Origin of the sequence: Brachybacterium sp. AOP42-C2-15 (assembly GCF_052377065.1) — a bacterium.
Classification (GTDB): Bacteria; Actinomycetota; Actinomycetes; order Actinomycetales; family Dermabacteraceae; genus Brachybacterium.
The window spans coordinates 1-115,343 of the sequence record NZ_JBQSWK010000010.1 but is presented as its reverse complement, the minus strand read 5'-3'; the positions used below and the strand labels follow the sequence as shown (position 1 = coordinate 115,343).

The following is a 115,343-nucleotide window of genomic DNA, read 5'->3' as shown; positions in this document are numbered from 1 at the left end:
GCACCGTCTGCCCGGTCGGCTCTGTCAGCCCCGTCGGCTCCTTCGGCGGCGTCCGCATCGTCCGCATCGTCGGCGTCACCGGCACCGTCCTCTCGTCCCGCGTCGCGGACCGCGCAGGAGACGGCTCGGAAGCGTCCGCTGCCAGCCCGGACCGTTCCGGAGAAGGACGCCCACCGGCCCACACTCCAGGACCTGCAGTCCTCGACCTCCAAGCGCGAGAAGGTCAAGGCCACCCGCGGGGTGCCGGGCTTCATCACCCGTCTCACCGGCGGTGTGATCTCCCCGCGGCCGAACCGTCGTGAGCGGATGGAGACCGAGCGTCTGGAGCGGATCCGTCGGCCGCTCGAGGGCCCGCGGAACATCGCGGTGGTGAACCTCAAGGGCGGCGCCCACAAGACCACCGCGTCACTGATGGTCGCGGCGACCCTCGGCGTGACTCGTGGCGGAAACGTGCTGGCCTGGGACAACAACGAGACCCGCGGCACCTTGGGCTGGCGGGGCATCCCCACGGACCACCACCGCACCGCTGTGGATCTGCTCCACGACATCGAGACCCTGCGCGCCCCCGCGGCGAGCAATGCGGACCTCGATCCGTATGTGCGTCCCCAGGGCGAGATGCGGTTCGACATCCTCGCCTCCGACGAGGATCCGGGCTCGGCCGCCTCGATCGACGAGACCGCCTTCGCCGACCTCAACGACGCCCTCTCCCGGTTCTACCGGATCAAGGTCATCGACACCGGCAACAACGTGCGCGCCTCGAACTGGCTCGCCGCGGTCAAGAGCGCAGACCAGCTGGTCATCGTCTCGACCGTGCGCGAGGACACCTTCAACGCCGCGGCCTGGATGATCGATGAGCTGCGGGCGACCGGCCTCGCGGAGCAGGTCGACCATGCGGTCACGATCCTGTCCCACTCCTCCAAGGGGAAGTTCGATCCGACTCTGCGCAGCCGCCTGCTCGCCCACTTCGGCGCCCATACCCGCGCGGTCACCGAGGTGCCCTATGAGCAGCAGTTCGTGGACGGCTCCCATCTGGACTGGCCCCGGGTCTCCGCCAAGACGAAGGAAGCCTGGCTCGACGCGACGGCGCTGATCATCGACGGGCTCTGAGCGTTCGTCCACAGTCGGGCGCCCGGCCCGGCGACTGTCCGCCCCGCCGCATAGTCTGAGGTCATGCCTGTTCGCCGCCTGCACCTCGTCGTCGATGACGACCTGGGCCCTGCGCTGTGGGTGCGAGAGCAGACCGGGCCGGGCCGATCGCGCGCGCTCGAGGATCTCTCCGCCCTGCGCAGCGATGCCCCGCCGGTGATCGCCGAGGCCCTGGCCGACGCCCCCGACCTGCTGCGCCACCGGGTGCGGATCCCCGGCCGCGACGGCGACCGCCGGGTGCCCGCCCTGGCACTCGACGGTGCGGCGCTGACCGCGCTGGTGGGCGGGGCGTCCACGCTGCTCGAAGAGCGGTTCGGGGAGGATTTCACCGACCACCTCGCGTCCCTGATCAGCGATGGCGCTGCCGCCCGGCTCGCGGACGAGCTGATCGCGATGCCCGATCTGGTGGCCGCGATCGTGCTGGACATTCGCGCCCAGGCCCTGGTGGAGCAGCGCCATCTGCGGGCACGGGCCGAGGAACGCTACGGACGCCCGGTGATGCAGTGGCGCGCCCCCGACCGCGATGCGCCCCGGATGCTGCACGCCCTGGTCGACGGGCACGCACGGCATGCCTTCGCCGCACACCTGCGCCGCGTCCCGCCCCCGGCCGCAGACAAGCACGGAGTGCTGTGGGCGCTGGCCGACGAGGGCGAGCTGCGTGCAGACCTGCCCACCCAGCGCCGGATCACCGCCGCCTTCGACACCCTCGTGGACTCCGGCCGCCCGGGAGTGAAGCTCAGCTCCGGGGACAGCGAACTGGTGGTACGGCTGTTCGAGCCGCCCCTGGGCACCGCCTGGCCGCTGCAGACCTGCCTGCGGGAGCCCGACGGGACCGTGCATCCGGTCGCCGATCTGCGTGCGGTGGGCGATCTGAGCACCGCAGGCGCCGCCGAAGCCTCCGCCGCGGTGATGCGACTGGCCCCCACCGTGCGCGGCGCCGCCGTGGATGACACCGGCGTGGACTGGCTGCTGACCACCGCCGAGGCCTCGGAGTTCCTCTCCGGTGACACCCCCTCCCTCGAGGAGGCCGGGGTGACGGTGCTGCTGCCCCGCGACTGGACGAAGCAGAAGACGACGCTGCGCCCGCAGGAGGTCGAGGAGGAGCCTGGCGAGCGCAAGGGCTCCGGAGTGGGGCTCGGAGCGATGGTCTCCTTCCGCTGGCGGGTCGCCGTGGGAGAGACCGAGCTGACCGAGATGGAGATGGAGCAGATCCGGGAGGCGCAGTCCGAGCTCGTGCAGCTGCGCGGCCAATGGGTGCGCCTGGATGCGACCACCCTGCGCGCCGCGGAGAAGTTCCTCGACACCTTCGCGGGCCGCACCCGCGAGAAGCGGAAGCAGGTGGTCCCCCCACCGGTCCGCGGTGGCCACGTCGCCGCCCCGCTGCCACCCGCTCCGGTCCCGGCAGAGGTCGTGGGCCGCGCCCCCTGGCTGGAGATGTTCTCCCTGATCCTCTCCCCCGATGCGGCGGACGTCGACTTCGGGGTCTCCGCACTCGTCTCAGGGGGCAGCCACGGCCTGGCACGGCTGATGCCGGGCGGTGGCGGCGCGCCGCACTATCCACAGCCGCGCTCGCTGCGGGCCACGCTGCGGCTCTATCAGCTCGACGGGCTGAACTGGCTGTGGGCCCTGGACCAGCAGGGCCTCGGCGGGATCCTCGCCGACGACATGGGGCTCGGCAAGACGATGCAGGTGCTCGCGCTGCTGTGCCGGGAACGGGAAGGGCTGCCCGGTCAGGTCCCCCCGCAGGCCTCAGGCACCCAGCCTGCAATCCCCCAGCCTGCAGCCCTTCATCCTGGAGTCCTGCACCCAGCGGGCCCCCACATAGCGGGCCCTCAGCCCGTGGGTCCCACCCTGTTGGTGTGCCCGATGTCCGTGGTGGGGGCCTGGCAGCGCGAGGCCGCGACCTTCGCCCCGCAGCTGAAGGTGCACGTCCATCACGGCGGTGACCGACTGCGGGACGAGGCGTTCGTGAAGGGTGCCGCGGACCTCGACCTGGTGGTCACCACCTATTCGCTGCTCGCCCGCGACCTGCGGGTGCTCTCCGCCGTGCCCTGGCATCGCCTGGTGTTCGATGAGGCCCAGCACGTCAAGACCCCCGCCACCCAGGTCACCCGGGCCGCTCGCTCGCTGCAGGCCCCGCACCGGCTGGCCCTGACCGGCACCCCGGTCGAGAACCGGCTGGCGGACCTCCACTCCCTGATGGAGGTCGTGAATCCCGGGCTGCTGGGGAGCGCGAAGAGTTTCCAGGATCGGATAGCGACCCCGATCGAGGAGGAGGGGGACGGTGCCGCGATCAGCCGCCTCAAGCTCGTCACCTCCCCGTTCATCCAGCGACGGCTGAAGACGGACCGCTCGATCATCAAGGACCTGCCGGAGAAGATCGAGCTGACGCGGGTGGTGAACCTGACCCCGGAGCAGGCCGGGCTGTACGAGGCGATCGTGCAGGACCTGATGGTCCAGATCGACGGCGCCGAGGAGAAGAACCGCCGCACCCTGGTGGTCTCCGCCATCACCCGTCTCAAGCAGGTGTGCAACCACCCCACCCACTACCTGGGCGACGGGTCCCCGCTGGTGCGCGACGGCGAGCATCGCTCGGGCAAGCTCGAGCTGGTGGACGACCTGCTGGGCGCCGCCTTCGAGAAGGGCGAGAAGGTGCTGCTGTTCACCCAGTTCACGACCTTCGGGCACCTGCTGGTGCCGTATTGGGAGGAGAAGTTCGCGGAGCTGGGGGTGTCGTCGGCGCCCTTCCTGCATGGCGGGGTCTCCAAGCGGGATCGGGATCAGATGGTCGCCGAGTTCCAGGAGCACCGCGACCGGCCCGGGCTGATGCTGCTGAGCCTCCGCGCCGGCGGCACCGGCCTGACCCTCACCGCCGCGAACCACGTGGTGCACCTGGATCGCTGGTGGAACCCCGCCGTGGAGAACCAGGCCACCGACCGTGCCTTCCGCATCGGCCAGCGCCGGGACGTGACGGTGAGCAAGCTGGTCAGCGCCGGGACCGTCGAGGAGAAGATCGACACCGTGCTCCAGGACAAGCAGTCGCTCGCGGAGCTGACCGTCGGCCCCGGCGAGGACTGGCTGGCCTCCCTCGACAACGATCGCCTGTTCGACCTGCTCTCCCTCGAGGACGAAGAGGACGGGCTGTGAGCATCGAGCTGATCTCGCGCCGTGGCCCCATCGGCAAGGGCTGGCATGCCGTCGCCCTGCGCCAGGGGGCGGAGGATCTGCTGGGTGCTGCGAGGGTGGGCCGGGGCAAGGCCGACGCCCGCGCCGGAAGGGTGCAGTGGCTGGATGTCGCCGTGGGGGTCGCTCGCGGCGACGTCCTGGACGCCGACGGCGAGCTGTACCAGGCACGCCTCGAGCTGCCCGCCTTCCGGGAGGGTGACCGACAGGCGTTCCTGCAGGTCGCAAGGACTCGTCCCGAGCTCCCGGCCCGGATGGCCGGCGGGAGCTACCCGCAGGAGGTCGAGGCAGAGCTGGCGCGGTCCGAGGTGTCGTTGCTCCCGCGGAGTGCCGCCGAGCTCTCCCATGACTGCTCGTGCCTGGACTGGCCCGGGCCCTGCCGGCACGTGGCCGCGCTGCTGTACGTGCTGGTCGAGGCGGTCGACGAGCACCCGGTGCTGCTGCTGACCCTGCGCGGGCTCACCCTCGAGGACCTGGTGCCCACGGCGAGCGGCGGGGAACCGACGGGCGCTGCAGGGACGCCGGGCCCGTCCGAGGGGACGAACGCCGCCGGCCAGACGGGTTCGCCCGCAGGTGCGGAGCCCTCGGATGGCGCACCCGATGCCGTCAGCGCGGATGCCGTCGGTGCAGCGGCAGCGCCTTCCCCTCGAGCCCCCTTCGATCCCTCGCGCACCGATCCCGCGCCTCTGGCCGAGGTGCTCGGCGAGGAGGTCGCCGCAGTGATCCACAGCTTCTACACGGGCGCCGGAAGTAGCTGCACGGGCGCCGAAGAGACCCCTCCCCAGCCTTTAGAGTGAGAGCCATGCTTGAGACCAGCCACAGCGCCCCTGCTCTGCCCGATTCCGTGACCACCGCCGTCGCCGCGCTGTTCGACGATGCCGTCATCCAGCACCGCACTGCGGGAGTGACCTGGGCGATCATCGGCGGCCACGGCCACCAGCAGGCGGTGCTCGCCCACGGCGCCGCCGGAGCGCGGGAGCTCACCGGCGGCGTGCAGGCCGCCGGCTCCGGGCCGATGGAACGAGGGACCGTCTCCCGCATCGCCTCGATGACGAAGTCCTTCACCGCCGCGACCATCCTCGCCCTGCGGGACGAGGGCCGGCTGCGCCTGGAGGATCCCGTCTCCGCCTATGTCCCCGAAGCCGCCGGAGCCTTCGACCTCGCTGCCGACGACCGCGAACCCACCCTGCGCGAGCTGCTCACCATGAGCGCTGGGCTGGTGACCGACAATCCCTGGGGTGACCGCCAGGAGGCGATGACCCGGGAGGAGTTCGCGGCCATGCTGCGGGGCGGGCTCGGACACGTGCACCGTCCCAGCACCGGCTTCGAGTACTCCAACACCGGGTACGCGCTGCTCGGCAGGGTGATCGACGAGATCACCGGCAGCGACTACACCCACGAGATCCGGCGCCGCTTCCTCGAGCCGCTCCGCCTGGGCGCCACCGGCTGGTCGGAAGCCGAGATCGACACCGCGCAGCTGGCCACCGGGCACCGCCTGGCCGATCGCACCGACGCCAGCCGCTTCGAGCCCGTGCCGCTGGACTCCCCCGGCGTGTACGGAGCGATGGCCGGGCTGTTCTCCACTGTGGATGACGTGGCCGCCTGGGTGCGCTTCCTCGCCGCGGCTGACGCCCCCGACGCCGCGCAGCGCTCGACCGGCCCGCTGGCCACCGCCTCCCGGCGCGAGATGCAGCAGCTGTACCGCCACCAGGCGCTCCCGGCACATCCCGCCGTCCGCGGCACCTCCGCTGTCACGCCCGCCGTCACCGGCACTGCCGCCGCACCCGGCACCGCCGCCACCCCCACGAGTACCGGCGCCGCCGGCCCTGCCGCCTCTGCCGCCCTCTCGCCCGGCTTCGACCGGGTGCGCGGTTACGGATTCGGCCTGGTGGTCGAGGACTTCCCGGACCTCGGGCAGGTCATATCCCATTCGGGCGGCTACCCCGGGTACGGCTCCTTCATGGTCTGGCACCGTGACTCCGGGGTGGGGGTGGTGGCGCTGGCGAACTCGAAGTACGCCCCGGCGACTCCCCTGTCGATGCAGACGCTGCGCCTCCTCCAGCAGGAGGTCCCCAGGCTGCTGGCCCGGCGCCCGGTGCAGGCCGCCGCCCGCACCCTCGAGGCGGCCGACGCGGCGCTGCGGTGGCTGTGCACGGACGATGACACCGTGGCCGAGGCCTGGTTCGCGGACAACATGGACCTCGACGTTCCCCGCGAGGAACGCCGACGCCGCTTCAGCGCCGCGCTCACAGCCTCCGGGGTCGAGATGGGGAGGCTCGAGCAGCTCCGCGTCCAGGACGCCCAGGTGCTCAGCCGTGCCCAGCTGCGCTGGACGGTGCCCGGCCGGGGCGACGGCGCACCCTCGCTGCGGATCGACCTGCTGATGGATCCTCGGCGCGGGGCGCTGCTGCAGTCGCTGGACACCATCGCCGTCGCCGCCCGCTGAGAGCGGTCGCGAGCTGAAGGTCGCCGCCCGCTGAAGACCGTCGCGGCCTGAGCCTCAGCCTGCACTGCGGCCTACGTGGCGATCTACGTGGCACCCACGGGCCGCCATCCCCTCTCAGCTGTCGCACAAGGACCGGCCAAGCGACAGTTCAGAGGGGATCGCGCGCGAGGAACACGAGAGGAAGACGAGAGGCACTCCAGAGGAGGCGTCAGCACCAGCGAGCCTTCGCGCGCGGGGTACTCGAGAGGCACTCCGGCGCACTCGCGAGGTGGCGTCAGCACCAGCGAGCGCGTCTCAGGAGAAGGAGTAGCCCTCGCCGTCGGCGGCGAGGGTGCAGGAGAGGTAGTCACCGTCGGCGGTGAGCGCGATGATGCCCTCGTCCTCGGCGACGCACTCCTGCCCCGGCTCGACCTCGGCGAAGGAGGCATCGATGCTGCTGACGGGACCAGCCGTCCCCCCGAATGCGGAGGCGGGGCTGTCGTTGAAGACCATGAGCAGCACAGCCGCGACGATCACGCCTAGCACCAGCGCGGCCCCCGCCCCGAGCGCCACCGCGATCAAGGTGCCACGGTTGCGCGCCCCGTTCTGGCCGGTGAACCCGGTGGAGGTCTGAGTGGCGGTGAAGCCCTGGGGATTGAATCTGCCCGCCTGCTGCGGCGGGGTGCCCGGCGGGGTCTGCTGCGCCCACTGCGGGCCGGTCTGCGGGGAGGGGGAGCCTGAGCTGAAGCCCTGCTGCACCTGCCCGGCACGGATCGCCTCGAGCGAGGACGGAGCGACCTGAGGTGCTGGGCGTTCGGGACGCGCGGCGCCGGGGGCGTTCTCCGGCATCGGGTCCAGGGTGTCGATGAACTCGAGCGGCGCGCCGTCGGCATGCGCCAGCGGATAGCCCTGCGGGACGCGCGGCAGATCGCGGCGCACAGACTCGGCGTCCTGGTAGCGATCCTCGGGCTGCGCAGCGACCAGGCGACGGATCACGGCCGAGAGCTTCGGGGTGACGCCCCGCAGGTGCTGGGTCAGCTCATCGGGGCGGAAGGCGCCGTCATGCAGTTTGATCGACCCGTTGAGCGCGACCAGTGCGACGACCCCGGCGGCGTAGAGGTCATGGGAGGGTGCCGGCTCCGCCATCGAGAACAGCTCCGGCGCCATGTAGCCGGGGGTGCCGTTGACCATGCCCACATGGGTGAAGCGCACGTCGGTCTCGTGGACCGCGATGCCGAAGTCGGCGAGCCGGGAGGCGGGGTGAGCACGTCCGCGCGCCTCGAACATGATGTTCGCGGGCTTCACGTCGCGGTGGATCCAGCCCTCGGCGTGCACATGCGCAAGGCCGTCCAGCAGCTGGTCGAGGATCACCACCACGGCGGGTTCGCCGAGCTTGCCCTTCTTCTTCACGACGGACTCGAGCGTTCCCCCGGAGATCAGCGGCATCGCGATCACCACGTGCTCGTCCTCCGCGCCCCAGCCGTAGGGGGTGAGCAGGTGCGGGTGATCGAAGCTGACGCCCTTCTCGCGCACGAAGCGCATCAGGTCCGCGGAGTCGCGCTGTCGCAGGACCTTCGCAGCGCAGAGCTCCTGGGCCTTCGAGTCCCAGGCACGCCAGACGGACCCGGATCCGCCCTTCGCGATCAGGTCGATGAGCGCGAAGCGCCCGACAATAACGTCAGCCATAATATTTCCAGCATAACGTCAGAAAGCGGGGCGGCGTTATGCTGGCAGTGATCTCAGCGGTCCGGGGCACCCGCCCGTGACCCGTGCATCGCATCCGAGGGGGCATTCGTGAGCATCGTCGCCGGGAGCGTCATCGCCTTCGGCGGCGACCCCTTCTGGGACCCTGTCCCCTTCTCGTGGCCGCTGCTGCTGATCCTGATCGCCCTCTGCCTGCTGCTCACTCTCGGTGTCGTCGTCTGGCTGGTGGTCCAGCCGGAGGAGCCCGAGACCAGCACCAAGCCGCTGGTCGACAAGGCGGTCCGGCACGATCGCGAGACCGCGGCGACCATCCGGCGGCGGCTCGATGCGGACAGCGGCCGGGCCGACCCCGCGGACCCCGAGCTGAGATGACGGCCCGGGAGGCCCAGGAGGCCCCGGTCATGCGGCGACGCTCTCTGGCCGCGCTGCTCACCGTCCCCGGCGCCCTCCTGCTGACCACCGGCTGCGGCGGCCCTCGGCCGGTCCCCACCTCCACCGATATCGCCCGCGACCCGCTCGCCTCGCTCGACCCCGCCGTATGGAACGCGCGCTCCGCCCAGGAGCTGCGTGGCCTGAGCATCCAGGGCGCGGCCGAGGAGCTGGACGGCTGGGCCGATCTCAGCGCCGACGACAGCGTCCTCGACTCGGCTCGCGACCTCCTCACCACTTTCGTGAGCGCCGCCTATCTCGCGCCCGAGGACCTGCGCGGCCTGGACGACGAGGCCGCGCACGACCACATCGCGAAGAACTCCCCCGAGTTCTGGCGGGACGGGCTGCGCACGGCCTGGGACGACGGGAACCGTCTCTTCTATGCGATCGCGCTCGCCGAGCCGTTCCGCACCGTCGGCCGCCCCGCGCTCGCCGCCGGCTGGCACCGCACCGAGCATGAGGAGGGCCCAGCCCTCGCCCTCGGAGCCACCATCGCCTGGACCGCCATCGACACCGCGACCCGGGCCGTCGGGCTGTTCGCCTACCGCCTCGGGATCGTCGCCCAGATCGCCGAGGACGGCAGCGTCGCCGATGCCGCGATCCGCCTGACCATCCACGGCCTCGATGGCTGCGGGATCGCCGAGCAGGAGGGACTGCTGGTCCCGGCGCTCGCCGACGACGAGTTGCACCGCGCGGTGCAGAAGGCCACCAAGGAGGAGGTCCTCGCCTCTCCCCACATCCCGCTCGACGACCTCCTGGACCAGGATTCCCCGCTGTTCGCCGGGGACGATCTCACCTACGTCACCTGCGACTGAGCCTTCGCACACGCTGTTCATCTTGCGGTGGCCCGGTGCTCACCGGGCCCTCGTGTCGTGGCCAGAGGACCCTCCTATGGTTCCTGGACTGCTGTCGAGGACCTGAGGAGGTGTCCCATGAGCCGCTCTCGCACCCTGCTGCTCGCCGTCGACGGGCTCGATGAGAACGACCTCGAGATGCTCCGCGACGCCGCCGCGCCCGTTGACGGCGACAGCCGGTTCCCAGTGCTGTCACGGACCGTGCTCACCGGGATGACGGAGCTGCGGATCCGCCCGGGGGGACCCTCCGAGCCCGCACCGGCGCTCGCGAGCCTGATCACGGGGGCATCCGTCGCCCACACCGGGGTCGCCACCGCGGAGCCCTTCGCCCTGGACCGTCCCGAGAGCCGCTCCGCCTGGTATGCGAGCTCGATGGCGGCGCCCACCCTGTTCACGCAGGCGCATGCGGCAGGGCTGGTGACGGCGGCGCTGCAGTGGCCCGCGACCGCTGGCGCCGAGATCGATCTCTGCCTTCCCCTGGTCGAGGACCTGCACCGCTATCGCACTCGCTGGGAGATGGCGGTGGCCACCAGCTCGTCGCGGATGGTTGCGGAGCATCTCGCCCTCCGCCGCGAGGCCGGGGTCCAGCTCTCCCAGGTCCCTCCCGACGATCTTGTCGCCGAGATCGCCGCCGAGGCGCTCGAGCGCGGACACATCGATCTGCTCGCCGCACGACTGACCGGGCTCGCGATCACGCGCCGCACCCTCGGTCCCGGGACGGCACAGGCGCAGCGTGCCCTGCTGGACACCGCCGACGTCCTCGAGCAGATCCTCACCGCCTTCGCGCCCGTTGCCGAGGATCGGGTGCTCCTGGTGCCGGGGCGGCCGCTGATCCCCACCACCCTCCTGGCCCATCCCAACACGACGCTGGCGGCGCATGGCCTGCTCCGCGCCGAGGGGAACCGCCTGGAGGACGTCGATGCGCTGGTCTGGCCGGACGGCCCCCGCGGGGTGGTGCATGTACGGCGCGAGGCGGGTGCCGCGGCCCGCACTGACGCCCTCCGCGCGCTCAGCACTCTCAGCGAGGTCAGCGCGCATGGCCGGCTGTCGCTGCGGCAGGTGGACGACGGCGTGGGAGCCAGCGATCAGACCGATGTGATCGCGGTGCTCGAAGGAGACCGCGGGACAGTCTTCGGGCTCTCCGCCACGCATCGCTCGCTGGTGGAGGGGGACGACCCCTACTACGCAGGCCCATGCACGGTCAGCGACCCGTCGGCCGTCGCCGTCGTGCTCGCCTGCGGGCCGGGACTGCCGGCGAGCACCGTCGAGGGGTCATGGGCCGACCTCGGTGTGACGCTCGCGCACGCGATCGGGCTCAGCCTGCCCGGCGCGACCGCGGCCGGCATGAGCGCTCCGGCTGCAGCGACCGCCTGACCGCGGCTCCTGCCGAGGACAACCAGCGGGACGTGGTCTCCGCCGGACGACGACCAGTGCTCAGCGGGCGCGACGCGCTCCCCTGCCCAGGACGGCCCGGAGGCGGGCCAGGAGCCCGGGCGGCGGTGGGGCCAGCCGGTCCCGCAGCTCGTCGAGGGCGGGGGCGTGGTGCACAATGTGGTGGCGGCCGTCGTGCAGCGCCGGGTGCGGGGGCGGGCCGACGACCCCTGCGGGTGAGACCTCCAGCGAGCGCACGATGCGGACGCGGCGCGTGCGGTCGGCGTCCATCACCACCTCGAGGGAGTCCGGAGCAGCACCGAGCTCCGCGAGGATCTCGGCGCGCAGGCGTGCGAGGGCCGCATCGAGCGCTGCGGATGCTGCGGGATCGGCTCGCACGGCCTCGCCGATCGGCACCACCACCAAGTTGCCGTCCACGTCGATGATCCCGTCGATCACCTCGTGGCTCCCGACGGCGCGTCCCTGGTCTCGCAGCGTGAGCTGCTGCAGCACCAGCCGCAGGGTTCCTGCCGTGGAGTGCACGATCAGGGCGTCACGGATCTCTGCCAGCACGGAGCGGCTGCCGGTCCAGGTCATGCTCTCGCTGTGATGACTGCTGTCGCTGCTGCTGCCACTGCTGCTGCCATCACTGCTGCAGCTGTCATCGCTGCCGTCACTGCGGCTGACCCGCTGATCGCCTCGCGCCATGAGGCACAGGGTAACCGCAGGCGGTGAACTCAGTGAGCGGCGCCGCCGTCCATCCCCAGCGCGCCGCGCACCGCGGCGATCTGGAACCGGCGGGCACGCTGCGAGGCAGGTCCCTCCCCGCGGATCGCGACGGCGTGGGAGGCCTCCGGGATCTCGAGGTACTCGTGCTCGGCGCCAGCCGCGGTGAGCGCACTGTCCAGCCTCCGGGCATCGGCGATCAGCTCGTCGTGAGAGCCCGTGACGAGGTGCACCGGGGGCAGGGCGGACAGCCCTCCCAGCAGCGGGCTGAGGCGCGGCTCTGTGCGCGGGACCCCGCCCGCATACAGGCGGGCTGCGGTGCTCAGCTCCTCCAGCCCGTGCTCCTCCCGGCTGAGATCGACCCAGGGGGATTCGAGCAGAAGCGCGGCCGGTGCCTCGTGGGTGCTCTCGGCGAGCACCTGGGCGACTGCGAGGGCGAGTCCGGCGCCCGCGCCGTCCCCCGAGAGGACCCAGCGGCCGGGGCGCAGGATCGCTGCTTCGGCCATGCCGTCGAGGGCGTGGAGGACGTCCTCGATCGCGGCCGGGTAGCGGTGGCGCGGCGCCAGACGGTAGTGGATCATCGCGCCCGCGGCGCCGGAGCGTCGGGCGATCTCCTCGAGCCAGCTCCAGGTCTGCGGGCTCTCACCGCGCAGGTAGCCGCCGCCATGGAGGTGAACGATGGTTGCGGCCCCCGCGAGCTCCTGGTCGAGCCAGGTGACGGGCACCTGTCCGTGCCGACGGCGCTCCACCCGGGACGGGGCGGCGACGGCGCGCGAGGGCGTGGAGGGCCGCTGGGAGGCCAGGATGCGCAGGGTGCGGACGAGGCTCATAGGAGCATCCTGCCACGGAACCGCCTGTCGGCAGGGGTCTCCCGCTCAGGCCGCGATCTCGTCGTCGACCATCCGCGGGAGCGCCGCGCGGAAGCCCGAGACCGCCATCACCAGGCCGGTCGCTGCGAGGAACCACAGCACCGCGTCCGAGGAGCCGGTGGCTCCCAGCAGCGCGCCGGCCACGATCGGACCGAGCGCGGCCAGGATGTATCCATAGGGCTGGGCCATCCCGGAGAGCCGGGCCGTGACCAGCGGGTTCCGGGTGCGAGCGGGCAGCAGCGCGATCGCGGTGGGGAAGACGAAGCCGCCGATCCCCAGGACGCAGGCCCACAGCATCGGGCTCACGCCGGGCGCCAGCAGCAGACCGATGTAGCCGGCCGTGGTGAGCAGACCGAAGCCGCCCACGATCCAGCGCAGTCCGCGCACCTTCGCGATCACGCTCGGCATCACGAGCCCGCCCACCAGGCCCCAGCCTGCGATCACGGCGACGAGCACCCCGGCGCGGGCAGGGGTGACACCGGCGTCGGTGAGGATCTGCGGGAGCATCCCGAACTGGGTGTACGCATTCAAGGACTGCATCGAAAAGGTCACCATCAGCGCGATCGCGGTCGGCGAGCGCAGCAGCGAACCGCTGAGCTCCCCACGGGGCGGGGCCGGCGGGAAGTCGTGACCGGTGCGGGTCAGGACGATCGCCCAGACCACCACCGGGACCACCACGATGATCCCCCAGAACCGCAGCGAGTCCTGCCAGCCGTCGGCCGCACCTCCTGCGAGCGGCACCGCGAGAGCGGCACCGAGCGAGCCGCCGATCGCGAGCATCACGCTGTACAGGGTCATCAGCGCCACCGTGCGTGCCCCGCCGTGGAGCTTCACCCATGCCGGCACCAGCACGTTGCCGAGCGCGGGTCCCAGCAGACCCAGCACCGACAGCGCCACGAACACCGAGAACAGCTCGGAGACGGGCCGCAGCAGCAGCCCGATCGCGACCAGCACGAAGGAGGCGACGATCGCACCGGTCAGCCCCACCCGGCGGGAGATCGGGACCGCCAGCAGCCCCAGCACGCCGAAGGCGAGGCACGGCAGGGCGGTCAGCAGCCCCGAGGCGAAGGCGCCCTGCCCATAAGCGCCCACGACGCTCTCCATCAGGGGGCCGACGCCGGTCGCGCCGGGGCGCAGGTTCAGTGCGATGGTCGCGATGGCCAGCACAGCGAGCACGGTGCCGACGGCTGTGGTGCGCGCGGGGACCCGGGCCGTCGAGGCGGGCACTGCCGGGGCGGCATCGTCCTGAAGAGCGTCGGCCGGGCGGGGGGCGCTGTCGCGAGGCGGGGAAGTCGTCACCGCACCCTTCTACCCCGCCCGCGCAGGAGAAGCCACCCGTTGCCTTCGATCTCACCCACGCGGTCTGCCACCGCTCTCCTCAGCCGCCGCCAGCGGCTCCACCCGCGCTCAGCCGCTGCCAGCGGCTCCGCCCGCACGTTGTCCGATCTCACCCGTCTCACCCGCGGGCGCGCTGCGCCCGCAGCGGCGCAGGAGCCTACTCTGGTGCGCGGCCGTCCCGTCGGCCCCGCCTCCTCTCCCACGTCGAGACTCCCACTCTCGACGGACCTCAAGGATCCTGATGACCACCGCCGCCGCGCCGAGCGCCCCCGCAGCCCGCACCCATCCCGTCGACCAGGTGCCGCCCGCCGGGAAGCTCACCGTGCTGTCGGTCCAGCACGTCCTGGCCTTCTACGCCGGCGCGGTGATCGTGCCGCTGCTGATCGCGTCGGGCCTGAACCTCACGGCCGAGCAGACGATCCACCTGATCAATGCCGACCTGTTCACCTGCGGCATCGCGACGCTGATCCAGTCCGTCGGCTTCTGGAAGGTGGGCGTGCGCCTGCCGATCATCCAGGGCGTGACCACCACCGCGGTGAGCCCGATCATCGCGATCGGCCTGGCCGCGACCGGCGGCGAGGGCGGCGCCGAGGGGCTGCCGATGATCTACGGCTCGATCATCGTCGCGGGCCTGTTCACCTTCCTGGTCGCCCCCTACTTCGCGAAGATCCTGCGCTTCTTCCCGCCGGTGGTGATCGGCACCGTGCTGACCACGATGGGCATCACCCTGCTGGGCGTCTCCGCCGGGGACATCACCAACTACGCCGAGGGCACCCCCGCCGCCCGCGACATCCTCTACGCGCTGGGCACGCTCGCGATCATCGTCCTGGTGCAGCGGTTCTTCCGCGGCTTCCTCGGCACCATCGCGATCCTGCTGGGCCTGGTCATCGGAACCCTGGTCGCCGTGCTGCTGGGCGACACCTCCTTCAACGGCGTCACCGAGGCGTCTGCCTTCGGGGTCACCACCCCCTTCTACTTCGGCATCCCCACCTTCTCGGCGACCGCGATCATCTCGATGATCATCGTCATGCTGATCACGATGGTGGAGACCACAGGCGACGTCTTCGCCGCGGGCGAGATCGTGGGCAAGCGGATCCGCCCCAAGAACATCTCCGAGGCGATCCGCGCCGACGGCCTCTCCACTCTGCTGGGCGGCGTGCTGAACTCCTTCCCCTACACCTGCTTCGCGCAGAACATCGGGCTGGTGCGCCTGACCCGCGTGAAGTCCCGCTGGGTGGTCGCCGGAGCGGGCGTGCTGATGATCATCCTCGGCGTGCTGCCCAAGGCCGGAGCCGTGGTCGCCGCGATCCCCTCCCCGGTGCTCGGCGGCGCCTCGCTCGCCCTGTTCGCCTCAGTGGCCCTGGTGGGCATCCAGACCCTCTCCAAGGTGGACCTCACCGACAACCGCAACTCCGTCATCGTCGGCACCTCGCTGGGCCTGGCGATGCTGGTCAGCTTCAAGCCGGACATCGCGGGGGTGTTCCCCTCCTGGGCGCAGGTGTTCGTCTCCTCCGGCGTGACCGTCGGCGCGATCAGCGCGATCGTGCTGAACCTGCTGTTCTTCCACATCGGCGGCCAGCGCGGCTCGATGGTCACCACCACCGCTGCCGGCGAGCGGATCGGCATCGATGCGGTGAACGACATGGACCGCGAGACCTTCGTGGCGACCTTCGGCTCCCTGTTCAACGGCGCCACCTGGCCTCTCGAGCGCGCCTGGGAGGCCCGGCCCTTCGCCGACGCCCCCACCCTGCGCGCCGCGATCGAGGACGCGGTGCTCACCGCGGAGCGCTCCGAGCAGGATGCGCTGGTGCGCGCCTATCCGGACATGGCCACGCTGGTCACGGCCGACGAGGAGCAGGCCGGAGCGATCAGTCAGGACGTGGGCTCCTTCGCCCTGGAGAACCTCTCCGACGAGGACATCCTCGCGGTGCGCGACCTCTCCGCCCGCTACGCCGAGAAGTTCGACATGCCCTTCGTCGCCTTCCTGGGCCGCACCGACTCCTTCGCGAAGATCATCGAGAACGGCGTGCGGCGCCTGGACCACTCCCCCGCCCACGAGCGCCGGGTCGCGCTGACCGAGGTCGCCGAGATCGCCGGGGACCGCTTCGTGATCATGGTCGCCGACGCGAATCCCATCGGCTCCGCCTGGATCCGCAAGTTCGAGTCCCTGCAGTAGGCGGGCGGCCGGAACCCGGCAGACGGCGCGGCAGCGCGTGCGGGGGCCGCAGGGACGAACGATCCTTCCCGTTCGGCGGGGGTCCGGACTACGGTGGGAGGCGAGCGCCCTCTGCGGAAACGCGGGGCGACCGTCGACTGAAGGAGTCACCATGCCCCGTCCCGTCACCTCCACCGCATCCACCGCCTGGAAGGGCGACCTGCTCTCCGGCTCCGGCACCACCACCCTGGAGACCTCCAAGCTCGGCACCTTCGATCTGAGCTGGAAGGCCCGCGCGGAGGAGTCCGCACAGGGCACCACCTCCCCCGAGGAGCTGCTGGGCGCCGCGCACGCCGCCTGCTACTCCATGCAGTTCTCGAACATGCTCGCCGAGAACGACACCCCGCCGACTGCTGTGGACACGAAGGCCGACGTCACCTTCAACATCGCCGAGGGCGGCATCACCGGCATCGCACTGACCGTCACCGCGCAGATCGACGGGATCGAGGACGCCGACTTCCAGCGCATCGCCGACGAGGCCAAGAGCAGCTGCCCGGTCTCGAAGGCACTCGCCGCCGTGAACATCACCCTGGAGGCGAAGCTCGCCTGAGCCTCGCCACCACCCGACGCTCCGGCGTCGGGCCCCGGCCCCGGCCCCGCACCTTCGCTGGTGCGGGGCCGGATGCTTGCGGACGTGCAGCGAGGCAGGCGCGGGTGCGACTGGCGTGGACGGGGGCGGACCCGCTCAGTGCATCAGTGAGCGAGGGATGATCTCCGCACCACGCACATTGCGCACCAGGCGCTCGTCGATCATCTCGCCGCGGCGCACGATGGTCAGCCCTCCGCGCGGCTCGAGGATCACCAGGTCGGTGTCGATCACGTGGCGCACGCCGCCGCGCCGCAGCAGCGTCAGCAGCTGCGTCTCGCGCAGCCCCAGATGGCGAAGATGCCAGCGGAGCACATGGCCATGGACCATCACCACCGTCGGCCGCGGCCCGCGCCGGGTGAAGATGCGGTCGACACCGAGCCGGAGCCTGCCCAGGAGGAACTCGAGCACCAGCAGGGTGGTCACCGCGATCAGCCCGCCCACCAGCGTCGGTGTGTTGCCGAGGATCGCGCGGGCGACGAGGGAGCCCAGCAGCGCCATCACCGCGAAGCTCAGCATCGACGGGTTCGCGCTGAGCCGTGGCCCGGCGACCTGGAGGATCAGGGTGAAGATCAGGTAGAGCACGATGCTCGCGATGAGCACGCCCAGCGCTCCCGCGGGCGACGCCCCGATCTGGAACCAGAGCTCCTCGAAGAAGGTCATGGGCCCATTCTCCCGCATCTCCCCGCCGCCCCGTCGCGGTGACGGACTACGGTCGGGGCATGCAGCCGATCCCCCGCCACTGGGCCACCATCCGCGAGACCGTCACCGTCCCCGGCGGGGACGAGTGGGCACTCACGATCCATGGCGCCTCCGACACCTCGCCCGAGGACGCCCAGCGCGATGCGCGTGAGCGCCTGCAGCGCGTGGCCGCGGCCGGAGGCCCCGAGCGACGGACAGACAACGGACTGGAGTACTACCCGCTGCGACGCCTTCCGGAGGAGCTGCTCGAGGAGCTCCACGGGCCCGACGACACCCTGATCGCGGCGATCACCCGCAACCGCTACGGCTCGGCGGTGCTGAACACCGATGCGGTGCTGATCAGCGACATCGACTTGGTCGAGCCGTCCTCGACGGACCGTGTGACGGCGGGCGGCGGAGGGCTGCTCTCGCGTCTGTTCGGCGGCCGCCGCGCGGAGGAGCTCACCGAGCAGCAGCAGGATCCGGACGCCTTCGGCCTGCGCTCACCGGGTCGTCGGGGGGAGCATCACGAGCGCACCCTGGCCCTGATCGAGGACTTCCGCGCCCTCCATCCCGAGCTGGGGGTGCGCACGTACCGCACCCGCAACGGCTTCCGTCTGCTGATCACCGGCAGCGGCGCGGCACCGTCGAGCGAGCGTGCGAAGAAGCTGATGGGGCAGGTGCGCAGCGATGAGCTGTACATGATCCTGTGCCGGGTCCACGACACCTATCGGGCGCGCCTGACCCCGAAGCCCTGGCGCGTGGAGGTGGACCGCTTCGAGGAGCTCGGCACCCGCACCGCGACCGATGACATCCACCGCGAGTGGGTGGAGCGCTACCGGACCGCCTCTGCGGAGGTGGCCGTGTGCCGGCTCCTGTCGAGCACCGGCCCCGCACCGGACCCCGTCGAGCAGCAGATCATCGACCTGCACGACCGGGCGGTGCGTCCGGAGTCGGGGCTGCGCCTGGCCTGAGCTCGCCCGGCCGATAACGGGTGGCGAGGTCCCTGCCTCGTGCGACAACCTCTTGCGCAGCTCGTCCGGCTCTTCGACCGCGACGCAGTCCACGGCAGGGTTACCGGTGAACGGCCCGGCGGCCGGGGATGCAGAGTTCTGCGCCCGCGAGGACCGATGCCGGATTCCGGATCGGTCCTCGCGGGCGCAGAACGTGGTCACTGGACCGTCGAGCCGCTGGGCAGCGCCGACATGCAGGGCTCCCCCGCCGGCCGCTCGCACCTGCTCAGTGGTCGATGGCCGCCTTTTCGGAGCCCGCACCGGTCATGGAGCGGACCTCCATCTCGGCCTGCTTGAGCTCGTTGTGCTCCGAGGAGGTCACCGAGCCGAGCCAGCCGAGGAAGAAGCCCAGCGGGACCGAGATGATCGCGGGGTTCGTCAGCGGGAACCAGGCGAAGTCGGCGCCGGGGATCATCGCCGTCTCGGAGCCGGAGACGACCGGGGAGAAGGTGATGAGGAACAGGGCGCTGAACAGGCCGCCGTAGATGCTCCACAGCGAGCCGCGGGTGTTGAACCGCTTCCAGTACAGGGAGTACAGGATCGAGGGCAGGTTCGCGCTGGCGGCGATCGCGAAGGCGAGCGAGACCAGGAAGGCAACGTTCTGCTCGGCGGCGAGGATGCCGCCGACGATCGAGACGGCGCCGATCACCAGCGCGGTGCGCCGGGCCACTGCGATCTCCTTCTTCGGATCGGCCTGGCCGCGCTTGATCACCCCGTTGTAGATGTCGTGCGCGAAACTCGCCGAGGCGGTGATCGTCAGGCCCGCCACCACCGCGAGGATGGTCGCGAAGGCCACCGCGGAGATGATGGCCATCAGCACCGTGCCGCCCACGGCATAGGCGAGCGCGGGAGCGGCGGAGTTCGATCCGCCCGGGAGGTCGCCGATCACGTCGACGCCCACCATGTAGGCGGCACCGAAGCCGAGCACCAGGGTGCACAGGTAGAAGAAGCCGATCAGGGCGATCGCCCAGACCACCGAACGGCGGGCCTCCTTCGCAGTGGGCACCGTGTAGAAGCGCATCAGCACGTGAGGCAGCCCTGCCGCGCCGAACACCAGCGCGATCGCGAGGGAGACGAAGCCCAGCTTCGAGGACCCGGAGGTGCCGTACTGGAGCATCGGCTCGAGGATCGCGGTACCGTCCGGATGCGCCTCCACCGCCTGGCCGAGCACCGCGGAGAGGTTGAAGCCGTTCAGGGCCAGGATCCACACGGTGGTGACGCCGACGGCGGTGATCAGCAGCACCGCTTTGATGATCTGCACCCAGGTGGTGCCCTTCATGCCGCCGATGAGGACGTAGAGGATCATGACGACGCCGACGACGGCGATCACGATCGACTGCCCGACCCGCCCTTCGATGCCGATCAGCAGGGAGACCAGTGCGCCGGCACCGGCCATCTGAGCGAGCAGGTAGAAGAAGGTGACCGCGAGCGTCGAGGTCGCGGCGGCGGTGCGCACGGGACGCTGGCGCATGCGGAAGCTGAGGACGTCCGCCATCGTGTACTTGCCGGTGTTGCGCAGCGGCTCGGCGACCAGCAGCAGCGCCACCAGCCAGGCCACCAGGAAGCCGACGGAGTACAGCAGGCCGTCATAGCCGTAGAGGGCCACGGCCCCGACGATGCCGAGGAACGAGGCGGCCGAGAGATAGTCGCCGGCGATGGCGATGCCGTTCTGGCGACCGGAGAAGGCACGGCCGCCGTGGTAGAAGTCGCTGGCGCTGGTGGTGGTCCGAGACACCCTGATGACGACCACCAGGGTGACGACCACGAAGGCCAGGAAGATCGCGATGTTGAGGACGGGATTGCCGAATTCCATCAGAGATCACCTTCCAGCTCGATGCGGATCTTCGAGGAGATCGGGTCGAGGGACTTGTTCGCGTGGCGGATATAGAGCCAGGTGATCAGGAAGGTCATGAGGAACTGGCTGAAGCCGAGGATGATCCCGAGGTTCAGGTTCCCCAGCACGTGGATCGACATGAAGCCCTCAGCGTAGGTGGACAGCAGCACGTAGGCCAGGTACCAGACCAGGAAGGCGATGGTCATCGGGATCGCGAAGCCGCGGAAGTTGCGACGCAGCTGGCCGAACTCCTCGGACTGCTGGACGGCGAGGAACTGTTCGGGGGTGGGGGACGACGGACTGCCGGGATCCGGCGTCGTCCCGGGGGACGCGTGGGACGGGGTGCTCACGGTGCACAACTCCTTCGTTCTGCGGGGACACCCAGTGGGGAGCAGGGTGTCGCTCGTGCGCAGTGACAGTAGCAGTTGTGATGGCGACCACAAGAAACGTTCGTCCGGAAAGCGTCGGGGCCGTCCTCACCCGCGCGCGACGTCGGAGCGGTGTTTCGAGAGCCCGTTGCTGATGGTGCCGCACGAGGGACCAGAAGTTTCGATGCCGGGGATCCGGCCGACGGGACATGCGGGGCCCGGCATGTCGCGCCGGCGCCGGACGCCCGGTTCCCGGGCCTCAGGCCACCCCATCCAGGCTCCCGGTCACCCGGTCGGGATCATCGATCCGGCGAGAGGTCGCGCATAGGGTGGGCCTGTGCTCGATGTCCTGGCGATCGCCCAGCAGCGGCTGACCTGTGCTTCCGACCCCGTGGCCTGTGCCGTCGCGACCATCGTCGCGACGCAGGGCTCGGTGCCCCGGCCCGTCGGCACCTCGATGCTGGTCGGCGCCGACGGCTCGCTGCACGGCTCCCTCTCCGGCGGATGCGTCGAGGGCGCGGTCCTCGAGGCCTGCCAGGAGGCGATGGAGACCGGGGACGCCGCGGTGCACCGCTTCGGGTTCAGCGAGGAGGACGCCTTCGCCGTCGGATTGATGTGCGGCGGCTCCCTGGACGTGCTCGTGCAGCCCTTCATGCCCCCGTCGGCCGAGGATTCCGAGGCGGTACGGAGCCTGCTGGGGCTCACCGTCGACGGGCGCCCGCCCGCCGCGTATGTCACGCAGGTGCCACGAGACGCCGCCCCGCCGCTGGCCGCCCTCGTGCCCGGCAGCGGACCGGACGAGGTGCGACAGTCACTCGCTCCGCTGCTCCCCGGCGCACAGCTCGCAGACGCCGTCTCCCAGGTCGCGGGGATGATCCGCGAGGGCCGCACCGGCACGATCCGGCTCGCCCCGCAGAACGAGGGCGCGCCATCGAGCGGGGGCACGCCACCGAGCATGGGCGCCCCGCCGAGGGGTAGCGCGCCGCCGAGCGCGGGTGCACCGCCGAGCGAGCTCTTCGTCGAATCCCGCACCCGGCCGGCGCATCTAGTGGTGCTCGGAGCCAACGCCTTCGGACAGTCGCTGGTCGAGGCCGCCCGCCCGCTGGGGCTGCGGATCACCCTGTGCGATCCCCGGCCGGCGTTCACCGATCCGGCATCGTTCCCGGGCGCGGAGGTGGTGCGCGCCTGGCCCCACCGGTTCCTGGCCGACGCCGCCCAGTGCGGTGACCTCGATCCCCGCAGCATGATCTGCGTGCTCACGCATGATCCGAAGGTCGACGTGCCGGCTCTCTCGGCCGCGCTGGAGCTCGACGTCGCCTATGTGGGGGCGATGGGGTCCCGGCGCAGCGATCGTGATCGACGGGCCGCCCTGCGGGAGGCCGGGGTCGGGGAGGAGGCGCTGGCCAGGCTGCGCTCCCCGATCGGACTCGACCTCGGCGCAGACACCCCCGCGGAGGTCGCCGTCTCGATCCTCGCGGAGATCCTCGCCGTGCGCGCGGCCCGCGGGACGGTGGAGCCGCTGCGCGATGGGAGCGGGCCGCTGCACGTGAGCCGCGGCCCCCGCGCCTGAGGGGTCAGCCCGAGGCGCCCAGGCGCCTGAGGGATCAGCCCGGGGTGCCCAGGCGCCAGAGCTGCTCGGGGAGGTCGAGGTCCGCGCCGTCCTCGAGGTCCGTGCAGTCCACCAGCTGCACGAGCTCCCGCTGGCCTCGCAGCAGCTCGCGGGCCCCCACCTCGTGATGCGCGGCGTCCGCCGCGGCGGCGGTCCAGCGAGCGTCGAAGAGCACCGGATGGCCCCGGCGGAGCCGCCCGGAGGCGTCACGGTGCGCGGCGGCGGTGATCTCCCCGCGGCGGTGGGCGGCGAGCACCCGGGCCACCTCCTCGGCGCTCACCCCGGGCCGATCCACCGGGGTGAACAGCACGTCTCGGCCGGGGCCGATCGCGGCCAGGCCCCTCTGCAGCGAGGTCCCCATCCCCTGGCGCCAGTGCGGGTTCTCCCGCGCCTGCACGCCGGGGACTGCCGCCACCGCGGCCCGCACCCGTGCCGCCTCCGCCCCGATGACCACCACGACCTCGGCGCAGCCACCACCGAGCAGCGCCCCGGCGAGGTGCTCGACCAAGGTGAGGCCGCGCGTCACCAGCAGCGCCTTGGGGCCACGGCCGAGGCGGGTGCCGGCACCCGCGGCGAGGATCAGGCCGACGGGCGGCTCAGCCTCGCCCCCGGGCCGCGGGCGGTCGGCCCCGGGAACGCTCACCGAGGCAGGGCCGGGCGCGCTCACCGAGGCAGGAAGGCGCTGCCGAACACGGGCAGGTCACGCACCCGCACCCCGGTGGCGTGGTGGGCGGCGTTGGCGATCGCCGCCGCGGCACCGACGATGCCGATCTCGCCGATGCCGCGGGCACCGAGCGGTCCGGCCTGCGGATCCTCCTCGTCCAGCCAGTGCACCTCAAGGGAGCGGATGTCGGCGTTGACGGGCACGTGGTATTCGGCCAGATCGTGGTTGACGACGTGGCCGAAGCGGGGATCGAGCTCGCCCTTCTCATGCAGCGCCATCCCCGCGCCCATGGTCATCCCGCCGAGGAACTGCGAGCGGGCGGTGCGGGGGTTGATGATCCGGCCGGCGGAGAACACTCCGAGCATGCGGTCCAGGCGGATCTCTCCGGTGCTCTCCTGGATGGCGACCTGTGCGAAGTGGGCACCATAGGAGTGCATCGCGAACCTCTGCTCGGCAGGGTTCTCCCCCGCCTCCCCGGTCGCTTCGGCGCCCTCGGCAGGCGCCTGGCCGTGCTCGCGGCGGAAGGTCTCCGCGGCGGCGATGACCGCCGCGCTCCAGCTGGCCATGCCGGTGGACCCGCCCGCGACGGTCGCGTTCGGCAGCGCGGTGTCGCCGATCTGCAGGGCGATCAGGTCCGGGTCCACCTCGAGGGCGTCGGCCGCGACCTGGGTCAGCGCGGTCCAGGTGCCGGTGCCGAGATCCGCGGCGCCGATGCCCACCTCGAAGGTGCCCGCCGCGTGACGGATCCGGGCGATCGAGCCGGGTTGGCGGGCGGCGGGATAGGTCGCAGAGGCGACACCGCTGCCGATCAGCCACTCGCCCTCCCGGCGCGCGCGGGGCCGCGGGTCACGCTCGCCCCAGCCGAAGCGCTCGGCACCCTCGCGCAGGCAATCGATCAGGCGGCGCTGGTTGAAGGGCAGGCCGGTGTCCGGGTCGAGCTCGGGCTCATTGCGCACGCGCAGCTCGATGGGGTCCACGCCGCAGGCCTCGGCGAGCTCGTCCATCGCGATCTCCAGGCCCACCATGCCGGGCGCCTCCCCGGGGGCGCGCATCCAGGAGGGGACGGCGAGGTCCAGCGGGAGCACCCGCTGGGTGAGGTGGCGGTGCGCGCCGGCATACATCTGGCGGGACGGCTTGATCGCCTCCTCGGGGAACTCCTTGGTGCGGGAGGAGCTGGAGACGGCGTCGAGGGAGAAGGCGCTGATGGTGCCGTCGGCCCGGGCTCCGATCCGGAAGTGCTGCGTGGTGGCCGGGCGGTACCCGGTGATCGCGAACATGTGCTGGCGGGAGACCGCGTACTTCACCGCGCGGCCGGGCACGGTGCGGGCGGCGAGGGCCGTGAGCATCATGTCCGCGTGGGGCACGCCCTTGGAGCCGAAGCCGCCGCCGACATGGGGGCTGATGATCCGCAGCCGCTCGGGGCCGATGCCGAGCATCGGGGCGAGCGCCTCCCGGGCCGGATGGACGCCCTGCGTGGAGGTCCACAGGGTGAGGTCATCGCCGTCCCAGCGCGCGATGGTCGTGTGGGGCTCCATCGGGTTGTTGTGCTCCAGCGGTGTCGAATAGCGCTGGTCCACGACGATCTCGGCGGCGGCGAGCGCGGCCTCGACGTCCCCGGTCTCGACGTCATCGGCGCCGTCCTCCGGCTCCCGCACGTCCGGGTGATCGGGACGGAAGCGGGCATCGTGGGGAGCGGCCTCGGTCGTGATCGCGACGAGGTCGGCGGCGTGGCGGGCCGTCTCCGGGGTCTCGGCCAGGACGGCGCCGAGGTACTGGCCGTGGAACCCGATCCGGTCGTCCTGGAGGATCGCCAGCTCCCCGTCCTCGGTATCGGCCAGGCGGGGCGCGTCCTGGTGAGTGAGCACCCGTGCCACCCCGTCGAGGGCGAGCGCAGCGGCGGCGTCGATCGCGGTGACGCGGCCGCGGGCGATCTTCGAGCACAGCGGGTAGAGGTGCAGCGGGTTCTCGACGGGATGCTCGTAGGCATAGGGGGCGCGGCCGCGCACCTTGTCCGGACCGTCGATCCGCACCCGGCCGGTGCCGATCGCGGAGGCACGCAGCAGGTCACTCATCACGGGCCTCCTCAGGCTCCTCGGGCTCCTCGGCGAGACCTGCGAGCTGCGCGAGCACGCTCACCATCACGCCCTGGGCCATGGGCAGCTTGAACTCGTTGCCCTCGACGGGCCGGGCCTGCTCGAGCTCGGCGGCCGCGGCCCTGCGGAACGTCTCGCGGGTGGCGGGCGCCCCGGCCAGGAGCTCCTCGGCGCGGCGGGCACGCCAGGGGGCGTGGGCGACCCCGCCGAGGGCGATTCGTGCGGAGCGGATCCTCGGTGCCGTGGCGCGCTGTCCGGGATCGCCCGGCTCGGCGTCGCTCGGTCCGGGGTCGCCCGGCTCGAGGTCGAGCACCGCCGCGACCGAGACCAGCGCGAAGGCGAAGGACGCGCGATCGCGGATCTTGCGGTAGGTCGATCGCGCCGAGCGCACCGGCGGCGGCAGCTCGACGGCGGTGATCAGGTCGCCGTGCTCGAGCACGGTGTCGCGCTCGGGCTCGGCGCCCGGGAGGCGATGCAGGTCGGTGAGGGGGATCCGCCGTTCCCCGCCGGTGCCGAGCACCACCACGGTGGCCTCGAGCGCGGCCAGCGCTACCGCCATGTCGGAGGGGTGGGTCGCGATGCAGTGCTCGGAGGCGCCGAGGATCGCGTGATAGCGGGTGTAGCCGCCGATCGCGGAGCAGCCGGAGCCCGGTTCGCGCTTGTTGCAGGGGGTGGTGGCGTCCTGGAAGTACACGCAGCGGGTGCGCTGGAGCAGGTTCCCCCCGGTGGTGGCGGCGTTGCGCAGCTGACCGGAGGCGCCCGAGAGCAGGGCGCGGGAGAGCATCGGGTAGTCGCGGCGCACCCGGGGATCGGCGGCGAAATCGCTGTTGCGGACCATGGCGCCCAGGCGCAGGCCGCCGTCGTCGAGCTCCTCGATGTCCGCGAGGTCCAGGCGGCCGACGTCGACCAGCAGCTCGGGCGCAGTGATCCCGAGCTTGAGGTGGTCCACCAGGTTCGTGCCCCCGGCCAGGTAGGTCGCGTCGGGCCGCTCAGCGACTGCGGCGACCGCGGCGGCGGGATCGCTCGCCCGTTCGTAGTCGAAGGGTCTCATCGTGCGTCCTCTCCTGCTGCCAGGTGCGCCGTCCGGTGCGCCGCGGGCTGCGCCGCCTGCTGTGCCGTCCAGTGCGCTGCGGGCTGCGCCGCTGCGGGCTGCGGCGTCTGACCCGCCGCCTGCTGCACGGCAGCGACGATGTTGACGTAGGCGCCGCAGCGGCACAGGTTCCCGCTCATCCGCTCGCGGATCTCGTCCTCGGTGAGCTCGACCGGGCGGCCCGGATCTGCGTCCACCGGGCTCGCGTCCTCGGGATCGGCGCCTACGGGGTCCTCGGTGACCACGCTGGGGCGCCCGTCGGCCGCCTCCCGGAGCACTCCGGCGGCGGAGCAGATCTGGCCGGGGGTGCAGTAGCCGCACTGTAAGGCGTCCTGGTCCAGGAAGGCCTGATGGAGGTCGGAGAGCTCGCCGTCGGGTGCGAGCCCGTCCGAGGTGATGACCTCCGCGCCGTCGACGGAGACGGCCAGCGCCAGGCAGGAGTTGAGGCGCCTGCCATCGATGAGCACGGTGCAGGCGCCGCACTGGCCGTGGTCGCAGCCCTTCTTCGGGGAGGTGTTCTCGAGATGGTCGCGCAGGGCATCGAGCAGGGTGGTGCGGGGGTCCACGATCAGCTCATGCTGCTGACCGTCGATGACGAGGTGCACTGGATGGCCCATCGGGCGCCTCCGGATCGGGTCGGGATTCGAACCTACTGTCCTCGGAGGTGCTCGGCAACCGGTCGCGCGCGCACCGACCGATCGTTCGCCCGCGCTCTGGGTGCGGGTCCTACGATCCCGTCATCCGTTCCGGGAGGAGAGCCATGGCGCGTCTGCATCGGGTGTCCCCGGAGCGCGACCCGGGCCTGTCCCGCTCCCTGACCTCGCGGGGCACCGTGCGCCTGACCCGGCCCGACGGTCGCGTCGCGAGTGGCCGCGATCGGCGCCGCGTCGAGGCGCTGGTCATCCCGCCCGCCTGGAGCGAGGTGTGGATCTGCGCGGACCCCCTGGGGCACATCCAAGTGGTGGGCACCGATGCCGCCGGGCGCCGGCAGTACCTCTATCACCCGCAGTGGCAGTCCCGGCGCGGCCGCAGCAAGTACGAGCGGGCGCTCGACCTCGCCGAGACGCTTCCGAGGGCCCGCGCCCAGGTCACGCGGGCGCTGCGGGGCGAGGACCTCGACCGGGAGCGAGTGCTGGCCACCGCCTTCCGCCTGCTGGACCTCTCGGCCGTGCGGATGGGTTCGACGGCCTCCCTGCGCAGCGGGCGCAGCCGGGGCCTGACCACGCTGCAGCGCCGGCACGCCCGGGTCGACGGCCCGGTGGTGACGCTCGCCTTCCGCGGCAAGAACCGGATCGAGCATCAGCTGGAGCTGGAGGACGAGGACCTCGCCTCCTCGATCAGGCAGCTGATCGTCGGCGACCCGCGCACCCTCCTGCTGAGCTGGCGGGAGGGCCGCCGACGCCGCTCACTCACCCCTGCCCTCGTCAACGAGCACATCGCAGCCGTCACGGGTGGCGCCTTCACCGCGAAGGACTTCCGCACCCTGCACGGCACCGTGATCGCCGCGCAGACCCTCGCCGATATCGGGCCGGTGCGCGGTCGCCGTGCCCGTGCGCAGGCAGAGCGGGCAGCGGTGCAGGCCACGGCGAGCGCGCTCGGGAACACCGTGGCGGTCGCGCGCAGCTCCTACATCGACCCCCGGGTGCTGACCCGGTATCGGCGGGGGGAGCTGCTGGCCGGGTCGCGCAGCCCGGAGGCGGCGCTGCGGGATCTGCTGCGGGGATGACCGTTGGGGATGACCGGTGGACATGACCGGTGGGGCATGACCGCACCCCGGGCACGGCCGCCGCTTGCTACGTTGGCGGGATGGATCTTCACGACCTCTCCCTGACCGGCGGCGATGACGGCTATGTGCACGTGCGCGGCGCGCGACTGCACAATCTGCGGGATGTCGATGTCGACCTTCCGCGCGGTCGGCTCGTGGCGTTCACCGGCGTCTCGGGCTCCGGGAAGTCCTCGCTCGCCTTCGGCACGATCCATGGGGAGTCCCAGCGTCGCTACCTCGAGTCGGTCGCGCCGTTCGCGCGCCGGCTGATCGGCAGCGCCGTGGACCCCCGGGTCGAGGCGGTCACCGGGATGCCGCCCACTGTCGCTCTCGAACAGCGCACCACGGCGGGCGGCACCCGCTCCACCGTCGGCACCACCACGAACCTCTCCAACGCGATCCGGCTGCTGTACTCGCGGGCCGGCGACCATCCGGCCGACGTCCTCGAGCGCGGCGCCGCCCTCCATGCCGCCCAGCACAGCGGCCTCCCCAGCGGCCGCCTGACCTCGGACTTCTTCTCCCCGAACACGCCCGACGGCGCGTGCCCGCGCTGCCACGGCGTGGGCGCCCTGCGCGAGCCCACGGAGTCCTCGATGGTCCCCGACGCCTCCGTCTCGATCGATGACGGGGCGATCGCCGCGTGGCCCGGGGCGTGGCTCGGCAAGAACTTCCGCGACATCCTCGCGACCCTCGGGATCGACATCCACCTCCCCTGGCGGGAACTGCCGGAGGAGACCCGCGACTGGATCCTCCACACCGAGGAGCAGCCGGTGGTGACCGTCGAACCGGTGCGCGAGCCCGGCCAGGCCCATGGCACCTACCAGGGGCAGTGGCGCAGCGTGGAGCGATACCTGCGCGACACGGTGGCGACCTCGAAGGCGGAGTCCTCACGCCGGCGCGCGCTCACCCACTTCGAGGTCTCCACCTGCCCGCTGTGCGAGGGGCATCGGCTGGGGCCGGACGCGCTGCGCGTCACCTATGCCGGTCTGCCGATCTGGCAGCTCACCGCGCTGCCGCTGGATGACCTCCTCGCCGCGCTGACCTCCCGCATCGAGGCGCTGCCCCGCGGCGAGGGCACCCCGGAGCAGGAGGCGGAGAGGATCCTGCTGCCCTCCGTGCTCCCGGTGCTGCGCACGATCGTGGGCCTCGGCCTCGGGCACCTCGCCCTGGATCGCCCGGCGGGCACCCTGTCCACCGGTGAGCTGCAGCGGCTGCGACTCGCCGCCCAGCTGCGCTCGGGCCTGTTCGGCGTGGCCTACGTGCTGGACGAGCCGTCGGCCGGGCTGCATCCCAGCGAGAAGGCGATGCTCCAGCACCTGCTGGACTCCTTCCTCGCCGAGGGGAACTCGGTGCTGCTGGTCGAGCACGACATGGCGCTGGTCGCCGACGCGGACTGGATCGTCGACGTGGGGCCGGGCGCCGGCTCCGACGGCGGCGAGGTTCTCTACTCGGGCGTCACCGAGGGGCTGGGCGAGGCGCAGGACTCGGTGACCGCCCGCTACCTCGACCCGGCACCGCTCGCGCTACGAGGATCCGACGACGTGCGCGAGCCCGGAGGCTGGCTCGAGATCGACGGGCTGAGCACGCGCACCCTGCGCGACGTGGACCTGCGCCTGCCGCTGCGGTCCTTCACCGCGGTCACAGGCGTCTCCGGGGCCGGCAAGTCCACGCTGGTCACGCACTGCCTGGGCACGATCCTCGGCGAGCGCGTGCGCACCACGGTGGCCGACGAGCCCGACCCGTCGGCCGACGGAACCGAGGTCGCCGCGCCCACCGACGCTTCCGGCGTCGCGGATGACCGGGTAGGGCACGGCGAGGTGCGCGGCGCCGAGGGCATCGACCGGCTCGTGCACATCACCCAGCGGCCGATCGGCCGCACGCCGCGCTCGTGCCTGGCCACCTATACGGGGCTGTTCGACCGGGTGCGGCGGCTGTTCGCCGGCACCCCCGAAGCGCGGGCGCGCGGCTGGGGCGTGGGCCGCTTCTCGTACAACGTCGCCGAGGGCCGCTGCCCCGAGTGCAGCGGCACCGGACACATCGAGGTGGAGCTCGTGTTCCTGCCCGGCTCCTATGCGACCTGCCCCCGCTGCCGAGGCACCCGCTACAACCCCGAGACCCTCGAGGTCCGGTGGGAGGGGCTGAACATCGCCGAGGTGCTGGGGCTGTCCGTGACGCACGCCCGCGAGGTGTTCGCCGCCGATCCGAGGATCTCGCGGGCGCTGGATGCGCTGCACGCGATCGGGCTGGGGTATCTCACCCTCGGCCAGCCCGCCACCGAGCTCTCCGGCGGCGAGGCGCAGCGGATCAAGCTGGCCACCGAGCTGCAGCGCACCGTGCGCGGGCACAGCGTGTACCTGCTGGACGAGCCCACCTCGGGCCTGCATCCTGCTGACGTGGATCTGCTGGTGAGCGAGCTGAACCGGTTGGTGGACGCCGGGCAGACGGTCCTCGTGGTCGAGCATGACCAGCGGGTGATCGCCCAGTGCGACCACGTGATCGACATGGGCCCCGGGGCGGGTGCGAAGGGTGGGCGGATCATCGCGCAGGGCGCTCCGGCGCAGGTCGCCGCGGCGGAGGCGAGCCTGACGGGGACGCATCTGCGCGACGCGGCCCGCGGCGGGGCCGGCTGAGCGGTCAGCTGCGCGGCGTGAGCTGTCCTTGCTCTGTAGCTCAGCGCGCCGTCGGAGCCCGTCCCTCAGCTCCGGCGGAACGGTCGGAGTCGGGATGATCACGGGCATGCCTGCAAGCGCCGGCTCGACGTCCGTCGCGTCCCTGTCCGCTCCGCGCGAGGTCGTCCCAGTGCGAGGTGCGAGCGCTCCCATGTAGTTGAGCACGGTGAGCAGGATGGACATGGCGCTGGCAACGACGGCGAAGTAGTTCCCGAGCACGAGGGCGGTGCCCATGCCACCGCTCCAGGTGTTCCGGAACAGCATCAGCTGCATGTCGAACAGGAGCACCACCAGCGCCAGCACCTTCGCCGCGTACGAGACCATCGCCCCCACCTGCCAGCCTCGGCCAACCTCCCGGTCACGGGCCATGCCCTTGACCCAGGGGTCGAACATGGTGGCGACCAGCAGCACGGACAGGATCTGGGCAGCGCCGAAGGCGGACTCCGAGACGCTCGCCCCCGACGTTCCCGCGGGAACGCTTTCGCCGCCGGTGGAGCGGGCGGCGGAGCTGGCACCGAGCTGCACCGATCGGCGGACGGCGCGATCGACGAGAAACGGCCCGGGACAGCGCACATACTCGGTCTGGTGAGCTGGGCGAGTGTAGTGTCCTGGCCACAGCGATATCTCGCGACGTCGTCGACGACGGGAGGGCTCACGGCCGGTTCGAGCTGCCAGAGCAGCTTCTGCGACCCGTGGTCTCGCCCTGATGGGCGACTGTCCCAACTCAGCGACCCAGATCTCGGAGAGGGTCATCCCAGGGAGGCTCCATGAACGCGAAAGTTGTGTGGGAGCCCTGGCCCACCGCCCCGGACGCGCCCGCCGGGTTGCTGCGCCCCGGCGCGGCCGCCCTCGGCATCCGCCACCAGGGGGAGCTGCGCGCCGTGCTGCGCCGCTGGGTCGGGGACAGCTCGAGGTGGTTCACCCGCTGGCCAGACGGCGGCCCGTCGGAAGCCCCGGCACCATCGATGTTCTTCGGCAGGGCAAGCAGCACCGACACCGCCGAGGCCTGGTTCGAGATGACCGGCGTCGACGGTCAGGACCAGGTGCTCGCCCGCGCCGCGATCGCGCCCGGGGAGGAACTGCGATGGCTCGATGAGCCGCCCGACGGCCCGCTCGGCGCTGTGACCGCCGGTCTCGCCGAGCTGACCTCCCGGGCGTTCGGACCGGGCACCGCGCCGCAGCTCCGCGACGGCAAGGTGCTCGCTCTGCCCGGGCCCGAGCTGCCCGGCCTCAGCGAGGACCTGCGCCAACGCTCGTGGCACGTGCGCGACCACCGCGGATCGGCAGGAGACTCGGTGCTCCGAGCCCTCGAGATGCCACCCCTGCGGGATCCGGAGGAGGACACTCTGCGGGCCCGGCGCGCCCACCTCGTCCGCTCGTCGGCCCCGCTGTCCGCACCGGGACTCATAGTGTGGCGCACCGGCGGCGTCCGCCTCTGGCGCGGCGGCGCGCATCCGCTGCTCGACGCCCCGGTCGCGCCGAGCGATCTCACGGAGGCCGAGTCGCTGCTCGCCGAACACGTAGCGGGCGAACCATTCGGCGACGCCTGACCGGGCGCGGCGAGTCGACCGGCTCAGCCGCTGAAGCCGCCGCCGGAGTGGGCCATGTCCTTGAATCGGGAGTAGTGGCCCTCGAAGGCGACCGGGATCGTCTTGGTGGCGCCGTTTCGGTGCTTGGCGATGATGAGGTCCGCCTCGCCGGCGCGGGCGGACTCCTTCTCGTAGTAGTCCTCGCGGTGGATCAGCAGGATGAGGTCGGCGTCCTGCTCGATCGAGCCGGATTCGCGCAGGTCGCTCATCATCGGGGTCTTGTCGGTGCGCTGCTCGCTGCCACGGTTCAGCTGCGAGATCGCGATGACCGGAACCTGGATCTCCTTGGCCAGGAGCTTCAGGGCGCGGGAGAACTCCGAGACCTCCTGCTGGCGGGACTCGACCTTCTTCCCCGAGCTCATCAGCTGCAGGTAGTCGATGACCACGAGCGAGAGGTCATGCTTCTGCTTGAGCCGCCGGCACTTCGCACGGATCTCCATCAGCGACATATTCGCCGAGTCGTCCATGAACAGCGGGGCGTCGGCGATGCGGCTCATCGCGCGGGCCATCGACTGCCAGTCGCGGTCATCCATCGAGCCATCGCGCATGCGGTTCATCGGCACCTGGGCCTCGGCGCTGAGCAGACGCATCGTGATCTCGGTCTTGTCCATCTCCAGGGAGAAGATCACCGAGGTCTTGCCGTTGTGGATCGACGCGGAGCGCAGCACGTCCATGCCGAGGGTCGTCTTGCCCATCGCAGGGCGGCCGGCGAAGATGATCAGCTGACCCGGATGCAGGCCCTGGGTGAGCTCATCCATCTCGGCGAAGCCGGTGGGGGTGCCAGTGACCTGGCCGCCGCGGTTCTGGGTGGCCTCGATCGCGTTGAGGGTCTCATCGATCACCTCGCCCAGCGGCAGGAAGTCCTCGCTCTGACCACGCTCGGTGACCGCATAGACCTGGGCCTGGGCCTCGTTGATGGCCTCCTCGACCTCGCCGCCGTCGGACGCATAGCCCAGCTGGACGATCCGGGTGCCGGCCTCGACCAGTCGGCGCAGGGTGGCGCGCTCGACCACGATCTCGGCGTAGTAGCCGGCGTTCGCCGCAGTGGGAACCATGTCGATGAGATCGGCGAGATAGGCGCCGCCGCCCACCCGGGCCAGCTCGCCGCGCTTGGAGAGCTCATCCGAGACGGTCACCAGGTCAGCAGGCTCACCGCGCCCGTAGAGGTCGATGATCGCCTCGAAGACCATCTCGTGGGCGGGCCGGTAGAAGTCGTTGCCGCGGACGATTTCGACCACATCGGCGATCGCGTCCTTGGACAGCATCATGCCGCCCAGCACGCCGCGCTCGGCGGGGAGGTCCTGGGGCGGGGTGCGCTCCAGGCCGCGGTCGGGTCCAGCTTCGAAGGCCTCGGTAGATGTCACCGAGCCAGTGTAGGAAGTCCGGCTGACCGTCGGGACGTGATCTCTGACGGATGGGGACGGCTGGTCCATGTGGAGGAGCGTTCCGCGGCCACCGGACCACCGGCGGCAGTGAGACTTGCCTCCTCGGCGAGGCATGCCTCGTCACGCAGGGGCCCACGGGAGTTCGCCCGGAACCCTTGACGGCTTGATCTGCACCAGAGGTACAGTGCCTATACGCACCGCACCATTGGTACACAGCCAATGGGAATCAGGAGGGCATCATGACCACCTCATCCGCATCTCCCCCGCCCGAGACGTCATCCCGCACCGACCGTGCGCACTCGACCTTGTTCCCCTACGCCCTCGCCGCGCTTGCGGCCACAGCGGTCGCACACCTGATCATCGGGCTCGCGGGCCACCGCATCACGGTGCTGACCACACTTCCTCTGCTCGTGATCGCGCTGGGCTATGCGACATACCTGGTGATCTACGGCCGGGCGCTGGGCCGTGTCCGCTATGGGCGCCTCGTCGCCCACGCCCTCACCTACGCGATCGTCAATACCGGCTACCTGCTGCACGCCTATGTGCTGATCGCGTCGGCCTCCCCTGCCATCCAGGGCGATGGTCACCTCGCTCTGAACGCCGGCTGGTTCGGCGCCACCTTCGGCATGGCCGGGTTCTGGGGGATCGGCCTGATCGCGCACGGACTGGCGGCGCTGCACGAGCGCGGCTTCGAGGCGCGACGCGCATGACCTCGCATACCGACCTGTCTGCGGAGGATGCCGAATGGGTCGAGGAGCTGGCCCGCTCCTGGATCGAGGTGTACAAGAAGTCCGCGACCACCCTCGCGCTGCTGCGGATCGTCGGCGAGCACGGTCCGATCTCGGCCACGGGGATCGCACCGCACTTCGCGAACGCCACGGGGTGGACACTCACGGATCGCGGTCTCTATCGCACGTTGCGGCGCCTGGCAGAGTCGGGGGTGCTCAGCCTCGAGAAGGTCGACGTGGCCCGCACCGGGGCGAAGCGTCAGGACTTCGCGCTCACTGCGATGGGTCGCGCCCATCTGGAGCGGATCGAGAACGAGCTGATCTGATCGTTCAGCTGGTCTGGACACCGAGCTGGTCCTGACATCGAGCTGGTCTGGACACCGAGCCGGCCCGGACACCGAGCTGGTCTGGACACCGAGCCGGCCCGGACACCGAGCTGGTCTGGACACCGAGCCGGCCCGGACACCGAGCTGGCCTGGGTACCGACGGGTCCGCGGTCACTCCCCCAGCGGCATCCCGAGCGCATAGGCCGTCTGAGCGAGGTGCTGGATGGCATCGTCGACGATACTCACCAGGCGTGCGCCCCGGGTGACGGGCGGATCCCACTGCTCGTCGATGATGTCGTCGAGAGCTGCCACCGAGAGGGTGTCGAGGTAGCTGTCCAGCGCGGCGAGCGTGGCGTGGACGTAGTCGATCAGTCCGGCGCCGTCGTCGACCAGGATCCGACGGGCCTCGGCGGGGGTGTGGCCGTAGCCGACAGCATCTCCGGCCGAGCCGAGGCCGAAGCGCTGGTCGAAGCCGTCCGCGGTCCACACCTGCTCGCCGTCGGCGAGATCGGCGAGCTGCACATCGATCTCGCGCCCGGTGTGCCAGAGCAGCCAGGCCACGGAGTTGGGGTGTCCACCGGGTCGGGCGTTGAGAGTCGCCGGGTTCAGCTGGTGGCGCAGACGCTCGGCGGCGTCGCGGGGGCGGGAGGTCAGGTCACGGAGGAGGTCGAGAGCGTCCATGTCCCGACGGTACTCCGCCGCACTCCATGGCTCACCCCTGTCGGACCGCGCGTACCCCTGCTCTCAGTCACCGGTCCCCGCTGCGAGCCAACCCGCCACCCCGTCAACTCGCCAGCCAGCCAGCCACCCCGTCAACTCGCCAGCCCGCCAGCCCGCCAGTCAGCCAGTCAGCCAGTCAGCCAGTCAGCCCGCCACCACTTCTCTGTCGCTGGTGACGGTTGAACGCTCCCCAGCCGTTCAAAGCTCACCAGAGACAGATTTCTGGTGGCGAGGGGACACCTGGTGGCGAGGGGACTTCTGGTGGCTAGAAGAGTGGAGATGGGGTGGGCCGGCACCGAGGCCGGGGCCGGGGCCAGCACCGGGGCCGGGATCAGTCCTCGACGATGACGCCGTCGGCCTGCTCGGGATGGCGCTGCAGCCAGCTCTCGATGAAGGGGCAGATCACCAGGACAGGCAACGAGATCGCCCTGGCCTCGGCGAGCGTGGTGCGCACGAGCACGGAGGCCACCCCTTCGCCCCTGTGCGCGGGGTCGGTGACGGTGTGGATCAGCTCGATCCGGTGACGGGTCCGCTCATAGATCATGATGCCCACGACCTCGCCGCCGCGCACCGCCTCGTAGCGTCCGATGGCTGGGTTGTCGCGGACCGCGATGGTCTCTTCCGGGCCGTGGACATGGTCCTCGACGTCGCTGCTGCTCAGCCGAGCTCCTTCCGGGGCTGCCTCCACGGTACGGCAGGGGAGCCGGAGCTGTCAGGGCACGGAGCGGTCCGGTTCCGCTCCGGCGGGAGGGTCCGGCGTGGGAGCATGCTGGGCGTGATCGAGAAAACCGCAGATATTCCGTCCTCCCCCACCGCCGCGGAGCAGACGGAGCCGACGGAGCCGACAGAGCAGTCGGAACAGGTGGAGCAGCCAGGGCAGGTGGACCAGTCGGAGCAGTCGGCCTTCACCCGGGCCGCCGACGCCCTGCAGAGCCATCGCGCGCATTCGGAGGTCTGGGGGGATGAGCGCGAAGCGGTGAGCATCGCGCTGCAGTGGGCCGCCGCACACACCACGGTCGCCACCGATCCCAAGACCACCGCCCGCAGCGCCTCCGCATTGCAGGAGGACGTCGGCGAGACCATCACCGAGGGCGGCATCGGTGCCGAGCGGGCGATGGAGCTGTTCGACCAGGTGCTGCTGCCCGCGACCCGCTCTGCCGAGGATCCGATGAACCTCGCCTACATCCCGGCCGCACCCACCCGGGCCGCGGTCGCCTTCGACTCCGTGGTCTCCGCCGCGAACGTCTTCGGGGGGATCTGGGAGAACGGCGCGGGCGCGATCTTCGCCGAGAACCAGGTGCTGCGGTGGCTCGCCGATCTGCTGGGCTGGCCCGCCGAATCCGCCGGGGTGTTCGTCGCCGGCGGCACCCACGGAAACCTCTCCGCGCTCGCGACCGCCCGCGACCACGCACTGCGGAGGCGCGGACGCCGGCCGGAGGGAGGCTGGGCCCTGGCCTGCGCCTCGACCGCGCACTCCTCGATCTCCTCGGCCGCGCGGCTGCTGGACATGGACCTGATCTCCGTGCCGGTCGATGATCGCGGGCATCTCACCGGCGACGCGCTCGAGCGCGCGCTCGAGGCCGACCCCCGGATCTGCGCGGTGGTCGCCTCGGCGGGGACCACCAACGCGGGCATCGTGGACGACCTCGCCTCCGTGATCGAGGCGGCCCATCGCCACGGCGCCTGGGTGCACGTGGACGGCGCCTACGGCGGGGCAGCCCTGGCGGCGCCGAGCGCCCGGGAGCGCTTCGCGGGGATCGAGCAGGCCGACTCCTTCATCGTGGACCCCCACAAATGGCTGTTCGCCCCCTACGACTGCTGCGCCCTGCTGTACCGGGACCCGCGCCCGGCTGCGGCGGCGCACTCCCAGCACGCCGCCTATCTCGATTCGATCGACCGCGGCGAGTCCAACCCCGCCGATCTCGCGGCGCACCTCTCGCGCCGCACCCGCGGGCTGCCGCTGTGGTATTCGCTCGCCACCCATGGCACCGACGCGTACTCCGCCGCGGTCGAGCGCTGCCTGGCGGCCTCCCGCACCGTGGCGCGCGCGATCGGGGAGACGGAGCATCTCGAGCTGCTGCTCGAGCCGGAGCTGTCGGTGGTGGTGTTCCGTCGGCCCGGATGGACGCCGGCCGACTATCGCCGCTGGTCGCAGCGGCTAGCGAAAGAGGGGACGCTCCTGTGCGTGCCCACCGCCTTCCAGGGGGAGGTCGCGCTGCGGCTCGCGTTCGTGAATCCGGCGACAGATCCGGCGGCGGTGATCGAGGTGCTGCGCACCACGATGCTGGCGGCCGACGGCAGCTGAGGCACCCGCACGCGGGGCGCCAGCAGCTGAGGCGCCAGCTGCTGAGGCACCGGCTGCTGAGGCGCCGGCGGGCCCCTCACTCCCCCGCCAGCTGCTCCTGCAGCGCGTCGAGCCGGGTGACGTCCTCGTCCCTGCCGAGCTGGGCCCAGCCCTCGCGGGCGCGACGGGCCGCTCGGCGCGCCTGCGCCTGCTCCCCCCGCGCGGCGAGCAGGTGGGCGTGGCGGTCATCGAGGTACGTCGCCCAGTAGCGGGCGCGGGCATCGTGGCCCGGGGGCATCTCGTCGATCGCCTGCATCGCCTCGCGGCGCCGCTGCTCGCAGTCCCGCTCCTCCACGCCCGTCACGCCACGTGCCAGGGCGTCGCCGGTGGCGATGAACAGGCCCACCCGGGCATCGACCCGATGATCCCAGAGCAGCTCCGTGGGCAGCACCGGGCGGCCGCCGTCCGGACGGGTGCGGCGCTCGACCGCGCGTGCCGCCGCGATGACCGGCTCGAGCTTTTCAAGGTCGAGCGCCCGCCGCAGCACCAGGGCGCTGGCCTCGAGCTCGGTGCGGATCAGCTCGCTGCGTGCCGCGGCCGGGGTGCTGAGGTCGTCAGCGAGGCGACGGGCAGCAGTGGCCAGCGTGCGCAGCTCACGCAGCGACGCGGCCTGCTCGCCCTGCCGCTCATGGATGCTGGCGCCCAATCGGGCGGCCTCGAGCAGCCCGTGCTGGTCACGCTGCCCTCGCGCGATGGTGCGCGCCTGCTCGAGAGGCACCCAGGCGGCCTCATAGCGCTCCGCCTGGACCCGCTGTGCGGCCACGGCGAGCAGCGGCTCGACGCGCAGCTCCTCGCGACCGAGGGTGCGCTGGAGGGAGACCAGCCTGCCCGCGGTGAACGAGGCATGCGCGGCGGCGCCGGCGGCCATCAGGGCCCGCAGCAGCGCGGTGATCAGCCCGATCCGCAGCGGCGGGTCCTCGATCTCGTGCAGGGCCTCGAGCGCCTCCAGCGCATGGTGCACCGCCTGCAGCGGATGCTCGATGCCGAGGGTGCGTGCCAGCACCGCATGCGCGCCGATGACGGTGCGGGCAGGGTCAGCGCGCGGCCCGTCGGCCTCGACCTCCGCCAGCTCGCTCAGCTCCAGGAGGTCCAGCGCGGCGGTGGTCGCACCCGGGAGGTCGCCCATGCCCTCGAGCGCCTGGGCGAGGTGCAGCCGCAGTTCCAGCTCCGGGTCGACCAGCAGCCGTTCCCGTACTGCGGGGAGCGCAGACAGCGCCGCTCGCAGCCTGGCCGCATCCCGTCGCGGATCCGGCGCGACGTCCCGCGGTCCGGGCAGCGAGGAGCGCGCGAAGGCGCGCATCACCACCAGCATCTCGGCCGACGCCTGCGGGGCCTGCCCTCGCCGACGACCACGGGAGGTGGGTGCGGTCTCGAGCGCCGCCCGGCTGAGTGCGCTGGGTCCCGACAGCGCGGGCTCCCGCTCGAGCAGGACGGTCAGCATCGCCGCCGCCTGCTCGAAGTAGCCCTGGCGGTGCAGCAGGGAGACCAGATCCGCGGTGTCATCCCTGATCCGGGACGGGTCAGCGCTCATCAGAGCTCCATGCAGCGCCATCCGCAGCAGATGGAAGCGGTCCGCAGGAGCGGCGGGAACCCGGCGGAACTCCCCCACCAGGCGGCGGGCGTCACGGGGGTGCTCGGCATGGAGAAGGTCGCTCGCCCGGTGCGCGGCCTCCCGGACGTCTCCCGGGTGCGGCAGCGGCAGCTCGGCAGGTCGCAGTGCGGCCCGGAACCGGCCGAGATCTGGCAGGCCGCTGCCGACCTCGTCACCACCGGGGCCCGGGAGCGAGGAGGCGCCAGAAGTGATCACAGACCGAAACCTACCAAGCGTCCATGCATCAGCCCACAGCCAGGTCTCCTCCGTACAATGACCGGGGCCCTCGAGGCCGCGACCGACGAGAAGAGGTAGAAGGTGGTTGTCGACCTGACAGGGGGCACGGCGGCCTCGACCCCTCACTCCCAGGTGCAGGATCCCCATGACGCCCGTGCACGCCCTGCCCGCGAGGGACGCTTCACGGGGCATCTCCACTTCGACGAGACCATCGTCCCGGTGCTGCACACGGACTTCGACGTCGCCGCATATGTGCGCAGGGGCACCGCACGGCTCGAGGTGGACACCGCGCTGCAAGCGACCGAGGAGCCGCTCGGCGAGGACCTGCGCCTTGCCCTCGGGGTGCTGCAGCGCCTGGAGTCCTCGGCGCTCGGGGAGTCGCGGGCGATGCTCGCGACCACCACCGGCAACGAGGCCCGGATCACCGCCTTCCTGGCCACCTGGCTGGTGGACCGCTTCTGGCAGTCCCGTGCCCTGCGCGATCTGCTCACCGGGGACCACGCCACCGACCGTCCCCGGGCCCGGCACCACCCACATCCACTGGCCGCGCTGCGCCGTCTCCATGTGGATCGGGTCCAACCGCTGCTGACTCCGGTGTGGAACGTGACGGCCGGCGAGGCCCTGCCCGCCGGCCATATGGCGCGCATGGCGATCCAGGAGGCGTCCCTGCAGGCGGCCCTGGTGGCGGTCTCGCGCCGGACCTCCGGGGAGGCGCGACGCGTCCTCGATATGGTCGCCGAGCGGCATCAGGCCGCTGTCGACTTCTTCGTCGCCGAGGCGATCGCCCGCCTCACCCGCTCTCGCGGTGAGGCCATCACGGCCCGGGCGCTGCTCTCGTTCGGCTCGCCGCTCGACGGCGGCGGGCTCATCGATCCTGACCTGCGCCCCGCCCTCGCCGTGCTCGGCGCGGACCCTCGCGATCGCGCTGCCCTGCGGCGCGCCCGGTTCGAGATCACCAGGCTCCTGCCCGGCCCCGATCTCCCGGACCCCTACCTCAGCTCTCTGCCCAGCACCGGAGTGTGACATGGCTTTCGACCTCGATCAGTTCGCCCAGACCTCGATCCCCGTGAAGTACGAGGACCTCGACTTCGACACCTTCGACACCCAGCCGCTGGATGCGCAGACCCTGCGCTCGCTGCGCTATATGTGCGACGTCGAGTACCACACCTCCTGCTTCCTGCGCGATCTGCTGGTCACGCCCTCCCACCGCGAGGAGGACGCCGGCGGCTTCATGACGATGTGGAATCGTGAGGAGTTCTGGCACGGGGAGGCGCTCTCGATGGTGCTGGCACGGCACGGGATCATCGTCGACTACGACGAGATCAAGGCCAAGCGCGTGAAGCTGGGCTGGATGGGAGCGCTCGGACCGCTCAAGCAGTCCGTGCTCACCAACCTCGCCGGGACCGACTTCGTCGCCGTGCACATGGTGTGGGGCGCGGCCAACGAGCTCTCGGCCGTGGCCGCCTACCGTCGGCTCTCCGCACTGACCGACCATCCGGCCCTGTCCCCTCTGCTGAAGCGCATCGCCCAGCAGGAGACCCGCCACGTCGCCTTCTACACCACCCAGGGCAGGGAGCGGCTCGAGGCCTCGCAGGCGGCGCAGAAAATCGTGCGCCTGGTGATGAGCCGGGTCTGGAAGCCGGTGGGCAGCGGCATGATGGACGAATCCGAGGTGGTGCACGTGATGAACCATCTCTTCGGCGGCAAGTCCTCGGAGCTGGACAAGCTCGACAAGCGGATCCAGAAGCTGCCGGGTCTGGACGGGCTGACCATCTTCCGCAGCGCCTTCGCCCGCCTCGGCATCCCCGCCTGAAGCGGCCCGGAGGGCCTGGAGCGGCGGGCGCGGTCAGCCGATCTGGAAACGGTCAGCCGGGGTGGGGGCGGTCAGTCGTCGTCGTCATCATCGTCGGAGTCGTCGTCGTCCTCGCACTCCAGCTCGCCGTCGTCCCACTCGCAGACGCCAGAAGGGCGGGAGGGGGCGCTCTTGCTGCTGCCGGAGGAGGAGCTGTTCGACCCCGAGGAAGAGCTGCCGGAGCTGCCGGAGCTGCCGGACCCGCTGGATGAGCTGGAGGACGAGCCCGCGGAGCGCGGCTTCGGAGCGGGCGCGGGCGCAGGGGACGCCACGGGCTCCATCGTGCCCACCCCGGTGTCGGAGTGGATACCGCGCACCGGCTGTTCGGAGGCGGTGGGCGCGGGCAGAGCGACAGATTTTCCTGCAGGCTGCGCCCCTTCACTCGCAGGCTGCGCCGCGCTCTCCGACGCCGGGGCCTCCGCACCGCCCGCGACCGAAGTCTCTCCGACCGAGATCCCGGCCCGCGCCTGCGGGGCGTCATCCATCGAGGGCAGCACGGCGAGACCGATCACCGCGAGCGCGACCACCACGATGATCCCGAGGGTCCGCAGAATCTTCATGTCAAGCATGTTCGCCGCCGCCGATGAGGTGCTCGTGAAGGCGAGATGAGAGTCCTCTCATGAACGTAGTGGCCTGCGGTGACACAGCTCAGGCCTCAGGATCGACGATCTTGTAGCCAGCGCCGCGCACCGTCACCAGGCGGGCCGCGCCGAGCTTGCCGCGCAGGTAGCCCACATAGACGTCGACCACGTTCGAGGCGCCGTCGTAGTCGTAGCCCCACACCTTGGACAGCAGCAGGTCCCGGGTGAGGACCTGGTTCGGGTTCTCGAGGAACACACGGGCCATCGTGAACTCGCGGGAGGACAGCTCCACCGAGCGCGGCTGGCCGCCGGTCGTGCTGCTCGCGATCCGGGTGCGCAGGTCCAGCGACAGGTCCCCCAGCTGGAGGACGTCCGCGCTGACGGCGCCCGAACCAGCGGTGGCCTCGCGGGCGCGGAGCTTGACCCGGGCCAGCAGCTCCTCGAAGCGGAACGGCTTGGCGATGTAGTCGTTCGCCCCGCCCTCGAGGCCCTGCACCGTGTCATCCACCCCGGTGCGCGCCGTGACCATCAGGATCGGGATCTGCACGTCCATCGCGCGCAGCGCCTTGAGGACCTGGAAGCCGTCCATCCGCGGCAGGCCCACATCCAGGATCAGCAGATCGAAGTCGCCGCTGGAGCCGAGGTCGAGGGCGGAGATGCCGTCCTCCACCACGGTCGAGGCGAAGCCGTTGGCCTTGAGCCCGCGTTCCATGAACCGGGCGATGCGCGCTTCGTCCTCGGCGATGAGGATCCTCATCCCCTGTCCCTCCTCGATGCTGTGGTGTCGTCGGCGGCGGATGTCCGCACCCGCCTGTCAGTATCCCCGGTGGTGCCATCCTGGGTCCGTTCGTCCGCCGATGGCCCGTCCGCGAACTGCGGGAACACGATGGTGAACGTCGACCCCTGGCCCGGCTTCGAGAGCAGGCGCACCACCCCGCCGTGACCCTCGGCGATCGCGAGCACGATCGGCAGGCCGAGCCCCGAACCCGATCCCCGGCTGCCGTCGACCCGCGTGAATCGTTCGAAGATGCGTCGCTGGTCCTCGGAGCTGATGCCGATACCCTCGTCCTGCACGGTCACGTGGATCTCGGGGCCCTCCGGTCCCAGCACGCGGTCCACTCCGAACCGGATCCGGCTGCCCTCGTCGCTGTAGCGCACGGCGTTCGCGGCCAGCTGCACCACCGCCTGCGCGAGGCGCTGCTCGTCGGCGTCGGCCACCACGTCGACAGTGTGCTCGAGGATCCATTCGCGTTCCGCGATGTGCTCGATCCGGGCGAAGGCGGAACGGGCGAAGCCGGCCAGGTCCAGGGACTTCAGCCGCACGTAGTCGGGGCGCGCCGAGGCGGCGAGCTCGGAGAGGTCACCCACGACCCGCCCCATCCGGTCCAGCTCCTCGAGCGCGATATCGCGGGACTCGCGCACATCGTCGGCATCCTCGACGTCGGTGGTCTCCAGGGTGCCGCGCACGATGGTCAGCGGGGTGCGCAGCTCATGGCCGACGTCGCTCATGAAGCGGCGCTGCTCGGCGAAACCTGCCTGGATGCGGCCCAGCATGCGGTTGAAGTTCTGCGCGAGCGCCCCGATCTCATCCTGCTCCTCGGGGACCGGCACCCGATACTCCAGATCGTCGACCGTGATCTGCTCGGTGGCCGCACGGAGGTCCTCCAGCGGCCGCAGCAGGCGCCCCGTGACCACATAGCCCACCCACCCCGCGACCAGCAGCGTGATCACCGCGAGCCCGGCGAAGGTGAGGACGCTCTGCCACAGGTCGCGGCGCTGGGCACCGATGTCGTTGGCGACCACGAAGATCCCCTCGGAGTCATCTCCCTCGACGCTCACGGAGACGATCAGGACCTGCAGCTCCCTGCCGCGGGCCTCCATCGAGACGATCACCGAAGAGCCCGGCCTGTGCGCAGCCAGCAGCTGCTCGAGCACCTGCGGGGACTCCGCGGACTCGCTCGGCAGCAGCGCGAAATCCTGCTCCCGGGGCTGATAGAGAGGCTTCCCATCCAGGAAGGTGATCACGGATTCATAGTTCGACGGCGCCGCGGAATCGGTCGCATGGAGCAGCACGCTGTCCACCGTGGTGTGGACGCGGCTGCCGTCCTCGTTCACGCTCTCGGCGATCAGGCCGAGCTCGCTGTGCTCCTGCCAGAGCTCAGCATTGACACGCGTCTCGAGCGCACGGAACTGCGCCGCATAGGTGAGCACCCCGGTGACGGCGAGGCCCACGGTCATGAACGCCATCATCGCTGTGAGCACACGGATGCGCACCGTGCGCCCGCGCGTGAAGGCGCCGACGGGGCGGGCGCGGGGGCGTTCCTTGGCCATGAGGGGAATGGTAGGCGAGGGGGCTGAGGCGGGGAGGGCCGCGCGTTCCGTCAGCCCCGCCCGAGCCGCCGCTTCACGATCCCGACCAGTCCGCCGCGCTCCTTGAGGGACCGGCGGCGGCCATGGGCGCCCGTCTCGAGGCTCGTGACCACGGTCCCACCGGGACGGTCAGCGCCACCGCGACGATCAGCGCCGCCAGGGTGGTCAGCGCCACCCAGATGGTCAGGACCACCGGGACGATCGTCGCGGCGAGCAGGGTCTTCTCCTGCCGGTCCGGCCTCGCCCCACGCAGTTCGCGCCTGCGACCGCTGCTCGGCCTCGCGGCGCTCCCGCTTCTGGTTCTCGGCCTGCGCACGGCTCTCGCGCAGCTGTCCCAGCCGCGCCTCCTCACGCAGCCGCTTCCGCTCCCCCGGGCCCTCGGCGATGCGGTAGAGCACCGGGACGATCACGAGGGTCAGCAGGGTCGAGGAGATCAGGCCGCCGATGACCACCACGGCCAGGGGCTGGGCGATGAAGCCGCCGTTGCCGGTGATGCCCAGAGCCATCGGGATCAGCGCGAAGATGGTTGCGGCGGCGGTCATCAGGATCGGGCGCAGCCGCTTGGCGGCGCCCAGATGCAGGGCCTCGTCCAGCGTCATCCCGTGCCGTCGGTACTGGTTGACCAGGTCGATCAGCACGATCGCGTTGGTGACCACGATGCCTACCAGCATCAGCAGGCCGATCATCGAGGCGAGTCCCAGCGGCACCCCGGTGATGACCAGCAGGCCCAGGGCGCCAGTGGCGGCGAAGGGGATCGAGACCAGCAGGATCAGCGGCTGGATCAGGGACTTGAAGATCCACACCAGCAGCACGTACACCAGCAGGATCGCGGCGAGCATGGCGATGCCGAGCTGACCGAAGGTCTCGTCGATGTCCGCGGCGGTGCCGCCGATCGTCGCCTCGACGCCCTCGGGCAGCTCCGCGCTGTCGATCGCATCGTTCGCGGCGGCGGTCGCGACGGAGACGTCCTCACCCGCGGGGGTGAGCGAGACCGTCACGGTCTCCAGGCCGTCCTGGGTCGCGATCGAGGGGCGCGAGAGCTGCTCCTCGACGGTCGCGACGTCCTGCAGCGGGATGGCACCCATCAGCTTCAGGTCCTTCAGCTGGGTGAAGGTATCGATGCTCTCGCCGCCGGCGACATAGATGTCCAGCTCGTTGTCGTCCAGGGTGATGGACCCGATCGCGCCGGGGTACATCTGCTGGGCGACCAGTCCGATCACGGCCTCCTCGGTGAGCCCGCGCTGTGCGGCGGCCTCGCGATCCACGGTGACCACTGCGGTGGGCTGGTCGGCCTGCAGGTCGCTGCCCACCTCGGCCACGCCGCTGGGCAGCGGGTCGAGCTCGGCGAGGATCGCGTCGTTCGCGGCCTGGCGGTCTGCGGGGGTGGGCCCGGTGATGAGGATGTCCACCGAGCTGGAGCCGGTGGGCGAGGCGATGTCCGCGGCCTCGATGGTGCCGGCCTCGGGCAGCGCTTCGAGGGCCGCGACCATGTCGTCCAGCAGTGCCGTCTGATCGGCGTCGGCGTCGGTCGTGATCGAGAAGCTGACCTCGTTCCCCGCGCCGCCGCCGAAGCCGAACTGGCCGCCACCGATGGTGGTCTGCACGGTCTGCACGCCGTCGATCTCCAGCAGCGCCTCCTCGCTCTCGGTGGCCTTGTCCGAGGACTGCTCGAGGCTGGTGCCGGCGGGGAGGGTCTGGGTGAGGGAGGCGATGTTCTGCCCGGTGTCGCCCAGGAAGCTGATGTTCACCAGCGGGATCAGGAAGACGGTGCCCACCAGGATCCCGATCGAGACCGCGATCGTGGCGAGTCGGCGCGGCAGGGTGTCCAGCACCAGGCGCAGCAGCGGCGCGTACATCCGGTGCAGCCAGGTGCGCTCCTCCTTCGCCTCGGACTGCTCCTGGATCGCCGCTGCCTGCGCGGGATCGTCGGGGTCGATGTCCTCATGCCCCTTGGGCACCTTGAGGAACCAGTAGGCGAGCACCGGCACGATGGTCAGCGCCACCAGCAGCGAGGACAGCATCGCGATGCCGACGGTCAGGGCGAAGGGCCGGAACAGCTCCCCGGCCATCCCGGCGACCACCGCGATCGGCAGGAACACCACCACGGTGGCGAGGGTCGAGGCGGTGATGGCGCCGGCGACCTCCTTGACGCCGTCGAGGATCGCTCTGCGTTTGGTCTTGCCGTAGGCGAGGTGCCGGGTGATGTTCTCGATGACCACGATCGAGTCGTCGACCACGCGGCCGATCGAGATCGTCAGCGCCGCTAGGGTGAGCATGTTCAGCGTGTACCCGGTGACGTACATGCCGATGAAGGCGATCAGCAGCGAGGTCGGGATCGAGATCGCGGTGACGACCGTCGGCCGCACCCGGCGCAAGAACAGCAGGATCACGCCGACGGCGAAGAGCAGGCCCAGCAGGCCCTCCTCGGCGAGCGCGAGGATCGACTCCTGGATGAAGGGGGCCTGGTCGAAGACGACGTCGGCCTCGGCGTTCCCGCCGACGCCCGCGAGGGTGTCCGCAAGGACCCCCTCGACACCCTCGGAGACGTCCACGACGTTCCCGTCGACGGTCGCGGTGACCATCAGCACCAGGGACTCGCGCCCGTTGGTGCGGGAGATCGAGGTGGCCTCCTGTGTGGCGCGCTCGACGGTGGCGACCTCGGAGAGGGCGACCGGCTGAGCGGGCTGCTGGGGCTGGGCGTCAGGCAGCTGCTGGCCGTCCGGGCCCCGCTGGCCCTCTTCCCCCTGCTGGCCCTCCTGGCCCTCATCGCCCTGCTGACTGCCTTCGGCGGGCATCAGCACGATCGCCTCGAGGCTCTCGATGCTCTCCACGCCCTGGCCGAGCACCACGTCCATGGTGCGGTCACCATCGACGACGGAACCGCCGGGCAGCGAGAGACCGCTCGCGTCCAGCGCGGTGGTGATGTCGTCCTCGGTGAGGCCGTGCTCCGCCAGGGCGGCCTCATCCGGGGTGATCCGCACGATCTCCTCCGGGGCGCCGATCACGGCGACCGAGGAGACCCCGCCCACCCGCTCGAGCTCCGGCCGGACCGACGTCTCGAGCCGGGAGGCGAGGTCGGAGGGGTCCAGGTCCGAGGAGACGGACAGCACCACGGCCGGCAGGTCGCTGGTGCCACCGGAGATGACCTGCGGATCGGCATCCTCGGGCAGCTCGCCTTCGATGCGGGTCAGCGCGGCGTCGACCTGGTTGGACGCCCGGGAGACGTCCACGCCGTAGGTGAGCTCGACGGTGACCATGGACATGCCCGCCTGCGAGCTCGAGGAGGTCGCCTCGACGTTCTCGAGCCCGCTCAGCGACTGCTCGACAGGAGAGGTGATGCGGTCCCGGACCTGCTCGGAGGAGGAGCCCGGGGAGACGGTCATCACCTGGATCTGCGGGAGCGACACCGAGGGGATCAGCTCCTGGCGCATCGTGGTCATGACGAACACGCCGATGATCGACACGGCGATGCACACCAGTGCGATGAAGGACCGATTGTTCAGGCTCAGCGTGGCCAGGCGGTTCATCCTGCTCCTCAGGGGTGCGCGGCGGGTGGCGGTGCGGCCCGCCGCCTCGCCCTGCGGCCCTGGCGTCGAGTCTTCCGCAAGAACCTTCTCACGGGAACCTGCGAGAACGGATCCGACGAAGAGAGGAGATCACGACGCACAATGGAGGGGTGCCCTCCGGTCCCTCCTCCGACGACTCCCCGCGCGAGGAGCGTGCGCGGCGCACCGTCGACCGGCAGATCCTGGTCCTGGCGATCCCGAGCCTCGGCGCGCTCGTGGCCGAACCGCTGTTCCTCCTCGCGGACTCGGCCTTCATCGCACGGGTCTCGACCACCTCGCTCGCCGGCCTGGGCCTGGCCTCGACGGTGCTCACCACCATCGTGGGCCTGGCGATCTTCCTGGCCTACTCCACGACCGCGGCTGTGGCCCGCTCCTTCGGCGCCGGCCGCAGCCGGGAGGCGATCTCCCGCGGGATCGACGCCTGCTGGCTCGCGCTCGTCGTCGGTGCCGCCTCGACGCTCCTGCTGGTGGTGGCCGGGAAGCCGCTGCTCGCGGCCTTCGGGCCCTCGCCCGAGGTGCTGGCCGAAGCGGTGATCTACCTGCGCATCAGCGCTTTCGGCCTGCCCGCGATGCTCGCCGTGCAGGCCGCGACCGGCCTGGTGCGCGGCCTGCAGGACGCGAAGCTGCCCCTGGTGGTGGCCGTCGGTGGCGCGCTGGTGAACATCCCCTTGAACTGGGTGCTGATCTTCGGGCTGGACCTGGGGATCGCCGGGTCCGCGATCGGCACCATCATCAGCCAATGGGGCATGGTGGCCGTGCTGCTCGCCGTGATCATCCACCGCGCCCGCCGTGAAGGGATCGCCCTCACCCCGCACCTGAGCAACCTGGTGGCCGTGGGCCGGGACGCGGTGCCGATGTTCGTGCGCACGCTCGGGCTGCGAGTGGTGGTGATCGCCGCGACCGTGGTCGCGACCGGTCTGGGCGAGGTGCAGCTGGCCGCGCATCAGCTCGCCATGACCGTGTTCACGGTGCTCTCCCTGGCGCTGGACTCCCTCGCGATCGCCGGCCAGGCCCTCACCGGCCGCTACCTGGGCGCTTCGGATCCCGGCACCGTGCACGCCGTGACTCGGCGCCTGATGACCTGGGGCGTGGGCGGCGGCGCGGTGGTCGCCGTGCTGCTGCTGGCCGGGAGCTACGTGGTTCCCGAGCTGTTCACCCCCGACGTCGCCGTGCAGGAGCACCTGCGCGCCGCACTGTGGGTGCTCGTGATCACCCAGCCGATCGCCGGCTATGTCTTCGTGCTGGACGGAGTGCTGATGGGCGCGGGCGACGCCCCCTACCTCGCCAAGGTGGGCAGCCTGATCGCGATCGCGATCCTGCCCGGCGCCGTCCTGGTGGCCTGGTGGGCACCGGCAGGGCCGCTGGGTCTCGCGATGCTGTGGCTGGCCTGCAACTTCTTGTTCATGGTGCTGCGCGCAGTGAGCCTGGGCCTGCGCGTACGCACCGACGACTGGATGCGGCTGGGCAGCTGAGGCCCGGCCGCACCCGGGCTCATCCCTGCTCGACCGCCGCGCGCGAGTCGACAAACGCCTGCACCGCGGCCTCGACATCCGCGTCGGTGTGGGCGGCGGAGAGCTGCACCCGGATCCGGGCCTTGCCCTGCGGGACCACGGGATAGGAGAAGGCCGTGACATAGACGCCGTGCTCGAGCATCGCGTCGGCGATCCGGCCGGCCAGTGCGGCGTCTCCGAACATCACCGGCACGATCGCGTGCTCCCCCGGCAGCAGCTCGAAGCCCTCCTCGCTCATCCGGCGGCGGAACAGCTCGGCGTTGCGGAACAGGGTGCCGCGCAGCTCGGCGCTGCCCGCGACCAGCTCGAGCGCGGTGAGGGTCGCGGAGACGATCGAGGGGGCCAGCGAGTTGGAGAACAGGTAGGGGCGGCCCTTCTGGCGCAGCATCGCCACGATCTCGCGCCGGCCGGAGACGTACCCGCCGCTCGCGCCGCCGAGCGCCTTCCCGAAGGTGCCGGTGTAGATGTCGATGCGCTCGGAGACCCCGAAATGCTCGGGTGTGCCCGCGCCGGTCGCACCCATGAAGCCGACGGCGTGGGAGTCGTCCACCATCACCAGCGCCCCGAACTCCTCGGCGAGATCGCAGATGCCCGGCAGCGGGGCGAGGTAGCCGTCCATCGAGAAGACGCCGTCGGTGACGATGACGGTGCGGCGCGCGCCCTTGCCCTCCCGCAGTGCCGCGGCGGCCTCGAGCTGGGTGCGGAGGTCCGCGAGGTCGGCGTTGCGATAGCGGAAGCGGGCCGCCTTGGACAGCCGGATCCCGTCGATCAGGGAGGCGTGGTTCAGCTCGTCGGAGATGATCGCGTCCTCCTTGCCGAACAGCGGCTCGAACACGGCGCCGTTGGCGTCGAAACAGGAGGAGAACAGGATCGTGGCCTCGGTGCCGAGGAAACCGGAGACAGCGGCCTCGAGCTGCAGGTGAAGGTCCTGGGTGCCGCAGATGAAGCGCACCGAGGCCATGCCGAAGCCCCGCTCGTCCAGGGCCCGCTTCGCGCTCACGACGATCTCGGGATGATCGGCGAGGCCGAGATAGTTGTTGGCGCAGAAGTTCAGCACCTCGGCGCCCCCGCGGCCCACGGGACCGGCGGTGATCCGGCCGGCCTGCGGGGTGGAGATGACACGCTCGTGCTTGAAGGTGCCGGCCTGCTCGATCTCGGTGAGCTCGGCGGTCAGCTGGTCCTTGAGGTCGGTGTACATCGGGGTGGGGTCCTTCCAGAGAGGGTGATCCGAGGGTGATCCTTCCGCCACGACCGGAAAGGTTCCACGTCGCTGGAACGTTTCCGGTCGTGGCGGAAGTGAGGGTCGGCAAGTTGGGGTGACGGGCGGCCGACGGAGAGGGCGGGACGGACGGGTCGGGCGGGTCGGGCGGGTCGGGCGGGTCGGGCGGGTCGGGCGGGTCCGGCGGGGATGGCGGGGCTGGTGGGTCGGGCGGGTCAGTCGTCCAGCATGCTCCAGTCCAGCACGACCTTGCCAGCGGTGCCGGCCTTGGCGATCTCGAAGCCGTGCTCCCACTCGGTGGCAGGGAGCACGTCCGTGATGGTGCGGGTGATCGCGGCGCGCAGCACCTCGGAGGTGCTGAGCATCGCGGACATCGCGTTCCAGGTCTCGAACATCTCGCGGCCGTAGATCCCCTGCAGGGTGAGCATGCGGGTCACGACCATGGTCCAGTCGATCTCGAATTGCTGAGAGGGCAGGCCCAGCAGCGCGATCTTGCCGCCGTGGTTCATGTTCTCGATCATCTCCTGCAGGGCCCGGGCCTGCCCGGAGATCTCGAGCCCCACGTCGAAGCCCTCCCGCATGCCCAGGCTGCGCTGGGCGTCGCGCACCTTCATGCTGGCCACGTCCAGGACCAGATCAGCTCCGCAGCCCTCCGTCATCTCCAGGCGCTGCGGGGAGACGTCGGTGATGGTGATGTAGCGGGCGCCGGCGTGGCGGACGACGGCCGCGGCCATCTGCCCGATCGGTCCGGCTCCGGTGATCAGCACGTCCTCGCCGACCACCGGGAACTTCAGCGCGGTGTGCACCGCATTGCCCAGCGGGTCGAAGACGGCGCCGAGCTCGGGGCTGATCAGCTCTTCGCCGCCGTCGTGCTCATGCACCCACACGTTCTGGTGCGGGACCGTGACGTACTCGGCGAAGGCGCCATCGCGCTGGACCCCCACGGAGCGGGTGCGGATGCACATCTGGCGACGGCCGGCACGGCAGTTGCGGCAGGTCCCGCACACCACATGGCCCTCTCCGGAGATGCGATCATCGACGCGCACGTCGCTGACCTCCTCCCCCACCTCGACGACCTCGCCGTAGAACTCATGGCCAGGAGTGAAGGGCACCGTGTCGCACATCGACTCTGCCGAGGCATCCCAGGCCAGGATGTGCAGGTCGGTGCCGCAGATGCCGGCACGCAGCACCCGCACCTTGACGTCCCAGGGCCCGCACCCGGGCTCCTCGACCGTCGTCCACTCCAGCCCGGCACCGGGTGCGACCTTGCGCAGTGCGCGCATTGCTCCTCCTCGTCCTCGTGCCCCGGGACCGGGGCGCTCGTATTGTGTCCTGCTCAGACGCTTTCTTCGGAATGTTCCAGCTCCGGCTCCGCGGCCTCAGAGGTGCGGCGACGATCAAGGCCGGGGATCAGTGCATCACGGGCGACCTCGTCGCGCGAAGCCCCGCACCCTGCGCAGTCAGCTGCAGCTGGCCCTCGAGGGCGAGAAGTCACTGGCTCACCTCCTTTCTGATCCCCGCGTTCCTGCTGGTCGGTTTCTTCGCCGTTCACCGCTTCGTGATCGCCCTGGGGAACAGATTCTCCTACCTGGGCCCGGTCACCGGGCAGCGCACCGTCGTGGGGCTGGACATTTTCGTCGCGGTCATCCAGGATCCGTTCGCGCTCACGGCGACCTGGCGCGGTCTGAGAGCGACCAGCGCATGGGCTGAGCCAGCCGGACGCACCGGAGTGCACAGAACCCGGCCCCGACCCCTTTCATGGGGGCCGGGGCCGGGTTCTGCGGGAGCGGGCGAGGCTGCGCCGACGGTCCTTCAGGACCTCTCAGCGGTCAGCTCACCAGCCATCCTCCGAGAGGTCCACCGTGAGGGTGCCGTCCTCGGCGAGGGTCACGCTTCCCGAGACGCGGACCGTCGAGACGTCCGTCGCGTCGGTGGGGGCATCTTCCTCGCTCCAGCCCTTTTCCTGGTAGGCGAAGGTGGCTTCGCCCGGGCTGTCGTAGCTGGATACGCTCCACCCCTCTTGGGTCGGCTCGATCTCCACGGTCGGGTAGGTGTCGATGGTCCAGGAGCCGGAGCCCTCGACCATCCTGCTGGCCCAGGCCTCAAAGGGGCAGCTCTCGGGGGCGGACTCGGTGGACTTCGCGCACTCGTCGAGTGCGGTGTCGACCTGGGACTGGACCTCGGCGGTGCCGGCCTCGGTCAGGGTGTAGGTCGGGGCGGCGAACAGCTCGTACCAGCCCTCCGGATCGGCGGAGACGAACACCGGGCTCTCCTCGGAGCCGATGAACTCCGAGACCTCCGGCAGGCTCACGGTGTACTGACCCGGGAGCACTGCGGCCACGGCGTAGCCTCCCTCGGCGGCGAGGCTCTCCACCGCCACCTCCTGGCTGTTGACCAGGATGGTGCTCGCCCCTTCCGGGATCTGCAGCTCGAGGTAGGCGTACTCGGTCTCGCCCATCCGCCATTCGGGGAACACCAGCGCGGTGCGTCCGTTGCGCTCCACGAAGAAGTTGCGGGTGGTGCTGACACCGTCCTGGACCACCTTCGCGGTGACCCTCACGCTGTCATCCCCGGACTCCTCGGAGTCGACGATCTCGAAGCCGCTGATGCGGTTCTCGGCAGAGCCGGCGATCGCGTTGGTCAACAGCACCTGCTGGGCCGTCGGCGCGTTCGGGGCCGAGATCTCCACCGCCGTGGCGGCGTCCCCGTCCTGTAGTGCGCCGAGATACGCCTCGACCCGCTTCTCCGGGGAGAACACGGTGGAGGAGATGACGTTGAACGCGATCGCGATCCCCACCAGCAGCACGAAGGCACCACCCACGGCGATGCCGCCACCGATCATGAGCTTGCGCGCCTTCGGCGAGAGGGGCGCGGCAGGAGCCTGCTCCTGGCCCGCCGGTCCTGCCGCGACCGCAGCGGCTCCGCCGCCCATCGGCACAGTGGCGTAGGGGCTGCTGGTCGTGGACTGCGCGGTCGGCGCGAGACCCGGCGCACCGGTCTGCGGGGCACCGGTCTGCGCAGCGCTGTCCGCAGGCTCCGTCGAAACGCCCTGCGCGCTCGGCGCCAGAGCCTGATCGGTCGCAGTTGCTCCTGCGGTGCCTGCAGCGAGGGTCGCGGCACCCGTGCCCGCCAGGGCCGGGGCCAGCGGGCGCCGGAACCAGGACAGCACCTTGGCCGGGATGAAGGGGGCTGCCAGCGGGGTCACGAAGCGCGAGAGGAGCTCCACGATCACGCCTGCCAGGCCCGCCAGCAGGGGGGTCCAGGCGGCGAGGCCCAGCGAGGCACCGATCACCTCACCGTCCCCGAACGACCCGGAGTACCCCACGGTGGCCGAGAACCGCGCGAGGATCATGAGTCCGAGCGCGCCGAAGAAGTAGACCACGGGCAGCGCAGCCCACGAGATCGCGAGGGCGACCACATTGTTGGGGACCACCTGCCGCTGATGCTGCCACAGCAGCGCAGCCAGGAGCAGTCCGACAGGGATCAGCACCAGCGCGCCCAGCCATGCGTACCAGGGCATCGAGAAGACCGAGAAGAACTCGCTTCCGGTCACGCCGAACTCATCGAACAGCTCGGGACCGGTGATCGAGACGCCGAGCGCGGACAGCAGGTCCAGGCCCGTGAGGTAGGACAGGACGTAGCCGCCCAGCAGCGGCAGCAGCAGGATCACGTAGAGCATCGGCGGGGTCTCCCCGTCGATCAGCGCCTGGATGGTGGTGGCCACCGTGAGTCCTGCGAAGGCCAGCACCGTGACGATCAGCGCATGGGTGAGGGCGAGCTTGAAGCCCGCGGTGAGGTCGGTGACCAGCGGCCACCAGGCCGGGCGCGCGCGCAGGCTGATCCGACCGAGCGCGTGCGCCAGGGTGAGCAGGAGGAACGCGCCGAAGAAGGTGTCGAAGCCTGCCGCGTGCAGCCGCAGCGTGATGTCCTCGTCGACAGGGATCGGCTGCGCGAAGATCAGCGCGGCGATCACCGTGACCAGGGCGACCACGAAGCCGGCGAGGGCGGCGGAGACCCAGATGCCCAGCTTCCCGGCGGCCTGGCGGCGCTGCACGAAGCGGCCGCCGTAGAAGCTCAGCAGCACCATCACCACGGTGACCACGCCAGGCAGCAGGCGGATGGAGGCGCTGAGGCTCTCTCCGTCGAAGGTCTTGCTGAAGCCGAGGGAGCCCAGCATCGCCATCGCGACCAGCTGGAAGGGGAAGCGCAGCGCGGAGGCGAGGCCGCTGAGGGTCTCGTCCGGAGAGATGTCCATGCCCTCGAGCGTGGCCTGGACCGGGTTCCCCATGTCGGCGATCGCGGCTGCGATCGCGAGCAGCACGATCGCCAGGACGGAGACGAGGATGCCGCCGAGGTAGGTGATGCCACCGACCGCGAGCGACGGCAGCGGGTTGGACAGGCCGGCGGCGTCGAGCTTCTGCTTCAGCTGCTCAGGGGTCATCCCCGTGGCGACGACCGGGGCCGGCGCGACCCCCTGCGGCGCCGGGGAACCCGGGCCGACGGGAGCACCCTGGGGTGCCGGCGATCCGTGCTGAGGAGCAGACGCCGGAGTGCCGAACTGCGCGGCAGACGCCGGGGAGCCGTACGGAGGCGCGGAGGCCGGGGAGCCGTACTGCGGGGCGGGCGTCCCAGGCTGCGGCTGAGCACTCTGCGGAGGCTGCTGGCCGTACTGAGGAGCCGGCGGCGGGAGCGCGGGACCGCCCGCCGCCTGAGGTGCCGGGCCTGCCTGCGGCTGCGCCTGTTCCTGCGGAGGCTGCTGCTGCGGAGGCTGCTGCTGTGCCTGCTGCTGCGGGTCTCCGGCCTGCTGAGGCTCCTGCGACGGTCCTGCGGTGTGCGGCTGAGGATCCTGCGAATGCGGATCCTGTGACGGGTACTGTCCCCCACCAGGCACAGACATGTGCGTTCCTTCCGGGTCGTCGAGCGATTCGATGCGACGTGGTCCCAGATTCGACAGCGCAGCAGAGCGCGTCAGAGCGCGCTGCTTCTCCACAGTTCCCCACCCAGGTGTCCCCCACGACTCACCCAGGCTACCGATCGGTTGTGCGAAAGCCAAGGTCACCCCAACCACTGGACCGAGGGTGCAGGACCGCCATCACGCCCACCGCGAGAGCGGGTCGACGTCGAGCCGCACGACACCACTGGCGCTCCGCAGCGCAGCCGCAGCGCAGCCGCAGTGAGGACGATCACGGCACCGACGACCTCCAGCCTGCAGCGATGCCACTAAGGTTAGCCTCACCTTTCACCGAAGGTCGTCGTCATGCGGGTGCGCCCGCCCGTCCAGCAAGGATCCGCTTCCTCATGCCTCTGCCCCGCCGCCACCTGCTCGCCGCCGCCCCCGCTCTGGCCGCCCTCACCGCCCTGGCCGCCTGCGGGTCCGCCGAGCCCACGGACGCCGGCCGCGACGACTCGGGTCCCTCGGACGCAGGGGGCACCGGGGGCGCCCCGTCCGCCGGGGCACCGACGGATCTGCCCGAGGGCTGGACCTGGGTGGACGGCACGGGTGCCCCGACGGTCTCCGCAGCCCCGGCGCTGCCGGTCACCGTCACCGACGGCACCGGTGCTGAGGTGACCATCGAGGACCTCTCGCGCACCATCGTCGGCGGCGAGGACATCGCGGACATGCTCGCGGCGATGGGACTCTCCGCGCTGATCTACGCCGCCCCCACCAATTCCGTGGCCCCGGCCGCACTCGACGCCCCCGAGCAGTTCGAGTTCTCCCAGCAGACCGGCACCGAGGGGCTGCTCTCCGTGGACGGCACCTGCTTCCTCGGCAACAACGTCAAGCGTCATGGCGATGTCGCCGAGCAGTTCCGCTCCGCCGGGCTCTCCGCCGCGGTGGTCGACGACCAGCAGGCGGTGGCGGACAAGATCCGCACCGTCGGCACCTTCATCGGCGATCCTGAGTCCGCCGAGGAGCTGGCGGGCGCGGTCGAGGAGCAGCTGTCCCAGGCCTCCGCGGCCGCCGGGGACGCGGCCAAGGAGCTGCGCGTGCTGGTGGTGACCTCCTCCGGCGCGGGCGGCGCGAACGCGGTGGTGGGCACGGGAACCGCTGCCGCGGACATCCTCGAGGCCGTCGGCGCGGTGAACTGCGGTGCGGAGGCGGGCCTGCGCGGCTACTCGGTCGAGTTCAGCGACGAGGGCCTGCTGGATCTCGCCCCCGATGTCCTCATCACCGGCACCGGGGACCTCGAGGAGTGGGGCGGCCTCGAGGGCTTCCTCTCCGCCTTCCCCACACTCGCACAGACCCCCGCCGGGCAGGCCTCGAACTTCCTGCTCATGCCCAGCGAGCAGATCAAGGTCTCCGGTTCCGCCGTCGGTGCCGGGGCGCTCGCACTCGCCCAGGCGCTGGCCGACCTCACGGCGTGAGCCGCACCCGCACCGAGCGAACACGCCGCATCCCGCTCCTCACGGCACTCCCCGTCGCCGCAGGAGTGCTGCTGATCGCGATCGTGCTCGCGATCGGCTCCGGACCGATCGAGCTCACCCCCGCGACCGTGCTCGCGGTCACCGGGCGCGAGATCCTCGGCGTCGGCGCGGGCTCCGGGGCGCTCGAGACCACGGTGGTCATGGACCTGCGCATGCCGCGCGTGCTCTTCGGGACCCTCACCGGGGCGGCGCTGGCCGTCTCCGGCGCCGCCCTGCAGAGCCTGTTCCGCAACCCGCTCGCAGATCCCGGCATCATCGGCGTCAGCGCCGGCGCCTCCACCGGTGCCGTCGGCGCGATCGTGCTGCTGCCCCCGCTCACGGGAGCGCTGGTGGCGTGGATCGTGCCGGCCTCCGCCTTCGTCGGCGGTCTGCTCGCGACCGGTCTGATCTACGCCCTGGCCCGGCCGTCCGCAGGCACCGGCACCGCCCGGCTGCTGCTCGTGGGGATCGCCGTGGGCGCCGGTTTCGCGGCCGCCACCGGCTTCTTCACCTTCGCCGCCGATGATGACGAGCTGGAGTCCGTGGTGTTCTGGCAGATGGGCTCACTGGGCTCGATCACCTGGGTGCGGCTGGCGGTGGTGACGATCCCGGTGCTGCTGGGGATCGCCCTGCTGATCGCGCTCTCGCGGCGCCTGGACCTGCTCACCCTCGGAGAACGACAGGCGAAGCACCTGGGACTGGATGTGAACTCCACCCGCCGCCTGGTCATCGTGATCACCGCGCTGCTGACGGGCACCACCGTCGCCTTCACGGGCACCATCGGCTTCATCGGCCTGGTGGTCCCGCACATCGTGCGGCTGCTGTGCGGGCCCGGGCACCGCACCCTGCTGCCGGTCTCCGCCGTGCTGGGAGGGCTGCTGATCGTCGTCGCCGACACCCTCTCCCGGGTGGTCGCCCCACCGGCGGAGGTGCCGATCGGACTGTTCACCGCACTGCTCGGCGCGCCGTTCTTCCTCGCTCTGGTGCTGCGCTCGCGGGCGGTGCAGCTATGAGCGCAGCGACGGCTCCGGCGTCGTGCCTGCAGGTGCGCGAGGTCGGCTTCCGCATCGGCGGGGCGCAGCTCCTGGACGGGGTGAGCTTCGACGCCTCGCCCGGCGAACTGGTCGCACTGGTCGGCCCCAACGGGGCGGGGAAGTCCACCATGCTGTCCCTGCTGGCTGGGGACCTGGTGCCCTCCGAGGGCGAGATCCTGCTGGCCGGGACCGCGCCGCACCGTTGGCCGGCCAAACCCCTGGCCCGGCAGCGCTCGGTGATGACCCAGCAGCACGGCCAGGCGTTCTCCTTCACCGTGCATGAGCTGGTGGAGATGGGCCGCGCCCCGCACGACGCCTCGGACCGCGACGAGCAGCTCATCGCCGCCTCGCTCCGCGCCGCCGAGATCCAGGAGCTGGCCGAGCGCGATGTGACCACGCTCTCCGGTGGGGAGCTGGCTCGGGCGGTGTTCGCCCGCACCCTCACCCAGGACACGGCGATCGTCCTGCTGGACGAACCCACCGCGGCCCTGGACCTGCGCCATCAGGAGACCCTGATGCGGCGCGCCCGCACACTCGCGGACGACGGCCGGTGCGTGCTGGTGGTGCTGCACGATCTCTCCCTCGCGGCCCGCTACTGCGACCGGCTCGCCGTGTTCTCCGAGGGCGCGCTCACTGCTCTGGGAACGCCCGAGGAGGTCCTGACGCCGGAACGGATCGAACGGGTCTACCGCCAGCGGGTCACGGTGCTCGAGCATCCGGTGAGCGGACGGCCGCTGGTGGTGCCTCTCTGAACGCTCCGGGACCGTGGTCGACGACCGCGGCCCCGGGTCAGCGGCGCCAGAGCTCCTGGGGGGTGGCACCGGCCCGGAACCCGAAGGCCTCGACCATCGCGGCCGCCTCGGGGAACCCGTGGGCGAGGGCCCGGGGAGCATGCGCGTCGCTGCCGAAGCTGATCGCCCGACCTCCCTCCTCGCTCCACCACCGGGGCATCCACGGCCAGAGCCGTCGCGTGTTCATCTCCAGCGCGCGGCCGCTGCGGGCGATGGCGCGCAGCGCGGTGCGGAACTCGTCCTCGAAGTCCCGGGGATCGACGGGCCCCTCGAGCTCCTCGGGCCAGTACCGCAGGGCGTAGTCGAGGTGGGTGACGATCTCGAAGGGCTCGTCACCTGCCACCAGAGCCGGGACCCCGGCGAGGTAGCGGCGGATCACGTCGTCCGCCGGCAGGCGACGGAAGAGGGTGTCCGGCTCGGCGCGGCCCTCCTCGATCTCGAGGGTGTGGAGCGAGCCGAGCAGACGGTCGAAGCGGGAGAGGTCCAGCTGCTGCTGCACGGCCTCCAGGCGCAGGTGAGGCTGGCCGATCTCGAGCCCGGTGCCGATCCGCAGCTCGGGGAATGTCACTCGGCAGCGGTCGATGCTCTCGAAGTAGCCGTCGACGTCGAAGCGGGGGACGCTGACCCGACCGTCGGGCCCCAGCAGGTGGCGTTCGTGGTCACCGAAGTCCGCCGGGTCGCTGAACCAGGCGTCCTCGAGGTCGAGGTGCTCGGTGAAGAACAGCGCGGGCAGGCCGATGCGCATCGCGCGTGCGCAGGTGGCCTCCATGGTGCCGCGGGCGGCGGAGTCGGGGCCTCCCGTGTCCCAGGAGTACTCGCTGTGGACGTGACTGTCGGCGGGGAGGTGCGTCATGGCAGAAGGCTCCCACAGCGGTCGCTGCTCGGGATGATGGGCAGACGGTCCGAGACGGGAATCAGCGGCTCGGGAGTGCCAGGGATGCGGCGAGGTGATCCCGCAGCGCCGTGAGCTGGTCCCGCGGAGTGAGGCCGGTGGCCCGGAGTTTGGTGAGGTCGAGCGTCGAACTGGGTGGGCGCTGGGCGATGCGGTCCTTGCCGGCGTAGTACTCATGGGTGCTCACGGAGCTCACCCGCGCCGGGTCGTGGCCAGTCAGGGCGAAGACCTCGGCGGCGATGCGCGCCCAGCTGAGCGGCTCTCCGTCGTTCGTGGCGTTGTAGGTCCCGGGGCTCGGTCGGGTGGTGAGCAGGTGGTCGATCGCGGCGGCGAGGTCCACGGTGAAGGTGAGGCGGCCGATCTGGTCGTCCACCACAGCGGGGTCGATGCCGCGCTCGGCGAGGCCGACCATGGTGGCCACGAAGTTATTCCCCTCCCCGATCACCCAGCTGGTGCGCACGAGGTAGTGGTCCGGGAGGGTCGCGACGAGCTGGTCGCCGGCGGCCTTGGTCTGCCCGTACACCCCCAGCGGGCTCGGTGGCTCGGTCTCGTCGTGCACCGGGTGCGCGCCGTCGAAGACGTAGTCGCTCGAGACGTGCACGAGCGTCGCCCGGTGCGTGCGGGCCGCTTCGACCAGGTGGCCGACGCCGGTGACGTTCACCGCCCATGCTTCTCGTCGGCCTTCGGGCGTCTCGGCGGCGTCCACCGCAGTGTGGGCGGCGGCGTTGACGATCGTGCCGTACGGGGCGAAATCGAAGGCCTCGAGGGAGCCCGGATCGGCGAGGTCGAGCCGGTCGCGGCCGACGACGTCGACGTCGTGGCGATCCGACCACCGCGCGGCCAGGGCCCGGCCGAGCTGTCCTCCCCCACCGACCACCAGGGTGCGGTGCGGCGGGACCGGGACGACGTCCGCGAGCCGCGGGTGGGCGTGGTCCTTCGCCGAGAGCTCCGCCTGCTCCAGCGGGATCGGCCAAGGTATCGCCGCAGTCTCGTCGGCCAGGTGCAGGAAGGTGTACTGCGTCTGCGCGGCCGCGGACCAGTGGTCGTTGACCAGATAGGTGTAGGCGGCGGGTGCTTCGAGAGTCTGGAAGGCGTTGCCGACGCCGCGGGGCACGAAGATCGCGACCTCGGGAGTGATCTCGTGCCAGTACGTCGTCCCGAAGCTCAGCCCTTCCCGCAGGTCCACCCACGCCCCGAACACCTTCCCGGTGGCGACGGAGATGTACTTGTCCCAGGGCTCGGCGTGGATGCCGCGGGTGACCCCGACGGCCTGGTTGTAGGAGATGTTGTTCTGCACCGGCCCGAGGTCCGGCAGTCCCGCGGCGACCATCTTCTGCCGCTGCCAGTTCTCCTTGAACCAGCCCCGAGCATCCCCGTGCACGGGAAGATCGATCACCAGCAGTCCCGGGATCGGGGTGGTGCGGACTGCGAGCTCGGTCATGGGGTCCTCTCGGTCACGGGCTCGGACCGACGGGGCATCCGTGGTCACTGGCCGGCGAGCTGGTATTTCGCTTCAGTGGCTGCCTTCTGCGGTCGCCACCACTGTTCATTGTCGCGGTACCACAGGATGGTCGCCGCGAGGCCCGCCTCGAAGTCCCGGAACCGCGGGGACCAGTCCAGCTCCTCACGCAGTGCCGTGGCGTCGATCGCGTAGCGCAGGTCGTGGCCGGGGCGGTCGGTGACGTGGTCGTAGTCATCGCTCTCCCGGCCCATCATCTGCAGGATCAGCTCCACGACCTCCTTGTTGCTCTTCTCTCCGTCGGCCCCGATCAGGTACGTCCGGCCGATCTCCCCAGCGTCCAGGATCCGCAGCACCGCGCTGGAGTGGTCCTCGGCATGGATCCAGTCGCGCACGTTCAGCCCCGCGCCGTAGAGGCGGGGCCGGATCCCGTCGATCAGGTTCGTGATCTGGCGGGGAATGAACTTCTCCACGTGCTGGCGGGGGCCGTAGTTGTTCGAGCAGTTCGAGATCGTCGCCGCGACCCCGAACGAGCGCACCCACGCTCTCACCAGAAGATCCGACCCGGCCTTCGTCGCCGAATACGGACTCGACGGGTTGTACGGCGTGGACTCGGTGAAGCGCTGCGGGTCGTCCAGCGCCAGGTCGCCGTACACCTCGTCCGTCGAGATGTGGTGGAACCTGGTGCCGTGCCGTCGCACCGCCTCCAGCAGGGTGAAGGTGCCCACCAGGTTCGTCTGCAGGAACGGCGAGGGATCGGACAACGAGTTGTCGTTATGGGACTCCGCCGCGAAATGCACCACGGCATCGGCCGACGCCACCAGCGGATCCACCACCGCCGGATCGGCCACGTCCCCCACCACCAGCTGCACCCTCTGCGTCGGCAGATCGTCGAGAGAGGCTCGGTGACCGGCGTAGGTGAGCTTGTCCAGCACCGTCACGGTGTCATCGGTATGAGCCACGACGTGGTGCACGAAGGCGGAGCCGATGAAACCGGCACCGCCGGTGACCAGGAGCCGGCGGGCGGTCATGCCGATGCCCGCAGCGCCGCTGCCGAGGGGTGGAGGTGCAGCGGACGGTCCGCGATCTCGCGCTCGAGCGCGTCCAGCAGATAGCGGCCGTATCCGGACTTCATCAGCGGCAGTGCGCGCTCGCGGAGCTCGGCGTCGCTGAGGTAGCCCATGCGCCAGGCGACCTCTTCGGGAGCACCGATGGAGAGGCCCTGCCTCTGCTGCACGGTGCGGATGAAGTCGCCGGCGGCGGCGAGGTCGCCGAAGGTGCCGGTGTCCAGCCATGCCGTGCCGCGGGTGAGCACCTCGACGCTCAGGGCGCCGTCCTCGAGATAGCCGCGGTTCAGGTCGGTGATCTCCAGCTCGCCTCGGGCCGAGGGGGTCAGCGCCTTCGCGCGCTCCACGACCGTCTCGTCATAGAAGTACAGCCCCGGCACCGCGAGGTTGGACCGCGGGACCGTCGGCTTCTCCTCCAGGGAGAGGGCGCGGCCGTCCTCGCTCATCTCCACGACGCCGTAGGCGGTGGGGTCCTTCACCCAATAGCCGAAGACGGCGGCACCCTCGAGATCCTGGTGGCGTCGTAGCTGGGCCCCCATCCCCTGGCCGTAGAAGAGATTGTCGCCGAGCACCAGCGCGGCCTTCTGGCCGTCCAGGAACTCCTCACCGAGAGTGAACGCCTGGGCGAGGCCGTCAGGACTGTGCTGGACCGTGTACTGAAGGTTCACGCCGAAACGCTCTCCGTCGCCGAGCACCCGCCGGAAGGCGGCGCTGTCCTCCGGGGTGGTGATGACCAGGATGTCCCGGATCCCGGCGAGCATCAGTGTGCTCAGCGGGTAGTAGATCATCGGCTTGTCGTGAACCGGCATCAGCTGTTTGGAGACGCCGATCGTCAACGGGTGCAGTCGCGACCCCGTGCCGCCGGCCAGAATGATCCCTCGCATGACGTCAGTATGTCCGATTTGCCCGAAAAGGGGAAGGGGTCGACGGGCACGTCCGAAGGGGAGCTTCCCCCTCGCGCTGACAGGTCCGGCCGGCCCACCTGCGGCGGACCGGCCGGACCCGTCAGGAGCTCAGGCGCCGGCCGGGACCTCCGCGTCGGCGCGCACCTCGCGCACCGCCTGGACGAGGTGACGAAGACTGGCCTCGGTCTCGGAGTAGCCGCGGGTCTTCAGGCCGCAGTCAGGATTGACCCACAGCCGTTCAGGGCCCACCACGGCGCGTGCGCGGCGCAGCTGCTCGGCGATCTCTTCGGCGGCGGGGACGCGCGGGGAGTGGATGTCCCACACCCCGGGGCCGATGCCGCGGGGGAAGGCACCGGGGTCGATGGCTTCGAGGATCTCACCGCGCGAGCGGGCCGATTCGATCGAGGTGACATCCGCGTTCAGGGCGTCGATCGCGCCCACGACCACATTGAACTCGCTGTAGCAGAGGTGGGTGTGGATCTGCGTGGCGGTGTCCACACCGGAGGTCGCGAGGCGGAAGGAGCGCACGGACCAGTCGAGGTAGTCCGCGTGCTGCACCTCCCGCAGCGGGAGCAGCTCGCGCAGGGCGGGCTCGTCGACCTGGACGATGCTGATCCCGGCGGCCTCGAGGTCGGTGACCTCGTCGCGCAGGGCGAGGCCCACCTGGGCGGCGGTGTCCCCGAGGGGCTGGTCATCGCGCACGAAGGACCAGGCCAGGATGGTGACGGGGCCGGTGAGCATGCCCTTGACGGGGCGCGGGGTGAGCGACTGGGCGTAGGTCGCCCAGCCCACCGTGATGGGCGCGGGACGGTGCACGTCGCCGAACAGGATCGAGGGGCGGGTGCAGCGGGAGCCGTAGGACTGCACCCAGCCGTGCTCGGTGGTCGCGAAGCCCTCGAGGTTCTCGGCGAAGTACTGCACCATGTCGTTGCGCTCGGGCTCGCCGTGCACCAGGACGTCCAGCCCCAGCTCCTCCTGAAGGGTGATCACGCGCGCGATCTCCTCCTTCATGGCCTGCTCATAGCCGGCATCGTCCAGAGTGCCCTTGCGGTGGGCGGCACGGGCGGCACGCACCTCCCCCACCTGCGGGAAGGAACCGATGGTGGTGGTGGGCAGGTCCGGCAGGCCGAGGGCCTGACGCTGGGCCTCGGCCCGCTCCTCGTAGGCGACGCGCTCGGTGTCCGCGGACGTGACGGCGGCGGCGCGCTCGCGCACGGAGGGCACCTGCACGCCGTCGAAGGCGCGCGGCACGGAGCGCGGCCCATCGACCGCTCCGGGCTCGATGCCGCCGGCGGCGAGGGTGACGATCTCGATGATCTTCTCGTCGGCGAAGGCAAGGGTGGCCACGAGCTCGGCAGACAGCGAGGTCTCGAGCTCGAGCGTGTGCGGGACGTGCTGGAGGGACACGGAGGTCGACACGGAGATCGCGTCGGCCGCTCCCCCGGCCTCGGTGACGCGGCGGCGCAGCTCGGCCAGGCGGGCAGCGGCGGTGGGCAGCTCAGTGCGCCAGACGGAACGGCCCTCGATGAGCCCGGCGACCAGCTGCACGGTGTCGACGCCGTCGAGCTGGGCGACAGTGGGCAGCTCGCCCCGGGTGAGGTCGAGGTGCACGGCCTCGGCGCCGGTGGCCAGCAGCGTCGGCAGCAGATCACCGATCCCGCCGTACGGGGTCGTGACCAGCAGCTGCGGCCGATCGGCGCGGGCGGCGAGACGGCCGATCGAGCGCTGAAGCGCCTCGGCGAGCTCGGCCTGCGACAGTCGCTGGTCGGCGGTGAGGGCGGGCTCGTCGAGCTGCACCCACGGAGCTCCGGCCTCGGCGAGACGGGCGAGCAGCTCGGCGTACACGGCGACCACGTCATCGAGGCGGTCCAGCGGGTCGAAGCTCTCGGGGGCGCCATCCTGAGCCTTGGCGAGCAGCAGCAGGGTCAGCGGGCCCACCAGCACGGGGCGGGTGCCGGCGCCGTCCTCGAGGGACTCGGTGAACAAGTCGACGATGCGGGTGGAGGTGAGACGGAGCTCGGTCCCGGGACCGATCTCGGGGACCAGGTAGTGGTAGTTGGTGTCGAACCACTTCGTCATCTCCAGCGGCGACTGCTCGACGGTGCCTCGGGCGAGAGCGAAGAGTACATCATCGTCCGCCTTCGCCTGATCGCCGGCTCCATCGGCCGCGAGTACGGAGGCGAAGCGGTCGGGCACGATGCCCAGGGCGAGCGCGGCGTCGAGCACCTGGTCGTAGAGGGAGAAGCTCTCCGGGGCCGCGGCTGCGGCGTCCAGGCCCAGTTCGGCCAGGCGCGCGCGGGTGGCACGGCGCAGCTCGCGGGTACGGCGGGCGAACTCGGCATGGTCGATGCGGCCGGCCCAGTACGCCTCCTCAGCCTTCTTCAGCTCGCGGCCAGGACCGATCCGGGGGTAGCCGACGGGGGTGGCGGCGGGCAGGGCCGACGGGGCGGGGCGCACGGCGCCGGCTGCGGTGCCGCGGGCGACGGATCGAGGGGTGGGCTGCGTGGTCATCGGGGCTCTCCTTGGGAGGTGGTCCAGCGGTCGAGGTCGAGGTCGTCGAGCACGTCGAGGGCGTCGGCGTGCGAGTTGAAGGTGAACAGGTGCAGGCCGGGGGCGCCGGCGTCGAGCACCTGGCGTGCCAGGTCGACGGTGAAGCGCACGCCCAGCCGGCGGCGCTCGACGTCGTCAGCGGCGAGCTCCAGCTCATGGAGGAGCTCTCGGGGTGGTTCCACACCGCTCAGCTCCGCCAGACGCACCAGGCGCCGGGGATTCGTGGCGGGCACGAGGCCGGGCACGATCGGCAGGCGGATCCCGGCTGCGCGGGAGCGCTCGAGCAGACCGCGGTAGACGGCGGGATCGAAGAACACCTGGGTGATGGCGAAGTCCGCGCCGGCCCGCTCCTTGGCCACCAGCGCCTCGGTGTCGTGGCTGGTGGTGGGTGATTCGGGGTGGCGGTGCGGGTAGGCGGCCACGCCGATGCTCACCCGTCCGCCGGCGAGTCCAGCGGTGCGCTCGTGCTCGATGGTGCGGATCAGCTCCACCAGGGGGCGGGCGAAGGGGATCTCGTCGTCCTCGAGACGATGACCCGCGGGCTGGTCGCCACGCAGGGCGAGCAGCCCGCGCACACCGCGGTCCAGCAGCGCGTGGATGATCGTGGTCAGCTGCGCGCGGGTGGAGCCCACCGAGGTCAGGTGGACCAGAGGGCGCAGCGACGTCTCGGCCAGGACGTGCTCGGTGAGTTCGAGGACGCGGGCGAGATTGCCATGGCCGGCCCGGCTGGTCACCGAGACGTGATCGGGCGCAGTGGCCTCGAGCTGGGTGATGGTCTCGCGCAGCCGCTCGAAGGACACGTCCGATCGCGCAGGGAACAGCTCGTAGCTGAGCGCAGGGCGGTGGCGCGCAGGCGCGGTGCGCTCGAGCTCGGGCAGCGTGGTGGTGGCGGACATGGCCGGAAAGCTACGGGCGACGTCGGAGCGTGCGGAAGGAAAGTGAGCACCTATGAACGCGATGGACGTCGCTGTGGGCGTCACGACTCGGGCGTTCACGTGCTCGACGTGCGTCGTCACATGGTCCGGGCTGGCCTTGCAGCCAACCCATGACCAGAAATGTCCGATTTCTACCCTTTTGCCCTTTTGCCGGGTATGCTTCCGGAATGATCGGCACTTCAGCACCGCCGACGGGATGGACCGGGAGGTCACAATGCGAATCGGATACGCGGCGGGAGCGTTCGACCTCTTCCACGTGGGGCACCTGAACCTGCTCCGCCATGCGGCGCAGTACTGCGATCTGCTCATCGCCGGAGTGGTGAGCGACGAGATGCTGCGAGAGGTCAAGGGGATCGAATCCGTCATCCCCACCTCCGAGCGCGCAGAGATCGTCCGGAGCATGCGCTTCGTGGACCGGGTCCACGTCGAGACGACGCCCTCGAAGATGGACGCCTGGCGGGAGGTCGGCTTCACCCACTTCTTCAAGGGCGACGACTGGCGCGGAAGCCCGAAGGGCCTCCTGCTCGAAGAGCAGTTCGCCGAGGTGGGGGTCGAGGTCCAGTACCTCCCGTACACCATGCACACCTCCAGCACCGCGCTGCGGCGCGCGCTCGCCGCACTCACCCAGGGCGCGGCCCGCTCGGCCCCCGACACCGCGCACGCGCTCTGACGCGGACTCGACCACACCACCCCCTTGACCGAGAGGAACGCGATTCCCATGTACGAAGAGCCGACGCTCACGGCGACCTCCGCAGCCCCGTGCACTCCGGCAGCCCCAGAGAGCACCGACTCTCGACCGTCACGGATACTGCTCGTCGCCTCGACCGGCGGTCACCTCACCCAGCTCGTCGCCATGCGCCACTGGTGGGAAGATTTCGACCGCACCTGGGTCACCTTCGACAACCAGCACGCTGCAAGCGCTCTGGCCGGTGAGGACGTGATCCACGCCTACTCCCCCACGACGCGCAACATCCCCAATGCGATACGCAACATGCTCCTCGCACGCCGCGTCCTCAGCGAGCGCAGCCCGGACCTCGTGGTCTCCACGGGAGCCGGCGTGGCCGCCCCTTTCTTCGCCGTCGCCCACCTGCGCGGGATCCGGACGATGTACATCGAGGTCATCGACCGGATCGCCTCGCGCACACTCACCGGCCGAATGGTGTACCCCTTCGTGGACCAGTTCGCCGTCCAGTGGCCCGAGCAGGAGCGCCTCTACCCCGGTGCCGCAGTGATCGGACCGACGCTATGACCACCCAGATCTTCGTCAGCGTCGGCACCGACCACCATCCGTTCACGCGCCTGCTCGACTGGATCGACGAGTGGATGGAGGAGAGGACCCCCGGGAGCGTCGACGTGAATCTCGTCGTGCAGCACGGAGCCGCCCGCCCCTCGCGCCACGGCGTCAATCATGAGCTGCTCGGAACCGACGAGCTCCGCGCGCAGTACGACGCGGCCGATCTGGTGGTCTCGCAGGTGGGTCCCGGCACCATCGCCGATGCCAACCGCGCAGGGCGCCTGCCGATCGTGGTCCCTCGGGACCCGTCGCTCGGCGAGGTGGTCGACGACCACCAGGTGGCCTTCGGCGAGTTCATGACTGCCCGCGGTCGCTGCCGCAGCGTGCGCACCCGCGAGCAGTTCCGCACCGAGCTCGAGTCGCGTCTGCTCGCACCGCCTCCCGGGCTCGAAGACCTTCCCGCCTTCGCGCTCCCCGCGAGGACCGTGGCGACCCTGTCCGCGCTCTCGCGCACCGTCCTAGCCTCCCCTCGGCGCCATACCTCGGCGCGACGCCTGGTCACCGCCGTGCGGCGGACCGCGTGATCACGCCGCATCCCACGTACTGACCACTATCGGTTCCCGTACCGCGCTCCGACGACGAAGCCCAATACGGCCACCGCACCACCCGCTCCCAGCACGGAGACGCCCATGACCCCTCAGACCCTGACCATCCCTTCACCCAGACGACTGCCCATCGCCGAGTCCCTTCGCCTCCTCGACGCGGCACAGAAGCCCGGCATCGGTGTCCCGGCGTACACACGCTGGGTGAACCGGCGCGTCGCCCGCTACCTGTGCGCCATCGCCGAGCGTGTCGGCGCGACCCCATCGGCGGTCTCCGTCGTGAGCATCCTGGTCACGTTCTCCGGGCTCGCGGCTTTCCTCCTGCTCCAGCGGTCGCCGCTCCTCGCGGGCATCCTCGCCGCGGTCCTGCTCGCGCTCGGCTATGCACTGGACTCGGCCGATGGCCAGCTCGCACGGCTGCAGAAGACCTCCAGCCTGCAGGGCGAATGGCTCGACCACACCCTGGACGCCGTGCGGCTCCCCGCCGTGCACCTGACCATCGCCACCGGATTCCTCCTGCAGGGGCTCCCCCTGTTCGCTGTGGCCGCCGCCGCCTTCTCGGTGATCGCCTCGGCCGGCTTCCTGAGTCAGAACCTGGGCGGGCTGCTGCGCGATCGCTCTCAGACGGACCGCACCGTGACCCGTCGCCACCAGTCCTGGCTGCTGCTGCCCGCAGATCCCGGGGTCCTGTGCTGGGCCTTCGTGCTCTGGGCGGTGCTCCCACTCTTCGGCGCGGCATATCTCGCGCTTCTTGCCACCAATGCCCTGCACATCACTCTCTCCACCCGCCGTCGCTGGGCGGAGCTCGGCGAAGGAGCACGTTCATGAACACCATCGGCACCGCACCCTCTGTCACCGCAGTGATCGCGACCCACGGTCGCGGAGAGCTTCTGCGCCGCGCAATCCGCTCGATCGCCGCCCAGCGCTACGAGGGCCCACTGGAGATCCTCGTGGTCTTCGACCAGAGCGAGATCGATCCCCTGGAGGACGTCCGCCCCGAGCTCCCCCAGGACCTGACCCTCACGCTGCGGGAGAACACGCGCGCGGCGGGGCTCGCCGGCGCGCGGAACACGGGCATCGCCACGGCCGAGAGCGCCCTGATCGCGTTCTGCGATGACGACGACGAGTGGGCTCCCGACAAGCTCGCCGCCCAGGTGGCCTTCTGGGACGAACGGCCGGAGGCTGCGGTGATCGCCTCGGGGATCAGGATCGTCACGCTGGAAGGCACAGTCGACCGTCGCCCGCCGATGCTCACCACCCGCGCCGACCTGCTGCGCTCCCGGGTGGGTGAACTTCACCCCTCATCCTTCCTCTTCCGTCGCATGGACCTGCTCTCACTCCCCGGCGGCGTGGACGAGGCGATCCCGTTCGGTTACGGCGAGGACTACGACTTCCTGCTGCGTGTCACCGAGCTCGGGCCGATCGCGAGTGTCCCGGAGGATCTGGTCATAGTGCACTGGGATCGCGATTCCTACTTCGCCGGCCGCTGGGAGCGGATGGCGGAAGGTCTCAGCTATCTCGTCGCGAAGCATCCCGACCTCCTGCACGACAGCCGCAACGCCGCCCGCATGTGCGGGCAGGTCGCGTTCGCGTACGCCGCGGCCGGGGAGGGCGCTGAGGCCCGCAGCTGGACGCGTCGGACGCTCCGGCGCCGGCCGTTCGAGCCCCGAGCCTGGCTTGCGATGCTGACCATGACCCACCTGGTCTCCCCCCAGCAGACCATCGCAGCGCTGAACCGCCGGGGGCGAGGGATATGACGTCCCGCCGCCGCAGAGTCCTGGTCCTGCTGATCCTGCTCGCAGCCGCTCTGGTGGTCGCCGCCGTCGTGATCGGCGGCGGACGCCCCGAGTCCGATGCCCGAGACACGTCGGCCTTCGACCCCTCGGTGCCCACCAGCACCCAGACGCCCCCGCCAGCGGGCTCAGCCACGCCGACCGAGGATCCCACCGACGCTCCGACAGAGGACCCGTCCGGGAGCCCGTCTGACGCACCCACCGGTGCCGCCGATCCCTCGGACGCTCCCACCAGCACCGCCACCACCCCCTCAGCCCCCGATCTCACGCCCGAGGAGAAGACGGAGATCGGCTCCGAGACCTCCGAGGTGCTCGAGACGGTGATGATGGAGACCGCGCAGATCGATCCCGCGGCTTCCACCGATGTCGTCGGAGAGCTCTCGGACGTCGCTGCGCGGGGCTACCTCAGTGAGGTCGAGGCCGAGCGGCTCGAATTCGAGACGGAGGGATGGACGCGCGAAGGCTCGTACTCCTTCGGCGACGTCGAGGTCATCGATCACACATCCACGAGCGACGCGGAGGTCGCAACGGTCCGCGTCTGCGTCGATTCCTCGGCGCTCGTCACCCGTCGGGCCGATGGTGAAGTCATCGAGGCTTCATCATCGAGCGTCCGTGCCTGGAACATCTTCGTCCTCGAGCGATCCGACTCCGCCGACTGGCGACTCGTCGGCCGTACGTTCCCCGACGACCCCGCCTGTTGATCAGCAGAGGAATCATGATGATGTCAACGCTCACCGCAGCCTTGCAAGCAGTCCCCGTCCGCCGTGCGCTGCGCGCGCTGCTCGGGCTGCTGGTCTCCGTCGTCACGCTCCTCCCCCTGGTCGCTCTCGCCGACCAGGTCTCCGGAGCGCCGAACGACAGCGGCCATCGCGTCACGGACGCCGCGTTCGCGCCTGCTGCGGTGGGGTCGACCTCCACCGCACCGGAGCCCGACGGTCTCGGCGAGGGGACCGCGGCGGCCTCGTGCTGGGAGATCAAGCAGAAGGATCCCGCATCCCAGGACGGCATCTACTGGCTCGTCACCCCTGAGCTCGGCGCCCCGCAGCAGTTCTTCTGCGATCAGACCACCGACGGCGGCGGCTGGGTGCTCGTGGGCCGCGGCCGTGACTACTGGACCCAGAGCAACGAGGGGCGCCTGACGCCCTCGGACGTTGCACAGACGCCCACCGGGCCCTCTGCCTTCTCCCCCGCGCAGCTGTCCTCCGACACGATCGACGGTCTGCTGAACGACGGACGGGTCGACGCGCTGGCCGAGGGCGTGCGCCTGCGTCGCGCACGGACCACCGATGGCAGCACCTGGCAGGAGGTGCAGTTCCAGTACGGCACCCCGCGCGATGACTGGTCATGGCAGTTCGCGGGCTCGCAGTCGGTCAGCGACTGGTCGATGGATTCGGGCTCGGGCCGCGGCGGCACCACCGGGAGCTTCGGCTCCGACAACTCGTACCGCCGCGTGGACACCAACGTCGACGGAAATCGCGGCTGGGCGCGTGGCTTCTCTTACGGCCCCTCCGCCAGAGGCAGCTCGGACTCCGGCTCGTACGTCTGGGCCTCGTCCTCCAGCTCCGGATACCCCCGGCCGTTCACACAGGTCTTCCTGCGCCCCCGGCTGATGAGCCAGGACATCTTCACCGCCATCCCCGAAACCGGCCTTCCCGAGATCACCGGGGTCGCGACGGCGCAGAGCTACCCGATGACCTCGCCATGGGGCGTGAGCGGCCTCGGCGCTGCCGGCAGCGGCGAGCTGAACACGGAGGTCGCGGACTTCGCGGAGTCGAACGGCGTCATGTACGTGGGCGGCAACTTCCGGTACGTGCAGCGTGACGCCAACGGCTCCGGCCGGGTGGAGCAGAGCTACCTCGCAGCGTTCGACGTCGCCACCGGTGAATGGCTCCCGGGCTTCCGCCCCACCTTCGACAACCAGGTCAAGGCCCTCGCGGTGCTCCCTGACGGCCGGATCGCGGTCGGCGGCGCCTTCAGCACCGCGAACGGACAGTCGTCCCCATCGTTCGCTGTGGTCGATCCGGCCACCGGCGCTTCGGACCCGGCCGTGACGACCCGGGTCATCAACTACACCGGCGGGACGCCGCCGGCGATCCGCTCCATGGACGTGCAGGACGGCTACCTGTACCTCGGAGGTCGCTTCACGCACCTGACCGGCAGCGGTGTCACCTCCGAGGTCTATCAGCGCAACATCGGGCGGCTGAGCGCCACGACCCTCGCCCCAGTCCCGGGATGGGACCCGATGCTGGACGGCACGGTCGTGTCCGTGGACGCCTCCGCCCACGGCGACCAGGTCTACGCAGCGGGCTACTTCGGGCTGAGCAGGTGGACCGAGGTGACCGAGCGGGCGGGCGCCTTCACCGCCGATGACGCGACGGTCATCCCGTGGCACGTCGACTTCTCGAACCGCGACAACGGCCGCACCGGCTATCAGCAGGCGGTCAGAGAGGTCGGTGACCGGGTCTGGCTCGGCGGCTCCGAGCACATGCTGTTCAGCTACGACCGCCGCAACATGCAGGAGATGAGCACGAACATCGCGCAGAACGGCGGCGACTTCCAGGCGATCAGCCCCTATGGGGATGACGGCCTCGCCGCAGGCTGCCACTGCTCGGAGAACATCTACCAGGGTGCGCGCGACTGGCCGACCGTCAGGAGCTTCTCCCGGGTCGAGCACATCGAGCAGGCCGGGATCTGGAGGGCGTCTGACGGTGCCTTCGTACCCGAGTACAGCCCGCAGGTGAGCCTGCGGAGCGGTTACGGCGCCTGGGCGATCGAAGAGGCGTCCGACGGCGCCCTATGGGTGGGCGGCGATTACACCTACGCCCGGCTGCCCAACACGCAGAACTACTGGACCGGGGCGTTCATCCGATTCGCCCCCACCGATGCCTCCGCTCCAAGCACTCCTCAGGGTCTGACCGCCGCGAGCGCAGCCGGTGTCGACCAGCTGACCTGGGACGGGGTGTCCGACGGTACCTATGAGGTCCTGCGCGACGACCGGGTGGTGGCCGCCACCGCGACCACCTCACTGCAGCTTCCGACCATCAGCGGTGCGCGCTACTTCGTGCGTGCCGTGGACCAGGCGGGGAACCGCTCGACGACCAGCCATGCCGTCACCCCGGAGGTGGTGGATCCGGGCACGCTCCCGGTGGAGGTCGTTTCCGCGGGCTCGGCCTGGGCTCACTACTACGAGACCGACGCACCGTCCTCGACCTGGAAGGACGTCGCCTTCGACGACTCCACCTGGGCGAACAGCCCGGCACCCCTGGGCTGGGGCAGCAACGAGCTCGGCACCGAACTCACCGCCGCGGGCACCAAACCGCTGACCGCCTACTTCCGCCACTCGTTCACCCTCGACGACGCCACCCAGATCGCCGCACTAGAACTCACCACCAGAGCGGACGACGGGCTCGTGGTCTATGTCAACGGCACCGAGGTGGGCCGGTCGAACATGCCCGCCGGCACCGTCGGCCATGGCACCTACGCAACCGCCGCACCCCGCACCCCGGACGCGATCGCGAACCCCCTCACACTCACCGCACCCGGCAACCTGCTGGTCACCGGCGAGAACGTGATCACCGCCGAAGTTCACCTGAACTACCGCAGCACACCGACCCTCAGCTACGACCTCAGCGCCGTGCTGGTCCCCGGTGAACAGCCCGCTCCCGACCCGGATCCCGAGCCGAACCCAGTCCCGGACTCTCTGCTTCCGGCAGGCTCGACCTGGGCTCACTACTACGAGACCGACGCACCGTCCTCGACCTGGAAGGACGTCGCCTTCGACGACTCCACCTGGGCGAACAGCCCGGCACCCCTGGGCTGGGGCAGCAACGAGCTCGGCACCGAACTCACCGCCGCGGGCACCAAACCGCTGACCGCCTACTTCCGCCACTCGTTCACCCTCGACGACGCCACCCAGATCGCCGCACTAGAACTCACCACCAGAGCGGACGACGGGCTCGTGGTCTATGTCAACGGCACCGAGGTGGGCCGGTCGAACATGCCCGCCGGCACCGTCGGCCATGGCACCTACGCAACCGCCGCACCCCGCACCCCGGACGCGATCGCGAACCCCCTCACACTCACCGCACCCGGCAACCTGCTGGTCACCGGCGAGAACGTGATCACCGCCGAAGTTCACCTGAACTACCGCAGCACACCGACCCTCAGCTACGACCTCAGCGCCGTGCTGGTCCCCGGTGAACAGCCGCAGGCGCTCGCGCCGATCGCGGCGGCGGCCGACGGCGCCGGCACCGAGGACCTCGCGGCGGAGCCGGACACGGCCCCGGAGCCCGAGGCGGCAGCGGAGCCTGACAGCACCCCGGAGGCCGGCACTGCCCCAGACGCAGCGCCGGAGACGACGGAGGAGTCGACGGCCGGTGACTCGGACGGCACGACTCCTGCGGAGTCCGACTCCGCACCAAAGGAGTCCGATGCTGAGGCATCCGACGCGCACCCCGCCGCCGAAGAGGAAGCTCCGGCGCCGCCCGCTTCGCCCGACGAGGCCGACGCGGCCGACGAGAGCCAGAGCCCGGTATGCACCGTGGCCGCGACCGAGCCGGCTGGGGACGATGAGATCGGCTCCGAGGCGACCCCGGAGAAGCCCGAGAAGCCCGAGAATCCGGACGAGGTGATCGCACTGGGCGCCGACTGGGCCTACGACTGCGGCCCGCTGCCCGCCGAAGATTCCGAGGCGGACTGGACCTCCCCTGACCTCGACGACTCCGGCTGGCTCCTCGGAGCCGCGCCGCTGGGATGGGGCGATCCAGAGGACGAGCTGGGCACCGGACTCCTCTACGGAGACTCGACACCTCAGGTCGCCAGGTATCGGCACCGGTTCATGATCGACAGCCTCGACGGGGTGCAGTCCCTCGAGCTCACCGTTCCGGCGAACGCCACCTACGTTCTCCGCATCAATGGCGTCGACGCCGGCCGGGTGGATCTTCAGGAAGAGCCGCTCGATCCGGAGGCCTCGACGGACCCGACAGCCGACTCCTCAGGGATCACCGGAGTCCAGCAGACCCTCTCGATTCCTGTGTCCCTTCTGGTGGAGGGGGAGAACACGATCTCCGTGGAGGTGCTCGCAGAGACGGCACCCACCCCGGATCTCGCCTTCGATGCTCACGGCATCCTGGCGAAGGAGCCGCAGTGACGACCTCGGCGAGAACCGGACCTGGCATCCGCCCGATGCCCGCGGCCGCGGTGCAGACGGGAAGGCCGGGGCCCACCCTCCGCACGCCGTCCCGCCTGCCCGCATGGCCGCTGCTCGCCCTGATGTACGGGTTCCCGTTCTTCTGGGTGACCGGGACCAGCCTCTTCGCCCCGATCACTCTCGGTGCGATCATGGGGACCTTCCTGCTGCTGCGCGGCCAGGCGCGCACTGCACCGGGAGTGCTGTGCTGGTTCGCCTTCCTGGCCTGGGTCGCCGTGTGCGCGGTCTCTGTCACCGGGTTCATGCAGCTCGTCGGATTCGGCCAGCGCGCCGCAGACCTCCTCGCCGTCGGGATCGCGTTCGTCTACTACGTCAACGCCCGCGAGTCGATCTCGTTGGCCCACGTGCTCCGCGGCTTCACTGTCATCTGGGCGACGGTCGTAGTGCTCGGCCTCCTCGCCACCCAGTTCCCGGACTTCCGTCTCATCACCCCGCTCTCCCACGTCATCCCCGGATCGCTCCTGGGCAACGAGCTGGTGCGCGAGCTGGTCCTGCCGCGCCTCGCAGAGGTGCAGGATCCCTGGGGAGCCGAAGAGCCGTTCGTGCGCCCCGCCGCCCCGTTCCCCTACACGAACTCCTGGGGCATGGCGTACGCCCTGCTCACCCCCGTGATGGTCTTCGTCTGGACCCGTCTGCGCAGCTGGCCGGGACGCATCCTGCTCGCCGTCGCGCTGGTGGCCTCGATGTACCCGGCCGCTCAGACCAGCAACCGCGGAATGCTGATCGCCCTGGCGTTGTTCGCCGTGTTGATCGCGGGCCGCTTCGTGCTGGCCGGGAGCCTCCGCACCGGCATCACAGTGATCGGTCTGCTGGTGATCACCACGATCGGCGCGGCGGCCGGCGGCGTCTTCACCGCCATCGCCGAGCGCCAGGAGGTCTCCCACACCACCTCGGGCCGAGGCGCCATCTACGAGGCTACGTTCGAGAAGGTCCTGCAGTCGCCGATCGTCGGATGGGCGACGCCCGGGATGGACCCGACCATCGGCATCGCCCTCGGCACGCAGGGATACGCGTGGACCCTCCTGTACTCGTACGGGTTCATCGGGATCCTCCTCTTCTACATCTTCCTAGGCAGAGTGATCACCGCGTCGTGGCATCTCCGGACCCCCGAGTCTCACATGTTCCAGAGCCTCGTCGTCACCGTCGCGCTGACCATCTGGTTCTACGGCCTGGGTGTCACCCAGTGCCTGATCCTGCTCATGGCTGTGGCAGTGCTCAGCCGCGGCGTCACGGAAGGGGACGTCGCAGATGGTTGACGTGAGCGCGAGGCGCCGAGCGCCCGAGATGCGGCTGGGACGCGAGTCCGCCCTGACCTTCGGCGGCATCGTGGTCAATGCCGGGATCGCCTTTGTGGTGACGTGGCTGATCGCGCGCGGCCTCGGAGCCAGCGCCACGGGATCGTTCTTCCTCCTGACCTCGCTGTTCATGATCACGACCAGCGTCATCGGACTCGGTTCCGACACCGGACTGGTCCGTGCCCTCTCCCGCGCTCGAGCGATGGACGAGCCGAGCGAGCTGCGGCCGACGGTCGGAATCGCACTGCGGCCCGTGATCATCCTCGGGCTGTTCCTCACAGGGATTCTGCTCATGGCAGCCGATCCGCTCGCAGAATGGCTGGTCCCGGGCACGGATGCGGCACCGACTCTCCGGCTGCTGGCCCTGGCCCTGGCCCCCGCGGCGCTGACCGGGATCCTGCTGGCCGGCTCACGCGGCCTTGGCCGCATCCGCACGTACACCGTGGTGCAGAACCTGTTCGTGCCGATCAGCCGTCTGGCACTGGTCGCCGGGGCTGTGGCCGTGCTGGGCACCACGTGGTCCGTGGTCTGGGCCTGGGCGATCCCGCTGTTCCTCGCCGCCGCGATCGCGGCGTTCGCGCTCCGGACGCAGCTGCACGCCGAGGCCGGTCCCGCCATACCGCCCACAGCAGCCGAGCGCACCGTGCTCTCCAGGCGGTTCTGGAGCTTCTCGCTCCCCCGCGGCGGCTCCGTGATCCTCGAGCGCGCGCTCGACTGGGCGGACGTGCTTCTCGTCATCGCGCTGCTGGGGCCTCATGCCGGAGGCATCTACGGCGTGGTCACCAGGATCGTCCAGGCCGGCAACATGCTCGAAGCAGCACTGCGGATCGTGCTCGGCCCCCGGCTCAGCAGCGCGATCGCCAAGGAGGACCACGCGGGCGCGGACGGCCTGTACCGGCAAGTGACCCAGCTGCTGATCCTCGGATCCTGGCCCTTCTATCTCTCCGTCGCAGTCTTCGCGGACGTCCTCCTCGGACTCTTCGGTCCCGAGTTCACCCCGGGTGCGTGGGCGCTCGTGGTGCTCGCCTCGGCCATGGCGCTCAAGAACACGGCCGGGGCGTTGCAGACGGTCCTTCTGATGGCGGGACGCAGCACCTGGCAGCTGCGCAACAAGGCCATCCAGCTGGTCGTGCTGCTGGCGCTCGCGATGCTGCTCGTGCCGCTCTGGGGGTTGAACGGTGCCGCAGTCGCCTTCGCTCTCAGCATCGCCGTCGACACCCTCCTCGCCGGTTACCAAGTCCATCGCCTGCTCGGCTTCTCGACCCCGCTGCGCAGCATCGCCGTCTCCGCGGTGCTCCCCGTGCTGGTGGTGGTCGGCGGGTCGTTCGCGGTCCGGCTCCTCACCCCCGGTGCCGGCGCGTTGATCCAGCTGGCCGGGCTGGCGCTTGTCCTCCTCGTGTACGGGCTCGCCGTGCGCGTCGCCTACTCGAAAGGTGTGCTCCCCCATGACCGACACGATGCATGACCGCGCGGCTCGGCCGGCGATGCGATCTGCTTTCGCGATCACCAGTCATGCCGATCTGCCGCAGCTGGAGAGGCTGGTCCGCGCCCTCACCGATGGCGTCGACGACGTCCGTGTGTTCATCAGCCACGATGCCGCCGGAGTGCCCGGCGTCGAGCGCCTCGCCTCCGAGAAGTGCCGCGTCTTCCGGGATCCGGGCGGCCGCGGGGACTTCAGCGCCGTCGAACGCTTCCTCGCCCTGTTCGCCAGGATCGAAGCAGACGGCGGAGCGGAGTACTCCACCGTGCTCTCAGGAGCCGACTACCCTTCACGGCCCGTGCCGGAGTTCCTCGAGGCCCTGGACCGATCGGGCGACGGACTGCTGCACAACCACCGCGCGCTCGATCCCGCCCACAGCGACTGGACCCAGCACGAGGCGCGCCAGAGGTACCTCTACCGTTGGCGTCCCGTCGGCCTGCTGGGGGCGTCCGCCTCTCCCCGCTGGCATTGGCTCCACGCACTGAACTACGTCCAGCCCTTCGTGCGGCTGAACGTCTCCTACGGCCCGCTGCGGGTGGGCACCTGGCGCGGCCATCTGCCTGAAGGGCTGTCCTGCCACGGGGGCTCCTCGTGGTTCAGCCTCTCCCGCCGTGCCGTCCAGCACCTGCTGACGGTGCAGCGTACCCGAGCGGACGTCGTCGAGTGGGGGCGGACAAGCCTCGCCATCGACGAGTGCTTCATCCAGACGGTGCTGGTGAGCGAGAGCTCGTTCAGCTTCGTCAACCACAACGGTCGCTTCATCGAGTTCTCCGAGGAGGGGTTCGGGCACCCTCGCATCCTCACTGCCGACGACTACTCGCACATCGAGGAGTCCGGTGCGTACTTCGTCCGCAAGATCGATTCGAGCTCCTCGGCAGAGCTGCTCGACCGCCTCGACGCCCGACGCCTCCGCACCACATCGGTATGACGCACGCCGTACCGCCCATCGCTCTCCCTCAGCACGGGACCGAACCCAGGAGAATCCAATGTCCATCACCTACGTACTCAACGCATTCAAGCGTCGCTGGCTCATCCTGGTGCTTGCGGTGCTCATCGGCGCCCTCGCCGGCGGAGCATTCTCCATGGCGACTCCGGACCGCTACGCCTCCACCGCGAGCCTCGTCGTGTCCCCCGTGGTCTCGAACCTCCTGACGGGAGCGCCCGAGGACGTCAACATTCGCACTGAGCAGGAGATCCTCGGCTCCCGCGAGGTGGCGCGCCGCGCCGCCGAATCGCTGGGCATGGCGGACAGCGGCGCGACACTGCGCGGAGATGTCGAGATCGCCGCACCGTCCGGCTCACAGATCCTGCAGGTCACGGTGCGTGCGGACACTCCCGAGCAGGCCGCTGACAGTGCGAATGCCATCGCTGGCTCATACCTCGAGCTCCGCAGTGAGGCGGCGAAGAACATTACAGACCGGTACCTCGCAGGGGTCGACCAGCAGATCGAGGATCTGAGCTCCGGACCGTCCACTCCCGCGAACGACGGGCTGATCGAGCGACTCCAGCAGCAGCGCTCGAGCGTGGCGCTCTCGGAACCTTCCCCGGGGCGGATCATCGGTGCGGCGGCACCGCCTGCAGAGCCCTCCGGGCCAGGCCTGATGGTGACCCTCGCAGGCGGGACCATGGCCGGGCTCCTGCTCGGCTTCGCCTTCGCGGTGCTGCGCGAACGTCTGGACCCGCTGGTGCGCAGCGCGGACCGGCTTGCACTCGCCGTGGGGCAGGTCTCCGTGATCACCAGCAGGCACGGCGACGAGGAGCATTGGATGCGTCTGGCGGACGAGGCTCTCCAGCGGTCGCGGATCGACACCACGGTCGAGCCTGTCCGGGTCCTGTTGCACTCCGCTCCCCCGGCCATGGCCGAGACGGCCGCGAGCAAGTTCCTCTCCGCCGCCCGCTGGATCCTCAGCGAGTCGGGTACCGGCCTGTCCTGGAACAGCGACAAGGCAGAGCTGGAGAAGGCGACCCCACCGTGCGCAGGCTGCGTGGCGATCGTGCCCTCGGGCCCATACCGGTCGACCCTTGTCCAGGCCGCCAGGCAGTCGGACATCGCGGTCGTCGTCGCGACTCCCCACACCGCCCTGGGCGACGTGGCCGACCTGGTCGCCACCCTGCACGAGTGCGGCCTCGAAGTCGTGGTGGGGCTGGCCCCGGAACCGCGAGCCAGCCAGAGCACGTCGGACCACGTCCAGGAGGACGCCCCGACTCCGCGCCACCGGTCGGACCTGACCGAAGCGCGCGAATTCGACGCGATCGCCGTCGCAGGCTGACCGTCAATCGACCGTCGGCGCGAGGACAGGCACCGGAGGTTCTGGAGAACACCCGTCGATCTTGCGATCGGCGGGTGTTCTCCAGCCAAGGCCGCTTACAGCGGATGAGCACTGACCGGCTGAGCTCTGGGCCAGCCCCACCGGCCTACGGGCCCTGGCGCTCTCCGCGCCCGATGGGCTCCTGGCCCCGATGATCTTCTGGTCCCGGCGAGCCCACTGGTCCGCGCACCGGTAGACCCGACACGTGCATCTGGGGCGCGTGCCTCTCAGAGCAGCGCCCCTTGGCCCGAGATGCAGCCCTGCATCAGCGACGGCTCGGTGCAGTGATCTTCGCCAGAGGGTGTGGGATTGGTGAGGAACGCTGAGCGTTCTCGCCCGGGCACCGCACCTGCAGCGTGTACCCGCCTCGATCCTGCGGACGCTGCGTTCCTGTGGGTACATGCGGGCAGATGGAACGCCCCCGCAGGAGGGCTCAGCACTTCCCTCCCGCAGGGGCGTCACCCCATCCCGGAGACGGCGTATTTCAGTACGCGCCCCGGGAGGCCAGCACGGCGCGCGCAGTGCGCACCAGGATCAGGAGGTCCTGCATGAAGGACCAGTTGTCGACGTAGAACAGATCCAGTCGAACGGTGTCATCCCAGGAGAGGTCGCTGCGACCGGAGACCTGCCAGAGCCCGGTGATCCCGGGCCGCACGGCCAGGCGCCGGTGCGCGTCCCCGTCATACCCGCTGACCTCCTGGGGCAGGGCGGGCCGCGGGCCGACCAAGCTCATGTCACCCCGCAGCACGTTCCACAGCTGGGGCAGCTCGTCGAGGGAATAGCGGCGCAGCAGCTTGCCCACCCGGGTGATGCGGGGGTCATCGGACATCTTGAACAGCACGTCGTTGCCGCGGTCGCGCGCGAGCTGCTCGAGCTCGGCCCGGCGGGCCTCCGCATCGACCACCATGGAGCGGAACTTCAGGAACTCGAAGGGTTCGCCGGTGCGGCCCACGCGCTGCTGACGGAAGATGACCGCGCCGCCATCGCCGAGGTGCACGAAGAGTGCCACGATGAGGAGCACCGGCGCCAGGATCAGCAGCAGCAGAGCGCTCGCGGCGATGTCGAACAGCCGCTTGCTCCAGCGCAGCGCCTTGCGGGCGCGCGGCAGGTCCATGTGCACCAGCGGGAGTCCGGCCACAGGCCGCATCCGGATCCGGTCGCCCGAGATCTCGCTGATGCCCGGGACCACGATGACTCCGACCTCGATCCCTTCGAGCTCCCAGGCGACGCGACGGAACTCCTCGGCGCTCGCCGACGAGCCGGCGGTGAACAGCACGACGTCAGGCTGCTGCGCGCGCACCAGATCCAGCAGCTGGGACTCGTCGCCGAGGATCGGCACGCCGGCGCCCTCGCCGCGGCGCGCATCGCTGATCGGGGTGATGGCACCGACCACGTCGTAGCCCAGCCAGACCTCTCGGGTCAGGGTGCGCACGATGCCGCGCACATGCCCGGTGGAGCCGACCACGAGCACCTGCGAGCGCAGGTGCCCCCGGGCGCGGGCAACGTTCACGCAGCGCCGGGCCAACACCCGTACCAGCAGCAGGAGCAGGGGACCCACCAGGAACAGGGCGACGAAGTAGGGGCGGGAGAGCGGGATATCCGCAAGGAAGAGCACCGCACCGGTGAGCCCCACCGCTCCGAGGCTTCCCACCAGCACGTTGCGGTAGATCTCGGGTCCAGCGGACACCAGTCGGGGGTTCGACGCGCCGGAGATCAGAATGGCGAGCATCCAGGCGGTGGCGATCACCACCGATGTGCGCACCACGTAACCGGAGAGGTTCGGAGCGGAATCCAGGAACGCGAGGTTCTGCCGGATCAGGACCGCGATCACGCAGGCCACCGCGAGCGCCAGGAGGTCCGCCGCGACGATCATGGAGACGACCAGGCGGTCATCGCTGCGGTCCTTGCGGCGAGGACGCGCGGACCAGGTGGAGGCTCGCAGCGGAGATCGACCGCCGAGCAGAGGGACCGAGGGTCCAGCAGCTTTGACTGTCTGCGGTAATGCCACGTGCACCTCTCAGCGATCGGAGCCGGGATGGAGCGGTCAGGCCCAGCACCGGGAGCGGGTCCGTCCGCACCATCGCGACCCACACCCATCTGATGTCCGTTTTGCCCTGCTTGTCCGGCTTGTCTGAAATGCGACTATACCTCTCCTCGTGGAGGAATGGGAGATGCACTGCACTCTGCGCCGCGAGGAGACCCCTCGGAACGAGGGGTTACGGCCACAGGGACGTCCTGGAAAGAGACAGCACGACGCAGCGCGCCAACCCCGAAGGGTCGGCGCGCTGCGTCAGGTGTCGGAGCTGAGCGGGGCTCCCGCCTGCGGCGGCTCAGCCGTTGAGGTGCTCCTGCAGCGCCTTCACGGTGGAGTAGCTGGTGCGGAAGTCCCACACGCCGTTGCTGCCGTGGCCGATCGCGGCACGGAGCTTCGCCGTCGTCTCGGCGCCGATCTTCCCGTCGGCGGTGGCACCGATCTTGGACTGCAGGGCCTTGATGTCGGCGGTCGAGAGCGAGCCGTCCTGGCTCACGCCCACCCAGGCCTCGAGCGCACGGGTGGTGGCCGGACCGAACTTCCCGTCCACGACGAGTGCGCCGCTGCTCGGCGCCGAGGGAGCCGGGGCGGTCGGTGCCGAGGGCGCGGGGGCGCTCGCGGCCGGAGCTCCGCTGTTGAGGAAGGACTGGAGCGCCTTCACGGTCGCGTAGTTCGAGCGGAAGTCCCAGGCGCCGTTGCCGCTCAGGCCCATCGCCGCACGGAGCTTGGTGGTGGTCTCGGCGCCGATCTTCCCGTCGGCGGTGGCACCGACCTTGGACTGCAGCGCCTTGATGTCGGCGGTCGAGAGCGAGCCGTCCTGGCTCACGCCCACCCAGGCCTCGAGCGAGCGGGTGGTCGCCGCCCCGAACTTGCCGTCGACCGCGAGTGCGCCGGGGCTGGTGCGCACGTCGTCGCGGGAGGCCGAGTCCTCGCGGCCGCCGGGCTGGGCGTTCGCATCCGCGCCACCGTTGGACCTGGTGAGACCTGCCCGCTTGCCGCAGGTGGGCCACGCTCCGGGGCCCTGCTCATGCAGGGTGCGCTGGGCGATGGCGATCTGCTCGGACTTCGTGGCCTGGTTCGCCTGGCTCGCGAACTCGTGGCCGCCGAAGGCCTTCCAGGTGGAAGGGGAGAACTGGAGCCCTCCGTAGTAGCCGTTGCCCGTGCTGATCGACCAGTTGCCGCCGGACTCGCACTGGGCGACCTTGTCCCAGACACCGGTATCGGCGGTGGCGACCCCGGCCCCGGAGATGCCCAGGCCGGCCGCGATCACGGCGCCGCCGGTCGCGGCCGCCATCTTCGGGGCCACGCGGAGGCCGTGGAAGTACACCGCGGAGCCGTCGGCACGATGGGTGGGGACACGGGCGGGTGCAGGCATTCGGGGGCTCCTGAGGACGGCCACGGGGGAAGGGGCGGGGAAGAGTGCGGCCGACGACGGGCGTCGACCCTCCCCCACCGTGCCCGTCCCACCAGCACTTCCGGTCAGTTCGATGCCAAGTCCGAGCCATTGCTTGGTGAAACTTTTACCGAGAATGGCACCTCGGAGAATGACACCCGGGGAATTATCGAGTACAAACCGTCGGGACCACCATGGGGGTGCCGGAGGCGGGATCGGGCACCACGAGGCAGTCCAGCGAGAAGACGTCCCGCAGCAGCGCGGGGGTGACCACGTCCTGCGGTGCCCCGGTGGTCACCACCTCGCCCTCGTGCATCACCACCAGGTCGGTCGCGTAGCGCGCGGCCTGGTTGAGGTCGTGGAGGACCACGACGAGGGTGCGCCCGTGCTCGTGGAAGCCCCGCAGCAGCTCGAGCAGCTCGTACTGGTGGGCGATGTCGAGGAAGGTGGTCGGCTCGTCCAGCAGCATCAGCTCGGTCTCCTGTGCGAGCAGCATCGCCACCCAGACCCGCTGCCGCTGGCCACCGGAGAGCTCGTCCACGAGGCGGTCGGCGAGCTCGACGGTGCGGGTGGCGGCCAGGGCGCGCTCGACGGCGGCGTCGTCCTCGTCAGTCCAGCGGCGCACCAGGCTGCGATGCGGGAACCGACCCCGCGAGACGAGGTCGACGACGGTGATCCCGTCGGGGGCGAGCGCGGTCTGGGGCAGCAGACCCAGCCGGCGGGCGACGTCCCGGGCGCGCAGGCGGTGCAGATCCTTCCCGTCCAGCACGATGCGGCCCGCCGACGGGGTCAGCACCCGCGCGAGCGACCGCAGCAGCGTCGACTTGCCGCAGGCGTTGGGGCCGAGGATCACGGTGAAGGAGCCGGGCCGGATCTGCAGGTCGAGGTCGCGTGAGATCGCCCGCTCGCCGTAACCGAGGGTCACCTGCTCGACGCCGAGCACCGGGCGTTGCCCCACGGGTTCAGGCGAGGACGCGGACATCGAACCCCCATCCCACGCTCGAGGCCGAGACGACCTCGAGACCGGCCCGGCGCACCAGCTCGTCGCGCTCGGCGCGGGTGCGCAGCCCCGCTTCGCCCCGGGCGAACGCGAGCAGATCGTCCTCGCACTCGTGCTCGTCCAGCGCCTCGTCCTCGAGCGCCTCGCCCACCAGCACCACGCGCCCGCCGCCGCAGGCCGCCCTTGCGGCGCGCAGCACCGCGATCGCGGCATCGTCCGGATAGCGGTCCAGCAGGTCCACCAGGAGATGAGCGTCCGCCGGGCTCGGCGACGGGGCGAACAGCCCCTGCTCCTCGACGGTGACGGCGGCGCCGGCGAGCCGTTCGCGCATCGCCTCGGCGTCCGTCGGATCCACCAGCACCGACAGCTCTGCCGCAGGTCGCGCACGGCGCAGGGCAAGGGCGATCTCGTCGGCCCCACGCCCCGAGATCCGCAGCGCGGACCAGTCGGCGAGCGCCTCCGCCTCCGCGAGCGGGCCGGCCAGGAAGACGGCACGGTCGGCCTCCGCCCGCAGCCGGTCCTGCCGCCGCTGGTGCCGGGTCGACGCCTCGACGATGCCGAGCCCCTCCAGCACCTGCTCGACGTCGGCGCCGACTCCGGTGCGCACGGCACGCAGCAGGCCGAGGATCGCGAGCTGCTCGAGCCCGTGGGGGCCGTCCAGCCGCAGGCGGTCCTCGTACCATTCGTCGCTCATCTCGAGCCCGCGGGCGGTGAAGACCCAGCACCAGGTGCCGGATGCCTCCCTGTCACGCCTGTCACGCTGCACGATCCCGATGGCCTCGAGATAGCGCAGCAGATGCGACAGACCGCTCTCGGAGCAGCCGCTGCGTGCGGCGAGCTCGGCGGTGGTCGCCGGGCCGTCGGCGAGGTGGGAGCCGAGGCCGATCGTGGCGGCGATCCGCAGCGCCATCGGGCCCACCAGCTCGGCGGCGTGGAGCAGATCCTCGTCCTCCTGGGGCTCGGCCCCGGGGGCCGACTCCTCCGGACCGGTCGCGGCCGCCGCAGCCGTCGCGACCTTCTCGATGGAGCCGTCGCCCGACGGCTCGGCACCCCCGGGGAGGGCTCCGCCGGTGGCCTCCGCGGGGCCCGAGGAGTCCGCGGCGGCGGGCCGGCGCCAGTACCCGGTGACGTCGAGCTGCTCGGGGTCGAGCTGCTTCTCACGGCGCAGCCAGCGGCGGAGCGGGGCGAGGGTCAGAGCCTCCCCCGCCGCCCAGGCGAACACCGTGCCCGGCCACCAGGGGGCGGCGCGGACGGCGTCGAACAGGAGGCTGGTGGACCCCGCCGGGGCGCCCTCGCGCACCAGCCAGGTGAGCTCCACCCCCTCCGGCACCGTCAGCTCCTGACGGTGCGAGTCCTCCCCCACCTCGACGAACACCTGCGCCCGTGCCCCCTCGGGGAACTCCTCGAGCCAGCGGCCGATCGCCGGCAGCGCGGTCTCGTCGCCCACGATCAGCGACCAGTCCGCCCCGCGGGGATGGGTGCCGGACATCTTCGGGCCGGCGATCTGCACGCTGTCCCCGACCTGCACCGTGCGCGCCCAGGCCGCTGCGGGCCCGTCCCCGTGCAGCACCAGGTCCACGTCCAGCTCCTGAGCGCCCTGGTCCCAGCGCCGAGCGGTGTAGGTGCGGGAGATCAGGTGAGGGTGGCGCGGCCAGTCGAGCACGCCGTCGAGCTGCGCGGGCACCAGGGCGACGGGCTCCTCGGGATGGCGCAGGAACAGCTTGAACTCGTCGTCGAAGCCGTCGGAGCGGAAGGCCTGCACGCGGTGGCCGGAGGGGGCGGTGTGCGCCGCCAGGCCGGGGCCGCCCAGGGTGACGCGGCGCATCGCCGGGGTCACGTCGACGGCGGCGCGCACCACCAGCTCGCGGGTGGTGATGGGGTAGAAGGTCCAGTCTCGCAGGGAGCGCACAGGGGTTCCTCTCGAACGGGGCGGGGTCAGGGATCGGCAGGGGCAGGGCGGGAAGGGAGGCGCAGGGGCGGGGGTCAGGGGCGCCGTCGGCGCCTCTCGCGCAGGATCAGATGGAGCAGGTAGCAGCCGCCGACCACGACGGTCACCAGGCCCACGGGCACCGGCTGGGGCAGGGCGTGCTGGCCCACCAGGTCGGCGGCGCCCAGCAGCACCGCGCCCAGCAGGGCGGTGGGCACGAGCGGGGCATCGCCCTGTCCCGCGAGGCGCCGGACGATCTGGGGCGCCACCAGGGACACGAAGGCGATCGGCCCGCAGGCCGCAGTGACCACGGCGGTCAGCGCCACGCCCGCGACCACGGCGACGGCCCAGACGCGCCGCCTCACCACCCCGTGAGCGAGGGCGACATCGTCGCCCAGCTCGAGCTCCCGCAGGGCCGGGGCGACGGTCGCGACGAGGGCGAGCAGCAGGCCGATGGCGAGCGTGCCCCACCGCAGCATGGTCGTGTCGACGCTCGCGAGGGACCCGGCTCCCCAGATCGCGGCGCCGAGGGCGATCTCGCGCCGCGCGACCAGCAGCAGATAGGAGTTCAGCGCGCCGAGCATGGAGGAGACCGCGATGCCGACGATGATCAGGCGGAAGCCCTGCATCCCGCGGCGGTGGGCGAGCACATAGATCACCAGCGCCGTGGCGATGCCGCCGGTGATCGCCCCGGCCGCGACCTGCAGGTAGCCACCGCCGAGCACGAGCAGCACCAGCAGCGCCCCGGTGTACGAGCCGGTGGAGAAGCCGATGATGTCGGGGCTGGCCAGGGGATTGCGGGTGAGGGACTGGAACACGGCGCCGGAGACGGCGAGCGCGGCGCCGAACACGAGGGCGGCGAGGGCTCGCGGGAGGCGCCAGTCCCGGACGATGACCGTGGTGATCTCGTCGCCCCGCCCGGCGAGCGCAGCGAACACCTGCTGCCCGGAGAGGCGGTAGTCCCCGAGCATCAGGGCGAGCAGGCTCACCACGGCCCCCGTCAGCAGCAGCACGGCGGACAGGCGCAGCGCCCGGCGCTCGAGGCGGAGCCGCACCGGGCCCAGGGCGAGGTGGAGGAAGCGGTCCCGGTGCGCCGAGAGCACGGCCGGGCGGCGGTCGAGGTCGGTCACAGCCCGCTCAGCCTCCTGCGCGCGCGCACCAGCACGATCAGCACCGGGGCGCCGACGAAGGCGGTGACCACCCCGGCGGGCATCTCCGCGGGCGCCACCAGGACACGTCCGAGCACGTCCGCGGCCAGCAGCAGCACGGCACCGCCGAGGGCGCTCAGCGGCAGCAGCCGCACCTGGTCCGGGCCCACGCACCAGCGGATCACGTGCGGCACCATCAGCCCCACGAAGCCGATCGGGCCGCAGATCGCCACCGCGCTCCCGGCCAGCAGGGTGATCGCCGCGATCACCGCGACGCGCACGGCGCGCACGGGCACGCCGTGGGCGATGGCCACCTCGTCCCCGAGCGCGAGGGCGTTCAGCGAGCCGGCGCAGGCCAGGGCCAGCAGCCCTCCGAGGCCGAGATACGGGAGCATCGGCAGCAGGTGGGCGGTGCCGCGGTTCTCGAGGGTGCCCACCGTCCAGGAGCGCATGGCGTCGAAGGTGTCGGGATCGGCGAGGGTCACCATCCCGGTGATGCCGCTGAGCACGGCGCCGAGGGCGAGGCCCGCCAGCACCAGGCGCAGCGGGTCGGGGCCGGAGCGGCCGGTCGCGCCGATGAGGTGCACCGCGACGGTGGTGAGCAGCGCGCCGGCGAAGGCGAACCAGGCATAGCCGCTGATGCCCACCACGCCCGTGAGGGCGATGCCGAGGGTGACGGAGAAGGCGGCGCCCGCGTCGACCCCGAGGATGCCGGTGTCGGCGAGAGGGTTGCGGGTCAGGGCCTGCACGAGCGCCCCCGCGACACCGAGGGCGGCGCCGACGGCGAGGGCGGTCAGGCTGCGCGGCACCCGCATGGACAGCACGATGTAGCGCTCGTCGGGATCCACGACGAGTTCCACCCCCAGCTCAGCGCGCAGCACGTCCAGGACGGCCACCTCCCGCGCCCCGACCGCGATCGAGCAGGCCACAGCCAGCAGCAGCAGGACGACCAGCGCCGCTGCGGTGAGGCCGACGGCCCGCCGACCGCGGCGGCGGGCCGGCCGAGCTGGGGCACCGCGGTGCGGCCGTCCCGGCGCCGCCGTGGTCGCCGTGCTCACCCGAGGACCGGCGCGACGGCCTCGGAGAACTTCGCGACCGTCCAGGGGGTCGAGAGCGCATTGGGGTAGTCGAAGCCCCAGGCGATGGGGAGGGTGCCGTCCTCGTCGGGCTCGATGATCGCGACCCGTCCCTCCTGCACGGCCGGCAGGGACTGGTACAGCTGGTTGGCCTCGAGCCACGCCTGTGCCTCCTCGGGCGTGCCGTGGCCTCCATGCTGGGCGATCACCACGAGATCCGCCTCGATCATGTCCAGGTTCTCGAGGCTGACGTCGCCCTGGGCGGCGGCGAGGGCGTCGGCCTGCGGCTGCGGGGCGAAGCCCCAGGACGTGGCGACCTCCTCGACGACGGAGCCGGTGTAGTTCGAGACGGAGATGCCGGCCTGCTCGCCGCGGTTGAGCACGAAGGAGAGGGTGGTGCCCTGCCATTCGGGGTGGGCGGCAGCGGTGTCCACGGCGAGCTGCTCGGTCTCCTCGACGACGCGCTCGGCGGTCTGCGCGAGGTCGAGGGCGAGGCCGACCCGACGGATCACGTCCCGCCAGTCGTACTCCCAGGACTCCTGGTCCTCGTAGGACTCCATGGTCAGGACCGGGGCGATCTGCGCGAGCCGCTCGAAGTCCTGGTCGAGGCTGCCGTAGGTGGTCGCGACGATGAGATCGGGGGCGGCGGCGAGGAGCTGCTCGAGGGGCAGGCCGGCATCGGCCCAGATGTCGTACTCCTCGACCTCGTGGCCCTCCATCGCCTCGCGCTGCCACGGGGTCCAGATCTCATCGGTGATCACCGGGAAGGCGCCGAGGGCGAGCACGGCCTCGAGGTCCTGGATGCCGGAGACGACCGCGATCCGGGAGGGACGCTCCTCGAGGGTGGTGGTGCCGAAGGGGGAGACCAGCTCGAGCGGGTAGGTGGTGGCGCCCTCACCGGCGGGCACGCGCGAGGCGTCCGGGGCGGCGGCGTCCTCCGCGGCCGCGGCGTCTCCGTCGGCGCCGGTGCCGCAGGCGGCGGCGAGGCCGCCGAGTCCGGCGGCGCCGAGGGCGGTGAGGGCATGACGGCGGGTGAGGTGCAGGGGCACGATGGGTCCTTCGCTCGAGAGGGTGCGCTGGGCGGCGGTCGACGCGCAGCCCCTAGTAAGGTAAGCCTCAGCTACATCGGTGGGACCACACGGAGGAGGCCATCACGTATCCGATCGCGACACCGGACCGCGGCGGCGCAGCGGCGACCACCCTGCCGCGCACCGTGCGCCTCCGCCCGCGCGTGCACGCCGAGGCCGATCTGGTGCTGTGGTGCCGCACCGGGTGCGCGCGCGTCGGAGTGTCCGACGCAGTGCCCGGTGCAGAGGAGGCACGCCCTCTCGCGGTGCCTGCCGACAGCGCCCTGCTGCTCCGCGCGGGGCAGCGGCACACCGTCGAGGTCCCCGCCGGGACGCTCCTGCATCCCGTCTTCCTGCCGCCGCGCGGCGCGCCCGGGACCGGTTCGCCGACAGGGAGCCCGGTGGTCGAGGTGGACCGGGGCCTCGCGGCCGCGCTGCTGGCGCTCTCCGTGGCGGGCACGACGGATCTGCGCCCCGCGGAGTCCCGCCTGCGGGCACTCGGAGAGGCGGTCCGCTCGCGGATGGCCGGCGGGGCCTCGCACCGGATGCGCCCTCCTCCCACCTCGCACATCGAATGGGTCACCAACCGGGACGAGCACGTGCTGGTGATCGCCGCCTTCGGGCCGGCCACCGTGATGGTCCGCGATGTGGCCGGGGGCTGCGCCGCGGTGGACCTGGCCGAGCACATGGCGCTCGCGGTGCCGCCGGGGGTGCCGCACCGGATCCTCACCCGGGAGGCGGGTGTCGCTCTGCCCGTGTTCCATCACGGGACCGGGCTCTCCCTCGACGGGGCGGAGGGGCGCATCGAGCTCATGTACCTGCCGGCGCGGACGCGGCTGCGCGCGGAGCATCATGCGGTCGCCGGCTCTTCGGCGCTGCGACCTCCGGGCTTCGACGAGACCGCGCTGCCGCGAGCGCTGGCCGGCCTCGTGCAGCGCACCGGCGTGCTGCGCCTCGACGGCGGCGCCCCGGCACCGGTGGACCTGCTGCGCGAGCGGGTGATCCGGGACCCGGCCGGGAGCTGGTCGCCGGCGACCTGGGAGCGTCTGGAGGGCGGCGCGACCGCGCCCTGCCCCCACCGTCGCACGCTCGAGCGCGCCGTCCGGGAGGCGACCGGCACCGGGTTCGTGAGCTGGCGGAACCAGGTGCGGGCGGAGCAGGCGGAGGATCTGCTCGCCGCCGGGATGCCGGTGAAGACGGTGGCCCGACGCATGGGCTTCGCCCACGCCAGCGGCTTCTCCCGCGCCTTCCGCCAGGTCACGGGTGCCGCCCCGGAATCGGTGACCCGCAGGACCGTCCCCGGGGATCTCGCACCGCCCCTCCCCCCTCCCGTCCCGCCCTGGCGGGCCCAGACCAGGAGCCGCCCATGACCCCCGCGACCGAGGACCAGCTGTTCCCCGCCGAGCTGTGGGAGCCGCTGCCCCGTCCTCCCGGACGCGAGGAGCCGACGCCGATCCGTCGGCGCGACGACACCGCGCACGGCAGCGCGCACGGCAGCGCGCACGACGCCGCTGACGGGGCGGGTCCGCACCTGCTCCGGCGCGAGGGCGAGGGCGCCCTGGTGCGCATCCGCCACACCGCAGAGGCGGCGAGCGCGGTGGCGCTGCAGGCGAGCGGCTGGTGGCACCCTTCCCCGGCGGATGCCTGCGAGCTGCGGCCGCAGGGGAACGGCCGCTGGGAGGGCGTGTTCGAGGTCCCCGCGGACTGGCGTGCGAGCTATGGGTTCGCAGTGCACCGCGGGCCCGGCGAGCCGCCGTGGCGCAGCGCCGGCATGAAGGCACCCGGCGTGGAGGTGGTGCCCGACCCGGGGAACCCGCGCCGGCACCGGGCCGGACGCGGCGGGGCGGCGCGCTCGGTCATCGCGCTCCCCGACGACGCACCCTTCGCGCCGAGCGCCGCGGAGACGGAGGGTCCCGGCCCCCGGGTGCTCCCGCTCGCCTCCCCGAGCGACGGGCCGCGCACCCGGTGGTGGGCCTCGCGCCCGGGGGACGCGGGCTGCGAGGGCCTCGACCCCGAAGCTCCGCTGCCCCTGCTCATCCTCACCGACGGCGCGCAGCACGTGGAGCATCTGGACACGCCGACGCTGCTCGCCCGAGGCGTCGCCGCCGGGGTGCTGCCGCCGCTGGCTGCGGTGTTCGTGGACTCCGGACCACAGCGCGGCGAGGTGCTCGGGGTACCCGGCGGGCATGCCCGGTGGATCGCGGAGCAGCTGGTGCCCTCCCTGCGTGCGTACGGTCTCGGCACGGGCCGGGGACGCGCGCGCGTGCTCGTCACCGCCGATCCCGCACGCACGATCGTCACCGGCTCCAGCTTCGGCGGCCTCACCGCACTCTTCGCCGTGGCCCGCGCCCCGCAGCTGATCGGGGCGGTGATCGCGCAGTCGGTCTCGCTGTGGCGCTATCCCGCGGGCGCCCTGACCGCGCCGCTGCTGCGCGCAGCCGCGCGCAGCACGTCGGGACCGCTGCGGCTGCGGCTCCAGGTGGGCCGGTACGAGGGGGACATGCCCGCCCGCTCCCGAGCGCTGCACGAGGGACTCGTCACCGGCGCCGCGCAGCACGGCACCGCCCTGGACGTCACCCTGGACGCACACAGCGGCGGCCATGACTGGGCCTGGTGGCAGCCGACGATGCTCCATGAGGTCGCCGCGCTGCTGCGCTGAGCACGCCGGGCCTTCCCGATATCCTCGACACGTGCCGCCCCCCGTCCGCCTCGCCCCCGCCGCCATGGCCTGGCGGCTGCTGGCGGTGCTGCTGTGCGTGGGGGTGCTGACGGTGGGCGGGCTGACCCGCTCGAACGATCTGTTCCCCTTCGGGGTCCTGGACCAGTTCTCCTCCGGCACCGACCCCGACGGAGAGGTGGTCAACACCTGCCTGCAGGGCATCCGCGGCGACGGAGAGCCCTTCGACATCCGCTTCGGACCGCGGAGCGTGGGCATCGAGCGGGCCGACGTGGAGAACAATCTCCCGGCGATCGAGTCCGACCCGCAGCTGCTGGCCCCGCTGGCCGCCGAGTACGACCGGCGTCACCCCGAGCAGGAGCCGCTGGATGCGCTGGTGCTGTGCCAGCGGATCACGTCCCTGCAGGGCGGCACCGCCCATGGCGAGGAGGAGCTCGTCGAGGTGGTCCGTTGGAAGGCCCCATGAGCACCACCTCTGCTGCGGCCTCCCGACCCTCGGGGGGCACCCGGCCCCGGTTGCGGTCGATCCTGTTCCCGGCCCTGCCCCTGGCCCGGATCAGGGTGCTGCGGGTGATCATCTACGCCTTCGTGGTGCTGGATGTGCTGACCTTCTCGCGCGATGTCCTCTCCCACGCGAACAACGCCGGGTTCTACACGCCGCTCGCGCTCGCGCGGCTGCTGCACCTGCCGGCGGTGACCACGCCGCTAGCGTACACCCTGCTGGTGCTGATCCTCGCCGGGTGCGCGGCGGCGATCGCGGGCCGGCGGCCGCGGCTGTCCGGCGCCGTGGTCGCACTCGCCTTCTGGCTGTGGATGCTCTACAGCAACTCCTACGGCTACATCGCCCACGACCACATGGCGCTGATGGTCGCGGTGGCGGTGCTGCCCACCGTCGCGGGGGCCGAGAGCACCGGCCCCGCGGGCACGCTTCCCCCGGCTGCCAGTACCAGTACCAGTACCAGTGAAGCGGCAGGCTGGGCGCTGCGCGCGATCCAGCTCGCGGTGATCGCGACCTACTTCTTCTCGGTGGTCCCCAAGCTCCTGTACTCCGGATCGCTCGCGAACTGGGGCAACAGTGCGATCCTCACCTGGGCCTCGATCCGTCGCGGCAGCGCCCTGGCGCACTGGCTGGTGGAGGTGACCCCGTGGGTGTTCGTGCCTGCGCAGTGGGCCGGGCTCGCCCTCGAGGCGCTCTCCCCGGTGGTGCTGTTCCTGCGCGGGAGGGCCCTCTACATCGCCGTCGCGCTCTACCTCGGCTTCCATCTGTCCACGCTGGTGCTCCTGGGGATCCACTTCCTGCCCACCGCGATCTGCTGGGCGGCGTTCCTGCCGCTCGAGCGGCTGCGATGGCCGGGACGCAGAGCACAGCACTCCCGCTGAGCCCTGGCCGCCCGGTCACTCTCCGTCCTGGCAGACCGCGACCGACTCCCCCTCGAGGGGCCACGTGACGGTCTCGCGACTCCCGTCGTCCACGTCGATGCAGGTGACGATGTTCAGGAGGAGGCCCTGGGACAGCGCGATGTGCAGCTCCCCCGAGGGATCGAGCACGACGATCCCGTCGATGACGAAGGGAACGATCTGCGACGTCCCCGCGCTGCCGTCGGCGCCCGGCGCGGAGGTGAACACCGCGTACCCGGTGTCGCTCGTGATGTTCCAGGACGCGCTGATCCAGCGATCGATCTGGTAGCTCGACGGAGAGGTGACCTGCCAGGTCCCCGGCACTGCGGAGGGCTCCTCGGCATCCATGACCCCAGCGCTCCCGACGGGTCCATCGGGGCGGTCGTCGGTGAAGGCGAAGAAGGGGCACTCCGGCGGGGCCGCCACCGTGGCGGCCGCGCATTTCTCGAGGGTCGCCTCGACCTGTGCGGTGACCTCCTCGAAGCCCTGCGTGGAGAGCTCATAGCCCAGCACCGCCCCGGCTCGGCGCAGCTGCTCCCTCTGCATCGGGATGGAGACCTTCTCGACGACCGGGAACAGGCGCTCGCTGCGTGCGGGCAGCCCCAGTTCGTAGCTGCCCGGCAGCAGGCGCAGGATCAGGAGCTGCTGGCCGTACATGCCCTCCCGGCTCGGCTGCCCCGACAGCGGGATCGGGACCGCGTTGATCAGCAGCTCCCGGACCCCCTCCGGCACGGTAACCACGAACTCCGTCGCCACCACCGGTACGAGCTCCCACGTCGCCGGGGCGAAGGAGCTGGTGGCCTGGGAGCGCACGGTGAAGCTGGCCTGCTCGACACTCGTCCCCGAGCTCAGCGACGCGGTGACCGTGGCCTGCCCACCGCCGGTCTCGACGGCATCGATCGTGTAGGAGGTGATCCTGTCGGTCGCGGCACGCAGCACCTCCTCCGTGAGGGCGATATCGCTCGTCTCCGCGGAGTCCGCGAGGTGCTCGCGCACGGTCGCGACATCGCCGGCCACGAGCGCATCGAGAAATGCCCTCACCGGATCCTCCGGCGAGGCACCACCGATCAGCAGCCGCGGCAGCACCAGCACGAGGACGAGCACCGCGCAGATCGCACCGGCGAGCGCGACTCCGCGGCGGCGCGTTCGCCTACCGGAGCCAGGATCGGCGGCGCTGACACGTCCTGTGCCACCGCCGGTCCCGGTGGCGGGAATCTCGCCGGTGCCAGGCCCGCGCAGCGCGGCCGGCTCCCCCTCGGGCCGGGTCCAGCCCAGCGGGAGGGTCCGCCCGGTGGGGGCAGATTTCGACTCTTTCACGGTGCTCCCGGCTCTGGCTGTCGGACGGCTCCGGCCGACAGCGGGATGGGCACTGCCGGCGAGCGGTCCTCGATCGCGCAGCAGAATGTCCCAGGATACTCGGCCCGTTCATCGAGGGTTCCCGGAGACTTCACCGGGGCAGAGGTCGGTTCCCGGCGTAGCTCCAGGCCGAGAGCTCATATCCGCCGTCCACTCGGCGGATGCTCGCGCCGAAGAGCGCGGAGGTGGCGTGGACCGAACCCGGCATCGGCTCCGACGGCGTCGCCGCGCCGCCGTCCGGGGCGACGGCCGGCACGGCCAGGGACGGCGCTGACGGAAGCAGTGAAGTGGACGGCGTGGACGGCGTGGCGGGCGGTGAGGACGATGGTGAGGAGGCCGGTGCTGCCCGGACCGTCGGCGGCGGCGCAGAGCGGTCGGCGGGCGTGCTGACGGTGAACTCCGCGACCAGGTGCTCACCGCGGAACTTGAAGCTGTCCCCCAGCATGTTCACATAGTCGATCTCGGGCTGCCGGGTCACGCTCCAGGAGCCGACCGTCCCCTCCGGCAGGTCCACCGCGATCGGGCATCCCGCCGGCCGCGGGGAGGTGCTCTCGGTGCACTGCGCGATCTCGCTGCGGATCACAGATCTCACGCGCCTCGGCGGGCAGGCTGAGCCCGTAGTCGATGTCGATCATGCCGGTCTGCCACTGGCCGAGGACGGGCGGCACATAGATCACGCGGGGACGGGAGGTCAGGGGCGGCTGCGGCGGGGGCAGCTCGATCGCGTAGCTGCCGGGCAGGACATGCAGGACCACGCCGATCCGGTTCGCGCCGCGCTCGCTGAACAGCACCTCGGGGATCTCGAACTGCTGGCCGTTCAGCAGGAGGGAATCGGTCCCGGTCAGCGGGCTGACGGTCAGGATCGGCAGGTGGATGGGCTCCAGCTCCCAGGTGACCGGGGAGAAGGGCCCCGCGCTGGTCGCGTGCAGAGCCAGCACGGTGCGGTGCTCCTCGCGGCGGTTGCGGAGGGTGGCGGTGACCTCGGCCGAGGTGCCGTGGAGGTCGACCCGGTCGATCACATAGCCGGCGATGCCGCCCGCGGTGGCCCGGTGGACCGCGGCGCTGATCGCGATATCGAGGGTCCCCTCCACCGGGCGCACGTGGCGGCGCACCGTCTCCATGTCACCGGAGATCACGGCGTCGAGGTACTCCCGTGTGACGTCGTCGGGGCCCTCAAGTCGCAGCAGCAGCCAGGGCAGGGCGATGGGGAGGAGCCCGATCACGGTGATCGTCGCGATCGTGGTGCGCAGCCGGGACCTCGTGCGGATCCTCCGGCGGCGCGGCACACTGCCCTGGTGGCGGAGCGAGATCTCCGCACCGAGCCGCTCATCGGCGCTCCCCGGGCGGGGCGGGGTGGTCTGTGAAGCGGCCGCATCGATGCTGCCGGCAACGGGCCATCCCGTACGGATGATCCGGCCGGGCGTCTGCTTCCGCTCCGGGATCACATCGCGCTCCGAGGCCAATCTCTCGCGTGGAGGAAGAGTACCGCGAAGGCCTCCCGAGCGCACCGGGCACATCGGATCAGTACGGGCGCATCGGGTCAGTGCGGGCCAAGCCGGGTCAGCTCGATGAGGCTCAACCGCAGGCGTCCCAGGAGCTGGAGGTGACCTCGGCATCGTCGATGACGACGACCCCGTCGAAGTGACCGGTCTCCTCGTCGACGCAGTAGGCGTAGCTGAACGAGGCCGTGCTGCGCAGGGCCACGGCGAGCTCTCCGTCACCGTCGATGGTGACCGTGCCATCGACCTCGAAGGGCACCGTGATCGCAGCCGCCGCCCCGGCCTCATCCTGCACACCCCGGTCGGTCGCTGGATCCTCGGCCGACAGATCATCCGGAGTGAACTGGGCCGTCCCCTCCCCGTGCACCATCCATAAGAAGGAGTCCCCCGGGTGCACCTCGACGCGGGGCGGGTCCGTGAGGGTCCAGGTGCCCTGCGAGGCGGTGTTCGTGGAGGGTCCTTCCGGACCATCGGGCTCCGAGGCTGCGGGCTCTGGCGCAGCGGGCTTCGAGGGATCGGGCACCGCGAACGGACAGCCCTCGGGCGCCGACGAGGTGTCGGTCGCGCACTCCTCGAGCGCCGCGTCGATCTGGTGCTGCACCTCCTGCAGCCCGTCCTCGGCGAGGGTGTGCTGCAGGCCGTGGACGGGCTTGCGCCAGGTCCGGAAGGCGGGTGGGGCCTCGAGGGCGATCGGCTCTGCCTCCAGCCAGCGCCGCGACTCGGGCAGGGAGATCTCGTAGGTCCCGGGCAGGAGCTGCACCGTGATCCGTGACTCGTACGGAACGCCGGTGAGGCCGAGCTCGGCGACTGGGAAGGAGACGCCGTTGATCCCGACCTCCTGTGCCCCGAACGGCACGTCGATCACGAACTCGGGAAGTGCCACCGGCGCCAGCTCCCAGGCCAGAGGCGAGAAGGGGCCGGCGTCGGTGGCGGTCAGGGTGAAGGTGACCTCGCTGCGGGCCGCTGGGGTGTGGAGCGAGGCGGTGACGGTCGCGGTGTCGGCCGCGACCTCGACCTGCTGGATCTCGAACGACTCGAGGCGGTCGCGGGCCTCGCCGAGGACCTGCGCGGTGAGTGCTGCGGCGCTGGCGTCCGGGGCATCCTCCGTCTGTGCAAGCACGGTCTCCAGGTCGCCGTCGACCACGGCCTGGAGGAATTCGCTGATCACCCGCTCCGGCCCTGCGGTGCTGCTGAGCAGCCGCGGCAGGCCGACGAACAGGGCGACCACCAGCGCGAGCACGCAGCCGATCGCGAGCAGCCGCCGTGTACGGCGGGACCGGACTCGGAGGGCGGAACCCGACGGGCCAGCCATCGCCGCCCCATCGCCCCAGCCGAGCGGCAGCGCACGCCCCACCGCACGCTTACGTCCTCGCACCCCCATGCAATCCTCCCCGCGGGCCGCTTCCGGCGGCCTGCTACAGCGCGCCCTTGCCCGCCTTCTCCCGGGCGCGGTCGGCGAAGCTCACACCCATCGCGGCCAGGGTGAGCGCCATGATAATCACCAGCGCGATGGTGAACGCCTCGAGCCAGGAAGTGCCGCCCAGGGTGAGGGAGAAGATGATCCCGGGGATCATCGCGGTGCCGATCGCGGCGCCGGTGCGCTGGCCCAGCTGCAGGATGCCACCGGCGACGCCGCCGAAGCGCGGGTCCACGGAGTTCAGGGTGAGGGTCTGGTTCGGGGAGATGGTCATCCCCTGGCTGAGGCCCATCAGCGTCAGCGGTGCGGCCAGCCACCAGAACGCGATCATTCCGTTCTCCACGAAGCCGGTCAGCAGCGCGGTGCCGGCCAGGCCCACGAAGGCGACGCCGAAGCCCACGATCACCATCCGCCGCCCGAAGGTGAGCACGTAGCGGCCGGAGATCTGTGAGCTGATCGCGGCGGCGATCGAGGAGGGCACGCCCATCAGGGAGGCCTCGAAGGCGGTGTGGCCCAGATGCATCTGCAGGTACAGCGGCACGATGATCCACACGCTGGTGGCACCCAGGAAGTACACCGAGACGATGAGGATGCCGTTGCGGAAAGCTCTGTTGGCGAAGATCGCGGTGTCCACCATCGGGCTGCGGCCGGCCTGCCGGTAGCGCCGCTCCCACACCCACCACAGGCCCAGCATCAGCAGGCCGGCCGGGAAGGACATCCACACCAGCACGTGCCCGCCGCGCTCGAGGAAGGGCAACATGACCCCCAGGATCGCCAGGCACAGCAGCAGCGCACCGACGGGGTCGAGATCCGGGCGCCCCTTCCCCCGAGACTTGTCGTCGGGGATGTACCTGAAAGCGCCGATGATCGCGATCACGCCGATCGGGGCGTTCATCAGGAACATCCACCTCCAACCCCAGTTCGGCCCCAGCAGCTGGATCAATGCGCCGCCGACGACCGGGCCGATCGCGGTGGCCACCGCGACCGTCGTGGCCAGCAGCGCGAAGGCCCGCGCCCGGTCCTGGCCGCGGAAGTGCTGCTGGATGAGGGCGACGGTCTGCGGGTTCAGCAGTCCGGAGCCGATGCCCTGCAGGATGCGTGCGAGGTTGAGCATCTCGACGTTCGGCGCCATGCCCGACAGCAGCGAGCCGAGGGTGAAGATCCCGACGCCGATCACGAACATCCGTCGGCGCCCGGTGGCGTCGCCGGCCCTCCCGGCCGGGACCAGCAGCATGCCGAAGGCGAGCGCGTAGCCGGAGATCACCCATTGCAGGTCGCCGGTGTCCGCCTCCAGGCCCTCGCCGATGGCGGTGAGGCCCACGTTGATGACGCTCACGGCGATCAGGGCCATGAACAGTGGGGCGAGGAGGACGGCGAGCAGGGGTTTGCGACGCACCGGAGGAGTCAGCGCGCTGGAGTCGGGGATCACCCGTTCACTCTATGCACTCAGTGCACTTCTGAGGAGGGTGGGGTGACCGGCGGGACAGCGGCGTGAGCCGGCCGGCCGTGAGGCGTGGGTCAGGACTGCTGCGAGGCGCCGTCGTCGGGGCCGGAGTCGGTCGGCGGCCGCGGCGCCGACTCGGCGAAGGGGCTCGCCCCCGTGCCCTCGAGCAGGCCGCGGGCGTCGTCCCGATAGGGACCGGCCGGGATCCCGTAGCGGGTGCGCTCGCTGAGCAGGGGCGCGGCGGTCTGCACCGTCCGTAGGGAAGGACGGCCCGGGAAGGGGACGCCCGTGAACCGGCCGAACTGCTCGCCGAGGCCCGCGGGGCGGGTGCGATCGGCCTGGTCGAGCAGGGCGAGGGCATCGGCCGGGCTCGGGAAGCGGGAGGACCACACGTGGCCCGGGGGCAGGAGCGAGGTGAACAGCGCGCCCGATGGGCGGAACCACAGCGAGCCGGGCTTGCTGCGATCGCGCAGGGCGTGGGCGCGCCAGGTGGTGATCGGGTGGGAGGAGCCCCAGTTGACCCAGTGCACGAAGAAGCTCGGGTCGGTCGCGGCACGGTCGGCGAGCTCGTGGACGTTAACCTCGGTGCCCAGGTACTTCCCGCCCGAGAGCAGCCCCATCACACCGGCGGAGCCCTCGGGCGCGAAGCTGTAGCCGAAGTTGTCGGCGGTGTACTCCTGAGAGCGGGACAGGGCCGGGCCCAGGAGCGGGACCAGGGAGAGCAGGTTGGTGAACAGCAGGCGGAAGTAGGAGACGTGGCCGGCGGCCAGGTGGCCCACCTCATGGCCGATCACGAACTTCAGCGCGTCGCGGTCACGGCCCTGACCGCCGACCTCGAACAGGTCCGAATGCACCACCACGAAGCGGCGGAACCCGTGGCCGGAGGCGAAGGCGTTGATCACGCCGTTGCCCATGGTCACGTAGGCGTCCGGGACGTTGCGCATCCCGAACTGGGCGGCGGCCTCGGCCACCATCCGGTAGCCCTCGGGGAACTGGGTGGGGCTCATCCGCACGGAGGTCGCGCGCAGCTGGGCGTACATGATCGCGCGCACCCACCAGATCAGAAACGGCAGCAGCGGCAGCAGGAACACCAGCTGAATCACCAGCGGGAGCATCGAGGCGTACTCCCACGCCTTGGAGACCGCGTCCTCGCCCTGCTCGGAGTACAGCCAGATCGTGCCGCCGATCGCGCCGCCCCAGGAGAGGTAGCCGAGCACCGTCGCGGCCACGCCCACCCACAGCAGCGGAAGCTCCCAGGGGTGGCGGATCCGGCGCTGGCCGCGGACGCCGTGGGTGGTGGCGCCGTTGACCAGGGACGGCTTCTGCGGGGCCGAGGGCGTCGGTGACACCTGCGCGGCGGTGGGCGGATAGGTCATGGGGTACTCCTCGAGCGGTTCTGCTCACGGGGAAGGGTCGGTCGACCCGTGCGGGCCATGGTCCGACGGTAGACCCGCTAGCCCCGCCGCGCATCACCGATCGCGCTGGTCAGGCCCGATCATGGACGGGGGGAGGAGAATCCGACGACCTTCGTCGCGGTGGGGTCGTCCGCGCGGCCGATGGGGGTCGACGAGCGACGCACAGTCGCCGACGCTCGGACCCCGGCGCTCAGTAGGTGATGGTGATCGAGCCCGCGATGCGCTGACCCTCCACATTGGCGCCGTTCGAGGCCAGGCCCATCGTGCCGCCGAGGACCGCAGGACTCAGGTAGCTTCCGCCGCCCCCACCGCCGGCCCCCTGGGAGGCCGCCCGTTCCGACAGCACGCGAGTCACTCGCAGCGACGAACTCCCTGCGCTGCCGCCGCCGCCGTAGCCACCGCCGCCCGATCCGGAGACATGCAGGCTCAGCGTCGTCGCGCTCTGCACTCCGTTCCCACCGGCGGCGTTGAATCCTGCGCCCCCGGAGTTCCCGACGACGAGGTTCCTGGCATTCTCCGTCGTCCCGCTGGCGACCGCCACCGTACCGGCGGGGCCACCGGTGCCGGCCGTGCCGTTGGTTCCTGCCCGTCCTCCACGAGCCAGGACGTTCGTGGTGGAGTCGTTGGCAGTCGCGGTCCCGTCGGATCCGCTGGCGAGTGCGTTGCCACCGCGGGCCTGCATCCCGGTGAACGCTCCGCTCGTGGCGGAGCCGCCGCCACCGCCACCACCGCCCGCAACGATCACCGGGGTGTTGCCGAGCAGGATCGCTGACGCCCCACCACCGGACCCGCCGCGGCTGCGATTGGTCGTCCCCGTGCTGGGGAAGGCCGGACTGTCCCCGCCCTTTCCGTATCCGCCACCGCCGACGATTGCGGTGGCGCTGGTCCGTTGGCGAGACCCCCCGGCCCCCACGATCAGGCGTAGCGGCTGTCCAGGTGTCACGGCGATCTCCCCGGAGACGCGTGCGCCTGCTCCGCCCTGGGACTGGTCGATGCCGCCACCGCCGGCACCTTCGACCTGCACCCGCACCCGGGTGACGCCGGTAGGGACGGTCCACGTCGTGTCGCTGGCCTGCGCGCTCGTAAGCGCCGGGCGGGGCGCGGTGTACGTCCGCTCGAAGGAGGCGGCGATCGCGGGGGCGGCTGTCGCCGCCAGCGCGACCGGGGCCGCCCAGGCGGCGCCCTTGAGGACGTGTCGGCGGGCGGGCGTGGATTCGGAGCCGGTCATGGGCGCCTTCCTGGTGACGGCGGCACCCTCGAAGGCGCGCCGGGCGATCACAGCCCACACCCCGGTCGGAGCACGGGAGGTCCTTATCGGTAGCCAAGCTACGCTCTTGATCGTCGGACACTCAAGGGCTCAGATGCACTGTGCGCACGATGTGTCCCATGCCACGGATCACTTTGCGCGGGTATGACGGGAATGCCCATATCCGCTGGTCAACTGCCACCGAAGGAGCGCGCCGGCCCACCGAGGGTCGCCGTCGATCAGGCCGTCTTGGCCACCCGAGGCGCCGTCACGGCGATGTCGTCGCCGTACCGCGCCGTGCCCGTGATGCCGCCTGAGTCCACGACCCAGCGATAGCGGAACTGGATCTGGGTCCGCTGCGCGACTCGCGCCGTGACGACGTCGCCGGTGCGCAGCGTCTGGTTCCCGGAGGTCGTTTTGAACGTGATGGTGTTGCCCAGCACGGCGGACGTCGCAGTGTCCAGCACGCTGGCGGTCAACTCCGCGTTCCGAGCGTTCGCGTGATAGAGACTCGAGTCGAAGGCGAAGGTGTACGTTCCCGGCCCCAGGCACACAGCAGGACTGAGGAGTGTCGTGGTGGTAGCGCTCGCTGTGCTCGGATCGTCCTGCAGGAACGCGGCGTTGGCGAGATTGTTGGCGTTGCTCGCAAACCTCACCTGCGGGGCGCCCGCACTCCTCGTCTGCGTCCAGTTCTCGATGACCGCGTTGTTCGTCCCGGGCTTGAAGACAAAGCTCGACTGGATCTGCGCTGCTGTCTGCGGCGCGCACTCGAACGACGCCGCGTAGGCGGGAGCGGCGATGCCAGCAGCGACTGCGGGGGCCGCCCATACGGCACCCCTCATCAGCGCCCGCCGGTTCGGGTATCGGGTGCTGGCAGGGGTCGTGGTGTCCACCGGGGCTCCTCGCGAATGACTCGCAAGTCCTTCATCACTCGCGAGTAAGTTTGGAGTCTCGAGGCTATCAACCTGTTGCTGGCTCACCACCATGGACGTTGCTCATGCGACATCTCGCGCGGAGCGCGCCGCAACGACCTCAGCGGAACAGCCACCCGAGCAGAGCGCGCTTCGCCCCGCGGTACGGCGGGGTGACCAGCCGGAGGGTGTCGGGGCGCAGCGGCTTCTTCACGACGGGCTTCGCATGCGTGAACACCTCGAAGCTCGCGCGGCCGTGGTACTTCCCCATGCCGGACTCCCCCACCCCGCCGAAGGGCATGGTCTGGGAGCCGAGGTGGGCGAGGGTGTGGCCGAGGGCGAGGGAGCCCGAGGAGGTCTCGGCGGCGAACCGCTCCTCGATCTCGGGGCGGGGACTGAACACGTAGGCGGTCAACGGCTTCTCGCCCCCATTGATGCGGGAGATCGCCTCGTCGGGCCCGTCCACGGCGAGCAGCGGGAGCACGGGGCCGAAGATCTCCTCCCCCATCACCGGATCATCCCAGTCCACGCCGTCGAGGATCGTCGGCGGGAGGTAGCGATTGGCGCGATCGGCTGCGGAGGTGCCGCCGAGCACGGCCTTCTCGTCGTCGATCAGGCCGAGTACGCGGACGAAGTGCTTCTGGTTCACCATCCGGCCGTAGTCGCGGCTGCGCTGAGGAGTACGCCCGTACATCGAGGTGACGGCGTCCTGCAGATGGGGCACGAGTGCGTCGAGCGTGGAGCGCTCGGCCATGAGGTAGTCCGGGGCGACGCAGGTCTGCCCGGCATTGGCGAACTTCCCCCACACGATGCGGCGGGCGGTGGTGGCGAGGTCGGTGCCCGCGTCGACGAAGACCGGAGACTTCCCGCCGAGCTCGAGCACGGTGGGGGTGAGGTGCTCGGCGGCGGCGCGAGCGACGATCCGGCCGACGGTCCCGTTGCCCGTGTAGAAGATCAGGTCGAAGCGCTGTTCGAGCAGGAGCGTGGTCTCCTCGACCGCGCCCTCGACGACCCTCACCCAGGCCGGGTCGAGGTGGGTGCGGACGAGGTGCGCGAGCGCGGCGGAGGTGGCGGTGGCGACCTCGCTGGGCTTCAGCAGTGCGGTGTTCCCGCCGGCGATCGCGCCGATCAGCGGAGCGAGCGCGAGGTTCACGGGGTAGTTCCACGGGGAGATGATCAGCGTCGTCCCGAGAGGCTCGCGGCGGATCTGCCCGCTGGAGGGCGCGAGCAGCAGCCCTGGGCCGAAGCGCTCCGGTCGCAGCCAGGCGCGGAGGTTCTTCCGCAGGTGCGCGATCTCCTGGGTGACGACGCCCAGCTCGGTGATCAGCGATTCGGTGCGGGACTTGCCGAGGTCCAGCTCGAGGGCCTTCAGCAGGCGGGGACCCTCGGCGCGGAGCCCGGCGGCGAGGGCGTCGAGCTGCGCGATCCGCGCCTCGAGCGACCGGGTGGTGCCGGCGCCGAAAGAGTCCCGCAGCGCGGCGACGTCGGCGAGGATCTCGCCTCGCCGGACGGCGTCGAGGGCGGACGGAGCGGCCTGGTGCGCGTCGGTGGACATGGCTCCAGGGTAGGGCCGACGGGTCGCGGTGCGCCGTGGGCGAACGACTGGTCTGCCCCCGCTCCGACGGGCGTCGATGCCCGACAATGGAGGCTGACGCCGTCCCGAAGGCCGGGCCGACGCGAGGAGGCTCCCCGAATGGCTGTGCTGCTGTCGGCACCGATCCTGCTGTCGATCACCCTGCTGATCTCCGGGCTCGCGAAGCTCGGTGCTCGCGAGGGGACGCAGGACGCGATGCGCTCGCTGCGCCTTCCGCTGCCGACGACGCACGCCTCGGTCGCCTCGGTGCTACCGGTGATGGAGATCTTCCTGGCGCTCGCGCTGTGGATTCCTGTGCCTCCCCTGCAGGTGCTGCTGGCAGGTCTGGTGACAGCTCTGATGTTCACCTATCTGGTGATCATCGCGCGGGCGCTGACGTTCGAGGAGCAGGTGCACTGCTCCTGCTTCGGCACCCTCGCCTCCCCCACCGTCTCCCGCACCACGCTGGTGCGGAACGTGATCCTCAACGTGCTGGGCCTGCTGACCGTGGTCGCGGCCGCGAGCGGCGCGATGACCACCTTCTTGGTGCAGGCTCCGTTGGGGCTGATCGGTCTCGGGCTCGCACTGCTGACCGCGATCGCGCTGGCCGCCGCCACGATCGGCGGCAGCGTCGCCGATCCCGATCCCGATGCCGACGCCGCGACCGCTGCCTCCACTGCCGCGGCCGACGTGGACGCGGACGAGCTGCTGGACTACGAGCGCTCCCCGATCCCGGCGGCGGTCCTGCAGCAGCCGGGCGGCCGCCTGATCACCCTCACCCAGCTCACCGCGCAGCGGGCGGCGCTGCTGGTGTTCGTCACCGAGGGCTGCGGGCCGTGCGAGCGGGTACTGGACCATGCCGAGGAGTGGATCGGCGAGCTGGAGCAGACGCTGCAGGTGCGGTTCGTGTTCTCCCGCCCGCTGGACCAGCTGCGGGAGCGGACCACGAACCGCGTCACCGACCATGCCATGCACGACCTGCAGTTCACCGCCCGCACCGCCCTCGGCGGCACGAGCGCGCCGAGCGCAGTGCTGCTGGGAGCCGACGGTCAGCTCGCCGGCGGCCCCGTCAACGGCGGGAGCGCGGTGATCGAGTTCGTGCAGGAGATCCGAGAGCAGCTGGCAGAGGCGCAGCAGAGCCCCGTCGACGGCGAGCAGGAGATGGACTGGCCCGCTCCGTGAACGGGCCAGTCCTTCTCACGCGCTGCGCACCAGGTTCTCTCCGCCGCTTCCCCGTCCGAGGTAGACATCGAGCAGATCGATCCCGCCTGCGTCGACCGCGCCGATGTGCAAGGCAGCGACGTCAAACTGCCCGTCCAGAAGGGCCGCAAGATCATCCGGCACGGCACCGGGCTCGCCGTTCTGCGCATTGATGGTCAGCACCACGACTTCGGTCAGAACGGTGAAGAGCCCCTGCAGAAGGAGGTTGAGCGCCCCGGTGAGGGGCGTGAGCGCTCCGGCCGCAAGGATCGCGTCGCGGATGGTCGTTCCGATGACCGACAGGATCGCAGAGGTGAGCCCCAGGAGCGACGGCTGGACGGTCGCATTGCCGCTGACCAGGTCGGCGAGACTCCCGGTGATCGTGACAGGAATGAGGCCCAGGAGCCCCCGAACCCGGATGTCGACTCGGATCGCACCGAGGACGGCGTCGACAAGGGTTCCGACCTCTCGCGCAAGCGCATCGGTGGGCAGAGGAGCGTCGGTGAAGAGTCGAGTGTTCGGCGCGAGGCTGTTGAGCCAAGGGGACGCAGTGGTGCCCTCGTAGGCACCGCCCAGGAGTGCGCCGAGATCGACGGTGACCACTGCCGGGTTGGACAGTGCCAGCTTCACCGGCCGTCCGGCGCCAGCGGGGAGTTCCGCGGTGTCGAGCGACAGGCTGAGCGAATCCACTCGGAGCAGAGCGTTCACAACAGTAAGGCTGTTGAGCGTGTTCACCAGACCCGAGGTGAGCCCGCTGAGAGTGCCGTTGATGGTGCCGACCGTCGCACCGACCGTAGGCGATGTGAGTTCGGCCTTCAGATAGGAGACGAGGTAGTCGCGCTCCAGGTCAGCCGGCGGGTTGCAGAGCGAGCTGAACTGGGTCCGCCCGGCGACCGCACCGATCGAGAGCTCGGCGTCCGTCACGGCGGAGAGGAGGTCCGCGGTCCCGCTGCCGCCGATCTGGCTCACCACCGTATGGAGGTCGAGGGAGGCGAGCTCGGGCCAGCCGTCGGAGGGCTCGAGACGGATGGACCCGTCATCCGCGACCGCACCGCTGGCTCCGCGCACAGTGCCATCCTGGTTCGCGTAGCCGTACTGGTTGAGAACACCCGTGTCAGTGTTGAAGTTGAGCAGATCCGACAGCGTGTCGGCCAGGCCGGTGAGGTTCAACTGCACCGCGTTGAGGACGCCCGCGGAAAGCGGGTTGGTCTCCTCGTCAGAAGGCGGCGTCGTGGCGTCGACCTCGGCCGTGGCACCGTTGACCGAGGCGACGGCATCCAGATCCGCGGACAGGATCGAGCCGCTGAGAAGCCTGCCGGTGCCGGTGGAGTCGTAGAGAGTCCCAGCAGGGTCGCACTCGCCGGGGCTGGCCGCCATCGCCGGCGCGCTGAGCGAGAACGCAGCGACGGGGGTCGCCCAGGCCGCGCCCTTGACGAGGGAGCGGCGGGTGAAGGCGGAGTGTCCGACCTCGGCGGGGCGGACACGGGAGGGTGCGGTCACGGAAACCTCTTTCGGGCACAGGCGTTCCGGCGCCTCACCTCACGAGTGGCCGGGGCGCGTCCAGTGGACGACGGGGGACGCTTCGCTCCGGGCGCACCAGCGGGCGCCTTCCGAGGGAGGCGCTCTCAGGCGGACAGGTGCGACGGCGGACCGTCACGCCCCCGATATTGACATGCCCTCGGCGAATAGAAACGAGGGCGGTCACGATTCTTCATCTCCGACACCCTTCCGTGACCTTACCGCCCAGTAAGTTTTCCGCGTCGCCACTTTTATCTGGACATTTCTGACAAGTCACCTGTGGCGTCTAGTCTGTGCGCATGAGCTCTCCCGCCCCCGCGCACCGCCCTGAGCCGCAGCCACCCTCGGTCCTGTTCGTGTGCACCGGCAACGTCTGCCGTTCTCCCTTTGCCGAACATCTGCTGCGCGATCGACTGCCTGGCAACCGCGCCGTGAGCAGGGGCATCTTCGCCCTCGAGGGCAGTGCGATGGAGTCACAGATGGCGGGCGAGCTCTCCGCGCGCGGGGTCGACCCGCAGGGCTTTCGCGCCCGGCAGGTATCCGCCGCGGACCTCGGGGCGGATCTGATCCTGACGATGTCGCGTCGACAGCGCGCCTACCTCCTGGATGAATTCCCTGCCGCAGCTCGGCGCATCGGACATATGGGACATGTTCCAGAGCTCGTTCGGATGGCGTCGGAGAATCCGGATTCTTCGCTGAAGGAAATCATCTCCGCGTGGACGCACCGCGCGATTCCCGCGGGCCTCGACGTCCCCGATCCCTACGGCAAGGACGCGGCGCAGGCGGCGCGGACGGCCGCGCTGCTGACCGAACGGGTGGAGCAGCTGGTGCCGGTGCTGCGCCGGGGCATCCTCGCCCCCTGATCAGCCCTGGCGGGCCCAGCCGTGGCCCACGAGCTCCGTGACCGCGCCGCGGACGAGGGCCGCGCTCTCGGGGTGCTCTCCGATCTCCTCGATCACCAGCTGCTCGAGCTGGTCGACAGCGAGGGGGCCTGCGTCGGCGAGCAGGTCCCAGACCAGTCCCGCGAGGCCCGGCAGGTGGATCGCGCCGTGCTGACCGAGCACGAACAGCCCGGACTCGACGGCGAGCGCCTGGCGGAACGGTGCGGCGGCGATCGTGCCGGGTGCCGGCGCCGCGTCCTCGCCGGCGGCAGCGTCGCTGGGCCGCGGCGCAATCTCGACCGTCTCGATGTGCTCGGGCGGCGGCAGGTGGCGCAGCAGCTCCTCGAGCTCGGCGGCCTCCCGGTAGCGCACCTCCAGAGCGCCGCCCACGGAGTCCAGCAGGGCGGCGAGCGCAGCAAGGCCGCCGGGCACCTCCCACAGCGAGGAGGTCTGCGGCACGATCCGGGTCAGCGCCTCGAACAGCGGCACCCGCGTCACCGAGGCCCCCTCCCCCGCCTCGTCCTCGTCCCGGATCCGCTCGAGCAGCAGCACCATCGCCGGCGCCGGGGCGGCCACCTCATCGGCGGGGCGGAGCCCCAGGTCGCCCAGGGCGAGATCCCGCTTCGCACCGAGCTCCGGGTCGTGCTTGGAGACGGGCTTGGGATACGGGGTGATCGCGAAGCTGCCGGGGGTGATGATCGTCAGCTCGTCGGTGAGATAGGCGCCGTCCCGTCCGAGCAGGGAGGAGGCGGTGGACTTCCCGGCCCCGGACGCGCCGACGAGCACGAGGGTGCCGAGCTCGGGGTGGGCGACGGCGCCGGCGTGGAGCAGCAGGCGGGTGCCGATCAGTCGGCGGATCACCTCGCGGGTGAGGTGGCCGGAGATGGTGTAGCTCGCCTCGGGCCGCGCCTGCAGCGGGACGGTCCCGGCGGGGAGGTCGCCGCCGGCGAGCGCGTAGTCGAGGCGGATCTGCGGCGTCGCACCGTCGTCGTCGGCCGAAAGCAGGTGGGACCACAGGGTGTCGATCTCCTCGGCCACGGTCTCCAGGCCGGGCCCGAAGGTGAGCAGCACGCTGTGGCCGGCGACCTCGAGCCGGGTCGCGGTGGCGAGGTCGGCGGTCACGCGGCGTCACCGTCGATCGTCTCGAGGATCCCGCCCGTATGGAGCTCGGCGAGGAAGCTGGTGATGATCTGCTCGGCGTCGGCGGGCACGCCGTCGACCTCCTGCCGCAGCCGGTCGGCGAGCTCGGCGGGGCTCGCCGCGCGGTCCGGCGTCTCGGCGAGAAGCTCGAGCACGAGGGCGCCCACGCCCTGGATGCGGGTGATCGGGCCGTGGGGCAGCGCCCCCACCCACAGGTCCTCCCCGTCCCAGTCGCTGACCAGAGGGCGCAGCCGGTAGCGGGTCACGGGACGCTCGCCTGGACGAAGCGGCCGGAGCCGCCGGCGTGGAGCTGACCGGCGGCGGCGGGCACGAACAGGGCCTTGCCGGCGGTGAGCACGTGGCGGCCCAGGTCGCTCTGCACCAGCACCTCGCCCTCGAGGCCGAGGAGGGTGCGGGGTCCGCCGCCGGGGACGCGGTGGCGGGTGCGGAAGGTGCCGGGCGGATCCGTGAGCGTGGTGAGCGACAGCTCGAAGTCGTCGACGGGCGCGTAGTAGGCGACCGACGTCGTGTTCTGCCGCTCCGGCGCGACGCGCAGCGGCGGCGCGGCCTGCACGCTCACGCACTGAAGCATCTCGTCGGCGTCGACCTTCTTGGGGGTCAGTCCCGCGCGCAGCACGTTGTCGCTGGCGGCCATGATCTCCAGGCCCACGCCGTGCAGGTAGGCGTGCAGGGTCCCGGCGGGCACGAACATCGCCTCGCCGGGGCGGAGGGTGACGGGGTTCAGCAGCAGCGCGGCGACCACGCCGGGGTCGCCCGGGTGGTGCTCCGCGAGCAGCGCGACGGTCTGATCGATGCGCGGGGAGGGCGAGTGGCCGGACTCGGCGCGTGCCCGGCATGCCTCGACGACCTGCTGGACCGCCTCGGGGTCCGGGCGCATGGCGGAGGAGACCAGGGTGCGGAACGCGGCGCGCATGCCGTGGGCGGTGGGACTGCGGGTGAGGAGGGTGTGGAGGCGGTCGGTGAGGTCGGTGCCGAGCCCCTGCAGGAGCGCGGCGGCGCGGCGCGGGGTGCGGAACCCGCACAGCGCGGTGAATCGGGTCAGCGCGATCAGCATCTCGGGCTTGTGGTTGTCGTCGCGGTAGTTGCGCAGCGGCGACTCGAGCGGGAGCCCGGCCGCGGTCTCCGCGGCGAAGGACTCCTGGGCGTGCTCGCGATCGGGGTGGACCTGCAGGGACAGCGGCTTCTCCGGCGCGATGACCTTCAGCAAGTAGGGCAGTCGGGCGCTGAACGCGCGCTCCACGCCGTCGCCGAGCATGCGGCGCGGGTCCGCGGCGATCGCGGCGTCGAGCCCGGCGCCGGCGTCCTGCCCGGTGGCGAGGGTGGAGGGCGCCAGCGGGTGCGCCCCGTACCAGGCCTCGGCCCAGGGGGCGCCGTCGGCGGGACGGCCCAGGAACTCGGGGATCGCGGTCGTCGATCCCCAGTCGTAGTGCTGGATGCGGCTATCGAGCTCCCACACGTCCGCTCCCCCTTCCCTTCTCGTTCCTGCGTCCTTCTGCGCTCATGACGAGCGTCCTCGCGCCCGTCGGCGCCGCTGTCGATCCTGCGGCCAGGGGCCGACGGCTCCTACACTTCCCCCCATGACATCCCCTGTGCAGGTGCCGGTGCCCGTGCGTCTGCGCATGGCCCATGGCTGCCTCGACCATATTGCCCGAGGTGCGGGTGTGAGGATCCTGCATCTCAAGGGCGAGGCGCTGCATCCGCTGCTGGCCGAGGGCCGCGCCGGCTCCTCGGACTGCGACGTGCTGGTGGACCCGGCGCAGGTCGCGACGCTGGTGGCCGCGCTCGAGGCCGACGGGTGGGAGCAGGTGACCACCTTCGAGCACGGCAGCGTGTTCGCGCATGCGGCGACGTTCCACCATCGCGTGTGGGGCACGGCCGATCTTCACCGCGCCTTCCCGGGTCTGGACCGGGATGCGGCGGCGACCTTCGAGCAGCTGTGGGCGCGCCGGGAGAGTGTGGATCTCGGCGGCGCTGCGTGCGCGGTCCCGGATCTCACCGCGCAGAGGCTGGTGCTGCTGGTGCACGCCGCCCGCGATGCGAGCGGCCGCTCCCGTCATGACGTGCGCGTGGCCTGGACCGAGGTGGACGAGGCGGAGCGCGCGCGGATCGAGGGTCTCGCCGCCGAGCTCGGTGCCCAGGTGCCGCTCGCGCTCGCAATCGGTCGCCCGGAGACCGTGGAGGGCTTGCCCGGGGCGCGGGTGTGGCAGGCGGTGCACGACGGCGCCGCCCCGAGGGAGGTGTGGCGGGCACGCCTGCGGGACGCCGACGGCTCTTTGGCGAAGGCCCGGCTGCTGGTGGAGGCGCTGCAGGTCAATCGCGATCATCTGGGCCTCCGCCTGGGCCATGCCCCGTCGCGGCGCGAGGTGCGCCGGGAGTGGTGGGCACGCTGGGGCCGCTTCCTGCGCCGCTGAGCCCCGGCCGACGGGCCGACGCGTCGGCCGGCCGCTCCGTGCGGCGGTTCCGTGCGTGCCTCCCGGCGAGCCGTCGCACGAGCAGCCCGAGGCCGACGCCGAGCGCGGCCCCCGCGGTGTTGGCGAGGATGTCGACCAGGTCCTGCTCCCGCGTGCCGATCTCGCCCTGGTAGAGCTCGACCGCGATCGAGAGCCCCGCGCCTGCCGCCACCCACCACCAGGTGGGCACCAGCACGGCGAGCGCCGCGAAGAGCGGCACGAACAGCGCCACGTTCGCGAGCGCCGCGAACATCTCGGGCGTGATCTGCTCACGCAGGCCGACGGCACCGGTGACGGCGTACCAGATCCGGACGTTCAGACGGTTCACGGCCCAGCCGTCCGAGGTCAGCAGCAGCGCGCCCGCCGCGAGCGGGTAGAGCAGCAGCACGAGCGCGGCGAGGAGGCGGAGGGGGCGGGGAAGGGCAGGGCCGGTGCGCTGCGCGGCCCCCGCCTCCGGGGCGGGCCGGGCCATCGTCAGTAGGCACCCGAGGAGGCGAGCACGGCCTTGACCGTGCGCATGAGGATCTGGAGGTCCTGGGTGAAGGACCAGTTGTCGACGTAGTAGGTGTCCAGCCGCACCGTGTCCTCCCAGGAGAGGTCGCTGCGGCCGGAGACCTGCCACAGACCGGTGATGCCGGGGCGCACGTGGAGGCGGCGCTTCGCGTCGTCGTCGTAGCGCTCCACCTCGCCGGGCAGGGCGGGACGGGGGCCGACGAGGCTCATGTCACCGCGCAGCACGTTCCACAGCTGCGGCAGCTCGTCGAGGGAGAAGCGGCGCAGGAAGCGTCCGGGGGCGGTGACGCGTGGGTCGTCCTGCATCTTGAACATGACCGTGTTGCCGCGATCCTGGACGGCGCGCTCGACCATCTCGGCCTTCACGGCCTCGGCGTCGGTGACCATCGTGCGGAACTTCAGGAACTCGAAGTGCTTCCCGTCGCGTCCCACGCGCTGCTGGCGGAAGATCACCGGTCCTCCGTCGTGGGCTCGGATACGCAGCGCGATCACGGCCAGCAGCGGGGAGATCACGACGAGGACGAGCGCGGCGACGACCACGTCGAACAGACGCTTGGTCCAGCGCAGGGCCTGGCGGGCGCGGGGCAGGTCCATGTGCACCAGCGGCAGGCCCGCGACGGGGCGCATCGTGACGCGGTCAGCGGAGATCTCGGTGAGGGCGGGCACCACGATCACGCCGATCCTCTCGTGCTCGAGCTTCCAGGCGGTCCGGCGGAACTCCTCGGCGCTCGAGGTGGACCCGGCGGTGAACAGGAGCATGTCCGGGGCGGCAGACTCCGCGATCGCCAGCAGGTCACGCTCCGCGCCGAGCACGGGGATGCCGAGCCGGGAGGAGTCGGCGATGCCACCCGGGGTCACGGCTCCCACCACGTCGTAGCCGAGCCACCGCTCCCGGTGCAGGGTCGCGGCGATCCCGTCGACGTGGCCGAGGGAGCCCACGGCGATCACCGACTGCCGAAAGACCCCCCGCACGCGGGCCGTGGCGAGGCCGCGCCGCAGCAGCAGCCGGTTCAGCAGCAGCAGCGGCGGGCCCGCCACGAAGAACGCGAGGAAGAAGGCGCGGGAGAGCTCGAGATCCAGCAGGTAGACGAACGCTCCGATGGCCCCGAAGGCGGCACCGGATGCGCGGAGGACGTTCCGGTAGAGCTGCGGGCCGGAGGTGAGCTGTCGGCGGTCGTACCCGCCGAGCATCACGATCGCGGCCAACCAGCCCAGCGCCATGATCAGGGAGGCGCTGGCGACGTTCTCGCGAAGATCGCCGGCCGGCGGCAGGACGACCTGGCGGACGGCGAACGCGATGCCCACTGCCAGGGTGAGCGCGAGCACGTCCGCGAGGATCATGGCCGGGAGTGTCAGCAGGCGCAGGCGCGCCTCCGACGTGCGCTGGGTCCTCGTCGCGGCTCGACGGCGTGCCGCAGCGGTCCGCTCGGCGTCCAGCTCGGCCATGGTCCCCACTCCCAGGTCCCCGGGAACAGCGTTCAACAGCCCTCCACGGCTCATCGGCGACCACGGCCACCGTCTCACACCCTTCGCCGGACCGTTCGGCCCGACGCCCCGCCGCCTTGAGCGCCCGAAGGAGATAACGGGCGAAGCGACGCTTGGTTGCGACTTTAATGGTGGGTAACGAGGGATAAGCACAGTTGTTCGGAAATTGTGATCAGAGACGCTGGGCTCACCCTGGCGGCCACGCGACCGAGAGCGAGAGGTAGGTCCGTTGCGTGAGCGCGCGAGAGAGCTGGACCGGCTGCCGCGTGGTGCTCGGCGTGAGCGTGCCGGTGACGTCGGCGATGATCGCCTGGTTCGTGGTGGACCTCCAGCTCATCGGGCCGGGGCCAGCTCAGAGAAGCGGCCTGCGGATTCTCCCGGCGCGGGCCTCAGTGCCTCCAAGGGAGCAGCACCCACGGTAGTCGGATCGCCCAGAGGCCAGAGTATTGCGGTGCACCACGATTCAATCGCGTGCACGAGACACCCGGCCCACTAGCTCACGAATAGGGAAAACTGGCTCCATGACAGTCGACCCGCAGCTCATGCCCGCGCAGGCCGAAGCCTCTCAGCAAGCGCGCTCGGGACTGCCGCACGAACAGGTGACAGTTGGGGTTTCAGGCCGCGAGGTCCACGGCCGGGTTCATGATGGTCTCGTATTCGATGGGGGTCAATCGGCCCAGGCGGGCCTGTCGGCGACGGCGGTGGTAGGCACGTTCGATCCAGGTGATGATCGCGATCCGCAGCTCTTCTCGAGTTCGCCACCGCTCGCGGTCCAGGACGTTCTTCTGGAGCAGTGCGAAGAACGATTCCATCGCGGCGTTATCGCCGGCAGCGCCGACCTGGCCCATGGATCCGATGAGGTGGTGACGGTTCAGGGCGTGCACGAATTTCCGTGACCGGAACTGAGACCCACGGTCTGAGTTAAACCGAGTTCGGCTTAACTCA

General features: G+C 71.2%; 93 protein-coding genes (1 of these 93 running past the window's edge). 41 read left to right on the top strand and 52 right to left on the bottom strand.

All coding sequences use genetic code 11. From position 1 onward, the window contains the following. The 4 genes from ACT3SQ_RS07715 to ACT3SQ_RS07700 all read left to right on the top strand — a co-directional run. A protein-coding gene (locus ACT3SQ_RS07715; protein ID WP_441443969.1) for a MinD/ParA family ATP-binding protein crosses the window boundary here: on the top strand, positions 1-1,107 show its 3' portion. Its footprint begins 711 nt before the window's first position; only the last 1,107 of its 1,818 coding nucleotides appear in the window; the start codon falls outside the window, past its left edge; it ends in the stop codon at positions 1,105-1,107. 63 nt (positions 1,108-1,170) lie between these two features. Next, positions 1,171-4,293: a DEAD/DEAH box helicase gene (locus ACT3SQ_RS07710; RefSeq protein ID WP_441443968.1), complete on the top strand. Its 3,123-nt coding sequence runs from the start codon at positions 1,171-1,173 to the stop codon at positions 4,291-4,293. After that, positions 4,290-5,126: an SWIM zinc finger family protein gene (locus tag ACT3SQ_RS07705; protein ID WP_441443967.1), complete on the top strand. Its 837-nt coding sequence runs from the start codon at positions 4,290-4,292 to the stop codon at positions 5,124-5,126. Before ACT3SQ_RS07710 ends, ACT3SQ_RS07705 begins: the two co-directional genes overlap by 4 nt. A gap of 5 nt (positions 5,127-5,131) precedes the next feature. After that, positions 5,132-6,775: a serine hydrolase domain-containing protein gene (locus tag ACT3SQ_RS07700; RefSeq protein ID WP_441443966.1), complete on the top strand. Its 1,644-nt coding sequence runs from the start codon at positions 5,132-5,134 to the stop codon at positions 6,773-6,775. 294 nt (positions 6,776-7,069) lie between these two features. On the opposite strand, the gene ACT3SQ_RS07695 is transcribed toward ACT3SQ_RS07700, so the two are convergent. Further along, on the bottom strand, positions 7,070-8,440 hold the full coding sequence (locus tag ACT3SQ_RS07695; protein WP_441443965.1) for a serine/threonine protein kinase: 1,371 nt from the start codon (positions 8,438-8,440) through the stop codon (positions 7,070-7,072). A gap of 108 nt (positions 8,441-8,548) precedes the next feature. Between ACT3SQ_RS07695 and ACT3SQ_RS07690 the strand changes: the two genes are divergently transcribed. The 3 genes from ACT3SQ_RS07690 to ACT3SQ_RS07680 all read left to right on the top strand — a co-directional run bounded on the left by ACT3SQ_RS07690 (position 8,549) and on the right by ACT3SQ_RS07680 (position 11,115). Continuing rightward, a complete protein-coding gene (locus ACT3SQ_RS07690) occupies positions 8,549-8,830 on the top strand; it encodes a hypothetical protein (protein ID WP_441443964.1) in 282 nt (93 codons plus the stop codon). A gap of 29 nt (positions 8,831-8,859) precedes the next feature. Further along, positions 8,860-9,702 carry a hypothetical protein gene (locus ACT3SQ_RS07685; RefSeq protein WP_441443963.1) on the top strand — a complete coding sequence of 281 codons (843 nt, stop codon included), beginning with the start codon at positions 8,860-8,862 and terminating at the stop codon, positions 9,700-9,702. Between the two features lie 117 nt (positions 9,703-9,819). After that, positions 9,820-11,115 carry an alkaline phosphatase family protein gene (locus ACT3SQ_RS07680; RefSeq protein ID WP_441443962.1) on the top strand — a complete coding sequence of 432 codons (1,296 nt, stop codon included), beginning with the start codon at positions 9,820-9,822 and terminating at the stop codon, positions 11,113-11,115. A gap of 60 nt (positions 11,116-11,175) precedes the next feature. On the opposite strand, the gene ACT3SQ_RS07675 is transcribed toward ACT3SQ_RS07680, so the two are convergent. The 3 genes from ACT3SQ_RS07675 to ACT3SQ_RS07665 all read right to left on the bottom strand — a co-directional run bounded on the left by ACT3SQ_RS07675 (position 11,176) and on the right by ACT3SQ_RS07665 (position 14,006). Beyond that, a complete protein-coding gene (locus ACT3SQ_RS07675) occupies positions 11,176-11,709 on the bottom strand; it encodes a hypothetical protein (protein ID WP_441443961.1) in 534 nt (177 codons plus the stop codon). 140 nt (positions 11,710-11,849) lie between these two features. After that, the gene (locus ACT3SQ_RS07670; protein WP_441443960.1) at positions 11,850-12,668 is read right to left on the bottom strand and encodes an alpha/beta hydrolase; all 819 of its coding nucleotides are present in this window, start codon (positions 12,666-12,668) and stop codon (positions 11,850-11,852) included. Positions 12,669-12,713: 45 nt separating this feature from the next. Then, the gene (locus ACT3SQ_RS07665; protein WP_441443959.1) at positions 12,714-14,006 is read right to left on the bottom strand and encodes an MFS transporter; all 1,293 of its coding nucleotides are present in this window, start codon (positions 14,004-14,006) and stop codon (positions 12,714-12,716) included. Positions 14,007-14,286: 280 nt separating this feature from the next. Between ACT3SQ_RS07665 and ACT3SQ_RS07660 the strand changes: the two genes are divergently transcribed. Next, entirely contained in the window at positions 14,287-16,221 is a 1,935-nt protein-coding gene (locus tag ACT3SQ_RS07660) for a solute carrier family 23 protein (protein ID WP_441443958.1), read from the top strand. 151 nt (positions 16,222-16,372) lie between these two features. Continuing rightward, positions 16,373-16,810, top strand: a complete 438-nt coding sequence (locus ACT3SQ_RS07655; RefSeq protein ID WP_441443957.1) for an OsmC family peroxiredoxin — start codon at positions 16,373-16,375, stop codon at positions 16,808-16,810. A 135-nt stretch (positions 16,811-16,945) separates the two neighbouring features. On the opposite strand, the gene ACT3SQ_RS07650 is transcribed toward ACT3SQ_RS07655, so the two are convergent. Further along, positions 16,946-17,509, bottom strand: a complete 564-nt coding sequence (locus tag ACT3SQ_RS07650) for a DUF421 domain-containing protein (RefSeq protein WP_441443956.1) — start codon at positions 17,507-17,509, stop codon at positions 16,946-16,948. 59 nt (positions 17,510-17,568) lie between these two features. On the opposite strand from ACT3SQ_RS07650, the gene ACT3SQ_RS07645 reads away from it, so the two are divergent. After that, positions 17,569-18,501: a hypothetical protein gene (locus tag ACT3SQ_RS07645; RefSeq protein ID WP_441443955.1), complete on the top strand. Its 933-nt coding sequence runs from the start codon at positions 17,569-17,571 to the stop codon at positions 18,499-18,501. A 265-nt stretch (positions 18,502-18,766) separates the two neighbouring features. Here the strand turns inward: ACT3SQ_RS07645 and ACT3SQ_RS07640 are convergent, their stop codons facing one another. Together ACT3SQ_RS07640 and ACT3SQ_RS07635 are read right to left on the bottom strand one after the other, a co-directional pair. Then, complete coding sequence (locus ACT3SQ_RS07640) at positions 18,767-20,353, bottom strand: solute symporter family protein (RefSeq protein ID WP_441443954.1); 1,587 nt, start codon at positions 20,351-20,353, stop codon at positions 18,767-18,769. After that, entirely contained in the window at positions 20,353-20,724 is a 372-nt protein-coding gene (locus ACT3SQ_RS07635; protein WP_441443953.1) for a DUF485 domain-containing protein, read from the bottom strand. The genes ACT3SQ_RS07640 and ACT3SQ_RS07635 overlap by 1 nt, the downstream gene beginning before the upstream one ends. A gap of 355 nt (positions 20,725-21,079) precedes the next feature. Here ACT3SQ_RS07635 and ACT3SQ_RS07630 point away from each other — a divergent pair, with 355 nt between their 5' ends. Next, positions 21,080-22,312, top strand: coding sequence for an XdhC family protein (locus ACT3SQ_RS07630; RefSeq protein WP_444501853.1), 1,233 nt, complete (start codon positions 21,080-21,082; stop codon positions 22,310-22,312). 34 nt (positions 22,313-22,346) lie between these two features. Here the strand turns inward: ACT3SQ_RS07630 and ACT3SQ_RS07625 are convergent, their stop codons facing one another. Genes ACT3SQ_RS07625 through ACT3SQ_RS07610 form a run of 4 tightly spaced genes read right to left on the bottom strand, consistent with a single transcriptional unit; the run spans position 22,347 to position 26,815 of the window. Next, positions 22,347-22,994: a nucleotidyltransferase family protein gene (locus ACT3SQ_RS07625; protein WP_444601024.1), complete on the bottom strand. Its 648-nt coding sequence runs from the start codon at positions 22,992-22,994 to the stop codon at positions 22,347-22,349. Positions 22,995-23,014: 20 nt separating this feature from the next. Continuing rightward, on the bottom strand, positions 23,015-25,087 hold the full coding sequence (locus ACT3SQ_RS07620; protein WP_444501854.1) for a xanthine dehydrogenase family protein molybdopterin-binding subunit: 2,073 nt from the start codon (positions 25,085-25,087) through the stop codon (positions 23,015-23,017). Beyond that, positions 25,080-26,159: an FAD binding domain-containing protein gene (locus ACT3SQ_RS07615; protein ID WP_441443949.1), complete on the bottom strand. Its 1,080-nt coding sequence runs from the start codon at positions 26,157-26,159 to the stop codon at positions 25,080-25,082. Before ACT3SQ_RS07615 ends, ACT3SQ_RS07620 begins: the two co-directional genes overlap by 8 nt. Then, a complete protein-coding gene (locus tag ACT3SQ_RS07610; RefSeq protein ID WP_441443948.1) occupies positions 26,156-26,815 on the bottom strand; it encodes a (2Fe-2S)-binding protein in 660 nt (219 codons plus the stop codon). Before ACT3SQ_RS07610 ends, ACT3SQ_RS07615 begins: the two co-directional genes overlap by 4 nt. A 143-nt stretch (positions 26,816-26,958) precedes the next feature. Here ACT3SQ_RS07610 and ACT3SQ_RS07605 point away from each other — a divergent pair, with 143 nt between their 5' ends. The 3 genes from ACT3SQ_RS07605 to ACT3SQ_RS07595 all read left to right on the top strand — a co-directional run bounded on the left by ACT3SQ_RS07605 (position 26,959) and on the right by ACT3SQ_RS07595 (position 32,182). Next, positions 26,959-27,924, top strand: a complete 966-nt coding sequence (locus ACT3SQ_RS07605; protein WP_441443947.1) for a DNA topoisomerase IB — start codon at positions 26,959-26,961, stop codon at positions 27,922-27,924. A gap of 80 nt (positions 27,925-28,004) precedes the next feature. Next, positions 28,005-30,593 (top strand): excinuclease ABC subunit A, encoded by a 2,589-nt coding sequence (locus tag ACT3SQ_RS07600; protein WP_441443946.1) that lies wholly within the window; start codon positions 28,005-28,007, stop codon positions 30,591-30,593. Between the two features lie 806 nt (positions 30,594-31,399). Next, complete coding sequence (locus ACT3SQ_RS07595) at positions 31,400-32,182, top strand: hypothetical protein (protein ID WP_441443945.1); 783 nt, start codon at positions 31,400-31,402, stop codon at positions 32,180-32,182. A gap of 23 nt (positions 32,183-32,205) precedes the next feature. Here the strand turns inward: ACT3SQ_RS07595 and dnaB are convergent, their stop codons facing one another. Beyond that, entirely contained in the window at positions 32,206-33,585 is a 1,380-nt protein-coding gene (dnaB, locus tag ACT3SQ_RS07590; protein WP_345081390.1) for a replicative DNA helicase, read from the bottom strand. 260 nt (positions 33,586-33,845) lie between these two features. Between dnaB and ACT3SQ_RS07585 the strand changes: the two genes are divergently transcribed. Together ACT3SQ_RS07585 and ACT3SQ_RS07580 are read left to right on the top strand one after the other, a co-directional pair. Next, positions 33,846-34,316, top strand: a complete 471-nt coding sequence (locus tag ACT3SQ_RS07585) for a hypothetical protein (protein ID WP_441443944.1) — start codon at positions 33,846-33,848, stop codon at positions 34,314-34,316. Continuing rightward, complete coding sequence (locus ACT3SQ_RS07580) at positions 34,313-34,660, top strand: PadR family transcriptional regulator (protein ID WP_441443943.1); 348 nt, start codon at positions 34,313-34,315, stop codon at positions 34,658-34,660. The genes ACT3SQ_RS07585 and ACT3SQ_RS07580 overlap by 4 nt, the downstream gene beginning before the upstream one ends. 171 nt (positions 34,661-34,831) lie before the next feature. Here ACT3SQ_RS07580 and ACT3SQ_RS07575 read toward each other — a convergent pair whose 3' ends face one another. Together ACT3SQ_RS07575 and ACT3SQ_RS07570 are read right to left on the bottom strand one after the other, a co-directional pair. After that, positions 34,832-35,341: a mycothiol transferase gene (locus tag ACT3SQ_RS07575; RefSeq protein WP_441443942.1), complete on the bottom strand. Its 510-nt coding sequence runs from the start codon at positions 35,339-35,341 to the stop codon at positions 34,832-34,834. Between the two features lie 370 nt (positions 35,342-35,711). Further along, positions 35,712-36,068 carry a GNAT family N-acetyltransferase gene (locus ACT3SQ_RS07570; RefSeq protein WP_444601023.1) on the bottom strand — a complete coding sequence of 119 codons (357 nt, stop codon included), beginning with the start codon at positions 36,066-36,068 and terminating at the stop codon, positions 35,712-35,714. A gap of 174 nt (positions 36,069-36,242) precedes the next feature. Here ACT3SQ_RS07570 and ACT3SQ_RS07565 point away from each other — a divergent pair, with 174 nt between their 5' ends. Then, positions 36,243-37,685 (top strand): pyridoxal phosphate-dependent decarboxylase family protein, encoded by a 1,443-nt coding sequence (locus tag ACT3SQ_RS07565; protein WP_444601026.1) that lies wholly within the window; start codon positions 36,243-36,245, stop codon positions 37,683-37,685. A gap of 76 nt (positions 37,686-37,761) precedes the next feature. Here ACT3SQ_RS07565 and ACT3SQ_RS07560 read toward each other — a convergent pair whose 3' ends face one another. Then, positions 37,762-39,531 (bottom strand): hypothetical protein, encoded by a 1,770-nt coding sequence (locus tag ACT3SQ_RS07560; protein ID WP_441443939.1) that lies wholly within the window; start codon positions 39,529-39,531, stop codon positions 37,762-37,764. Between the two features lie 102 nt (positions 39,532-39,633). On the opposite strand from ACT3SQ_RS07560, the gene ACT3SQ_RS07555 reads away from it, so the two are divergent. After that, positions 39,634-40,575: a hypothetical protein gene (locus ACT3SQ_RS07555; protein ID WP_441443938.1), complete on the top strand. Its 942-nt coding sequence runs from the start codon at positions 39,634-39,636 to the stop codon at positions 40,573-40,575. A 1-nt stretch (position 40,576) separates the two neighbouring features. Next, positions 40,577-41,365: a ferritin-like domain-containing protein gene (locus ACT3SQ_RS07550; RefSeq protein ID WP_444601022.1), complete on the top strand. Its 789-nt coding sequence runs from the start codon at positions 40,577-40,579 to the stop codon at positions 41,363-41,365. A gap of 71 nt (positions 41,366-41,436) precedes the next feature. Here ACT3SQ_RS07550 and ACT3SQ_RS07545 read toward each other — a convergent pair whose 3' ends face one another. From ACT3SQ_RS07545 to ACT3SQ_RS07530, 4 genes are all read right to left on the bottom strand, one after another. Next, a complete protein-coding gene (locus ACT3SQ_RS07545; RefSeq protein WP_442332408.1) occupies positions 41,437-41,964 on the bottom strand; it encodes a hypothetical protein in 528 nt (175 codons plus the stop codon). Between the two features lie 88 nt (positions 41,965-42,052). Then, entirely contained in the window at positions 42,053-42,742 is a 690-nt protein-coding gene (locus ACT3SQ_RS07540) for a response regulator transcription factor (protein WP_441443935.1), read from the bottom strand. Further along, positions 42,739-44,316 carry a sensor histidine kinase gene (locus ACT3SQ_RS07535; protein ID WP_444601021.1) on the bottom strand — a complete coding sequence of 526 codons (1,578 nt, stop codon included), beginning with the start codon at positions 44,314-44,316 and terminating at the stop codon, positions 42,739-42,741. Before ACT3SQ_RS07535 ends, ACT3SQ_RS07540 begins: the two co-directional genes overlap by 4 nt. A gap of 50 nt (positions 44,317-44,366) precedes the next feature. Further along, positions 44,367-47,882 (bottom strand): efflux RND transporter permease subunit, encoded by a 3,516-nt coding sequence (locus tag ACT3SQ_RS07530; protein WP_444601020.1) that lies wholly within the window; start codon positions 47,880-47,882, stop codon positions 44,367-44,369. Positions 47,883-48,031: 149 nt separating this feature from the next. On the opposite strand from ACT3SQ_RS07530, the gene ACT3SQ_RS07525 reads away from it, so the two are divergent. Then, the gene (locus tag ACT3SQ_RS07525; protein ID WP_444601019.1) at positions 48,032-49,393 is read left to right on the top strand and encodes an MATE family efflux transporter; all 1,362 of its coding nucleotides are present in this window, start codon (positions 48,032-48,034) and stop codon (positions 49,391-49,393) included. Between the two features lie 19 nt (positions 49,394-49,412). Here ACT3SQ_RS07525 and ACT3SQ_RS07520 read toward each other — a convergent pair whose 3' ends face one another. From ACT3SQ_RS07520 to ACT3SQ_RS07510, 3 genes are all read right to left on the bottom strand, one after another. Beyond that, complete coding sequence (locus tag ACT3SQ_RS07520) at positions 49,413-50,630, bottom strand: glycine C-acetyltransferase (protein WP_444601018.1); 1,218 nt, start codon at positions 50,628-50,630, stop codon at positions 49,413-49,415. A gap of 236 nt (positions 50,631-50,866) precedes the next feature. Beyond that, entirely contained in the window at positions 50,867-51,934 is a 1,068-nt protein-coding gene (tdh, locus tag ACT3SQ_RS07515; protein WP_444601017.1) for an L-threonine 3-dehydrogenase, read from the bottom strand. 551 nt (positions 51,935-52,485) lie between these two features. Then, on the bottom strand, positions 52,486-55,092 hold the full coding sequence (locus ACT3SQ_RS07510) for a hypothetical protein (RefSeq protein ID WP_444601016.1): 2,607 nt from the start codon (positions 55,090-55,092) through the stop codon (positions 52,486-52,488). 857 nt (positions 55,093-55,949) lie between these two features. Between ACT3SQ_RS07510 and ACT3SQ_RS07505 the strand changes: the two genes are divergently transcribed. From ACT3SQ_RS07505 to ACT3SQ_RS07495, 3 genes are read left to right on the top strand one after another with little or no spacing between them, the layout of a single operon-like run. Continuing rightward, on the top strand, positions 55,950-57,017 hold the full coding sequence (locus tag ACT3SQ_RS07505) for an ABC transporter substrate-binding protein (protein ID WP_444601015.1): 1,068 nt from the start codon (positions 55,950-55,952) through the stop codon (positions 57,015-57,017). Next, entirely contained in the window at positions 57,014-58,069 is a 1,056-nt protein-coding gene (locus tag ACT3SQ_RS07500; protein WP_444601014.1) for a FecCD family ABC transporter permease, read from the top strand. Before ACT3SQ_RS07505 ends, ACT3SQ_RS07500 begins: the two co-directional genes overlap by 4 nt. Then, positions 58,066-58,842, top strand: a complete 777-nt coding sequence (locus ACT3SQ_RS07495; protein WP_444601013.1) for a heme ABC transporter ATP-binding protein — start codon at positions 58,066-58,068, stop codon at positions 58,840-58,842. Before ACT3SQ_RS07500 ends, ACT3SQ_RS07495 begins: the two co-directional genes overlap by 4 nt. A 37-nt stretch (positions 58,843-58,879) precedes the next feature. On the opposite strand, the gene ACT3SQ_RS07490 is transcribed toward ACT3SQ_RS07495, so the two are convergent. The 6 genes from ACT3SQ_RS07490 to ACT3SQ_RS07465 all read right to left on the bottom strand — a co-directional run bounded on the left by ACT3SQ_RS07490 (position 58,880) and on the right by ACT3SQ_RS07465 (position 66,650). Next, complete coding sequence (locus tag ACT3SQ_RS07490) at positions 58,880-59,734, bottom strand: PHP domain-containing protein (RefSeq protein ID WP_444601012.1); 855 nt, start codon at positions 59,732-59,734, stop codon at positions 58,880-58,882. A gap of 61 nt (positions 59,735-59,795) precedes the next feature. Continuing rightward, positions 59,796-61,214 (bottom strand): sugar nucleotide-binding protein, encoded by a 1,419-nt coding sequence (locus ACT3SQ_RS07485; protein WP_444601011.1) that lies wholly within the window; start codon positions 61,212-61,214, stop codon positions 59,796-59,798. A gap of 44 nt (positions 61,215-61,258) precedes the next feature. After that, complete coding sequence (rfbB, locus tag ACT3SQ_RS07480) at positions 61,259-62,263, bottom strand: dTDP-glucose 4,6-dehydratase (RefSeq protein ID WP_444601010.1); 1,005 nt, start codon at positions 62,261-62,263, stop codon at positions 61,259-61,261. Further along, positions 62,260-63,183: a glucose-1-phosphate thymidylyltransferase RfbA gene (gene rfbA / locus ACT3SQ_RS07475; protein WP_444601009.1), complete on the bottom strand. Its 924-nt coding sequence runs from the start codon at positions 63,181-63,183 to the stop codon at positions 62,260-62,262. The genes rfbB and rfbA overlap by 4 nt, the downstream gene beginning before the upstream one ends. A 129-nt stretch (positions 63,184-63,312) precedes the next feature. Then, positions 63,313-65,715, bottom strand: coding sequence for a 5-methyltetrahydropteroyltriglutamate--homocysteine S-methyltransferase (gene metE, locus ACT3SQ_RS07470; protein WP_444601008.1), 2,403 nt, complete (start codon positions 65,713-65,715; stop codon positions 63,313-63,315). After that, positions 65,712-66,650: a methylenetetrahydrofolate reductase gene (locus ACT3SQ_RS07465; protein ID WP_444601007.1), complete on the bottom strand. Its 939-nt coding sequence runs from the start codon at positions 66,648-66,650 to the stop codon at positions 65,712-65,714. Before ACT3SQ_RS07465 ends, metE begins: the two co-directional genes overlap by 4 nt. Positions 66,651-66,903: 253 nt before the next feature. On the opposite strand from ACT3SQ_RS07465, the gene ACT3SQ_RS07460 reads away from it, so the two are divergent. The 11 genes from ACT3SQ_RS07460 to ACT3SQ_RS07410 all read left to right on the top strand — a co-directional run bounded on the left by ACT3SQ_RS07460 (position 66,904) and on the right by ACT3SQ_RS07410 (position 80,572). Further along, positions 66,904-67,359 carry an adenylyltransferase/cytidyltransferase family protein gene (locus ACT3SQ_RS07460; protein ID WP_444601006.1) on the top strand — a complete coding sequence of 152 codons (456 nt, stop codon included), beginning with the start codon at positions 66,904-66,906 and terminating at the stop codon, positions 67,357-67,359. Between the two features lie 48 nt (positions 67,360-67,407). Continuing rightward, complete coding sequence (locus tag ACT3SQ_RS07455) at positions 67,408-67,938, top strand: UDP-N-acetylglucosamine--LPS N-acetylglucosamine transferase (protein WP_444601005.1); 531 nt, start codon at positions 67,408-67,410, stop codon at positions 67,936-67,938. Then, positions 67,935-68,507: a glycosyltransferase gene (locus tag ACT3SQ_RS07450; RefSeq protein WP_444601004.1), complete on the top strand. Its 573-nt coding sequence runs from the start codon at positions 67,935-67,937 to the stop codon at positions 68,505-68,507. The genes ACT3SQ_RS07455 and ACT3SQ_RS07450 overlap by 4 nt, the downstream gene beginning before the upstream one ends. Before the next feature lie 105 nt (positions 68,508-68,612). Then, entirely contained in the window at positions 68,613-69,353 is a 741-nt protein-coding gene (locus ACT3SQ_RS07445) for a CDP-alcohol phosphatidyltransferase family protein (RefSeq protein WP_444601003.1), read from the top strand. Then, a complete protein-coding gene (locus ACT3SQ_RS07440) occupies positions 69,350-70,282 on the top strand; it encodes a glycosyltransferase family 2 protein (RefSeq protein WP_444601002.1) in 933 nt (310 codons plus the stop codon). Before ACT3SQ_RS07445 ends, ACT3SQ_RS07440 begins: the two co-directional genes overlap by 4 nt. Beyond that, positions 70,279-71,019, top strand: coding sequence for a hypothetical protein (locus ACT3SQ_RS07435; RefSeq protein WP_444601001.1), 741 nt, complete (start codon positions 70,279-70,281; stop codon positions 71,017-71,019). Before ACT3SQ_RS07440 ends, ACT3SQ_RS07435 begins: the two co-directional genes overlap by 4 nt. A gap of 14 nt (positions 71,020-71,033) precedes the next feature. Beyond that, positions 71,034-75,467 (top strand): fibrinogen-like YCDxxxxGGGW domain-containing protein, encoded by a 4,434-nt coding sequence (locus tag ACT3SQ_RS07430; RefSeq protein WP_444601000.1) that lies wholly within the window; start codon positions 71,034-71,036, stop codon positions 75,465-75,467. A 35-nt stretch (positions 75,468-75,502) separates the two neighbouring features. Further along, positions 75,503-76,783 carry an O-antigen ligase family protein gene (locus tag ACT3SQ_RS07425; RefSeq protein ID WP_444600999.1) on the top strand — a complete coding sequence of 427 codons (1,281 nt, stop codon included), beginning with the start codon at positions 75,503-75,505 and terminating at the stop codon, positions 76,781-76,783. Next, entirely contained in the window at positions 76,776-78,287 is a 1,512-nt protein-coding gene (locus tag ACT3SQ_RS07420) for a lipopolysaccharide biosynthesis protein (RefSeq protein ID WP_444600998.1), read from the top strand. Before ACT3SQ_RS07425 ends, ACT3SQ_RS07420 begins: the two co-directional genes overlap by 8 nt. Continuing rightward, the gene (locus ACT3SQ_RS07415; protein ID WP_444600997.1) at positions 78,268-79,230 is read left to right on the top strand and encodes a beta-1,6-N-acetylglucosaminyltransferase; all 963 of its coding nucleotides are present in this window, start codon (positions 78,268-78,270) and stop codon (positions 79,228-79,230) included. Before ACT3SQ_RS07420 ends, ACT3SQ_RS07415 begins: the two co-directional genes overlap by 20 nt. A gap of 58 nt (positions 79,231-79,288) precedes the next feature. Beyond that, entirely contained in the window at positions 79,289-80,572 is a 1,284-nt protein-coding gene (locus ACT3SQ_RS07410) for a YveK family protein (RefSeq protein WP_444600996.1), read from the top strand. A 523-nt stretch (positions 80,573-81,095) separates the two neighbouring features. On the opposite strand, the gene ACT3SQ_RS07405 is transcribed toward ACT3SQ_RS07410, so the two are convergent. From ACT3SQ_RS07405 to ACT3SQ_RS07375, 7 genes are all read right to left on the bottom strand, one after another. Next, positions 81,096-82,619, bottom strand: a complete 1,524-nt coding sequence (locus ACT3SQ_RS07405) for a sugar transferase (protein WP_319021458.1) — start codon at positions 82,617-82,619, stop codon at positions 81,096-81,098. 322 nt (positions 82,620-82,941) lie between these two features. Beyond that, entirely contained in the window at positions 82,942-84,018 is a 1,077-nt protein-coding gene (locus tag ACT3SQ_RS07400) for a transglycosylase family protein (RefSeq protein ID WP_193115769.1), read from the bottom strand. A gap of 184 nt (positions 84,019-84,202) precedes the next feature. Next, positions 84,203-84,994, bottom strand: a complete 792-nt coding sequence (locus ACT3SQ_RS07395; RefSeq protein WP_441446241.1) for an ABC transporter ATP-binding protein — start codon at positions 84,992-84,994, stop codon at positions 84,203-84,205. Positions 84,995-84,998: 4 nt separating this feature from the next. Continuing rightward, entirely contained in the window at positions 84,999-86,945 is a 1,947-nt protein-coding gene (locus ACT3SQ_RS07390) for an SIP domain-containing protein (RefSeq protein WP_319021459.1), read from the bottom strand. Between the two features lie 74 nt (positions 86,946-87,019). Beyond that, positions 87,020-88,093 (bottom strand): FecCD family ABC transporter permease, encoded by a 1,074-nt coding sequence (locus ACT3SQ_RS07385; RefSeq protein WP_319021460.1) that lies wholly within the window; start codon positions 88,091-88,093, stop codon positions 87,020-87,022. Then, complete coding sequence (locus ACT3SQ_RS07380; RefSeq protein ID WP_193115771.1) at positions 88,090-89,169, bottom strand: FecCD family ABC transporter permease; 1,080 nt, start codon at positions 89,167-89,169, stop codon at positions 88,090-88,092. Before ACT3SQ_RS07380 ends, ACT3SQ_RS07385 begins: the two co-directional genes overlap by 4 nt. After that, the gene (locus ACT3SQ_RS07375) at positions 89,166-90,236 is read right to left on the bottom strand and encodes an ABC transporter substrate-binding protein (protein ID WP_441446239.1); all 1,071 of its coding nucleotides are present in this window, start codon (positions 90,234-90,236) and stop codon (positions 89,166-89,168) included. Before ACT3SQ_RS07375 ends, ACT3SQ_RS07380 begins: the two co-directional genes overlap by 4 nt. Before the next feature lie 284 nt (positions 90,237-90,520). Between ACT3SQ_RS07375 and ACT3SQ_RS07370 the strand changes: the two genes are divergently transcribed. The 4 genes from ACT3SQ_RS07370 to ACT3SQ_RS07355 are packed head-to-tail and all read left to right on the top strand — an operon-like array spanning position 90,521 to position 94,311. Beyond that, positions 90,521-91,624 (top strand): helix-turn-helix domain-containing protein, encoded by a 1,104-nt coding sequence (locus tag ACT3SQ_RS07370; protein WP_441446238.1) that lies wholly within the window; start codon positions 90,521-90,523, stop codon positions 91,622-91,624. Beyond that, positions 91,621-92,913, top strand: a complete 1,293-nt coding sequence (locus ACT3SQ_RS07365; RefSeq protein ID WP_193115774.1) for an alpha/beta hydrolase-fold protein — start codon at positions 91,621-91,623, stop codon at positions 92,911-92,913. The genes ACT3SQ_RS07370 and ACT3SQ_RS07365 overlap by 4 nt, the downstream gene beginning before the upstream one ends. A 31-nt stretch (positions 92,914-92,944) precedes the next feature. Then, positions 92,945-93,397 (top strand): hypothetical protein, encoded by a 453-nt coding sequence (locus ACT3SQ_RS07360; RefSeq protein ID WP_193115775.1) that lies wholly within the window; start codon positions 92,945-92,947, stop codon positions 93,395-93,397. Further along, positions 93,394-94,311: an HTTM domain-containing protein gene (locus ACT3SQ_RS07355; protein WP_193115776.1), complete on the top strand. Its 918-nt coding sequence runs from the start codon at positions 93,394-93,396 to the stop codon at positions 94,309-94,311. Before ACT3SQ_RS07360 ends, ACT3SQ_RS07355 begins: the two co-directional genes overlap by 4 nt. 15 nt (positions 94,312-94,326) lie before the next feature. Here ACT3SQ_RS07355 and ACT3SQ_RS07350 read toward each other — a convergent pair whose 3' ends face one another. The 9 genes from ACT3SQ_RS07350 to ACT3SQ_RS07310 all read right to left on the bottom strand — a co-directional run bounded on the left by ACT3SQ_RS07350 (position 94,327) and on the right by ACT3SQ_RS07310 (position 105,172). Further along, complete coding sequence (locus ACT3SQ_RS07350; protein WP_193115777.1) at positions 94,327-95,646, bottom strand: hypothetical protein; 1,320 nt, start codon at positions 95,644-95,646, stop codon at positions 94,327-94,329. A 130-nt stretch (positions 95,647-95,776) separates the two neighbouring features. After that, entirely contained in the window at positions 95,777-96,163 is a 387-nt protein-coding gene (locus tag ACT3SQ_RS07345) for a hypothetical protein (protein WP_193115778.1), read from the bottom strand. After that, positions 96,099-97,130, bottom strand: a complete 1,032-nt coding sequence (locus tag ACT3SQ_RS07340) for a hypothetical protein (RefSeq protein ID WP_193115779.1) — start codon at positions 97,128-97,130, stop codon at positions 96,099-96,101. Before ACT3SQ_RS07340 ends, ACT3SQ_RS07345 begins: the two co-directional genes overlap by 65 nt. 130 nt (positions 97,131-97,260) lie before the next feature. Beyond that, positions 97,261-98,559, bottom strand: coding sequence for a hypothetical protein (locus ACT3SQ_RS07335; RefSeq protein ID WP_193115780.1), 1,299 nt, complete (start codon positions 98,557-98,559; stop codon positions 97,261-97,263). A gap of 40 nt (positions 98,560-98,599) precedes the next feature. Then, a complete protein-coding gene (locus ACT3SQ_RS07330; RefSeq protein WP_441445929.1) occupies positions 98,600-100,030 on the bottom strand; it encodes an MFS transporter in 1,431 nt (476 codons plus the stop codon). A gap of 89 nt (positions 100,031-100,119) precedes the next feature. Then, positions 100,120-101,421, bottom strand: coding sequence for a M48 family metallopeptidase (locus tag ACT3SQ_RS07325; RefSeq protein WP_441445928.1), 1,302 nt, complete (start codon positions 101,419-101,421; stop codon positions 100,120-100,122). 229 nt (positions 101,422-101,650) lie between these two features. Next, positions 101,651-102,688, bottom strand: coding sequence for a hypothetical protein (locus ACT3SQ_RS07320; RefSeq protein ID WP_441445927.1), 1,038 nt, complete (start codon positions 102,686-102,688; stop codon positions 101,651-101,653). Positions 102,689-102,945: 257 nt separating this feature from the next. Continuing rightward, the gene (locus ACT3SQ_RS07315; protein ID WP_441445926.1) at positions 102,946-103,599 is read right to left on the bottom strand and encodes a hypothetical protein; all 654 of its coding nucleotides are present in this window, start codon (positions 103,597-103,599) and stop codon (positions 102,946-102,948) included. Positions 103,600-103,738: 139 nt separating this feature from the next. Then, entirely contained in the window at positions 103,739-105,172 is a 1,434-nt protein-coding gene (locus ACT3SQ_RS07310; RefSeq protein WP_444600995.1) for an aldehyde dehydrogenase family protein, read from the bottom strand. Positions 105,173-105,310: 138 nt separating this feature from the next. On the opposite strand from ACT3SQ_RS07310, the gene ACT3SQ_RS07305 reads away from it, so the two are divergent. Then, positions 105,311-106,372 carry a TlpA family protein disulfide reductase gene (locus ACT3SQ_RS07305; RefSeq protein ID WP_444600994.1) on the top strand — a complete coding sequence of 354 codons (1,062 nt, stop codon included), beginning with the start codon at positions 105,311-105,313 and terminating at the stop codon, positions 106,370-106,372. 15 nt (positions 106,373-106,387) lie between these two features. On the opposite strand, the gene ACT3SQ_RS07300 is transcribed toward ACT3SQ_RS07305, so the two are convergent. Continuing rightward, on the bottom strand, positions 106,388-107,890 hold the full coding sequence (locus ACT3SQ_RS07300; RefSeq protein ID WP_441445923.1) for a choice-of-anchor G family protein: 1,503 nt from the start codon (positions 107,888-107,890) through the stop codon (positions 106,388-106,390). 317 nt (positions 107,891-108,207) lie between these two features. Here ACT3SQ_RS07300 and ACT3SQ_RS07295 point away from each other — a divergent pair, with 317 nt between their 5' ends. Then, positions 108,208-108,771 (top strand): arsenate reductase/protein-tyrosine-phosphatase family protein, encoded by a 564-nt coding sequence (locus ACT3SQ_RS07295; protein ID WP_444600993.1) that lies wholly within the window; start codon positions 108,208-108,210, stop codon positions 108,769-108,771. Here ACT3SQ_RS07295 and ACT3SQ_RS07290 read toward each other — a convergent pair whose 3' ends face one another. From ACT3SQ_RS07290 to manA, 3 genes are read right to left on the bottom strand one after another with little or no spacing between them, the layout of a single operon-like run. Then, complete coding sequence (locus tag ACT3SQ_RS07290) at positions 108,772-109,911, bottom strand: hypothetical protein (protein ID WP_444600992.1); 1,140 nt, start codon at positions 109,909-109,911, stop codon at positions 108,772-108,774. Further along, entirely contained in the window at positions 109,908-110,195 is a 288-nt protein-coding gene (locus tag ACT3SQ_RS07285; protein ID WP_444600991.1) for a PqqD family protein, read from the bottom strand. Before ACT3SQ_RS07285 ends, ACT3SQ_RS07290 begins: the two co-directional genes overlap by 4 nt. Beyond that, on the bottom strand, positions 110,192-111,406 hold the full coding sequence (gene manA / locus ACT3SQ_RS07280; RefSeq protein ID WP_444600990.1) for a mannose-6-phosphate isomerase, class I: 1,215 nt from the start codon (positions 111,404-111,406) through the stop codon (positions 110,192-110,194). Before manA ends, ACT3SQ_RS07285 begins: the two co-directional genes overlap by 4 nt. Before the next feature lie 121 nt (positions 111,407-111,527). Between manA and ACT3SQ_RS07275 the strand changes: the two genes are divergently transcribed. Next, the gene (locus tag ACT3SQ_RS07275; RefSeq protein WP_441445918.1) at positions 111,528-112,361 is read left to right on the top strand and encodes a nucleotidyltransferase family protein; all 834 of its coding nucleotides are present in this window, start codon (positions 111,528-111,530) and stop codon (positions 112,359-112,361) included. Here the strand turns inward: ACT3SQ_RS07275 and ACT3SQ_RS07270 are convergent. The 4 genes from ACT3SQ_RS07270 to ACT3SQ_RS07255 all read right to left on the bottom strand — a co-directional run. Next, a complete protein-coding gene (locus ACT3SQ_RS07270; protein WP_441445917.1) occupies positions 112,261-112,872 on the bottom strand; it encodes a VanZ family protein in 612 nt (203 codons plus the stop codon). The genes ACT3SQ_RS07275 and ACT3SQ_RS07270 overlap by 101 nt on opposite strands. 2 nt (positions 112,873-112,874) lie before the next feature. Next, entirely contained in the window at positions 112,875-114,395 is a 1,521-nt protein-coding gene (locus ACT3SQ_RS07265) for a sugar transferase (RefSeq protein ID WP_444600989.1), read from the bottom strand. Positions 114,396-114,585: 190 nt separating this feature from the next. Further along, positions 114,586-114,735, bottom strand: a complete 150-nt coding sequence (locus ACT3SQ_RS07260) for a hypothetical protein (protein ID WP_441445915.1) — start codon at positions 114,733-114,735, stop codon at positions 114,586-114,588. A gap of 277 nt (positions 114,736-115,012) precedes the next feature. After that, on the bottom strand, positions 115,013-115,343 hold a 331-nt coding region (locus ACT3SQ_RS07255; protein ID WP_444600988.1), incomplete at its 5' end, for an IS3 family transposase.

Bases quoted from the DNA above. Each gene is read 5' to 3' on its own strand.
- ACT3SQ_RS07710 (WP_441443968.1), top strand. From the start codon at position 1,171: ATGCCTGTTCGCCGCCTGCACCTCGTCGTCGATGACGACCTGGGCCCT.
- ACT3SQ_RS07700 (WP_441443966.1), top strand. From the start codon at position 5,132: ATGCTTGAGACCAGCCACAGCGCCCCTGCTCTGCCCGATTCCGTGACC.
- ACT3SQ_RS07695 (WP_441443965.1), bottom strand. From the start codon at position 8,440: ATGGCTGACGTTATTGTCGGGCGCTTCGCGCTCATCGACCTGATCGCG.
- ACT3SQ_RS07685 (WP_441443963.1), top strand. From the start codon at position 8,860: ATGCGGCGACGCTCTCTGGCCGCGCTGCTCACCGTCCCCGGCGCCCTC.
- ACT3SQ_RS07680 (WP_441443962.1), top strand. From the start codon at position 9,820: ATGAGCCGCTCTCGCACCCTGCTGCTCGCCGTCGACGGGCTCGATGAG.
- ACT3SQ_RS07675 (WP_441443961.1), bottom strand. From the start codon at position 11,709: ATGACCTGGACCGGCAGCCGCTCCGTGCTGGCAGAGATCCGTGACGCC.
- ACT3SQ_RS07670 (WP_441443960.1), bottom strand. From the start codon at position 12,668: ATGAGCCTCGTCCGCACCCTGCGCATCCTGGCCTCCCAGCGGCCCTCC.
- ACT3SQ_RS07660 (WP_441443958.1), top strand. From the start codon at position 14,287: ATGACCACCGCCGCCGCGCCGAGCGCCCCCGCAGCCCGCACCCATCCC.
- ACT3SQ_RS07655 (WP_441443957.1), top strand. From the start codon at position 16,373: ATGCCCCGTCCCGTCACCTCCACCGCATCCACCGCCTGGAAGGGCGAC.
- ACT3SQ_RS07650 (WP_441443956.1), bottom strand. From the start codon at position 17,509: ATGACCTTCTTCGAGGAGCTCTGGTTCCAGATCGGGGCGTCGCCCGCG.
- ACT3SQ_RS07645 (WP_441443955.1), top strand. From the start codon at position 17,569: ATGCAGCCGATCCCCCGCCACTGGGCCACCATCCGCGAGACCGTCACC.
- ACT3SQ_RS07640 (WP_441443954.1), bottom strand. From the start codon at position 20,353: ATGGAATTCGGCAATCCCGTCCTCAACATCGCGATCTTCCTGGCCTTC.
- ACT3SQ_RS07620 (WP_444501854.1), bottom strand. From the start codon at position 25,087: ATGAGTGACCTGCTGCGTGCCTCCGCGATCGGCACCGGCCGGGTGCGG.
- ACT3SQ_RS07615 (WP_441443949.1), bottom strand. From the start codon at position 26,159: ATGAGACCCTTCGACTACGAACGGGCGAGCGATCCCGCCGCCGCGGTC.
- ACT3SQ_RS07610 (WP_441443948.1), bottom strand. From the start codon at position 26,815: ATGGGCCATCCAGTGCACCTCGTCATCGACGGTCAGCAGCATGAGCTG.
- ACT3SQ_RS07605 (WP_441443947.1), top strand. From the start codon at position 26,959: ATGGCGCGTCTGCATCGGGTGTCCCCGGAGCGCGACCCGGGCCTGTCC.
- ACT3SQ_RS07600 (WP_441443946.1), top strand. From the start codon at position 28,005: ATGGATCTTCACGACCTCTCCCTGACCGGCGGCGATGACGGCTATGTG.
- ACT3SQ_RS07595 (WP_441443945.1), top strand. From the start codon at position 31,400: ATGAACGCGAAAGTTGTGTGGGAGCCCTGGCCCACCGCCCCGGACGCG.
- ACT3SQ_RS07585 (WP_441443944.1), top strand. From the start codon at position 33,846: ATGACCACCTCATCCGCATCTCCCCCGCCCGAGACGTCATCCCGCACC.
- ACT3SQ_RS07580 (WP_441443943.1), top strand. From the start codon at position 34,313: ATGACCTCGCATACCGACCTGTCTGCGGAGGATGCCGAATGGGTCGAG.
- ACT3SQ_RS07575 (WP_441443942.1), bottom strand. From the start codon at position 35,341: ATGGACGCTCTCGACCTCCTCCGTGACCTGACCTCCCGCCCCCGCGAC.
- ACT3SQ_RS07550 (WP_444601022.1), top strand. From the start codon at position 40,577: ATGGCTTTCGACCTCGATCAGTTCGCCCAGACCTCGATCCCCGTGAAG.
- ACT3SQ_RS07545 (WP_442332408.1), bottom strand. From the start codon at position 41,964: ATGAAGATTCTGCGGACCCTCGGGATCATCGTGGTGGTCGCGCTCGCG.
- ACT3SQ_RS07540 (WP_441443935.1), bottom strand. From the start codon at position 42,742: ATGAGGATCCTCATCGCCGAGGACGAAGCGCGCATCGCCCGGTTCATG.
- ACT3SQ_RS07535 (WP_444601021.1), bottom strand. From the start codon at position 44,316: ATGGCCAAGGAACGCCCCCGCGCCCGCCCCGTCGGCGCCTTCACGCGC.
- ACT3SQ_RS07530 (WP_444601020.1), bottom strand. From the start codon at position 47,882: ATGAACCGCCTGGCCACGCTGAGCCTGAACAATCGGTCCTTCATCGCA.
- ACT3SQ_RS07520 (WP_444601018.1), bottom strand. From the start codon at position 50,630: ATGTACACCGACCTCAAGGACCAGCTGACCGCCGAGCTCACCGAGATC.
- tdh (WP_444601017.1), bottom strand. From the start codon at position 51,934: ATGCGCGCACTGCGCAAGGTCGCACCCGGTGCCGGGCTGGAGTGGACG.
- ACT3SQ_RS07510 (WP_444601016.1), bottom strand. From the start codon at position 55,092: ATGACCCCTGAGCAGCTGAAGCAGAAGCTCGACGCCGCCGGCCTGTCC.
- ACT3SQ_RS07505 (WP_444601015.1), top strand. From the start codon at position 55,950: ATGCCTCTGCCCCGCCGCCACCTGCTCGCCGCCGCCCCCGCTCTGGCC.
- ACT3SQ_RS07495 (WP_444601013.1), top strand. From the start codon at position 58,066: ATGAGCGCAGCGACGGCTCCGGCGTCGTGCCTGCAGGTGCGCGAGGTC.
- ACT3SQ_RS07490 (WP_444601012.1), bottom strand. From the start codon at position 59,734: ATGACGCACCTCCCCGCCGACAGTCACGTCCACAGCGAGTACTCCTGG.
- ACT3SQ_RS07485 (WP_444601011.1), bottom strand. From the start codon at position 61,214: ATGACCGAGCTCGCAGTCCGCACCACCCCGATCCCGGGACTGCTGGTG.
- rfbB (WP_444601010.1), bottom strand. From the start codon at position 62,263: ATGACCGCCCGCCGGCTCCTGGTCACCGGCGGTGCCGGTTTCATCGGC.
- rfbA (WP_444601009.1), bottom strand. From the start codon at position 63,183: ATGCGAGGGATCATTCTGGCCGGCGGCACGGGGTCGCGACTGCACCCG.
- metE (WP_444601008.1), bottom strand. From the start codon at position 65,715: ATGACCACGCAGCCCACCCCTCGATCCGTCGCCCGCGGCACCGCAGCC.
- ACT3SQ_RS07465 (WP_444601007.1), bottom strand. From the start codon at position 66,650: ATGTCCGCCACCACCACGCTGCCCGAGCTCGAGCGCACCGCGCCTGCG.
- ACT3SQ_RS07460 (WP_444601006.1), top strand. From the start codon at position 66,904: ATGCGAATCGGATACGCGGCGGGAGCGTTCGACCTCTTCCACGTGGGG.
- ACT3SQ_RS07455 (WP_444601005.1), top strand. From the start codon at position 67,408: ATGTACGAAGAGCCGACGCTCACGGCGACCTCCGCAGCCCCGTGCACT.
- ACT3SQ_RS07450 (WP_444601004.1), top strand. From the start codon at position 67,935: ATGACCACCCAGATCTTCGTCAGCGTCGGCACCGACCACCATCCGTTC.
- ACT3SQ_RS07445 (WP_444601003.1), top strand. From the start codon at position 68,613: ATGACCCCTCAGACCCTGACCATCCCTTCACCCAGACGACTGCCCATC.
- ACT3SQ_RS07440 (WP_444601002.1), top strand. From the start codon at position 69,350: ATGAACACCATCGGCACCGCACCCTCTGTCACCGCAGTGATCGCGACC.
- ACT3SQ_RS07435 (WP_444601001.1), top strand. From the start codon at position 70,279: ATGACGTCCCGCCGCCGCAGAGTCCTGGTCCTGCTGATCCTGCTCGCA.
- ACT3SQ_RS07430 (WP_444601000.1), top strand. From the start codon at position 71,034: ATGATGATGTCAACGCTCACCGCAGCCTTGCAAGCAGTCCCCGTCCGC.
- ACT3SQ_RS07425 (WP_444600999.1), top strand. From the start codon at position 75,503: ATGCCCGCGGCCGCGGTGCAGACGGGAAGGCCGGGGCCCACCCTCCGC.
- ACT3SQ_RS07420 (WP_444600998.1), top strand. From the start codon at position 76,776: ATGGTTGACGTGAGCGCGAGGCGCCGAGCGCCCGAGATGCGGCTGGGA.
- ACT3SQ_RS07415 (WP_444600997.1), top strand. From the start codon at position 78,268: ATGACCGACACGATGCATGACCGCGCGGCTCGGCCGGCGATGCGATCT.
- ACT3SQ_RS07410 (WP_444600996.1), top strand. From the start codon at position 79,289: ATGTCCATCACCTACGTACTCAACGCATTCAAGCGTCGCTGGCTCATC.
- ACT3SQ_RS07400 (WP_193115769.1), bottom strand. From the start codon at position 84,018: ATGCCTGCACCCGCCCGTGTCCCCACCCATCGTGCCGACGGCTCCGCG.
- ACT3SQ_RS07365 (WP_193115774.1), top strand. From the start codon at position 91,621: ATGACCCCCGCGACCGAGGACCAGCTGTTCCCCGCCGAGCTGTGGGAG.
- ACT3SQ_RS07355 (WP_193115776.1), top strand. From the start codon at position 93,394: ATGAGCACCACCTCTGCTGCGGCCTCCCGACCCTCGGGGGGCACCCGG.
- ACT3SQ_RS07325 (WP_441445928.1), bottom strand. From the start codon at position 101,421: ATGACCTATCCGCCCACCGCCGCGCAGGTGTCACCGACGCCCTCGGCC.
- ACT3SQ_RS07320 (WP_441445927.1), bottom strand. From the start codon at position 102,688: ATGACCGGCTCCGAATCCACGCCCGCCCGCCGACACGTCCTCAAGGGC.
- ACT3SQ_RS07310 (WP_444600995.1), bottom strand. From the start codon at position 105,172: ATGTCCACCGACGCGCACCAGGCCGCTCCGTCCGCCCTCGACGCCGTC.
- ACT3SQ_RS07305 (WP_444600994.1), top strand. From the start codon at position 105,311: ATGGCTGTGCTGCTGTCGGCACCGATCCTGCTGTCGATCACCCTGCTG.
- ACT3SQ_RS07295 (WP_444600993.1), top strand. From the start codon at position 108,208: ATGAGCTCTCCCGCCCCCGCGCACCGCCCTGAGCCGCAGCCACCCTCG.
- ACT3SQ_RS07275 (WP_441445918.1), top strand. From the start codon at position 111,528: ATGACATCCCCTGTGCAGGTGCCGGTGCCCGTGCGTCTGCGCATGGCC.
- ACT3SQ_RS07270 (WP_441445917.1), bottom strand. From the start codon at position 112,872: ATGGCCCGGCCCGCCCCGGAGGCGGGGGCCGCGCAGCGCACCGGCCCT.
- ACT3SQ_RS07260 (WP_441445915.1), bottom strand. From the start codon at position 114,735: ATGAGCTGGAGGTCCACCACGAACCAGGCGATCATCGCCGACGTCACC.